Annotated in this window: 119 protein-coding genes, 5 tRNA genes and 2 riboswitches (1 of these 126 running past the window's edge); of the genes, 25 read left to right on the top strand and 99 right to left on the bottom strand. The window is 42.6% G+C overall.

The window, feature by feature from the left end:
- A partial coding sequence (locus tag GLW00_RS13290) for an IS3 family transposase (protein WP_160914866.1) occupies positions 1 to 223 on the top strand: 223 nt, incomplete at its 5' end.
- Between the two features lie 505 nt (positions 224 to 728).
- Here the strand turns inward: GLW00_RS13290 and GLW00_RS13295 are convergent.
- From GLW00_RS13295 to GLW00_RS13330, 8 genes are all read right to left on the bottom strand, one after another.
- Complete coding sequence (locus tag GLW00_RS13295) at positions 729 to 953, bottom strand: DUF3892 domain-containing protein (protein ID WP_089651888.1); 225 nt, start codon at positions 951 to 953, stop codon at positions 729 to 731.
- Between the two features lie 123 nt (positions 954 to 1,076).
- Positions 1,077 to 1,226: a small acid-soluble spore protein P gene (locus GLW00_RS13300; protein WP_089651800.1), complete on the bottom strand. Its 150-nt coding sequence runs from the start codon at positions 1,224 to 1,226 to the stop codon at positions 1,077 to 1,079.
- Between the two features lie 19 nt (positions 1,227 to 1,245).
- Positions 1,246 to 1,374 (bottom strand): YpzI family protein, encoded by a 129-nt coding sequence (locus GLW00_RS13305; protein WP_089651799.1) that lies wholly within the window; start codon positions 1,372 to 1,374, stop codon positions 1,246 to 1,248.
- Between the two features lie 59 nt (positions 1,375 to 1,433).
- The gene (locus GLW00_RS13310) at positions 1,434 to 2,681 is read right to left on the bottom strand and encodes a DNA polymerase IV (protein ID WP_160914868.1); all 1,248 of its coding nucleotides are present in this window, start codon (positions 2,679 to 2,681) and stop codon (positions 1,434 to 1,436) included.
- Positions 2,682 to 3,411: 730 nt separating this feature from the next.
- A complete protein-coding gene (locus GLW00_RS13315; RefSeq protein WP_160914869.1) occupies positions 3,412 to 4,536 on the bottom strand; it encodes a M20/M25/M40 family metallo-hydrolase in 1,125 nt (374 codons plus the stop codon).
- Between the two features lie 71 nt (positions 4,537 to 4,607).
- Positions 4,608 to 6,182: an acyl-CoA carboxylase subunit beta gene (locus GLW00_RS13320; protein WP_202412501.1), complete on the bottom strand. Its 1,575-nt coding sequence runs from the start codon at positions 6,180 to 6,182 to the stop codon at positions 4,608 to 4,610.
- A complete protein-coding gene (gene mce, locus GLW00_RS13325) occupies positions 6,158 to 6,979 on the bottom strand; it encodes a methylmalonyl-CoA epimerase (RefSeq protein WP_439108897.1) in 822 nt (273 codons plus the stop codon). The genes GLW00_RS13320 and mce overlap by 25 nt, the downstream gene beginning before the upstream one ends.
- A gap of 6 nt (positions 6,980 to 6,985) precedes the next feature.
- A complete protein-coding gene (locus GLW00_RS13330) occupies positions 6,986 to 8,641 on the bottom strand; it encodes an acyl-CoA mutase large subunit family protein (protein ID WP_160914875.1) in 1,656 nt (551 codons plus the stop codon).
- A gap of 177 nt (positions 8,642 to 8,818) precedes the next feature.
- Between GLW00_RS13330 and prli42 the strand changes: the two genes are divergently transcribed.
- A complete protein-coding gene (gene prli42 / locus GLW00_RS13335) occupies positions 8,819 to 8,932 on the top strand; it encodes a stressosome-associated protein Prli42 (protein ID WP_226590761.1) in 114 nt (37 codons plus the stop codon).
- A gap of 66 nt (positions 8,933 to 8,998) precedes the next feature.
- Here the strand turns inward: prli42 and GLW00_RS13340 are convergent, their stop codons facing one another.
- The 11 genes from GLW00_RS13340 to GLW00_RS13390 form a co-directional block, all read right to left on the bottom strand.
- A complete protein-coding gene (locus GLW00_RS13340) occupies positions 8,999 to 9,517 on the bottom strand; it encodes a L,D-transpeptidase (RefSeq protein WP_160914877.1) in 519 nt (172 codons plus the stop codon).
- A 36-nt stretch (positions 9,518 to 9,553) separates the two neighbouring features.
- Positions 9,554 to 10,504 carry an aromatic acid exporter family protein gene (locus GLW00_RS13345; protein WP_160914879.1) on the bottom strand — a complete coding sequence of 317 codons (951 nt, stop codon included), beginning with the start codon at positions 10,502 to 10,504 and terminating at the stop codon, positions 9,554 to 9,556.
- Positions 10,505 to 10,635: 131 nt separating this feature from the next.
- Positions 10,636 to 11,067 (bottom strand): BrxA/BrxB family bacilliredoxin, encoded by a 432-nt coding sequence (locus GLW00_RS13350; RefSeq protein ID WP_160914881.1) that lies wholly within the window; start codon positions 11,065 to 11,067, stop codon positions 10,636 to 10,638.
- A gap of 323 nt (positions 11,068 to 11,390) precedes the next feature.
- Positions 11,391 to 12,710: a dihydrolipoamide acetyltransferase family protein gene (locus GLW00_RS13355; RefSeq protein WP_160914883.1), complete on the bottom strand. Its 1,320-nt coding sequence runs from the start codon at positions 12,708 to 12,710 to the stop codon at positions 11,391 to 11,393.
- A 19-nt stretch (positions 12,711 to 12,729) separates the two neighbouring features.
- A complete protein-coding gene (locus tag GLW00_RS13360) occupies positions 12,730 to 13,713 on the bottom strand; it encodes an alpha-ketoacid dehydrogenase subunit beta (protein WP_160914885.1) in 984 nt (327 codons plus the stop codon).
- 15 nt (positions 13,714 to 13,728) lie between these two features.
- On the bottom strand, positions 13,729 to 14,721 hold the full coding sequence (locus GLW00_RS13365; protein ID WP_160914887.1) for a thiamine pyrophosphate-dependent dehydrogenase E1 component subunit alpha: 993 nt from the start codon (positions 14,719 to 14,721) through the stop codon (positions 13,729 to 13,731).
- Positions 14,722 to 14,740: 19 nt separating this feature from the next.
- Positions 14,741 to 16,162 (bottom strand): dihydrolipoyl dehydrogenase, encoded by a 1,422-nt coding sequence (gene lpdA, locus GLW00_RS13370; RefSeq protein WP_160914889.1) that lies wholly within the window; start codon positions 16,160 to 16,162, stop codon positions 14,741 to 14,743.
- Between the two features lie 15 nt (positions 16,163 to 16,177).
- Positions 16,178 to 17,263, bottom strand: a complete 1,086-nt coding sequence (buk, locus tag GLW00_RS13375; protein WP_160914891.1) for a butyrate kinase — start codon at positions 17,261 to 17,263, stop codon at positions 16,178 to 16,180.
- A 14-nt stretch (positions 17,264 to 17,277) separates the two neighbouring features.
- A complete protein-coding gene (bcd, locus tag GLW00_RS13380; RefSeq protein WP_160914893.1) occupies positions 17,278 to 18,381 on the bottom strand; it encodes a branched-chain amino acid dehydrogenase in 1,104 nt (367 codons plus the stop codon).
- A gap of 11 nt (positions 18,382 to 18,392) precedes the next feature.
- Entirely contained in the window at positions 18,393 to 19,295 is a 903-nt protein-coding gene (gene yqiS / locus GLW00_RS13385) for a phosphate butyryltransferase (RefSeq protein ID WP_160914895.1), read from the bottom strand.
- 103 nt (positions 19,296 to 19,398) lie between these two features.
- Entirely contained in the window at positions 19,399 to 21,474 is a 2,076-nt protein-coding gene (locus GLW00_RS13390) for a sigma-54 interaction domain-containing protein (RefSeq protein ID WP_160914897.1), read from the bottom strand.
- A 135-nt stretch (positions 21,475 to 21,609) separates the two neighbouring features.
- On the opposite strand from GLW00_RS13390, the gene GLW00_RS13395 reads away from it, so the two are divergent.
- The 3 genes from GLW00_RS13395 to GLW00_RS13405 are packed head-to-tail and all read left to right on the top strand — an operon-like array spanning position 21,610 to position 24,537.
- Positions 21,610 to 21,846, top strand: a complete 237-nt coding sequence (locus tag GLW00_RS13395) for a DUF2627 domain-containing protein (protein WP_160914899.1) — start codon at positions 21,610 to 21,612, stop codon at positions 21,844 to 21,846.
- Between the two features lie 43 nt (positions 21,847 to 21,889).
- Positions 21,890 to 23,797, top strand: a complete 1,908-nt coding sequence (locus GLW00_RS13400; RefSeq protein ID WP_160914901.1) for a DUF294 nucleotidyltransferase-like domain-containing protein — start codon at positions 21,890 to 21,892, stop codon at positions 23,795 to 23,797.
- Positions 23,794 to 24,537: a 3'-5' exonuclease gene (locus tag GLW00_RS13405; protein ID WP_237417524.1), complete on the top strand. Its 744-nt coding sequence runs from the start codon at positions 23,794 to 23,796 to the stop codon at positions 24,535 to 24,537. Before GLW00_RS13400 ends, GLW00_RS13405 begins: the two co-directional genes overlap by 4 nt.
- Before the next feature lie 235 nt (positions 24,538 to 24,772).
- On the opposite strand, the gene GLW00_RS13410 is transcribed toward GLW00_RS13405, so the two are convergent.
- Positions 24,773 to 26,122 (bottom strand): aspartate kinase, encoded by a 1,350-nt coding sequence (locus tag GLW00_RS13410; RefSeq protein WP_160914903.1) that lies wholly within the window; start codon positions 26,120 to 26,122, stop codon positions 24,773 to 24,775.
- Positions 26,123 to 26,336: 214 nt separating this feature from the next.
- On the opposite strand from GLW00_RS13410, the gene GLW00_RS13415 reads away from it, so the two are divergent.
- Positions 26,337 to 26,618, top strand: a complete 282-nt coding sequence (locus GLW00_RS13415) for a hypothetical protein (protein WP_160914905.1) — start codon at positions 26,337 to 26,339, stop codon at positions 26,616 to 26,618.
- 40 nt (positions 26,619 to 26,658) lie between these two features.
- On the opposite strand, the gene spo0A is transcribed toward GLW00_RS13415, so the two are convergent.
- The 27 genes from spo0A to GLW00_RS13550 all read right to left on the bottom strand — a co-directional run bounded on the left by spo0A (position 26,659) and on the right by GLW00_RS13550 (position 50,582).
- On the bottom strand, positions 26,659 to 27,438 hold the full coding sequence (gene spo0A, locus GLW00_RS13420) for a sporulation transcription factor Spo0A (RefSeq protein ID WP_160914906.1): 780 nt from the start codon (positions 27,436 to 27,438) through the stop codon (positions 26,659 to 26,661).
- A gap of 237 nt (positions 27,439 to 27,675) precedes the next feature.
- Positions 27,676 to 28,926, bottom strand: coding sequence for a SpoIVB peptidase (spoIVB, locus tag GLW00_RS13425; RefSeq protein ID WP_335808481.1), 1,251 nt, complete (start codon positions 28,924 to 28,926; stop codon positions 27,676 to 27,678).
- Between the two features lie 234 nt (positions 28,927 to 29,160).
- Entirely contained in the window at positions 29,161 to 30,882 is a 1,722-nt protein-coding gene (gene recN / locus GLW00_RS13430) for a DNA repair protein RecN (RefSeq protein WP_160914908.1), read from the bottom strand.
- A 16-nt stretch (positions 30,883 to 30,898) separates the two neighbouring features.
- On the bottom strand, positions 30,899 to 31,348 hold the full coding sequence (gene ahrC, locus GLW00_RS13435; protein ID WP_089651776.1) for a transcriptional regulator AhrC/ArgR: 450 nt from the start codon (positions 31,346 to 31,348) through the stop codon (positions 30,899 to 30,901).
- 63 nt (positions 31,349 to 31,411) lie between these two features.
- The gene (locus tag GLW00_RS13440; protein ID WP_160914910.1) at positions 31,412 to 32,236 is read right to left on the bottom strand and encodes a TlyA family RNA methyltransferase; all 825 of its coding nucleotides are present in this window, start codon (positions 32,234 to 32,236) and stop codon (positions 31,412 to 31,414) included.
- Positions 32,237 to 32,241: 5 nt separating this feature from the next.
- Positions 32,242 to 34,134 (bottom strand): 1-deoxy-D-xylulose-5-phosphate synthase, encoded by a 1,893-nt coding sequence (gene dxs / locus GLW00_RS13445; protein WP_160914912.1) that lies wholly within the window; start codon positions 34,132 to 34,134, stop codon positions 32,242 to 32,244.
- 18 nt (positions 34,135 to 34,152) lie between these two features.
- Entirely contained in the window at positions 34,153 to 34,752 is a 600-nt protein-coding gene (locus GLW00_RS13450; RefSeq protein WP_160914914.1) for a hypothetical protein, read from the bottom strand.
- A gap of 705 nt (positions 34,753 to 35,457) precedes the next feature.
- Positions 35,458 to 36,336, bottom strand: coding sequence for a polyprenyl synthetase family protein (locus GLW00_RS13455; RefSeq protein ID WP_335808482.1), 879 nt, complete (start codon positions 36,334 to 36,336; stop codon positions 35,458 to 35,460).
- Between the two features lie 3 nt (positions 36,337 to 36,339).
- On the bottom strand, positions 36,340 to 36,582 hold the full coding sequence (locus tag GLW00_RS13460; protein WP_160914916.1) for an exodeoxyribonuclease VII small subunit: 243 nt from the start codon (positions 36,580 to 36,582) through the stop codon (positions 36,340 to 36,342).
- Positions 36,566 to 37,918, bottom strand: coding sequence for an exodeoxyribonuclease VII large subunit (gene xseA / locus GLW00_RS13465; RefSeq protein WP_160914918.1), 1,353 nt, complete (start codon positions 37,916 to 37,918; stop codon positions 36,566 to 36,568). The genes GLW00_RS13460 and xseA overlap by 17 nt, the downstream gene beginning before the upstream one ends.
- Positions 37,919 to 37,929: 11 nt before the next feature.
- Positions 37,930 to 38,781: a bifunctional methylenetetrahydrofolate dehydrogenase/methenyltetrahydrofolate cyclohydrolase FolD gene (gene folD / locus GLW00_RS13470; RefSeq protein ID WP_160914920.1), complete on the bottom strand. Its 852-nt coding sequence runs from the start codon at positions 38,779 to 38,781 to the stop codon at positions 37,930 to 37,932.
- A 22-nt stretch (positions 38,782 to 38,803) separates the two neighbouring features.
- The gene (nusB, locus tag GLW00_RS13475) at positions 38,804 to 39,181 is read right to left on the bottom strand and encodes a transcription antitermination factor NusB (RefSeq protein ID WP_160914922.1); all 378 of its coding nucleotides are present in this window, start codon (positions 39,179 to 39,181) and stop codon (positions 38,804 to 38,806) included.
- 160 nt (positions 39,182 to 39,341) lie between these two features.
- Positions 39,342 to 39,749 (bottom strand): Asp23/Gls24 family envelope stress response protein, encoded by a 408-nt coding sequence (locus GLW00_RS13480; protein WP_160914924.1) that lies wholly within the window; start codon positions 39,747 to 39,749, stop codon positions 39,342 to 39,344.
- A gap of 15 nt (positions 39,750 to 39,764) precedes the next feature.
- Positions 39,765 to 41,123 carry an acetyl-CoA carboxylase biotin carboxylase subunit gene (accC, locus tag GLW00_RS13485; protein WP_160914925.1) on the bottom strand — a complete coding sequence of 453 codons (1,359 nt, stop codon included), beginning with the start codon at positions 41,121 to 41,123 and terminating at the stop codon, positions 39,765 to 39,767.
- 16 nt (positions 41,124 to 41,139) lie between these two features.
- Positions 41,140 to 41,649, bottom strand: a complete 510-nt coding sequence (gene accB / locus GLW00_RS13490; RefSeq protein WP_160914927.1) for an acetyl-CoA carboxylase biotin carboxyl carrier protein — start codon at positions 41,647 to 41,649, stop codon at positions 41,140 to 41,142.
- A gap of 437 nt (positions 41,650 to 42,086) precedes the next feature.
- Positions 42,087 to 42,638 carry a SpoIIIAH-like family protein gene (locus tag GLW00_RS13495; protein WP_160914929.1) on the bottom strand — a complete coding sequence of 184 codons (552 nt, stop codon included), beginning with the start codon at positions 42,636 to 42,638 and terminating at the stop codon, positions 42,087 to 42,089.
- A 12-nt stretch (positions 42,639 to 42,650) separates the two neighbouring features.
- Complete coding sequence (gene spoIIIAG, locus GLW00_RS13500; protein WP_160914931.1) at positions 42,651 to 43,280, bottom strand: stage III sporulation protein AG; 630 nt, start codon at positions 43,278 to 43,280, stop codon at positions 42,651 to 42,653.
- A complete protein-coding gene (spoIIIAF, locus tag GLW00_RS13505) occupies positions 43,273 to 43,875 on the bottom strand; it encodes a stage III sporulation protein AF (protein WP_160914933.1) in 603 nt (200 codons plus the stop codon). Before spoIIIAF ends, spoIIIAG begins: the two co-directional genes overlap by 8 nt.
- A 10-nt stretch (positions 43,876 to 43,885) precedes the next feature.
- The gene (gene spoIIIAE / locus GLW00_RS13510; protein WP_160914935.1) at positions 43,886 to 45,052 is read right to left on the bottom strand and encodes a stage III sporulation protein AE; all 1,167 of its coding nucleotides are present in this window, start codon (positions 45,050 to 45,052) and stop codon (positions 43,886 to 43,888) included.
- A gap of 19 nt (positions 45,053 to 45,071) precedes the next feature.
- Positions 45,072 to 45,464 carry a stage III sporulation protein AD gene (gene spoIIIAD, locus GLW00_RS13515; protein ID WP_160914936.1) on the bottom strand — a complete coding sequence of 131 codons (393 nt, stop codon included), beginning with the start codon at positions 45,462 to 45,464 and terminating at the stop codon, positions 45,072 to 45,074.
- 3 nt (positions 45,465 to 45,467) lie between these two features.
- Entirely contained in the window at positions 45,468 to 45,674 is a 207-nt protein-coding gene (gene spoIIIAC / locus GLW00_RS13520) for a stage III sporulation protein AC (protein WP_008637060.1), read from the bottom strand.
- A gap of 37 nt (positions 45,675 to 45,711) precedes the next feature.
- Positions 45,712 to 46,221 carry a stage III sporulation protein SpoIIIAB gene (gene spoIIIAB / locus GLW00_RS13525; RefSeq protein ID WP_160914938.1) on the bottom strand — a complete coding sequence of 170 codons (510 nt, stop codon included), beginning with the start codon at positions 46,219 to 46,221 and terminating at the stop codon, positions 45,712 to 45,714.
- Positions 46,166 to 47,143, bottom strand: coding sequence for a stage III sporulation protein AA (spoIIIAA, locus tag GLW00_RS13530; protein ID WP_160914940.1), 978 nt, complete (start codon positions 47,141 to 47,143; stop codon positions 46,166 to 46,168). The genes spoIIIAB and spoIIIAA overlap by 56 nt, the downstream gene beginning before the upstream one ends.
- Positions 47,144 to 47,925: 782 nt before the next feature.
- Positions 47,926 to 48,483: an elongation factor P gene (gene efp, locus GLW00_RS13535; RefSeq protein WP_160914942.1), complete on the bottom strand. Its 558-nt coding sequence runs from the start codon at positions 48,481 to 48,483 to the stop codon at positions 47,926 to 47,928.
- An 18-nt stretch (positions 48,484 to 48,501) separates the two neighbouring features.
- Positions 48,502 to 49,563 (bottom strand): M24 family metallopeptidase, encoded by a 1,062-nt coding sequence (locus GLW00_RS13540; RefSeq protein ID WP_160914944.1) that lies wholly within the window; start codon positions 49,561 to 49,563, stop codon positions 48,502 to 48,504.
- Positions 49,560 to 50,021: a type II 3-dehydroquinate dehydratase gene (aroQ, locus tag GLW00_RS13545; RefSeq protein ID WP_160914946.1), complete on the bottom strand. Its 462-nt coding sequence runs from the start codon at positions 50,019 to 50,021 to the stop codon at positions 49,560 to 49,562. Before aroQ ends, GLW00_RS13540 begins: the two co-directional genes overlap by 4 nt.
- Positions 50,022 to 50,066: 45 nt before the next feature.
- Positions 50,067 to 50,582 carry a YqhR family membrane protein gene (locus tag GLW00_RS13550; protein ID WP_160914948.1) on the bottom strand — a complete coding sequence of 172 codons (516 nt, stop codon included), beginning with the start codon at positions 50,580 to 50,582 and terminating at the stop codon, positions 50,067 to 50,069.
- Between the two features lie 347 nt (positions 50,583 to 50,929).
- Here GLW00_RS13550 and GLW00_RS13555 point away from each other — a divergent pair, with 347 nt between their 5' ends.
- Complete coding sequence (locus GLW00_RS13555) at positions 50,930 to 51,337, top strand: SA1362 family protein (RefSeq protein WP_160914950.1); 408 nt, start codon at positions 50,930 to 50,932, stop codon at positions 51,335 to 51,337.
- 30 nt (positions 51,338 to 51,367) lie between these two features.
- Here the strand turns inward: GLW00_RS13555 and GLW00_RS13560 are convergent, their stop codons facing one another.
- The 3 genes from GLW00_RS13560 to GLW00_RS13570 all read right to left on the bottom strand — a co-directional run bounded on the left by GLW00_RS13560 (position 51,368) and on the right by GLW00_RS13570 (position 55,733).
- Complete coding sequence (locus GLW00_RS13560; RefSeq protein ID WP_160914952.1) at positions 51,368 to 52,255, bottom strand: patatin-like phospholipase family protein; 888 nt, start codon at positions 52,253 to 52,255, stop codon at positions 51,368 to 51,370.
- A 280-nt stretch (positions 52,256 to 52,535) separates the two neighbouring features.
- Positions 52,536 to 52,967 carry a transcriptional regulator MntR gene (mntR, locus tag GLW00_RS13565; RefSeq protein ID WP_160914954.1) on the bottom strand — a complete coding sequence of 144 codons (432 nt, stop codon included), beginning with the start codon at positions 52,965 to 52,967 and terminating at the stop codon, positions 52,536 to 52,538.
- Positions 52,968 to 53,159: 192 nt separating this feature from the next.
- Positions 53,160 to 55,733: a vitamin B12-dependent ribonucleotide reductase gene (locus tag GLW00_RS13570; protein WP_160914956.1), complete on the bottom strand. Its 2,574-nt coding sequence runs from the start codon at positions 55,731 to 55,733 to the stop codon at positions 53,160 to 53,162.
- 371 nt (positions 55,734 to 56,104) lie between these two features.
- Here GLW00_RS13570 and GLW00_RS13575 point away from each other — a divergent pair, with 371 nt between their 5' ends.
- Positions 56,105 to 56,485, top strand: a complete 381-nt coding sequence (locus GLW00_RS13575) for a rhodanese-like domain-containing protein (RefSeq protein ID WP_160914958.1) — start codon at positions 56,105 to 56,107, stop codon at positions 56,483 to 56,485.
- 275 nt (positions 56,486 to 56,760) lie between these two features.
- Here GLW00_RS13575 and gcvPB read toward each other — a convergent pair whose 3' ends face one another.
- The 3 genes from gcvPB to gcvT are packed head-to-tail and all read right to left on the bottom strand — an operon-like array spanning position 56,761 to position 60,685.
- Entirely contained in the window at positions 56,761 to 58,224 is a 1,464-nt protein-coding gene (gene gcvPB, locus GLW00_RS13580; RefSeq protein WP_160914960.1) for an aminomethyl-transferring glycine dehydrogenase subunit GcvPB, read from the bottom strand.
- Entirely contained in the window at positions 58,217 to 59,566 is a 1,350-nt protein-coding gene (gene gcvPA / locus GLW00_RS13585; RefSeq protein ID WP_160914962.1) for an aminomethyl-transferring glycine dehydrogenase subunit GcvPA, read from the bottom strand. The genes gcvPB and gcvPA overlap by 8 nt, the downstream gene beginning before the upstream one ends.
- An 18-nt stretch (positions 59,567 to 59,584) precedes the next feature.
- Entirely contained in the window at positions 59,585 to 60,685 is a 1,101-nt protein-coding gene (gcvT, locus tag GLW00_RS13590) for a glycine cleavage system aminomethyltransferase GcvT (protein ID WP_160914964.1), read from the bottom strand.
- Positions 60,686 to 60,749: 64 nt separating this feature from the next.
- A riboswitch (glycine riboswitch) is annotated at positions 60,750 to 60,841 on the bottom strand.
- A gap of 3 nt (positions 60,842 to 60,844) precedes the next feature.
- Positions 60,845 to 60,934: riboswitch (glycine riboswitch) on the bottom strand.
- Between the two features lie 167 nt (positions 60,935 to 61,101).
- Here gcvT and GLW00_RS13595 point away from each other — a divergent pair.
- Entirely contained in the window at positions 61,102 to 62,745 is a 1,644-nt protein-coding gene (locus GLW00_RS13595) for a DEAD/DEAH box helicase (RefSeq protein ID WP_160914966.1), read from the top strand.
- The gene (locus GLW00_RS13600) at positions 62,742 to 63,581 is read left to right on the top strand and encodes a YqhG family protein (RefSeq protein ID WP_160914968.1); all 840 of its coding nucleotides are present in this window, start codon (positions 62,742 to 62,744) and stop codon (positions 63,579 to 63,581) included. The genes GLW00_RS13595 and GLW00_RS13600 overlap by 4 nt, the downstream gene beginning before the upstream one ends.
- A gap of 88 nt (positions 63,582 to 63,669) precedes the next feature.
- On the opposite strand, the gene GLW00_RS13605 is transcribed toward GLW00_RS13600, so the two are convergent.
- Together GLW00_RS13605 and GLW00_RS13610 are read right to left on the bottom strand one after the other, a co-directional pair.
- Positions 63,670 to 63,852, bottom strand: coding sequence for a YqzE family protein (locus tag GLW00_RS13605; protein WP_089651741.1), 183 nt, complete (start codon positions 63,850 to 63,852; stop codon positions 63,670 to 63,672).
- 48 nt (positions 63,853 to 63,900) lie between these two features.
- Positions 63,901 to 64,383 (bottom strand): shikimate kinase, encoded by a 483-nt coding sequence (locus GLW00_RS13610; protein ID WP_160914970.1) that lies wholly within the window; start codon positions 64,381 to 64,383, stop codon positions 63,901 to 63,903.
- Between the two features lie 97 nt (positions 64,384 to 64,480).
- Between GLW00_RS13610 and comGA the strand changes: the two genes are divergently transcribed.
- Genes comGA through GLW00_RS13645 form a run of 7 tightly spaced genes read left to right on the top strand, consistent with a single transcriptional unit; the run spans position 64,481 to position 68,311 of the window.
- Positions 64,481 to 65,491: a competence type IV pilus ATPase ComGA gene (comGA, locus tag GLW00_RS13615; protein WP_160914972.1), complete on the top strand. Its 1,011-nt coding sequence runs from the start codon at positions 64,481 to 64,483 to the stop codon at positions 65,489 to 65,491.
- On the top strand, positions 65,445 to 66,497 hold the full coding sequence (locus tag GLW00_RS13620; protein WP_160914974.1) for a type II secretion system F family protein: 1,053 nt from the start codon (positions 65,445 to 65,447) through the stop codon (positions 66,495 to 66,497). The genes comGA and GLW00_RS13620 overlap by 47 nt, the downstream gene beginning before the upstream one ends.
- A gap of 16 nt (positions 66,498 to 66,513) precedes the next feature.
- Complete coding sequence (comGC, locus tag GLW00_RS13625) at positions 66,514 to 66,831, top strand: competence type IV pilus major pilin ComGC (protein ID WP_160914976.1); 318 nt, start codon at positions 66,514 to 66,516, stop codon at positions 66,829 to 66,831.
- On the top strand, positions 66,803 to 67,255 hold the full coding sequence (comGD, locus tag GLW00_RS13630; RefSeq protein WP_335808483.1) for a competence type IV pilus minor pilin ComGD: 453 nt from the start codon (positions 66,803 to 66,805) through the stop codon (positions 67,253 to 67,255). The genes comGC and comGD overlap by 29 nt, the downstream gene beginning before the upstream one ends.
- On the top strand, positions 67,242 to 67,574 hold the full coding sequence (locus tag GLW00_RS13635) for a type II secretion system protein (protein WP_160914980.1): 333 nt from the start codon (positions 67,242 to 67,244) through the stop codon (positions 67,572 to 67,574). Before comGD ends, GLW00_RS13635 begins: the two co-directional genes overlap by 14 nt.
- Complete coding sequence (locus GLW00_RS13640) at positions 67,558 to 67,977, top strand: ComGF family competence protein (RefSeq protein ID WP_160914982.1); 420 nt, start codon at positions 67,558 to 67,560, stop codon at positions 67,975 to 67,977. Before GLW00_RS13635 ends, GLW00_RS13640 begins: the two co-directional genes overlap by 17 nt.
- Positions 67,937 to 68,311, top strand: coding sequence for a hypothetical protein (locus GLW00_RS13645; RefSeq protein WP_160914984.1), 375 nt, complete (start codon positions 67,937 to 67,939; stop codon positions 68,309 to 68,311). Before GLW00_RS13640 ends, GLW00_RS13645 begins: the two co-directional genes overlap by 41 nt.
- A gap of 30 nt (positions 68,312 to 68,341) precedes the next feature.
- On the opposite strand, the gene GLW00_RS13650 is transcribed toward GLW00_RS13645, so the two are convergent.
- On the bottom strand, positions 68,342 to 68,725 hold the full coding sequence (locus GLW00_RS13650; protein WP_160914986.1) for a Spx/MgsR family RNA polymerase-binding regulatory protein: 384 nt from the start codon (positions 68,723 to 68,725) through the stop codon (positions 68,342 to 68,344).
- Positions 68,726 to 68,970: 245 nt separating this feature from the next.
- Between GLW00_RS13650 and GLW00_RS13655 the strand changes: the two genes are divergently transcribed.
- Positions 68,971 to 69,216, top strand: a complete 246-nt coding sequence (locus tag GLW00_RS13655; RefSeq protein WP_146812856.1) for a DUF2626 domain-containing protein — start codon at positions 68,971 to 68,973, stop codon at positions 69,214 to 69,216.
- 60 nt (positions 69,217 to 69,276) lie between these two features.
- On the opposite strand, the gene GLW00_RS13660 is transcribed toward GLW00_RS13655, so the two are convergent.
- On the bottom strand, positions 69,277 to 69,900 hold the full coding sequence (locus tag GLW00_RS13660) for an MBL fold metallo-hydrolase (RefSeq protein ID WP_160914988.1): 624 nt from the start codon (positions 69,898 to 69,900) through the stop codon (positions 69,277 to 69,279).
- A 184-nt stretch (positions 69,901 to 70,084) separates the two neighbouring features.
- On the opposite strand from GLW00_RS13660, the gene GLW00_RS13665 reads away from it, so the two are divergent.
- The gene (locus tag GLW00_RS13665; protein ID WP_307725367.1) at positions 70,085 to 70,258 is read left to right on the top strand and encodes a DUF2759 domain-containing protein; all 174 of its coding nucleotides are present in this window, start codon (positions 70,085 to 70,087) and stop codon (positions 70,256 to 70,258) included.
- A 55-nt stretch (positions 70,259 to 70,313) separates the two neighbouring features.
- Here the strand turns inward: GLW00_RS13665 and GLW00_RS13670 are convergent, their stop codons facing one another.
- From GLW00_RS13670 to GLW00_RS13695, 6 genes are all read right to left on the bottom strand, one after another.
- Complete coding sequence (locus GLW00_RS13670; RefSeq protein WP_160914990.1) at positions 70,314 to 71,102, bottom strand: ABC transporter permease; 789 nt, start codon at positions 71,100 to 71,102, stop codon at positions 70,314 to 70,316.
- A 13-nt stretch (positions 71,103 to 71,115) separates the two neighbouring features.
- The gene (locus tag GLW00_RS13675; RefSeq protein ID WP_160914992.1) at positions 71,116 to 71,802 is read right to left on the bottom strand and encodes an ABC transporter ATP-binding protein; all 687 of its coding nucleotides are present in this window, start codon (positions 71,800 to 71,802) and stop codon (positions 71,116 to 71,118) included.
- Positions 71,803 to 72,142: 340 nt separating this feature from the next.
- The gene (locus tag GLW00_RS13680; RefSeq protein ID WP_160914994.1) at positions 72,143 to 74,023 is read right to left on the bottom strand and encodes an LTA synthase family protein; all 1,881 of its coding nucleotides are present in this window, start codon (positions 74,021 to 74,023) and stop codon (positions 72,143 to 72,145) included.
- 298 nt (positions 74,024 to 74,321) lie between these two features.
- Positions 74,322 to 75,278, bottom strand: a complete 957-nt coding sequence (locus GLW00_RS13685; protein ID WP_160914996.1) for an ROK family glucokinase — start codon at positions 75,276 to 75,278, stop codon at positions 74,322 to 74,324.
- Entirely contained in the window at positions 75,278 to 75,493 is a 216-nt protein-coding gene (locus GLW00_RS13690) for a YqgQ family protein (protein WP_160914998.1), read from the bottom strand. Before GLW00_RS13690 ends, GLW00_RS13685 begins: the two co-directional genes overlap by 1 nt.
- Before the next feature lie 65 nt (positions 75,494 to 75,558).
- On the bottom strand, positions 75,559 to 77,040 hold the full coding sequence (locus GLW00_RS13695; RefSeq protein WP_160915000.1) for a spore germination protein: 1,482 nt from the start codon (positions 77,038 to 77,040) through the stop codon (positions 75,559 to 75,561).
- Between the two features lie 138 nt (positions 77,041 to 77,178).
- Here GLW00_RS13695 and GLW00_RS13700 point away from each other — a divergent pair, with 138 nt between their 5' ends.
- Entirely contained in the window at positions 77,179 to 78,030 is an 852-nt protein-coding gene (locus tag GLW00_RS13700) for a hypothetical protein (protein WP_335808484.1), read from the top strand.
- On the opposite strand, the gene GLW00_RS20905 is transcribed toward GLW00_RS13700, so the two are convergent.
- The 5 genes from GLW00_RS20905 to rpmG form a co-directional block, all read right to left on the bottom strand.
- Entirely contained in the window at positions 78,027 to 79,556 is a 1,530-nt protein-coding gene (locus GLW00_RS20905; protein WP_160915004.1) for a rhomboid family intramembrane serine protease, read from the bottom strand. The two genes, GLW00_RS13700 and GLW00_RS20905, sit on opposite strands and share 4 nt — an antisense overlap.
- A gap of 107 nt (positions 79,557 to 79,663) precedes the next feature.
- The gene (gene yqgO, locus GLW00_RS13710; protein WP_160915006.1) at positions 79,664 to 79,849 is read right to left on the bottom strand and encodes a protein YqgO; all 186 of its coding nucleotides are present in this window, start codon (positions 79,847 to 79,849) and stop codon (positions 79,664 to 79,666) included.
- 30 nt (positions 79,850 to 79,879) lie between these two features.
- A complete protein-coding gene (locus tag GLW00_RS13715) occupies positions 79,880 to 80,863 on the bottom strand; it encodes an L-lactate dehydrogenase (protein WP_160915008.1) in 984 nt (327 codons plus the stop codon).
- Between the two features lie 92 nt (positions 80,864 to 80,955).
- Positions 80,956 to 81,525 (bottom strand): 5-formyltetrahydrofolate cyclo-ligase, encoded by a 570-nt coding sequence (locus tag GLW00_RS13720; protein ID WP_160915009.1) that lies wholly within the window; start codon positions 81,523 to 81,525, stop codon positions 80,956 to 80,958.
- Between the two features lie 100 nt (positions 81,526 to 81,625).
- Complete coding sequence (gene rpmG, locus GLW00_RS13725; protein ID WP_035509116.1) at positions 81,626 to 81,775, bottom strand: 50S ribosomal protein L33; 150 nt, start codon at positions 81,773 to 81,775, stop codon at positions 81,626 to 81,628.
- Positions 81,776 to 81,958: 183 nt separating this feature from the next.
- Between rpmG and GLW00_RS20540 the strand changes: the two genes are divergently transcribed.
- Together GLW00_RS20540 and GLW00_RS13735 are read left to right on the top strand one after the other, a co-directional pair.
- Positions 81,959 to 82,336 carry a hypothetical protein gene (locus GLW00_RS20540; protein ID WP_202412504.1) on the top strand — a complete coding sequence of 126 codons (378 nt, stop codon included), beginning with the start codon at positions 81,959 to 81,961 and terminating at the stop codon, positions 82,334 to 82,336.
- Complete coding sequence (locus GLW00_RS13735) at positions 82,333 to 82,782, top strand: endolytic transglycosylase MltG (RefSeq protein WP_160915011.1); 450 nt, start codon at positions 82,333 to 82,335, stop codon at positions 82,780 to 82,782. The genes GLW00_RS20540 and GLW00_RS13735 overlap by 4 nt, the downstream gene beginning before the upstream one ends.
- Before the next feature lie 198 nt (positions 82,783 to 82,980).
- Here GLW00_RS13735 and phoU read toward each other — a convergent pair whose 3' ends face one another.
- The 16 genes from phoU to GLW00_RS13815 form a co-directional block, all read right to left on the bottom strand.
- Positions 82,981 to 83,640, bottom strand: a complete 660-nt coding sequence (phoU, locus tag GLW00_RS13740) for a phosphate signaling complex protein PhoU (protein ID WP_160915013.1) — start codon at positions 83,638 to 83,640, stop codon at positions 82,981 to 82,983.
- A 19-nt stretch (positions 83,641 to 83,659) separates the two neighbouring features.
- The gene (gene pstB, locus GLW00_RS13745) at positions 83,660 to 84,508 is read right to left on the bottom strand and encodes a phosphate ABC transporter ATP-binding protein PstB (RefSeq protein ID WP_160915015.1); all 849 of its coding nucleotides are present in this window, start codon (positions 84,506 to 84,508) and stop codon (positions 83,660 to 83,662) included.
- Positions 84,509 to 84,530: 22 nt separating this feature from the next.
- Positions 84,531 to 85,409 (bottom strand): phosphate ABC transporter permease PstA, encoded by an 879-nt coding sequence (gene pstA, locus GLW00_RS13750; RefSeq protein WP_160915017.1) that lies wholly within the window; start codon positions 85,407 to 85,409, stop codon positions 84,531 to 84,533.
- Entirely contained in the window at positions 85,409 to 86,356 is a 948-nt protein-coding gene (gene pstC / locus GLW00_RS13755; protein WP_160915019.1) for a phosphate ABC transporter permease subunit PstC, read from the bottom strand. The genes pstA and pstC overlap by 1 nt, the downstream gene beginning before the upstream one ends.
- Before the next feature lie 79 nt (positions 86,357 to 86,435).
- Positions 86,436 to 87,434, bottom strand: a complete 999-nt coding sequence (locus GLW00_RS13760; RefSeq protein ID WP_160915021.1) for a PstS family phosphate ABC transporter substrate-binding protein — start codon at positions 87,432 to 87,434, stop codon at positions 86,436 to 86,438.
- A gap of 210 nt (positions 87,435 to 87,644) precedes the next feature.
- Complete coding sequence (locus GLW00_RS13765; RefSeq protein WP_160915023.1) at positions 87,645 to 89,792, bottom strand: peptidoglycan D,D-transpeptidase FtsI family protein; 2,148 nt, start codon at positions 89,790 to 89,792, stop codon at positions 87,645 to 87,647.
- A gap of 85 nt (positions 89,793 to 89,877) precedes the next feature.
- Complete coding sequence (locus GLW00_RS13770) at positions 89,878 to 91,113, bottom strand: MFS transporter (RefSeq protein WP_160915025.1); 1,236 nt, start codon at positions 91,111 to 91,113, stop codon at positions 89,878 to 89,880.
- Between the two features lie 102 nt (positions 91,114 to 91,215).
- On the bottom strand, positions 91,216 to 91,830 hold the full coding sequence (locus GLW00_RS13775) for a superoxide dismutase (protein WP_146812835.1): 615 nt from the start codon (positions 91,828 to 91,830) through the stop codon (positions 91,216 to 91,218).
- Positions 91,831 to 92,005: 175 nt separating this feature from the next.
- A tRNA-Phe gene (locus GLW00_RS13780) sits at positions 92,006 to 92,078 on the bottom strand.
- A gap of 94 nt (positions 92,079 to 92,172) precedes the next feature.
- Positions 92,173 to 92,265: transfer RNA gene (locus GLW00_RS13785), tRNA-Ser, on the bottom strand.
- A gap of 11 nt (positions 92,266 to 92,276) precedes the next feature.
- Positions 92,277 to 92,353 (bottom strand) — tRNA-Ile (locus GLW00_RS13790).
- Positions 92,354 to 92,356: 3 nt separating this feature from the next.
- Positions 92,357 to 92,432, bottom strand: a tRNA-His gene (locus GLW00_RS13795).
- Between the two features lie 22 nt (positions 92,433 to 92,454).
- A tRNA-Met gene (locus GLW00_RS13800) sits at positions 92,455 to 92,531 on the bottom strand.
- Positions 92,532 to 92,899: 368 nt separating this feature from the next.
- Complete coding sequence (locus GLW00_RS13805; protein WP_160915027.1) at positions 92,900 to 94,537, bottom strand: Na/Pi cotransporter family protein; 1,638 nt, start codon at positions 94,535 to 94,537, stop codon at positions 92,900 to 92,902.
- Positions 94,538 to 94,733: 196 nt separating this feature from the next.
- Positions 94,734 to 96,515: a methyl-accepting chemotaxis protein gene (locus tag GLW00_RS13810; RefSeq protein ID WP_160915029.1), complete on the bottom strand. Its 1,782-nt coding sequence runs from the start codon at positions 96,513 to 96,515 to the stop codon at positions 94,734 to 94,736.
- Between the two features lie 95 nt (positions 96,516 to 96,610).
- On the bottom strand, positions 96,611 to 97,231 hold the full coding sequence (locus tag GLW00_RS13815) for an NfeD family protein (RefSeq protein WP_160915031.1): 621 nt from the start codon (positions 97,229 to 97,231) through the stop codon (positions 96,611 to 96,613).
- Positions 97,232 to 97,481: 250 nt separating this feature from the next.
- Between GLW00_RS13815 and ispG the strand changes: the two genes are divergently transcribed.
- Positions 97,482 to 98,606, top strand: coding sequence for a flavodoxin-dependent (E)-4-hydroxy-3-methylbut-2-enyl-diphosphate synthase (gene ispG / locus GLW00_RS13820; protein WP_160915033.1), 1,125 nt, complete (start codon positions 97,482 to 97,484; stop codon positions 98,604 to 98,606).
- A gap of 31 nt (positions 98,607 to 98,637) precedes the next feature.
- On the opposite strand, the gene GLW00_RS13825 is transcribed toward ispG, so the two are convergent.
- Positions 98,638 to 99,213, bottom strand: a complete 576-nt coding sequence (locus GLW00_RS13825) for a DUF4190 domain-containing protein (RefSeq protein ID WP_160915034.1) — start codon at positions 99,211 to 99,213, stop codon at positions 98,638 to 98,640.
- Positions 99,214 to 99,328: 115 nt separating this feature from the next.
- Positions 99,329 to 100,054: a transglycosylase SLT domain-containing protein gene (locus GLW00_RS13830; protein WP_160915036.1), complete on the bottom strand. Its 726-nt coding sequence runs from the start codon at positions 100,052 to 100,054 to the stop codon at positions 99,329 to 99,331.
- Between the two features lie 190 nt (positions 100,055 to 100,244).
- Between GLW00_RS13830 and GLW00_RS13835 the strand changes: the two genes are divergently transcribed.
- Positions 100,245 to 100,529: a DUF2624 domain-containing protein gene (locus GLW00_RS13835; protein WP_160915038.1), complete on the top strand. Its 285-nt coding sequence runs from the start codon at positions 100,245 to 100,247 to the stop codon at positions 100,527 to 100,529.
- Between the two features lie 217 nt (positions 100,530 to 100,746).
- Here GLW00_RS13835 and GLW00_RS13840 read toward each other — a convergent pair whose 3' ends face one another.
- Positions 100,747 to 101,640 carry a deoxyribonuclease IV gene (locus GLW00_RS13840; RefSeq protein WP_160915040.1) on the bottom strand — a complete coding sequence of 298 codons (894 nt, stop codon included), beginning with the start codon at positions 101,638 to 101,640 and terminating at the stop codon, positions 100,747 to 100,749.
- Between the two features lie 15 nt (positions 101,641 to 101,655).
- Positions 101,656 to 102,975 carry a DEAD/DEAH box helicase gene (locus GLW00_RS13845; RefSeq protein ID WP_160915042.1) on the bottom strand — a complete coding sequence of 440 codons (1,320 nt, stop codon included), beginning with the start codon at positions 102,973 to 102,975 and terminating at the stop codon, positions 101,656 to 101,658.
- 175 nt (positions 102,976 to 103,150) lie between these two features.
- Between GLW00_RS13845 and GLW00_RS13850 the strand changes: the two genes are divergently transcribed.
- Entirely contained in the window at positions 103,151 to 104,107 is a 957-nt protein-coding gene (locus GLW00_RS13850) for a 4-hydroxy-3-methylbut-2-enyl diphosphate reductase (RefSeq protein ID WP_160915044.1), read from the top strand.
- 34 nt (positions 104,108 to 104,141) lie between these two features.
- On the opposite strand, the gene GLW00_RS13855 is transcribed toward GLW00_RS13850, so the two are convergent.
- The 11 genes from GLW00_RS13855 to glyQ form a co-directional block, all read right to left on the bottom strand.
- Entirely contained in the window at positions 104,142 to 105,260 is a 1,119-nt protein-coding gene (locus GLW00_RS13855; protein ID WP_160915046.1) for a Nif3-like dinuclear metal center hexameric protein, read from the bottom strand.
- The gene (locus GLW00_RS13860; protein WP_160915048.1) at positions 105,257 to 105,964 is read right to left on the bottom strand and encodes a tRNA (adenine(22)-N(1))-methyltransferase; all 708 of its coding nucleotides are present in this window, start codon (positions 105,962 to 105,964) and stop codon (positions 105,257 to 105,259) included. The genes GLW00_RS13855 and GLW00_RS13860 overlap by 4 nt, the downstream gene beginning before the upstream one ends.
- 69 nt (positions 105,965 to 106,033) lie before the next feature.
- On the bottom strand, positions 106,034 to 106,402 hold the full coding sequence (cccA, locus tag GLW00_RS13865) for a cytochrome c550 (protein WP_146812822.1): 369 nt from the start codon (positions 106,400 to 106,402) through the stop codon (positions 106,034 to 106,036).
- Between the two features lie 108 nt (positions 106,403 to 106,510).
- The gene (locus GLW00_RS13870; RefSeq protein ID WP_160915050.1) at positions 106,511 to 107,041 is read right to left on the bottom strand and encodes a hypothetical protein; all 531 of its coding nucleotides are present in this window, start codon (positions 107,039 to 107,041) and stop codon (positions 106,511 to 106,513) included.
- A 79-nt stretch (positions 107,042 to 107,120) separates the two neighbouring features.
- Positions 107,121 to 108,254, bottom strand: coding sequence for an RNA polymerase sigma factor RpoD (gene rpoD / locus GLW00_RS13875; protein ID WP_089654288.1), 1,134 nt, complete (start codon positions 108,252 to 108,254; stop codon positions 107,121 to 107,123).
- 37 nt (positions 108,255 to 108,291) lie between these two features.
- Positions 108,292 to 110,103: a DNA primase gene (gene dnaG / locus GLW00_RS13880; RefSeq protein ID WP_160915052.1), complete on the bottom strand. Its 1,812-nt coding sequence runs from the start codon at positions 110,101 to 110,103 to the stop codon at positions 108,292 to 108,294.
- 37 nt (positions 110,104 to 110,140) lie between these two features.
- Positions 110,141 to 110,602: a YaiI/YqxD family protein gene (locus tag GLW00_RS13885; protein ID WP_160915054.1), complete on the bottom strand. Its 462-nt coding sequence runs from the start codon at positions 110,600 to 110,602 to the stop codon at positions 110,141 to 110,143.
- Positions 110,603 to 110,857: 255 nt separating this feature from the next.
- Positions 110,858 to 111,670 (bottom strand): pyruvate, water dikinase regulatory protein, encoded by an 813-nt coding sequence (locus GLW00_RS13890; protein WP_089654291.1) that lies wholly within the window; start codon positions 111,668 to 111,670, stop codon positions 110,858 to 110,860.
- Positions 111,671 to 111,695: 25 nt separating this feature from the next.
- Entirely contained in the window at positions 111,696 to 112,325 is a 630-nt protein-coding gene (gene ccpN / locus GLW00_RS13895; protein WP_160915056.1) for a transcriptional regulator CcpN, read from the bottom strand.
- Positions 112,326 to 112,406: 81 nt separating this feature from the next.
- Positions 112,407 to 114,491 carry a glycine--tRNA ligase subunit beta gene (gene glyS, locus GLW00_RS13900; RefSeq protein WP_160915058.1) on the bottom strand — a complete coding sequence of 695 codons (2,085 nt, stop codon included), beginning with the start codon at positions 114,489 to 114,491 and terminating at the stop codon, positions 112,407 to 112,409.
- Positions 114,484 to 115,343, bottom strand: partial view of a glycine--tRNA ligase subunit alpha gene (gene glyQ / locus GLW00_RS13905; protein WP_160915060.1) — the 3' portion only. 28 nt of this gene lie beyond the right edge of the window; 860 of the gene's 888 nt are visible here — the last part of the coding sequence; its start codon lies beyond the right edge, outside the window; the stop codon is at positions 114,484 to 114,486. The genes glyS and glyQ overlap by 8 nt, the downstream gene beginning before the upstream one ends.

Raw genomic sequence — 115,343 nt, forward strand, 5'->3', positions numbered from 1 at the left:
ACAAAGTATGTCCCGCAAGGGCAACTGTCACGATAATGCGGTAATAGAAAACTTCTTTGGGTTAATGAAATCAGAGTTCCTTTATCATAAAGATTTTGAAAGTATAGAGCACTTCAAGCAGGAGCTCGAAGCTTTTATGGAAAAATACAATAATAGAAGAATCAAATCTAAATTAAGGATGAGCCCGGTTCAGTTCCGCGATAAATATCAAGCAACAGCTTAACTATATAGTGTCCAATTTTATGGGGTCATTACACTTCGCACTGTGGGGTCTTGCCAGCCAATCCATTCCCGCGGGAGTCTCGCAGCTTCCCAACCACCCCATTCGATGTATGAGTGTAACGAACCCCTTTACCAAGTTTGATGGTCTTCTACTATCCAACTGTTAGGGGGAAAAGCGCTCTGGATTAGGCTTTTCTGTGCTAGGGGAGGTGTTCTTTCATCCATTTCTAATAATCATACGAGCTGTCCTTATCGGAGTGGTTTCGAGAACCTTTTATGATAAAGGGGCGGAGGGGAATGGCGAGACTCCTGCGGGAAAAAAGTGCAGGGTGAGACCCCACAGGACGCAGTCCGAGGAGGCTCACCGCGCTCCCGCGGAAAGCGAGCTATTCCCCGCAGCCCCCATCCACCCAACAGAAGTCTCGAAACTGAGTCTTCAACTAAAGGGAGCTTTAGTAAAATAAAAGAAAACCCAGGCAAGCGCAAGGCTTTGCCTGGGTTCTCTCTTAAAAAGATGGAAGGTTGTCCAAGTTGTTGGATTGAATGCCATCCGGTTCACTGCGCAGATGGTCTTCTCCATCTTTACCTCGAATGAGGTTCACGTGTTCCAGTTCACCACTGCGCGCCATTTCATGTGCTCGTTTATAATCGATCACTTGTCCTGACGACAGCTGCATTTCAACAATGCTTCCTTGCCCGTTTTTTCTAACGGCGACAATTCGTTCTGGCATCATTCTCAACCTCCTCAACCATTATTTTGTCCAGGAACCTAAATAATATGAGTATCAATCCGTGGGGATTATTGGATGTTATCATAAATAAAAAAGGCAGCCATTTCAGCTGCCTTTTTTATCTTACATATCGTGAGAAGATTTTTGCTTCTGACGTGAATGTTGTCTGTTTTTCACTTTATGAGATCCTTGAGCCGGTTCTCCGTATGCTTGTTTAGGCCCAAGAGGCAAATTCGGTTGTTCCTGTTGTTTCGGTCCCATGCGTCTACCCATAAGAAATCCGCCTCCTTGATTATCTCCGTTTACGAGCTGCTTCTGGCCCCTCCATCGCGGTCGCACCTGGATAACTTAGGCGCTGATCACGGTCGGACTCCACTCTTCCGGATTTTTTCAACTTTTTCTCTTGTCGATCTCTACCCATTTTAAAACGCCTCCCTTCTCTTTTAGTATGGAAAAGAGAAAGAAGGCTATGCCTGGGAATCATTTTTTAAAATCGTCGAGAAAATCCTTTTGAAAGCTTGTATTCACCTGAGGATTGGTCGGATTACTAAGATCTCGAAAAGGATTTTTTCCGTATTTTTCCGTTAAATCATCAATCGTTTTATACAAGTTTTCTTTGCTGGCATATTGTTCAAAATTAAATAGATCTAATTGCTGACTAACTTCTGATTTCTCTGCCAGATCGCTTGCAGTAACACCCAGGAGACGAACAGGCTGCTGATTCCAGTGATCATCGAATAACTGCATCGCCACTTGAAAGAGATCTTCTGATGAATGGATGAATTCCTGCAATTGCCGGCTGCGTGTCACTGTTTTCCGGTCATGGTAGCGGATCATCACCTGAACATTCCTTGCGAGAACCTTTTTATTCTTCATCCGTGCTTCCACTTTATTTGAAAGCCTGCGGATGACGCTTTGTACCTCTGTATCATCTGTTGTATCCTCTGGAAGCGTTGTAGATGTCCCGATGCTTTTAAATTCATGAACCGCATTAGGATCGACAGGACGGTCATCGATTCCATTCGCCCTGTTTTTCAGCCGCTCTCCATTGATTCCAAGAACACCCTTTAATTCAAGAACAGAATGCTCAGCTAACCCGCCAATGGTTTCAATGCCGATTTTCCTTAATTTCTCTGCTGTTTTCGCTCCCACTCCGTACATTTCTTCTATCGGTAAAGGCCATAATTTTGTTTCAAGATCTCTTTTCCGTAAGATCGTAATTCCCATAGGCTTTTTCATATCAGAAGCCATTTTTGCCAAGAATTTATTAGGAGCGATCCCAATACTGCAAGGCAGATCGAGCTCGTCATAAATCCGCTTTTGTATCTGCTCGGCTATTTCCGGAGGCGAACCTTGCTCTGCGCAGTCGGTTATATCCATATAACCTTCGTCTATCGATACAGGCTGAACGAGCGCTGTCACATCAGCCAGAACCTTAAACATTTCTTTGGATGCTGTACGATATCGTTCAAACGTCGGGCCCATGACAACAAGTTCAGGGCACAACCTTCTGGCCTCTCCTAAAGGCATCGTCGTTTTGACCCCATATTTGCGGGCTTCATAGCTGCTTGTGACAATGATCCCGCGCCTTTCTTCAGGATTTCCTGCAATGGCAAGCGGCTTGCCTTTCAAGGATGGATCAAAGGCTGCTTCCACAGATGCATAGAAACTGTTCATATCAACATGAAAAATGACCCGGCCTTTTTTGGGATACCATTTGGACTGCATAACGTTCTTCCTCCATTGGAACATTTGTTCTCTATTATACCATGCCATCCTTTGTTATTGTTCATCAACGCTTCAATTATTGTTTGTCTAATTCATAAAACTCATCATCGTATTATTAAGCTAACGGGCAGGATTGTGGAAGACTCAGTTTCGAAATGTTTGTTGAGTGGATGGGGCTGCCCCTGTTAGAAGTGGTTTCGAGACACTCTTATAAGGTAAAGGGGTGGAGGGAAACGGTGAGACTCCTATCCTTTAGTGTGGAGGTGCCTTGGTCAGCGGCGTATGGACTGGACTGAGCTGGCGGAGATAAAGGAAACACGGAGAGCGTAGCGATTCGATGTTGACTTATCGTACAGAAGCGAGGGAAGTCTCACTAGCCGCTAGGCGCCGGAACCGGATAACCAAAAGGATGTGTGGGACAGGTGAGACCCCGGAAGGCGTAGCCTGAGGAGGCTCACCGCCCGCCCCATGGAAAGTGTTCAAATGCGGAATCGCCCTGGTAGACACGACTGGCATAAGCAGACCAGCAACGGAATGTGTTTTTCATTCCTTTGCTGGTCTGCTTATGACGCGAGTGTCTGGACGATGGAGCTAGACGAACCTTTTCCCGGAGCCCCTAGAATCACACGAACATATCGAAACTGAGTCTTCCACAATCGGGAGCTTATGTGTAATACCTCAATAGTAGTTCATAAAAAAGACTCCCTGAAATTCAGGGAGTCCTGGCTTATTATTGTGCGACTTCTTCAACGATCGCTGTTACGAACTCTGTAATTTTTTCAAGTTCGCTGACAGGCATACGTTCGTTTGTTGTATGAATTTCCTCATACCCTACACTCAAGTTGACCGTAGGAACGCCGTGTCCTGCGATGACATTGGCATCACTGCCGCCGCCACTTGTTAATAGTTCACTTTCACGACCGATTCGTTTCGCAGCAGAACGTGCGACTTCTACGACTTGATCTCCCGCCTGTTGCTTAAAGCCAGGATACATAATTTCGACATCAAGTTCGACTTCGCCACCCATTTCTTCCGCTGTTTCCTGGAAGGCTTTTTTCATTTTTTCTACTTGCGCTTCCATTTTTTCAGGATTGAGGGAACGAGCTTCAGCTAAGACTTCGACGTGATCACATACAATATTCGTTTTCTGACCACCTTCAAAGCGGCCGATATTCGCTGTTGTTTCGTCATCGATTCGTCCTAGCGGCATTTTAGCAATCGCGCGGGAAGCCAGGGTGATTGCTGAGATGCCTTTTTCAGGAGCAACTCCTGCATGAGCGGTCTTCCCTTTCACAATGGCATTAATTTTTGCCTGTGTAGGAGCAGCTACGATAATATTGCCGACTTGACCATCACTATCGAGGGCATATCCGTATTTTGCCTTGAGCATGGAAGCATCAAGAGCCTTCGCGCCGACAAGGCCGCTTTCTTCTCCTACAGTAATTACGAACTGCAGGTCTCCATGTTCAACGTTTTGTTCTTGAAGAGAACGGATCGCTTCAAGGATTGCAGCAACTCCCGCTTTGTCATCCGCTCCAAGAATTGTTGTACCATCGGTCACGATATAACCATCTTCAACAGAAGGTTTAACCCCGTTTCCTGGTACCACTGTATCCATGTGAGAAGTGAAATAAATCGGTTCTGCGTCCTTTTTAGATCCTTCTAGATTACAAATAAGGTTGTTTGCCCCATGGCCTGTAACCGAGGCTGCATCATCTTCCAGGACTTCCAAACCTAAGTCCTGAAATTTCTTTTTTAATACTTTAGCGATTTCTGCTTCCTGGGTTGTTTCTGAATCGATTTGAACCAATTCCAGAAATTCATTCAGTAAGCGTTCTTTGTTAATGGCTACCATCTATATTTGCCTCCTTCAATATGTAAACACATTCCTCTTAGTACGTTAGCGGAACGAATGGACTGTGTCAATTATAGAGGGATGTTGCCATGCTTTTTATAAGGACGGTCTTCTTGTTTATTTTTCAGCATATCCAGAGCTTTGATCAGCGTTGAACGCGTTTCTCTTGGATCAATCACATCATCAATCATTCCGAGCCCCGCTGCGACGTAAGGGTTCGCAAAACGTTCCCTGTACTCATTGATTTTATTTTGTCGTGTTTCTTCTGGTGTATCGCTTTCTTTGATTTCTTTTGCAAAAATGATATTCGCCGCTCCTTCTGGACCCATAACAGCAATTTCCGCGTTTGGCCAGGCATAGACGAGGTCCGCTCCAATCGATTTACTGTTCAGCGCGACATAGGCTCCACCGTACGCTTTTCTAGTAATAACCGTCAGCTTCGGCACAGTGGCTTCGGAGTAAGCATATAAAATTTTCGCACCGTGGCGGATGATCCCTCCATGTTCCTGTTTGATGCCAGGGAAGAAACCAGTCACATCTTCAAATGTAATGAGAGGGATATTAAAGGAATCACACGTTCTTATGAAGCGGGCTGCTTTATCACTGGAGTCGATATCAAGTCCGCCAGCCATGTACTTCGGCTGATTACAAACAAGTCCCACGGTCTTTCCTTGCAGACGCGCAAATCCGACAACAATATTCTTTGCAAAGTCCTTATGAATTTCGAAGAATGAATCCTCGTCAACAAACTCATCGATAACGATACGCACATCGTAAGGGCGGATCGGATCAAAAGGTATTTTATCTGTGATGTCAGGTCTGAAGTCATCATCAAGCTCAACTTCTACTTCTGGTGTCAGTTCTTCATTGTTCTGAGGAAGGTAACTGACCAGATCCCGGACGGCATCCAAAGCGGAGGCTTCATCAGGGGTTTTCAAGTGAGCATTCCCACTCAAAGAATTATGAACACCGGCACCTCCCAGATCTTCTGCGGAAATCTGCTCACCAGTAACGGTTTCAATGACTTTCGGACCGGTAATAAACATTTGCGATGTCTTTTCTACCATGATGACGAAATCAGTAATGGCTGGAGAATAAACGGCACCCCCGGCACATGGACCCATAATGACCGATATTTGTGGGATGACGCCAGAATAAATGGAATTACGATAAAAGACTTGTCCATAACCGTCTAAAGAAGATACGCCTTCCTGAATACGAGCTCCTCCAGAATCGTTCAAGCCAATAAAAGGGGTTCCATTTTTGGCAGCAAGGTCCATGACTGCAGCAATTTTTTTCGCATGCATTTCCCCTAAGGCTCCGCCGTACACCGTGAAGTCCTGAGCGAACAAATACACATCACGTCCATGAATTTTACCAAACCCTGTCACGACCCCTTCACCCGGCGCTGACTTTCCGTCCATCCCAAAAGCATCATGACGATGTTCAATGAATGGGTTCAGCTCTATGAAAGATTCCTCGTCCAAAAGATGTTCGATGCGTTCCCTGGCTGTCCATTTGCCCTTATCGTGCTGTTTGTCGATCCGTTCATCTCCGCCCCCTAATTCCACTTGGCGGCGCTTATCATATAGTTCATTGATTTTATCAAAAATATCCACAGTTACTCCTCCTCTCCATACTGGCATAGTTCAAACAGGACACCATTTCCTGCTTTTGGATGCAAAAAGGCAATCTGACTGTCATGTGCGCCCTGTTTCGGCTGTTCATGTATGAGACGTACTCCTTGTTCTTTATACTGATTCAAACGCTTTGCAAGATCGTCTACTTCCAAAGCAATATGATGGACACCTTCCCCTTTTTTCGTTAAAAACGATTGAATAGGCGAATCGTCACTCAGTGGCTCCAACAATTCGAACATCGTTTCACCAATTTTCAGAAAAGCGACGCGGACCTGCTCAGATTCCACAACTTCTACAGCTTCAAGTTCCAACTGAAGGTTATGCTGGTAAAAAGGCAGTGCTGCATCTATGCTTTCCACAGCTATACCAATATGGGCAATTTTCTTCGGTGCCTCTATGGTTTCTTTGTTAAGAAGCTGTTTAATGTAAATGGCGATTGCATCTGTCGGGGACCCGCTGGTGAAGATTTTATTCACTCCTTTTTCCTCAAGAAAAGGAATATCTTCTGCAGGTATAACTCCGCCTCCAATGACGGGAATGTCCGACGCCCCTTGTTCTTCCAGTGCCTGTACCACTTTTGGAAACAATGATTTATGAGCACCGGAAAGAGAAGAAAGTCCGACGACGTCCACGTCTTCCTGAATGGCGGCTCTTGCGATTTGAATGGCGGATTGCCGCAGTCCTGTATAAATAACTTCCATGCCATGGTCTCTGAGTGCCTGGGCGATGATTAAAGCACCTCTGTCATGTCCGTCCAACCCTGGTTTCGCTATAAGTACACGTATTGGTTTCAACCTCATCATCCCTTCCTACATTCCGGTGTATTCTCCAAATTCCTCTCGTAAAACATTCGCGATCTCCCCAACTGTTGCATAAACCTTCACTGCGGCTACAATATGCGGCATGACATTCTCCGACCCTTTCGCCGCTTCCCTAAGGGCTTTGAGGCATAGATCGACGGATTCCTGATCGCGTGAAGATCTTATTTCCTGTGTTTTCTTGATCTGGGCTTGTTCCAGTGCTTCATCTACACGTAACAAGTCTGCATGGATTTCTTCTTCGAGTTTGAATTCGTTCATACCGACGACGATATCTTCATTCGATTCAATCCGTTTTTGGGCATCATATGCTGCTTTATGAATTTCACGCTGCATATACCCTTCTTCGACAGCCTGGACCGCTCCTCCAAATTCTTTGATGCGCTCTAAGTAAGCATTGGCTTCTTTTTCAATCTGGTCGGTTAGAGACTCAACGAAATAAGAACCAGCGAGTGGATCGATGGTGTCCGCTACACCGCTCTCATTGGCAATGATCTGCTGTGTGCGTAACGCAATTCGTGCAGAATCTTCTGTCGGAAGGGCAAGAGCTTCATCCCTTGAGTTGGTATGCAGGCTCTGCGTTCCTCCCATAACAGCAGCGAGTGCTTGTAAGGTGACACGCACAATATTGTTGTCCGGCTGCTGAGCTGTAAGTGTACTTCCTCCTGTTTGCGTATGGAAACGGAGCTTCCAGCTTTTTGGATTTTCTGCTCCATAATGTTCTTTCATAATCTTTGCCCACATGCGGCGGGCTGCCCGGAATTTGGCCGCTTCCTCAAAAAATTGATTGTGAGCATTGAAGAAGAAGGCAAGCCGTGGTGCAAACTGATCGACTTCCAGCCCAGCTTCTATCGCTGCATCTACATAAGCCATACCGTTCGCTATCGTAAAGGCGACTTCCTGCACAGCCGTGGAACCAGCTTCCCGGATATGATAGCCGGAGATACTTATGGTGTTAAATTTCGGTAAATGTTCCTGACAGTAACCGAATATATCTGTAATCAGCCTCATGGAAGGTTTCGGTGGATAGATATACGTACCACGAGCGATATACTCTTTCAAGATGTCGTTTTGAATCGTCCCTGTCAGTTTTTCAGGTGCTACTCCTTGCTTCTCTCCTACAGCTATATACATCGCAAGCAGGATACTGGCTGGAGCATTGATCGTCATCGATGTACTCACTTGATCGAGTGGAATTTGATCGAACAGCTGCTCCATGTCCTTTAGTGAATCAATAGCTACACCGACTTTCCCAACTTCCCCATCAGCCATCGGGTCATCAGAATCATAGCCGATTTGAGTCGGCAGGTCGAAGGCCACTGATAGACCGGTCTGTCCTTGTTTCAATAAGTACCTGAACCTCTCGTTCGTTTCTTCTGCCGACCCGAACCCAGCATATTGACGCATGGTCCAATAGCGACTTCGATACATGGTCGGCTGTATTCCTCTCGTATAAGGATATTGGCCTGGAAAGCCGATCTCCTCTATGTAATCCTCATTCATCTGTTCCGGCGTGTATAATCGTTCGACCGGAATTTCTGAGCTTGTATGAAACGCTTCTTTCCGTTCAGGAAAGCGCTCCGTTGTTTTTTCTACATCCTTTTCCCATTTTTGCTTAGGGTGTTGGTCACTTGATGATCTGTTCATAAGAAAAGCCTCCTTATTCAGTCCATTCACACTACTAGCATACCAGAAATGAAGCGCTTACCTATCTAAAAATTACTATCATTCGCAATTTTATTGTAAATGATTTCACGCCCTTGTCCAATTTCTCTTTTTTAGGTAGAATGTCAGTAGGATTGACTGAGAAGGAGGTTACACACCTTGGCTACAAAAAAACGTTCAAAACGCGAACGCCGTATGAAAGTCGTGATCTATGTCATGATTTTGTCTATGCTTCTATCTAGTGCATTGGCTGGCGCGAGTTTCTTCTTATAATAAATAAATGATTGAATGAAAAAAGCCGAAAAGATGGATCGTCCATCTTTTCGGCTTTCTTAGTTTCTAGAGTTGTTTTTGTAATTTTCTTTCTTCCCAGAAGCGATATAAGTCCGGCATTTTTTTATCACGATCTACAATCCATACTTCCGCTTCAGCAGGAACAAGGTCAAAAAGAACTTCGACATCTTGATTATTCATCCGGATACAACCCGCAGAGACTGATTTACCGATGGAATCCGGCTGATTGGTTCCATGAATGCCATAAATCCTGCCATCTGTCCCTCGTGCATCAAACCCGATCCACCGGCTCCCCAATGGATTCTTTGGGTCACCACCCGGGATGTTTTTTTTACGATAATATGGATCTTTGGCTTTCACTTTCACATTGAACTGGCCCTCCGGCGTCAAATCCTTCGTCTTCCCTATGGCCGCAGGAGCCTTAAAAAGAACCTCTCCGTCTTGATAGAGCACAACCTCATGGGTTGCTTTATTTACAATAATAACCGGATCAGCCGGCGTGTGTGGCGGTAGTAATGGGTTTAACAAACTTAATATTAAAAGGAAGCTGTACAAAGCAATCATCCTCTTTTACTAAAAGTTTCCCCTCACATGTACCCTCTATACATCACTCTTCTTGAACGAACGCTTAATGATCAAATAGTCCTCTATCTCATTTAATAAATGAAAGAGACTGGCTCTTACTTCAAACTCTTCCCGTGTTTCCGGCAGTCGGTCTTCACGGAAGTCTTCTTTCATCTCTTTCAACATTCTTAAATAGATCAGGGCTGTATTTCCGGGATGAACAGCATCGGCTAAGTCATCAAAAAACGCTGCCATGCGAATGCCATGTGCATCAGATTTCGATATACGGGAAACGAGAGGAAGCATACGTTCCAAGAGTTCAAACTGTTTCGTCCGCATATGAAAATAGTGGTAAAAATGATTGTGGGAACGCAGCAAATGATTTTCTACATCCCGATAAGAAAGGGACTTCGCTTTTTCCAGAAGATTGGCGGTCTCTGTCAGCTCCTTGCCTGACCAATCATTATCTCCATTCCTTAAAAATTGAGCAATTTCTCTCAATATAATGGAAAAGTTGCTTTCCACCTGTTTTCGATACTGATTCAACTTCTTCTCGAGGCTCGGCATATATAAATTGAGAAGCAGGGCGGTTCCAATTCCCACCGTTATTAACAACACTTCATTCCATATAATACTCCAGCCGATATCCCCTGAACCGTATAGATGAAGGATGATGACTGAGCTGGTTACGATTCCAGGTGTGATTTTAAACCACACTGTTGCAGGAATAAAGGCAAACAACATCAATCCAATGGAAATGGGATTGTATCCCAACAGCTCAAAAAAAGCGAATGAAAACCCCATCGCTAATAAACAAGCAGAAAAGCGGTGCCACGCACTTAAAAAGGACCGTTTTCTTGTAATTTGGATACAGAGTATGGTCAAAATCCCTGCTGATGCGAAATTTTCGAGCTGCAGCATCTGAGCAATCCATATGGCAAATGGTGTGCCCAATGCCGTTTTAATGGTCCGATATCCTATTTTCAATCCTGTGTTCACCTCCGTTCTTTCTGGATACGCTGCCCTGAGAGGATTAAGCGTCCGATTATGTAAGCTAAAGATTTTACGTAAAAAAGGATCTTTGCTTTTTAAACAAAGATCCTACACCTATTGTATTCTTATACTTCTTTGCAATACTCTTCAAAACTGCGCTGAAGCTTCCCGATAACTTCCATAGGTTCAAAGCCTTCAATGTCGTGACGCTCGACCATTGTCTGAATTTTACCATCCTTCAAAAGAGCAAAAGATGGAGAGGATGGCGGGTAGCCTTCAAAGTATTCGCGGGCGCGATCCGTAGCTTCACGATCCTGCCCGGCAAAAACAGTAACAAGCTGATCCGGACGCTTATCGTAATGAATCGCATGTGCAGCAGCTGGACGGGCAATACCGCCTGCACATCCACATACGGAGTTGATCATTACAAGGGTTGTACCTTCTTTATTTAGTGCCTGATCGACTTCCTCAGATGTCGTCAGTTCCGTATATCCCGCTTGGGTAATTTCTTCACGTGCTTTTGAAACAACATCGTTCATAAAAATATTAAAATCCATTTGACATGGCCCCTTTATAGAAATGCTAAGAACATTTTACCAAGATATCTGACATCTTTCAATTGAATTGTCTATGATTTCTAGATACTTGAAAGAGCTTAGGGACATTTGGAAAGAGATTGTTTTCCTGCTGGGTTTCTTCCTTCCCAAACGCCCCTTACCATATAGAGTTGTTGAAAACGCAAAAACCCTCAATCCATAAGAGCAGTTCCCCTCACATATACCTTCTACAAAAGCTTTGATATGTGAGAAAAATGCCTTGCACTGGTGGAATAGGATGATAAAAAAGCTGTCCTCCATGGTTGGTGGACAGCTTGATTGCATTAGTATACAGATGTGTTGTCTTCTGACATTTTCTCTAAGATCTCTTTCACACGGGCCAGGAAGTTGCCGGCTACGAGACCATCAAGAACCCGATGATCCAAGGATAGACATAGATTGACCATGTCACGCGCTCCGAACATGCCATTCTGGTAAACCGGCTTTTTCACAATGGATTCCACTTGCAAAATAGCGGCCTGAGGGTGGTTGATCACACCCATGGATTGTACAGAACCGAAAGAGCCTGTGTTATTGACAGTGAAGGTACCGCCTTCCATATCTTTCGATGTCAGCTTGCCTTGACGGGCTTTGTTGGCAAGGTCTGTAATGTCTTTTGCGATTCCTTTGATGCTCTTTTCATCTGCATCTTTGATGACAGGAACAAACAATTGGTCATCTTTAGCCACAGCAATATTCAAGTTGATAGCTTTGCGCTGGATGATCTTGTCTCCGGCCCACATACTGTTCAACTGCGGGTATTCCTTCAATGCTTGAGCGACAGCTTTTACAAAGAAAGCGAAATACGTCAGACTGAAGCCTTCCTGCTGTTTGAACTGGTTTTTCTTTGCATTGCGAAGTTCAACTAAATTCGTAACATCTACCTCGACCATCATCCAGGCATGTGGAATTTCGGTCTTCGACTTCACCATGTTTGCTGCAATAGCTTTTCTTACACCTGTCACAGGAATTTCGATGTCGCCTTCACCCGCTTGTACATTCGGCGTCTGTGATGAAGGAGCTGGTGATGGAGCAGCTTTCTGCTCAGCTTGCGCAGGCTGCTCAGCGGGAGCTTCTGCTTTTGCTTCCCCTGCTTTAGGAATCTCTCCGCTCGCAACAATTTTCTCAATATCTTTGCGCGTAATTCGTCCACCTTTACCGGATCCATCGACTTGATTCAAATCAATGTCATGTTCCTGCGCAAGAGTCATGACCGCTGGAGAGTACCGCTTTTTACTTCCTTTGTCCTGTTTCTTCTCAGGTTTCTTGGAAGCTTTTGATGGTTCTTCTTCAGCGACGGGAGTTTCCTGTGCAGGAGCTTGTTTATTTTCTTCTGATGAAGGTTCTTCCGCAGATCCTGCACCTTCTACTTCGATGTAGCACATGAGTTCACCGACTTCAATGGTATCTCCTTCAGATGCGACGAGCTCTTTAATCACGCCGGAAAAAGAAGATGGGACTTCTGCGTTTACTTTATCTGTCATGACTTCTGCAATGGGATCATACTTATTTACCTGATCTCCAGGCTGAACAAGCCATGTGCTGATCGTTCCTTCTGTGACACTTTCACCAAGCTGAGGCATGTTGATTTTTTCTAAACCCACAGGGAATCTCCTCCTTCAATTAAAATTCCGCGAGATCTCTCATCGCTTTTTCAACTTTATCTGGATTCATCATGAAATACTTCTCCATCGTCGGAGCATAAGGCATGGAAGGGACATCTGGACCAGCCAGACGCTGAACAGGAGCATCCAAATCAAACAAGCAATTCTCACTGATGATTGCGGACACTTCTGAGATGATTCCACCTTCTTTATTGTCCTCCGTTACAAGAAGGACTTTACCTGTTTTGGATGCTGCTTCAATAATACCTTCTTTATCTAAAGGATACACAGTACGCAAGTCGAGGATATGTGCATCAATGCCTTCTTCAGCCAACTTCTCTGCTGCTTGTAGTGCAAAGTGGACACACAAACCGTACGTAATAACCGTAATGTCGGAACCTTCTCGCTTTACATCTGCCTTACCAATCGGTAGCGTATAATCCTCATCAGGCACTTCCCCTTTGATTAGACGGTAGGCACGTTTATGTTCAAAGAAAAGGACCGGGTCATTGTCACGGATGGAGGCTTTTAACAAACCTTTGACATCATAAGGAGTCGACGGCATCACAATTTTCAACCCAGGCTGATTCGCGAAAACAGCTTCAACGGATTGGGAATGGTAAAGAGCTCCGTGTACACCGCCGCCATAAGGGGCGCGAATTGTTATTGGCGCACTCCAGTCGTTATTGGAACGGTACCGGATTTTAGCGGCTTCAGAAATAATCTGGTTGACTGCCGGCATGATAAAGTCAGCGAACTGCATTTCAGCTACTGGACGCATGCCGTACATCGCTGCACCAATTCCAACTCCGGCGATTGCCGATTCAGCTAGTGGTGTGTCCAGAACTCTGTCTTCACCAAATTCATCATAAAGACCATCAGTCGCGCGGAATACGCCTCCACGTTTTCCAACATCTTCACCAAGGACGAACACTTTTTCATCCCGCTTCATTTCTTCTTTCAAAGCTTGAGTGACGGCTTGAATATAAGATATAACTGCCATTATTGCTCCCCCTCCTTACTCTTCGTACACATATTTCATTGCAGATTCCGCTTCCGCATAAGCCGCATTCTCGGCATAGTCAGTCGCTTCATTGACGATTTCACTGATTTCGTCATTCATTTCCTGTTCTTTCTCATCCGTCAGTATACCTGTATCACGCAAGTACTGGGCAAAAGTGACGATTGAATCTTTTTTCTTTGCTTCATCCACTTCTTCCCGTTCACGGTAAGTACGGTCATCATCGTCACTGGAGTGTGGAGTAAGACGGTAGGACACAGTCTCAATTAATGTCGGTCCTTCTCCATTACGGCCACGATCGGCTGCTGCTTTTACTGCTTCATATACAGCTAGTGGATCATTGCCGTCCACTGTGAAACCAGGCATGCCATAACCGATGGCGCGATCAGAAACTTTTTCACAGGCCAACTGCTTCGATACAGGAACAGAAATGGCATATTTATTATTTTCAACCATAAAGATAACAGGAAGCTTGTGTACCCCCGCAAAGTTCGCACCTTCGTGGAAATCCCCCTGGTTGGAAGATCCCTCACCGAAAGTTACGAGAGAAACGAAGTCTTTTTTCTCCATCTTCCCTGCAAGAGCGATACCTACAGCATGTGGCACTTGTGTAGTAACGGGTGATGATCCGGTAACAATCCGGTTTTTCTTTTGACCAAAGTGACCTGGCATCTGACGTCCACCCGAGTTTGGATCTTCTGCTTTTGCAAAGCCGGAAAGCATTAAATCCTGAGCAGTCATACCGAATGAAAGAACGACACCCATATCACGGTAGTAAGGCAGAGCATAGTCTTTTTCACGATCAAGAGCATAGGAAGCCCCTACTTGAGCAGCTTCCTGACCTTGACAGGAAATGACGAATGGAATTTTACCTGCGCGGTTCAATAACCACATACGTTCATCGATTCTTCTTGCTAATAACATCGTGCGAAACATGTCCAACACTTGATCATCACTTAAACCTAGAGCTTTATGGCGATTTTCAGCCATGAGGATCCCTCCTTCATATTTATCCATGGATTTGGTTGCCGTCGACGGCCATAGCCGCTTCCCCGATTGCTTCAGAGAGCGTTGGGTGTGGGTGGATCGTTTCAGCGATTTCCCATGGTGTCGCATCAAGAACTTGAGCCAAAGCCGCTTCCGAAATCATGTCCGTGACATGAGGTCCGATCATGTGCACGCCCAACAGATCGTCCGTTTCTTTGTCAGCTACGATTTTCACAAAGCCATCCGTTTCTCCGTGAACGAGAGCTTTTCCAATCGCTTGGAATGGGAACTTGCCTACTTTCACATCAAATCCTTTTTCTTTCGCTGCTTTTTCTGTTAAGCCAACACTTGAAACTTCAGGGTTGGAGTAGATACAGGATGGCACTTGATCCTGTTTCATCGGATGTGGGTGTTGATCAGCCATATGCTCAACGGCAATCATGCCTTCATGAGAAGCCACGTGGGCCAGTTGCATACCACCGATAACATCACCAATGGCGTAAATGTGGCTCTCTTTCGTCTGATAGACATCATTCGTCTTGATTACCCCGTTTTCCACTTGGATATCCGTGTTTTCAAGACCGATATTATCGACGTTGGCTGATCGACCGATAGAAACCAGCATGCGTTCAGCTTCATAAGTAACCGTTTTTCCGTCAACTTCCGCATTTACTTTCACACCATTATCTTTCTCGATTGTATCCGGAAGAACCTTGGCGCTCGTAACGATATCGACGCCTTTCTTTTTCATCTGCTTCAACATTTCCCTGGAAATATCTTCGTCCTCGGTAGGGAGAATGTACGGCAGGTATTCGAGTACCGTCACTTGCACACCAAAATCTGCCAGCATGGATGCCCATTCAATTCCAATTACACCCCCACCGACGATAATGATGGATTCAGGAAGTTCTTCCATATGAAGAGCTTCATCAGAACTTATGACAACTTCACCATCGATTTCAAGCCCCGGCAGAGATTTAGGACGAGAACCTGTCGCCACTAACACATTTTTAGGAATCAACATTTCATTTTCTTCCCCGTTGTTCATCTCCACAGAAATCGTCCCTGCTGTCGGTGAAAAGATGGAAGGGCCTAAAATTCGTCCAAAACCTTCGAAGACATCGATTTTTCCTTTTTTCATCAATCCTTGAACACCTTTATGTAGTGTGTCTACAATCGATTGTTTCCGTTCTTGGACTCTCGTGAAATTCAAGGTTGGGTTTTCTGTTGACACCCCATATTGATCCGCTTCTTTAGTCTGTTTAAATACTTCTGCACTTCGAAGCAATGCTTTAGAAGGGATGCACCCTCTATGTAAGCATGTCCCACCAAGTTCTCTTTTTTCTACAATCGCTGTTTTGAGGCCTAATTTTGAAGCTCGGATGGCAGCGACATAACCGCCAGTGCCACCTCCGAGAATGACCAAATCGTATTCTTGTGCCACCTTGGACTCTCCTTCCTATTCTTGAAAGTTAGGGTATTGTTTTGGAACCTCTTCTTTATTCAGGACACGTAGCGTCCCCTCATTCAATGCTTCCAGCTCATTTTCACCAGGATAGACGAGGACATCTGCAATCCAATGCACACGTTTGGATATTTCTTCAACGAACGCTTTTCCGTACGCTAGTCCGCCAGTGAGCGCAATGGCATCCACTCTGCCTTCCATAACGGCACTCATACTTCCAATTTCTTTGGCAATTTGGTAAGCCATGGCATCAAAGACAACTTTCGCTTTTCGGTCACCTTTTGCTACCATCTCTTCGACATCACGGGCATCATTTGTACCCAGGTAAGCCATAAGGCCTCCTTGCCCGACCAATTTCTTCATCACTTCATCTCGGTAATACTGGCCGGAGAAGCATAAGGAAACGAGGTCACCGGCAGGAACGGTCCCTGCCCTCTCTGGAGAAAAAGGGCCATCTCCGTGCAATCCATTGTTGACGTCAATCACTCGGCCGCCAACGTGCGCACCGACAGTGATCCCTCCGCCCATATGAGTGACGATTAAGCGGGCATCTTTGTAAGAGAGACTAAGGTCAGCTGCCGCTCTTCGCGCCACAGCTTTCTGATTAAGGGCATGGAATATACTTTTTCTTGGTATTTCAGGAACACCGGAAACACGAGCCAATTCATGGAGTTCATCCACCACAACCGGATCGACAATATAAGCTCCAATATTCAACCCCTGAGCAATTTCATTGGCGATGATCCCTCCAAGATTCGACGCATGTTCTCCATTGTATCCATTTTTCAAATCCTCAAGCATCGCCTCATTGACCTCATACGTCCCACCTTCGATGGGACGCAGCAATCCTCCTCTTCCGCAAACGGCACTCAATTTGCTGATGTTAATGCCTTCGCGGTCAAGCTCTTCAAGAATGACCTGTTTACGGAAATCATATTGATCAATGACGCGCTTATATGAGCTGACCTCATCCGTCGTATGACGGATGGTTTTTTCAAAAACGACTTCCTGGTCATCAAAGACTCCAATCTTTGTAGATGTGGAACCTGGATTAATGACCAGAATACGATGTGTTTGCAATTCCTAAACCCCCGTTAACCGTTCTGTCTTCTGCTTAAGATGTGTTGACCATTTTGAAGGAATTGACTGCGGGACCTGCGCATACGTTCAATTCGCTCTTCTGCCATACGGTCTGCGGCTGCATATGTTGGAATGTTATCCCGACGTGAAATTTCAAATACGCGTGATACGTTGTCATAGATCGTTTCTACTCGCTTCATCGCACGATCTTTATTATACCCGTGCAGCTCATCAGCTACGTTGATGACGCCTCCAGCGTTAATGACATAATCCGGTGTATAAACGATGCCTTTTTCATGCAGAATATCGCCATGCTTGGTTTCTTTTAATTGGTTATTCGCTGCACCAGCCACGACTTTCGCTTTCAGTTGAGGAATCGTTTCATCATTAATTGTCGCTCCAAGAGCACAAGGAGCGTAAATGTCGCAATCCACACTGTAAATATCGTCCGGATCAACCGCTTTTGCTCCAAATTCTTCTACTGCGCGCTGAACGGCTTCCTTATTGATATCTGTAACAATAAGGTTGGCTCCTTCCTCATGAAGGTGACGGCAAAGAGTGAAAGCGACATTTCCGACACCTTGGACAGCTACTGTTTTTCCTTCCAATGAATCTGTGCCGAATCCTTCTTTTGCTGCTGCTTTCATCCCACGATATACTCCGTAAGCAGTCACTGGAGATGGGTTTCCGGAAGAGCCGAAAGCTGGAGAGATTCCTGTCACATAATCCGTTTCTTCATGAATCAAGTCCATATCCTGGACAGTTGTTCCTACATCCTCTGCAGTAATATAACGACCATTCAAGCCTTGAATATAGCGACCGAATGCACGGAACATTTCTTCATTTTTCTCTGTTTTAGGGTCTCCGATAATGACGGTTTTCCCTCCGCCAAGATTAAGTCCCGCTGCAGCATTTTTGTACGTCATCCCTTTTGCCAGACGCAGAGCATCTTCCACAGCATCATCTTCAGAAGCATATGTCCACATACGTGTTCCTCCGAGAGCAGGCCCTAGTGTTGTATCATGAATGGCAATGATTGCTTTCAAACCGGATTGTTCATCTTGACAAAATAACAATTGCTCGTAATCGTACTCTTGCATATAGCTGAAAATTTTCATTATGTTTCCTCCTATTGTTGACTGGCTTGTAGAGCTAAAGCCAGTGAATAAATTTTACTTTGAGCATCATCTGCCCTAGACGTCAATACGATTGGAGCTTTAGCCCCGCTGATCACGCCCGCCACTTTTCCTTTGGCGAAATATATAAATGATTTGTACAAGGCATTAGCCACTTCAATGGATGGCACGACGAGAATATCCGCCTGCCCCGCTACTTCGGATACAATTCCTTTTTGTTCTGCTGCTTTTGGATCGACCGCAATGTCAAAGGCAAGGGGACCATCTACGATACAGCCCTTCAGCTGCCCACGCCTGTTCATTTGGGTAAGCATCGCAGCATCTTGAGTAGCTATCATGGAAGGATTCACTACCTCCACAGCTGCTAATGGGGCTACTTTCGGGTTTTCCCACCCTGCTCGAGTAGCTACTTCTACGGCATTATTGATGATTTGAACTTTCTCCTCCAAATTAGGAGCGATATTCATCGCAGCATCTGTAAGGTAGATCAGTTTATCCCTGCCCGGAATTTCAAATAATGCGACGTGAGACAGCACCGAACCTTTCCTGAGTCCGTACTCTTTATCCAGGACCGCTTTCAACAAAGATTTTGTATCAATATGGCCTTTCATGACCACATGAGCTTCACCGGAATGGACAGCTTTCACAGCAACTCCTGCACTAACCCTTTCACTGGCATGAATCACTTCAATGCCCTCCTGAGATAAATCCAACCCCACAGCTTTTGATTTGTTTTCAATCTCCGTTTGATCTCCCACAAGAAAGAAATCAGCAAGGTTGGAAGCCCGGGCCATTTTCACTGCCTTCAATACTTCATCATCTGCTGCTTGAGCAACAGCGACCGTTTTAGGTGAACGGCGGTCTATTTGATCGACTAACTCATCTAACTTTTTCATGCGTCACCTCTTCCCCTCTTCATAAACATGCAATATTCATGCCAACTCCAGTACCCATTAAAACAGGTTAGTCTTGAAGATTTTCACCTTGCAAAAGATTGCATTATGAAAAATTCTGCATGCTGTTTTTGTCTAAATTATATTTTTCTAATTTGTAATATAAGTTTCGAATCGATATCCCTAAAGCTTTGGCTGTCTTTGTTTTATTAAAATCATGAGACCGGTAAGCATCAGCAAGCAAACTTTTTTCATATTCATCAACGGCCTGCTGTAAGGTCTCTCCCAGCCAAGGAGCCTCTTCCTTTTGTCTTGCTGATTCAGTTGAGGCTTTTTTCAGTCGAGGAAGGTGCTCTACCTTAATGGTATCTTCCATATTTTCCATATAAATCATGGCCCGGCCGATAATGTTTTCCAGCTCTCTGACATTTCCAGGCCAATCATATTCTTTCAACAAACGAAAAGCTTCCTCATCAATTGAGGTTACATGCCTTCCATAATCTTCATTCAATTTTTGGATCAAATGGTAAGTCAGAAGTTTGACATCTTCGATCCTTTCACGAAGGGGTGGAATGTATATCGGGAGCCGGTTCAGGCGATAGTACAGATCTTCTCGGAAGTTCTTGTTCATAATTGCTTTTTCCAAGTTGACATTCGTTGCAGCAATTACACGGACATCTACATGAACAGGCTTTGTACCTCCGACACGGATCATTTCATTCTCTTGGAGAACCCTCAGCAATTTCGCCTGCATCGGCAATGTCAATTCACCAATTTCATCAAGGAAAATACTCCCATGGTTCGCTTCTTCGAACAGTCCTTTTTTACCACCGCGTTTTGCACCTGAAAAAGCACCATCTTCGTAGCCAAATAGTTCACTTTCCAGTAAGGATTCAGCTATGGCCGCACAATTGACTCGGATAAACTTATTATGGCGCCGCTTGCTCTCGTTATGAATCGCATGGGCGAAAAGTTCTTTCCCTGTCCCGGACTCTCCTCTCAACAATACAGAAGCAGGTGTACGCGCACCAACTTTCGCTTGTTCAAGAGCCAAGGTCATTTCCTGAGAATCACCAATAATATCATCAAATGTGTACTTGGCTTCCAAACTGCGTATGATTTGTCTGGCTCTTTTGAGTTCGCTCGTCAACGCCTGAATTTCGGAGACGTCATGAAGAACGCCGACACTACCCTTCAACTTCCCATCAACAATGACAGGGGCCACATTAACGAGGACGTCTTTTTTTGAGGGGCCAACCTTCATCCGCACCCCTCGGACAGGCCTTCTGGTACGAAGGACTTTCATATGCATACTTTCGCCTTCAGATATGTCGACCGTTGCCGGCTTCCCAACGATTTCTTCTTCTGAAAGTCCTGTAATCCTTGTATAAGCAGGGTTTATCATTAAACCGCTTCCATTTTCATCGACAACAGAAATCGCCTCGTCTGAAGAATAAATGATGGCTTCGAGCATCGTTTTCACTTCTTTTAGGTCTGTGATTTCCTCAGCAAGGTTGACCACTTCCGTAATATCTTTGAAAACGGCAAACGCCCCAATCACTTTCTGATCCTGTCCAATCAGCGGAATACGAGTGGTTACTACTTTCTTCCCATTGCCTAAGGCAAGCTTCTGGTTCACTTCTTCCTCCCGGGAAGCAAGCACTTGGGGAAGCCTCGAATCCGGTATGATTTCATTTATGGGTTCTCCAATCATGGATGAACGCCCCATATCTACAATGCGCTCTGCACTACGATTGATGAACGAGATTTCGCCTTTTTCATCAATAACAATCATACCGTCGTGAATGCTGTTCAAGATCAAGTGCTGGTTTTCTGTCTGCTGCTTCAATTTTTGCACAAGCGTTTCTTTTTCTTCCAACAATTCTGCAGTTACATAAGCCACTGAACCTGGAATCACGACCGTCGAACGCTTTCTGGTTTCCCGGATCTCATTGAACACACGCTCTTCCCCTGTAGCTTCGATCACAATATCAATTTCTTTATGTATCCAATCCTGCCAACGGCGGTCTGTAGCAATTCCGTAACTCTCAGCAAGCGCGATCCCTGGTGCTTCCGGGTCGATGTCTGTTACCGCAACCACTAACATACGGTCCATTTTCTTTAACAATTTCAACAGGGCGGTTCCGCCTTTCCCCGCTCCGACAATCAACACACGTTTCATTTCACCACACCCTGCAACTTTTTGCGTAACTTCATCGTATCCTATTCTGCATGTTTTAGCAAGTGTGTCTATAGTTCCAACGTGCCGTTCCATTTGATATACTTATTCATGGATTGAAATAAAGGAGTTACGAACATGCGATTAATTGCTTTACTTTTATTAGTTACCCCAGGTGTCCTCGCCGTTTATGGAATAAAATTGATTCGCGATGCTCTTTTCGGGGAATTTCACCCCATCTTTTTTCACATCGCCATTCAAGGGCTTGCAGGGATTCTATTTGTCGTTGGAGGTTTGGCCTTCATTGGTGGCTTCATCCTCCACAGGGACAGAAAGCGAAACTTGACCAAAGGTCGTTTCAAACAAAAAGATTAGACCGTCGTGAAATACAACAACTGTGATGAAGGAGTTTTGCTCTGTGACAGAGTTTGAAATGTTTAGAAAGCAATATCCATTCGATTTGCTTTCTGAGGAAGAGTTTGATGAAGTTTTTGGTAAAGCCATGGTCAGGGAATTTTCAAAGAACGAATTCATCATCCATGAAGATCAGGAAGATGACACCATTGATATTCACTTCATGGTCTCTGGACTTGCTAAGAACATCATGCACCGGTCGAACGGACGACAATTATCGGTAAGGTTCTATTACCCGGGAGACCTGGTAGGTGTCATGATCCTACTCACAAGTGGAGAAATGCGTTTTTCTGTTCAGGCTTTAGAACCAATCAAGACCATTTGCTTTGAACGCGAATCCTTTTTGAAAGTGATGTCCAACAACAACCACTTTTCGAAAGTGGTGATGGATGGCATCAGCCATCTGATGAAAAGCTTATATGATGAAGTAAAATATAAAAGCTCTACAACAGATGAGCAGGATGATCGTGAACTTTATAAAAAACGTGCAGACGCTTATATGGAGCCACCTACGTTCATACATCCGGAAGCCTCGATTGAAAAAGCTGCCCGCATGTTACAACAGCAAAAGATTGAAGCTCTGATTGTGAGCGATGATCAGCAATCGTTGCTCGGTATGATTGGATATGGTGAAATACTAAAAGCTTACTTTGAGAACGATCACAAAAACCCAGTCAAAGCTTATATGTCTGAAGAAGCCTATGAGATTAATGAGCAGGAATTCATCTATGATGCTTTAAGTTATTTGAAACACCACCCTACAGAAATCATTCCTGTTCTGCATAAGGCCAAGGTTGTTGGAATTTTGAGGCAGTCCTCGTTTTTCACCATTAAAAATTCCGTGTACTTCGACCTCACTTATAAAATTTCAAATGCGATTTCTATAGAAGAAATTAAACCGTTATCACCGATTCACAATGAAAGGTTCCAAAAATTCGTGGCGAGCTTGATTAAAGATCACATGTTCGCTTATGACATTGCGGAATTGATGACCAACTACAACGATCGTATCCACAAACAAGTGGTGCAGATTGCAGAAGATGAAATGATTCGCGAAGGGTGTGGAGCACCACCTGTGAATTATTGTTTCCTGGTTATGGGCAGCGAAGGACGTAAAGAACAGGCATTTTCTACTGACCAGGACAACGCCATCATTCTTGCTGACTATGAGAACAGTAAGCATAAAGCGAAAATAGAAAAATACTTTGAAATCTTCACTAATAAAATTAACGATATGTTGAATGAATGCGGTTTTCCTTACTGCACAGGCGGAATTATGGCTAAGGAACCCAAATGGCGTCAGCAAATGAGTGATTGGCACGGGAGTATCGACCAGTGGATCAACAAGATGGATGCAGAAGAAATCCGGGATTTCACTATTTTTATGGACTTTCGTCCGATCACAGGTGATTATTCCCTTGCGTATGATTTAAAGAAATATGTAACCAAACGTGTTCAGAAATCCTTAAATCTTCATCAGTTACTTATGAAAGATACACTTCGTTTCCGGGTCCCTGTCCAACCATTCGGAAGAATTTCAGGGATTGGTAAGAAACGGACGCTCAACTTGAAGAAATCAGCGATTATGCAAATCGTCAATGCGATCCGTATCTACAGTATGAAATATGGAATTGAAGAGATTAATACCGTCAATCGGTTAGAAGCATTAGCCGAACAAGAGCGTTTCCACCCCCGGGATGTGGAAAATGCAAAAACAGCTTTGCACCGGCTCATGTTGTTTAGGTTAAAGGCTAATCTCCAACAGCTGGACGACGAAGAACCATTGAGCAATGATTTAAAACTCGGGCCAATGAAAAAAGAAGAACGTCGATCACTCAGAGAAGCGCTCATTATCGCTAAGCGCCTGCAGCAGGTGCTGGAATTGAGCTATAACCGAAATCGGGTGGTATGATGCTTCCAGTTGACTTACAAATCATCAAGTATCTGCTTTTTGAGAAACCCATGTACTATTTCAAGATAAAACCTTATTTGAAATGGCACACCTACCATGAATTAGAAAAGCAGCTGACCGTTTTCAATAAGAAAGGAAGCTTTCACGAGAAGTCATTAAAGGACCTGGACTATACCATCTTTGACCTTGAGACAACCGGTTTCCTACCAGAGATTGGGCATGAGATCATCTCCATAGGTGCCATCAGGCTACAGGGACTTCACGCTTGCCGAATGGAGAAGTTTCATCAGGTGATCCGTCCCATTCGTCCTGTTAACAAACAAACGCTGCGGTTAACAGGGTTATCCCGCGATCGTCTCGATAATGCCAGTCCTTTTATTGAGGGTTTCCAAAACTTCATGCAGTTCAGTGAAGGTTCCGTTCTTGTAGCCCACCCTGCAAAATTTGATATGCGGTTTTTAAAGGCCATGCTGAGAAGATGGAAGCTTCCTGATTATGAACCACACGTGATCGACTCCCAGCTTATGGCGCAATGGCTCCTGCCGAATGTCAGGCACCAGCTTGATCCTTTGCTAAAATATGTAGGTATTGAAAAAAGGGAACGTCACCACGCATTGAATGATGCTATTATGACAGCCGAGTTATTTCGGTACTTGCTTTCAAAAACGATTGACTATGACGTTCACACATTAGAACAATTAAATAAAGTATTGGCCCAACAGAAAAAAACGAAGCAGTGAATATCACTGCTTCGTTTTTCTTTCTTATTGAACAAACGCTCTTTATACTTGAAGACTCAGTTTCGGGATGTTTTTGGTTTCGTTCCCTGTGTTGAGCGTCAGCGGCGGTCGCGCTCCTGCGGAAAGCGAGCTATTCCCTGCAGCCCCCATCTACTCACCAAAGAATCAAAATCAAGTCTTTAAAAACCCTGCCATATTCTATAATAACTTCCCTCACCAATAAAAGTTAAGCTATCTATTCAAAAAACGTTCGATACAACGACTGGACAGCTTTGCCTAAGCTTTCGGACTTGACCCCGAACATCATCGAAACTTCCGAAGATCCCTGGTTAATCATTTCAATGTTAACCTCTGCTTCGCGGAAAGCTACGGCTGCCCGGCTGGCGATACCAATCGTTTGGTTCATCCCTTCCCCTACAATCATAATCATCGCCATTTCCCTTTCAATCAAGACCGTATCTACTTCCAATTCATCTTTTATCCGCCTCACGACTTTCTCCTCTTTTTCAGGAGGAAGCTGATGTTCACGAATGACGACGGACATGTCATCGATTCCGGAAGGCGCGTGTTCAAAAGATACTTCTTCATCTTCTAAAATCTGAAGCAGTCTGCGACCGAATCCGATCTCACGGTTCATTAAGTATTTACTGACATATAAGTTCAAAAAACCATCATCACTTGCTATACCTACCACATGACTTTCTCTTTCAGGTAGATCAGCCACAATCATCGTTCCAGGAGCCGCAGGATTATTTGTGTTTTTTATGCAGACAGGAATCTTTTCTTTAAATGCAGGAATCAGAGCTTCATCATGAAAGACGGAGAAGCCTGCATAGGAAAGCTCACGCATTTCTCTGTAAGTCAAAGAAGTCAGCTCTTTTGGTTGATCTACGAACATCGGATTGACGCAATAGACCGAATCAACATCCGTAAAGTTTTCATACAGATCTGCTTTTAACCCTGCTGCAACAATGGAACCGGTAATATCTGATCCTCCGCGTGAGAATGTTACCAATTCTCCTTCAGGTGTAAACCCAAAAAATCCAGGAATGACTAAGATTTCGTTTCGATGCCTTAAGCTATACAATTTTTCAAAGCTTTCTTCTAACACCAACGCCCCGCCAGGTTGGTCCCGGACGAGAATCCCCGCCTCTTTGGGGTTCACATACGATGCATCCGTACCCATCTTTTGCAAATAAGCACTTACAATATGAGCGGAACCATCCTCTCCACAAGCTTTTAAAGCATCAAGTGCATGCACAGAACCATCTTTCACCAACTTAATGGCCGAATCAATTTTATCCTTCACTTGTTCTGCTACGTGAAAGGAGAGATTCAAATCCTCTGTCATCGATTGAAAACGATCAATGATTTTTTTATAGACGGCCTCATCCATCTGGTCCATCTGTATAGATGTACCTAATGCAATGAGGAGGTCCGTCACTTTATCATCTTCACTATGACGTTTTCCCGGTGCTGACACCACAACCACACGGCGATCATCATCCAAATCAATAATATTCTTTACTTTTTTAATCTGCCCGGCATCTGCAAGAGAACTGCCTCCGAATTTTACGACTTTCATTGATACAACACCCCATTAGAGAACGAAAGTAATTAATAATTAATAATTAAGAATTGTATCACAAAAGGGGAGCAAAATTGAATAATTTTTAGAAAAAAATCAGTTGAACGACGAAATTTGACGGAAACATGGGAATTTTTACATTTATTCTACAAATTTGTTACATCTTTTGGTATTTTTAGATATGATGGATGATAAGAGGAAGGGTGGTTCTATGGTTTTAACAAGGGATGGTTTTGGGGGATGCAGGTATTATCCCGAGAATAGCGAATTATCCATACTATGTACGTATGAAGATCAAGGACACACCTTTGTCATTATTCAATACCTGGACCTTCCTTTCAGTTACCGGCTAATCAACAGAGACGGCATATTTTTATTAGAGGAAGAGCTTTTCAATTTCTTGGATAACCATATTGACGACATTGATGCAGGTATATATGAAGATGTTACTCTTGCCAAAGAGATCACTAAATTGATGAAAACACAAAAATAAAAGCACGAAAGATGTTTTTACATCTCTCGTGCTTTTTCGTTTAACTCGCTTTATGTTCCAAACGAAGGCGGTCCGCCACCATGGCGATAAATTCGCTGTTTGTAGGTTTCGCTTTTGTATTGGAGATTGTATAACCAAAGAGAGAAGAAATCGCATCGATATTTCCTCTATTCCAGGCTACTTCAATGGCATGCCTAATGGCACGCTCCACTCGGGATGCTGTTGTGTTATATTTCGTTGCAATGTCGGGATAAAGGACTTTTGTAATGGAACCTAGAAGTTCAAGATCATGGTAGACCATTGTTATGGCTTCCCTTAAATACTGATACCCTTTAATGTGTGCAGGTACTCCCACTTCATGAATAATGTGAGTAATACTTGTATCAAGATCAGGCTTTTTCGATTTGGTTGAGGTGTAACTGTTCCCCAGTGCACGATTAATCGGATCACCGGCGTGTTTAATTTGACGAACCTGCTCGCCAAGATGGTCAAGGTCGAATGGTTTCATCATGAAATAAGCTGCTCCAAGTTCCACCGCTTTCTTCGTGACTTCTTCCTGACCGAAAGCCGTCAACATAATAACCTCCGGATGCTTGTCCATATCTTTTAATTTATTCAACACAGCAAGACCGTCTAAATGAGGCATAATGATATCCAATATTAGGACGTCCGGTTTTTTCTCCTCAACCATTTGAAGACAATCTTTTCCGTTATAGGACGTGCCCACAACATCAATATCCGACGCATCATCAAAATATTCCTCAAGTAGCTTTACAAGCTCACGGTTATCATCAGCAAGACAGACGCGAATCTTTTCCATTTATTTTCCTCCTTACAAAATAGTCCTTCTTTTTTCCGTAATACACATATTCGACATCCAGGAATTTAACCCTCTTTTATTATAACAAAAAAATTTCAATATTTGAGATTATCTTGAAAATGCTTTAAAATACTCACGAATTCGCATATATTCGACACCCCTAATCATCTTTTGTCGAATTTTGTCGAATATAAATTATTGAAAGGTATAAAAAAGAAGAGCCTTAAGTAGGCTCTTCTAACTTGCTTTTTGCTTATTGGCATGATCTTCGTATAATTCTATTCCGGCTTCTTGTAGCATCCACTCAATGTGTACACCATACCCACTGGTTGGGTCATTGATAAACACATGGGTGACTGCACCAATGATTTTTCCATTTTGAATAATCGGGCTTCCACTCATTCCCTGGACAATCCCGCCTGTTTTATCGAGAAGTTCAGGATCTGTGATTTTGACAATCATCCCTTTTGTTACTGCGGATTTTTTCGGCATGTTACTGACGATTTCCACATCAAAGGTCTGCATTTCTTCACCATCTAACACAGTCATAATCTGCGCAGGTCCTTCTTCGACTTCTTCTGCAAATCCGACAGGGACACCTTTAGGATACGTTTCATTTTCCATATCCCCATCCAATTCACCAAAAATTCCAAAAGGCGTATTTTTCGTTATAGTGCCTAAACGGTCATCGCGCAACGAAAACTTCGCTTTTTTCTCACCGGGAATTCCCTGGCTTCCTTTTTCTATAGAAGTTACGTGGGAGCGAACAATCGTGCCTTCATGGATTTCAATAGGCTTCTTCGTATCCATATCCGAAATTACATGGCCAAGAGCTCCATATTTCTTTGTTTCCGGATCATAAAACGTCATTGTCCCTATACCTGCAGCCGAATCACGAATATAGAGACCGATTTGGTATTCCTTTTCTTGGGCGTTAAAAACAGGGGTTAAAGAGGTTGAAATCATCTCTTTCCCTCGTTTGATCTTTAGTTCTATGGGTTTCTCCGCCTCGCCAGACTTTTTGACGATGGTGGAGAGCTCTTCCATACTATTGAGTTCTTCTCCGTTCCCTTCAAGGAGAATGTCACCAACTAGGACATTCGCTTCCTCCCCTGGTGATTTTTTCGTCTCTGTTTCTCCATTTACTAAATGGTGGCCGACGACGAGAACTCCTTTTGTATGCAATTCAACACCCACCGACTGTCCGCCAGGGATCAAACGGATATCACGCATCTGAGTGACATCTGTTTTCTTAAGCGGCACTCCAGCGAACTCATAAAAAACTTGGTGATCATCAGTGGATGAAAATGCAGTCAACGCTTCTGTCTCTTCCAATTCAGTAAGGGCTTCTGATTCATTGGATGCGCTGATTTTTACATCGGTAGGGATGGACAGATAATCATGAACAGGGGCGATCAAAGGTAAAATGAGCATGAACAGCAGGAGAACGGAACCGCATATATATTTAAATGTCTGTTGATCTTTCACGGGTTCACACTCCTTATCACTCCAGTACCAACTAAATGGCTTACTTATAATGTGGTCTTCCATAAGCTTTTTTAAACGAGCATAATCACAGTAATTATAGTACCCTTTCCCTTCTGTAGAAACATTCTCCAACGTATATGTAAAGATTGGAATATCCAATCAAATTTTGTGGAGACTAAGAATACATAAAGAAAGCGTATGGATTTTACATCCATACGCTTATCCTTTGTTCATTTATCTTTTCTTATGTTTATCAGCCATGAGGAGCAATTCACGTGCATGTTCCACCGTTGTTTCTGTAAGCTCTGCACCTGTAATCATCCTGGATATTTCATCCGCTTTTTCATCATATGTTAATTCTTTTGCTGCTGTATGAGTTCGATCATTATCTACTCTTTTCTCAATTCTTACGTGAGTGTCGGCCATAGCAGCCACTTGTGGGAGGTGTGAGATGCACAAAACTTGTGAACCTTCCGATATCCCGTAGATTTTTTCAGCAATTGCCTGGGCTACTCGACCGCTTACGCCTGTATCTACTTCATCGAAAATCACACTCGTAACGCCTTGGTGACGAGAAAATATGCGCTTTAAAGCAAGCATAATCCGTGACATTTCTCCCCCCGATGCAACCTTATGTAATTCTTTTAATGGTTCTCCTGGATTTGTAGTAATTAGAAATTTAACGATATCTATACCATTAGGGAGCAGTTGTACGGGATGCCCATCAAGCTCAGGATCAGAGTCACGCCCTTCTTTCAAGTTGATATCAACAGCAAAAGATGCTTTTTCTAAATATAAATCCCTGAGTTCTTCATGGATATATTCTGATAAAGTGACCGCTGAATTTGTTCTGATGTCGTGAAGGGTTTTCGCCTCCATTACGGCATCCTGACCAAGCTCATGGATTTCACTTTCCATCTTATTCAAATGAGAATCCTTATTTTTAATCTCATCAATTTCTTCTTCAATCCTTGACGCGTATTGAAGCATATCATCGACCGTAGCTCCATACTTCTTTTTCAAACGGTTCAACTCGTTTAAACGTGATTCAATTTGATTTAAGCGTTCAGGATCAAATTCAAGCGCTGCCATTTGATTGCTTAATTGGAAGGTCAATTCTTCAATAATATAGTAGGAATTCGACATTTCTTCAGAAAGCTTGCTCAGTTCGTCATCCACGTCTGCTGTGCTCTCAAGCGATGTCATGGCATGGCTCAGCCAGTCCAAGCCTTTTTGCTCCCCATATAAGGAATAATAAGCATCATGGATTCCTTGATAAATCTTTTCATAATTCATCAGCTTTTTTCGCTCTTCTGAAAGTTCATCATCTTCCAATGGCTGCATTTCGGCTTCTTGCAGTTCTCTCAGTTGAAACTCAAGCAAATCCAACCGTTGTGCCATCTCCTGCTCATTTTCGCTCAATTCCTTGTAACGCTTTTTCAGTACTCGGTATTTGTCATATACCCGCTGATATTCTTCCAAAGAAGACTTCATATCGTCCGAAAAAATATCGAGCAGATCGATGTGACGGTCCGGATCCATGAGTGATTGTGTTTCATGCTGACTATGGATGTCGATTAAAGAATGACCGAATTCTTTCATGATGGCTAGTGTAACCAATTTCCCATTCACCCGGCAAATGCTTTTTCCTTGATGGGTGATGGTGCGTTGCAGGACGACCATTCCATCTTCATCAATATCCACACCGAATTCTTCACCCACTTTATGAATGGGATGATTGGTTCCAACGGTGAACAATCCTTCAATCTCCGCTTTTTTTGTTCCATGACGCACGAACTCGACAGACCCTCGTCCACCAGATAGCAGTTGAATGGCATCGATAATGATCGATTTACCCGCACCTGTTTCCCCTGTGAGTACGGTGAGACCCTCTTTGAACGTAATTGAAATTCGATCAATGATTGCAAAATCACGAATAGACAATTCTGTTAGCATGAAACTTTCACCTCAGTTATAGCATATTGAGCAGCTGCTCACTAATCGTTTCTGTTTGTTCTGCACTGCGGCAAATGATCAAGCATGTATCATCCCCGCAAATCGTACCCATGATCTCATCCCACTCTAAATTGTCGACGAGTGCACCTACCGCATTCGCGTTTCCTGGAAGAGTTTTTAGAATAATGAAATGACCCGCTCGATCGATGCTCACAAAGGCGTCCATCATCAAGCGTTTCAGTTTTTCAAAAGGATTAAAACGCTGATCTGCCGGCAGGCTGTACTTATAACGTCCATCCATCATCGGTACTTTCACAAGGTGCAATTCTTTAATATCCCTTGAAACTGTAGCTTGAGTAACATTATAGCCCATACCCTTTAATCGATCGACTAACTCATCCTGGGTTTCAATGTCGTCATTCGTAATCAATTCCCTGATTTTGATATGACGTTGTCCTTTGTTCATGACCATCCTCCGTTTCCAGTCCTTCCATAAGAAAAGGGCTTTTCATAAGCCCTTTTACGTTCATTATGCGTTTTTACGATGCGCTTCATGCGCTTCTTCTACAACCGCCCCGATATTGATTCCTTCGGAGATCCCAGCTGGTCCTTCCTCTTTCAAACGTAAATGGACGAGGAATTCGATATTCCCATCACCGCCTGTAATCGGTGAAAAAGTGAGTCCATGTACAGAATAGCCGTGATGAGTTGCGAAATCAAGAATATTCTCAATCACCTGTCTATGTATGGACGGGTCTTTGATTATTCCTTTTTTCCCTACCTGCTCACGTCCAGCCTCAAACTGAGGTTTGATTAAGGCTACAACATCGCCTTCCTGGTCTAAAAGTGTCGCCAGTACGGGAAGAATGATTCGTAACGAAATAAAGGAAACATCAATCGAAGCAAATTGCGGCTGTCCTTCTGACAAATCGTCTTTCGTCACGTACCTGAAATTGGTCCTTTCCATAACAATGACTTGTTCATGGTTACGAAGACGCCAATCCAACTGGTTATAACCGACATCAATCGCATAACTGAGCTTGACTCCATTTTGCAGACCACAATCTGTAAAACCACCGGTTGACGAACCGATATCCACCATCACTTTATCCTGGACGGAGAGATCGAAAACTTTTAAAGCTTTCTCAAGCTTCAGTCCACCCCTGCTTACATAAGGAATAGCTTTACCTTTGACTGTGAGCTCAGCGTTTTCCTCGATTTTTTGGCCAGGCTTATCCAGGCGGACTTGATTATGAAAAACAAGCCCTGCCATAATGGTCCGCTTCGCCTTTTCCCGTGTTTCCGCGTACCCTTTTTCTACTAACAATACATCTAGTCTTACTTTTCTTCCCATAAGATTTAAGCCCTTTGCTGTTTATTCGGTATCATTTGCTTTAAATTCTGCTCGATGTGATCGGTGGTCAATCCAATTTCTTCCCAAAGCTTTTGGACACTGCCGTGTTCGATGAAGCGATCCGGCACACCCATACGCTTGACCCACTGTGAGGAGTAGTCATTTTCTTCTGCAAACTCTAAAACGCTTGAACCGAATCCACCTTGAAGGACACCTTCTTCTACAGTAAGGATTGGGAGACCAGCTTTCATGATGTCATGAAGCATGGCATCATCCAATGGCTTGATGAATCGCGCATTCACGACTTTTACGGAACGGCCATCCTTTTCCATTTTTCCACTAGCTTCAAGAGCCATATCAATGGTCGTACCAAAGGTTAGGATTACAGCATCCTTTCCTTCTTTTAAGACTTCCCAGCTTCCTATAGGAATGATTTCCGCCTGGTCATCTGTTTGTACACCTTTTGCATTGCCCCTTGGATAACGTATCGCAAATGGACCATCATCATAATGAGTGGCTGTGTGAACAAGGTGTTGCGCTTCATTTTCGTCTTTAGGCATGGAAATCACGAAATTCGGAACAGAGCGTAGAAATGCGATATCGAAAACACCCTGATGTGTCTCACCATCAGCTCCTACTAATCCCGCTCGATCGATTCCGAAAATCACATTCAATTTTTGTCTTGCTACATCATGGACGACCTGGTCATATCCTCTTTGTAAAAAGGTGGAATAGATAGCCAAAAATGGTTTCATACCCTGTGTTGCAAGACCGGCAGACATGGTCGTTGCATGCTGTTCAGCTATGCCCACATCAAAGAGACGATCCGGAAACTCTTCACCGAATTTCTCCAATTTAGATCCAAGAATCATTGCTGGTGTTACGGCAACGATTCGATCATCTTTCCTTGCTTCTTTGCTTAAAGCATCACTGATAACCGAACTCCACGCAGGTGGAGCATCCACAGGTTTTATTTTTTCACCGGACTCCATCTTATATGGTCCTACCCCGTGCCATTTGTCTTTCACGTCACTCTCTGCCGGATGATAGCCTTTTCCTTTTTGTGTCATCACATGAACGATAACAGGTCCGTCCGTTTTTTTCGCGTAATTCAAATTCTCGATGAGATCATCAAAATCATGACCATCTACAGGGCCATAGTACGTAAAACCAAGCTCTTCAAAGAACATACCAGGGACAACAAAATATTTCATGCTGTCCTTCAACCGTTCAGCAGCCTGTGCAATTCTTCCTCCGACAGCAGGAATTTTCTTTAATACCCACTCAAGGTCGTCTTTTACGCGATGGTATTTCCCAGCGCTTCTCATTCTTCCCAGCGCACCGTGAAGAGCCCCCACATTTTTAGCGATTGACATTTCGTTGTCATTAAGGATAACGGTTACATTCTTCTTCTCATGTCCAATATGGTTCAAGGCTTCTAAAGCCATTCCACCTGTAAGTGCTCCATCACCGATGATCGGTAAAATGGAATGCTTTTCTTTTTTCAAATCTCTGGCAATGGCCATTCCCATCGCTGCAGATAAGGATGTGGAACTGTGGCCCGTCTCCCAGACATCATGTTCACTTTCGTCGCGTTTCGGGAAGCCGCAAAGTCCTTTATACTGGCGGAGGGTTTCGAATTGACCACCACGTCCAGTCAAAATCTTATGGATATAGGATTGGTGCCCCACGTCCCATAAAAAACGGTCTTCCGGGCTTTTATATACTTTATGAAGAGCGAGGGTCAACTCAACGACTCCGAGGTTCGCGCCAAGGTGTCCTCCTGTTGTGGCCAGGTTTTCAATGAGAAACTGCCTCGTTTCATCTGCCAATTGCTCTAGTTGGTTTGTATTCATATCCTTCAGAATTGAAGGGTCTTTAATTTTACACAGATCCATTGAAGGACCCCCTTGTATTTATCTTGATTTTTTAGTGGACGACGGCGCACTTGTTACTATTCTAACTTTCAGTCGCTTTTCTAACCATGAAATGACCTTTGCAGCGAAGAAAATGATATCCGTCGACTTATTGATGGCAAAAAATTTCCCTAGCGCTTTTCCACCGACAGTAAGTGCAGCTACAATACTTGTCAGGATCACAGATATTACGATTTGGACTGTTGATCCATCACTATAGCCGAAGTTATTGGCCAGTTGGATGACCACGACCGCAGATGCCGTACCACTAACTATACCAGATATATCCCCTATTACGTCATTACAGAAACTTGCAAATCGATCCGCATTTCTGACTATAGCAATCGCTTCTTTAGCCCCGTTCACCTTTTCAGACGCCATCGCATGGAAAGGCTGCTCCTGTGCAGCGGTTGCTGCGATACCCAGCATGTCGAAAACGACACCCGTAAAGACGATAAGGAACACAAGGACGAGTCCGATGATCCATACGACACCACTTAAAACGGAAGAAGATATAACTGAAAAAATAGCCGCTAACACGAATGTGATAACGGCGATACTCAAACTGAATTTTAAAGATTTTTTTAATTTGTTATCCATATATACCCTCTATATCACTAAATTGACGTGTCTTATGTAAGGAAAGGAATGGTCATGATTTAAGTAAAAATTGCGGCTTAGGTCTAGTAGGTTTTCCCAGTCGAGTACCGAATGTCACCATCCTGGCGGTTCCCCTTTAAACTCGACTCAGCCCCGTCTCCGGCAGCTGGACTAGATTGCCACTTAGTCCGCACTATAATTCCTAAATCATGTCCTTGGAACAGTCTAGGGGATTTCCCCGACAGCCTTTAGCCGTTCCTTAGCCTCTTTTGCAGTTCTGATTTCATATAGTTTCTGCACCAGCACCTCAGTGGCCATCTGAAGCTGCATGATGTTCACTGACTATAATCCCCTCAAGAACCACTCAAGGCAGGCTACGCTGCGCATATAGATGTTACTCCATATGCTGCAGGTTCATACCCCATTTCATAACAACATCTGGCTCAGATGCCATTACAATAATGGGCCTCCGCGGAAGCAGGGTCAACGCCCACATGCCTTTGTGGATCGCCCTGCGACCTTAACTCCCAGCATCGACCCAAGGCTGGGCGCCTCAAGCCAACACAAGGAACTTCATCGATGTGCCCTTCGGCGGATTTTTAGGCCCGCCTTCAGGAACGGAGGGCCGACTAGAATACTGCACCATTCCTTCTGTAATGATAATATATCACATATTGTCACGTGGCTCAATCGAAATCATTCACGTCAATGATCACGATTGCTTAAATAGTGTATGAGCTCAGAAAGAGTGGTTCCCTCTACTCCTGCATTTTTAAGAGCTTGCTGTGCCTTTTGGACGTATCTATCCTTTTGAGCTATAGCTCCACCTAATCCCAGAAGCTTGGGGTAAGTGCTTTTATGGTTGCCTTCATCACTTCCTGCAGGCTTACCGATAACCTCCGAATCACCAGTGACATCAAGAATGTCATCTTGAATTTGGAAAACAAGACCCAGGGCTTCAGCCATCTCGGTCATTTCTTCTAGTACTTCTGCTGACGCTCCGCCTAAATACGCTCCAGCGAGGATAGAGAACCTCAGCAATTGCCCTGTTTTATTTCTATGAATATGTTCAAGGGCCTCTAAAGAGATTTCAGTACCTTCACTGAGCATGTCCTGCATTTGACCTTCAACCATGCCTCTCGCACCGCTGGCTTTCGTCAATTCTCTAACTAAAAAGACCCGTTCAGCATCACTTAAACCCGCATCTTCAGTAATCACCTGTGAACTCAGCGTCAATAGTGCATCTCCTGCAAGGATTGCGGTTGCTTCATCGAAGCGCTTGTGATTCGTTGGTTTTCCTCGTCTTAAATCATCATCGTCCATGGCAGGTAGATCGTCATGAATCAGGGAGTAGGTATGGACCATTTCTAGGGCTGAGGCTACTCCTATCACTTTCTCTTCAGGAACACGAAAAGCTTGTGCTGTCGCCATTAATAAGATAGGGCGCAGCCTTTTTCCTCCCGCGTGAATGGAATATAACATAGAATCCTGAAGACGCCCTGAAACCGTATAGTCGCGCACAAGCATTTCCAGCTGCTCATTAATTCGTTGTCTATTTTCTGTAAGATATTCAGCTAAATGCACGGTTCAGTCTTCCTCCTGGACAGAGAACGGTTCCAACTCTCCGTGTTCATTCATGATCTGCTGCATTTGAGTCTCCACATTTCCAAGCTTTTCACTGCAAAGCTTGGAGAGCTTCATACCTTCCTGATAATACTGGATCGCTTTTTCCAAAGGAACTTCTCCTGTTTCTAACTTCTCCACGATTTCTTCGAGTTGTTTCATCGCGTCCTCAAAACTGATGGTTTCCTGCTTATCTGTCATTTTCATCCTCCTTTACCTCCGTTACGTGACAATCAACGATTCCGTCTTGCATTTTCAAGGAAAGGGATTGACCTTTTGTAATCTCAGAAGTACTTTTTATGACGTCTCCTGCTGAATTAAAGGGAACAGCGAAGCCTCGCTTCATAATGTCTAAGGGATTGACTAAGGTCAGTTTATCGACATTCGTATAGAAGCGTTCCTTTTTTTGCTGAAAAAGGGACTCAAACCGCTTCTGCAATTGTTTCTTTTGGCGTTCCAGAGATTCTGCACCTTCTTTAATCTTCAATTCCGGGCCTTGCTGTCGTAATCTTCGAGCCATGTTCCCCCACTGAACATGGCTCGCTTGATGGAGGTGCTTCATTTGGATTGCCATACGTTCAATAATACGATCCAAATCCTGCTCTTTTTGCTTCATCATCTGTTCAGGATATTTAAAAGCATATGATTTTTTCAGACGTTCCAATTGCTGCTTGGCCTCTGTCTTTCTCACTTCCATTACCCTATGTAGACGATGATCCATCGACTTGACCTGATCCTTCAACTCTACAATGGACGGAACAGCAATTTCAGCAGCTCCTGTAGGAGTCGCTGCCCTTACATCTGCCACAAAATCACTGATGGTCGTGTCAGTTTCATGACCCACAGCTGAGATGATGGGGATTTCAGAGTCCGCGATGGCTCTGGCAACCACCTCTTCATTAAACCCCCATAAATCTTCAATAGAACCACCGCCCCTGCCAACAATAAGCACATCAACATCCATTTTTTCGTTCGCATATTGAATAGCATTGACAACAGAAGAGGCCGCTCGCTCACCTTGGACAAGGACAGGCAAAACTGTGACAGGTACGATAGGATAACGCCTTTTTATCGTTGTCATGATATCCCGTACAGCTGCTCCCGTCGGAGAAGTAATGACACCAATGTGTTTTGGGTATGTAGGGAGAGGCTTTTTACGTTCAAGTGAAAATAAGCCCTCTTTTTCCAATCGTTCCTTTAATTGCTCAAAAGCGTAATAAAGGGCTCCGATCCCGTCCGGTTGCATTTCTTTAATATACAACTGATATTGTCCCATGGGTTCATAAACATTGATTTCCCCTTTAACGAGGACATTCATACCATTTTCAGGAATGAATTTCAGGGACCGGTTGTTCCCAGCAAACATAACAGACTGAATTCGAGCCTGGTCATCTTTTAAGGAAAGATACATATGCCCTCGGCTGTGGTGTTTGAAATTCGAAATTTCTCCTCTGAGCCAAACCGTTTTCAAATGCGGATCCCCTGAAAGTTTACGTTTAATGTACTTCGTTAGTGCCGTAACGCTCAAGTACTGATCCTGCATACCCATCCTCCTTACTGATTATGAATTCGCTTAGCAGCTTTAATCGTATTATGGAGGAGCATAGTGATAGTCATTGGACCTACACCTTTAGGAACGGGAGTGATATGGGAAGCTACTTCTTTCGCAGACTCAAAGTCCACATCCCCTGTCAGCTTACCATCCACACGGTTAACTCCAACATCGATCACAACCGCTCCTTCTTTGATATCCTCGCCAGAGATCAAGGAAGGTTTACCTGCAGCAACGATAAGAATATCTGCCTGCTTCGTGTGTGACTGCAAATGTTTAGTACGGGAGTGACAATGGGTAACGGTTGCGTTTTCGTTAAGCAGTAATTGACCTACAGGTTTCCCTACCAGGTTACTTCGACCAATGATGACCACATGCTTCCCTTCAAGCTTAATGTCTGCGCGTTTAAGCATGACAAGGATTCCATAAGGAGTACATGGATAAAAGGTGTCCTGGCCTGTCATCATTTTTCCGACATTCGCCGGATGAAATCCATCCACATCTTTATCTGGATGGATGGCTTCAATGATTTTCTGGTCAGAAATATGGTCAGGTACTGGTAACTGAACAAGAATTCCATGAACAGTATGGTCCTGGTTTAACTTTTCAATCAAGTCCAGCAGTTCTCGTTCGGAAGTTTCTACTGGTAATTCAATCAGATCAGAATCCATACCGATTTTCTCGGAAGCGCGCTGCTTTCCTTTTACGTAAGACATGGAAGCAGGATCTTCACCTAAGATGACAACGACCAGTTTCGGACGAATATCTTTTGTATGCAGTTCACTCACTTCACTTTTCATTTCTTGACGCAGATCTTCTGCCAGTTGTTTTCCATAGATCACTTCTGCTGACATATCCCATTTCCCCCTTATTTGTTTAAACCATTTTAGATAATACGCCGTTCACAAACTTACCGGATTCTTCTTCTCCGAAAATTTTTGCGAGCTCTATCGCTTCATTTATCGCTACTTGCGAAGGGACGTCTTCTTTGTATTTCATTTCGTAGGCTGCCATTCGCAGGACAGTCTTCTCTACTTTGGCTAACCGTGGGAACGTCCAATTGTCAAGATTGTCAGAAATCCACTGATCCAACTCTTCTCGATTTTGGATGACTCCATGTACAAGATCATATAAAAACTCGTCCACTTCCTGGCCTTCGACTACATGAGCAATGGCCTCATCGGTTTCAATATCACTCGTAATCGTTTGAAAAAGCGCCTGGAATGCTTTTTCACGTGCTGTGCGTCGTTTCATCTTCATTCTCCTTTAAGGTAATATCCGTTAGAATAATAACATTTTAGCTTGATAAAAGCCATTGTAATCAGGTGATAGCAAAATTTTGCCGCTCATCAAATCGAAAGGGCCAGGAGTAAAACAAAAAATCAGAAAGGGGTCTCCCCCTTTCTGATTACTCTTACAATTCTTCTACTTCCACTTCTTCCTCTTTCCCTGTTTCCATTTGTACGCCGACAATGTGGACATTGATTTCATTAATATCAAGTGCTGTCATGTTTTTAAGCGCCTGCCTTGTGTTGTCCTGAATTTTCTGTGCCGTGTCAGGTATGGAAATTCCATAATCCATGACTACATAAGCATCAATCAAGACACCATTCTCAGTGAGCTCCACCTTCACGCCTTTTCCGTGGTTCTTCTTACCACCAAGACGCTCAGCTACGCCTGATGCGAAATTGCCCCTCATCGAAGCAACACCAGCCACTTCTGAAACAGCAATTCCAGCGATCACTTCAATGACTTCAGGAGCAATCTCGATGTTACCTAATGTCGATCCATCTGTCACATTCAACAATTGCTTATCACTCACAATGACCACTCCTTTTTATGATTCATCCTTCATTATAGTATATTTCTCTAAAAACTTTGTGTTAAAGTCTCCGCCAACAAATACTTCATGTTCCATCATCCGTTGGTGGAAAGGAATTGTAGTATGAACCCCTTCAATGACGAATTCATCAAGGGCACGCTTCATCCGGCGAATCGCTTCATCTCTATCACGACCATACGTAATCAGCTTAGCGACCATAGAATCATAATAAGGCGGGATCATGTAGCCAGGATATGCTGCTGAGTCCACTCTGACACCCAGACCTCCAGGAGGAAGGTACATATCGATTTTACCCGCTGAAGGCATAAAGTTTTTGTGAGGGTTTTCTGCATTGATCCTGCATTCAATGGACCAGCCTTCGAATTCAATCTCTTCCTGTTTGAAAGAAAGTTCATTGTTGTCTGCAATCAATAACATTTCTTTAATCAAATCTACACCTGTAACCATTTCCGTAACCGGGTGCTCCACCTGAATTCTTGTATTCATTTCCATGAAGTAGAAAGAATCATCTTCTTTGTCATAGATGAACTCAACGGTACCCGCACCTGAATAGTTGACGGCAAGAGCTGCTTTTACTGCTGCATCTCCCATTTTCGCACGCATTTCCTCCGTGATCGCTGGAGACGGCGTTTCCTCAATCAACTTCTGAAGGCGGCGTTGAATGGTACAGTCCCTTTCACCAAGGTGTACGGCGTTACCATGGTTATCGGCAAGTACTTGAATTTCGACGTGGCGGAAATCTTCAATGAACTTTTCGATATAGACGCCAGGGTTACCGAATGCTGTCTCTGCTTCCTGCTGAGTCATACGAATTCCTTTTTTTAAATCTTCTTCGTTGCGGGCTACACGAATACCTTTACCGCCCCCGCCTGCTGTTGCCTTGATAATGACTGGGTAACCGATCTCTTCAGCTACTTTCAGCCCTTCCTCTTCATCCTTGATAATACCTGATGAACCAGGAACAACCGGTACCCCTGCTTCTCTCATCGTTTCACGAGCGACGTCCTTCGTCCCCATCTTTTGAATGGCGTAAGAGGATGGCCCAATGAAAGTAATATTACACTCTTCACACATCTCAGCGAACTCTGCATTTTCCGAAAGGAAGCCGTATCCTGGATGGATCGCATCTGTCTCCGTCAATGTAGCCAGGCTCATAATGTTCGTGTAATTCAAATAACTATCTTTACTGAGCGTCGGTCCAACACAATACGCTTCATCAGCCATCTGAACGTGCAACGCTTCTTTGTCAGCTTCGGAATAAACCGCTACCGTTTCAATCCCCATCTCTTTACAAGCGCGGATGACACGCACAGCGATTTCTCCTCTGTTTGCTATCAGAACTTTTTTAATCAACGTCTCAAACCCCCGTTTACTTGGACTTCACACGGAACAACGGCTGACCATATTCCACTAGTTCACCGTCTTTAACGAGAATCTCAACGATTTCCCCTGATACTTCCGCTTCAATCTCATTAAATAATTTCATCGCTTCAACGATACAGACGACGGAATCTTCTTTAACTGAGTCTCCGACTTTCACATAAACATCCTCTTCAGGTGAAGGAGATGCATAGAAAGTTCCGACCATCGGTGATTTCACCTCTGCATCGTAATCGGCACTACCTTGGGCTTTTGGAGCTTCGCTTTCAGCTGCTGCTTCTTTGACCTCTTGTTTAGGCGCTTGCTCGGCAGCTTCTTGTTTAGCCTCTGTTTTTGGTGGAGCTTGTACCGGCTGTTGGACTTGTACTGGTTCAGCAACAACCTGTCCCTGTGGCTTTTTCATGTGAACTTTAGTTCCGTTTGCTTCATAAGAAAACTCATCGATATTGGATTGATCAATCAATTTAATGATTTCTCTGATTTCTTGTACCTTTAGCATTTGTGGCACCCCTCTTATGTAAAGTTACTTTTTATAAACTGGTACTAATACCTCTTCATATTCTATTATACATTACCACCTCCCTGCAACTCGCTACAAGAATAACCTCCAGTAATATTCTGACAACTATCCCACAATAGCTCCCATTTCTGGAACGCTCAGTACCGATACTTTTGCGGAGTTGATGGGGGATGCGAGACTCTTGTTAGAATGGATGGGCCGGCAAGACCCCATAATGCGAAGAACGAGAAGGCTTGCCGTCATCTCCCCAGGAAAGTGAGTAGCTTCCCTGCCACTCATGACACTCAATACAGCAACGAACCACAAGCATTCCGAAACTGAGTCTCCTACAATCCTGCCAGATAGCTTAATAAATGAAGACAAATGACAAAAAAGCCTCACTCCTTTTTTGAAGGAGTGAGGCTTCTGTTTTATTTTCAGCCTGCTGGCTGGAATTGTACTTGAACTTCTTTCTGTCCAAATTCGTCAGAGACCATTTGGATGATGTTGTTCGTTTCTGTTTTCGATAGTTCAGCCGCTTTCACCGTAACGTGGACGACATCATCTTCCGCTCTTACTAGTACATCATCATAGGAAGCACTGGCACGGATGGTATTTTCGATGATGGATTCTTTGGATTGGTTTGCTTTGATTGTCTCCATTTTTTCTAAGGCTTCATTCTTCTCTTCTGTACTAAAATCACTGGAGGCAACGATTTCTGATAGCTGTTCTTGCATTTGATCCCGTTGATTTTGCATGTCGAGACGGATGGCGGAGAAAAGCTCATCAGTAGAAATCTGGGAAATGACTGTGCCATCGCCAGTAGTTTCTACCCCTTCCTCGCCAGCAGCATCTTCTGTAATCTCTGCCCATTCATCTTCCTGTATAAAGGCCATTTCACCATTGTCCGGGGAAGTCATGTAATATACGCTCAGCACAATCAAGAGACTCAACATTGTCAACAACCAAACCGTTTGTTTTTTAACCAAAGTAACCCCTCCTTATTGTTTAGGCAAAACAGAAATCCTGTGAGTCGGGACATCCAAAACTCTAGAGACAGCTTCCACCACCCACGCTTTCACCTGCATTTGATCGACCCCCGCAGCTGTTACGAAAACTCCGCTTACCTCCGGCTTAGATGTTTGCGTTAGCAGCGGAACCTCCCGATCGCCTTGGCGGACGAGAACTAGCTGCTGTTCTCTTGAATAATCCTCAATTTCACGTTCCCCTCCGTTCTTATCATTTTCCTTGGTTGTTTGTTTTCCGACGATTAAATTTTTATCGTACACTTTTTTATGTGTCGATGACAGGTTGATCATAATGTCCACAGCGGATACCCCTTGAATGTTTTCAAGAAGAGGCTTAAGCTGTTTTTCATACTCTTTTTCCAACAGGGAAATAGAGTCCGTCATTTCAGGAGTCTGTGCAGACGCTGCGTTCTCCCCGGCTTGACTTGGCACATTTCCTTCATCGAGGGCCGGTGAAGGAGAATCGCTCGGCTGGAACCAATTGCTTGTTAGAATTATCAACACTCCGATAATACCAATGGCGATTAAATACTTCGTCTTATTCAGCTTTCTCCCCTCTTTGTTAGATAGAGGTTCCGTCAGCTTGTTCCACCATTTATTCATCCTCATCCTCCCAGCGGATAATGATTTGTTCCTTGTTCAAGTCAAGATAGTCAGCGATCCATTTTAATAATTCTGGATCTTGTTTTTCTTCTTCTGTCTCCCCTTCTTCCATGATAGAGATCTCTACATCCTCGACCGACTGGGTCTGTTCATCACGTGAAAGTGTGAGGGTCAGCTTGTCCAACGTTTCTAAACTGTAAGGCTGTTGATGGAAGCTCATTTCAGCATTGACGAGAACCAGGTTTTGTTCTTCTTTCAATGGCGTTTCAATTTCAGCTGCAAGCGCCTGGGTAACTTGTTCTAATTTATATGCATCTTGTCCTTCGAGTATTTCATTTTTCTTTGCTTCTACATTTTCCTCAAATACTTCTGCGTCCATTTGTTGCTGCATGGTCTGGTCAGCGCGTTGTATAAGACTCTCAGGATCAATGTTTAAAATTTGTAAGAGTGGCCCCATAAAGATCAGTAGCAGCAAAATAGACATGACCAGTCGGGCGTACTTCTTCATGACACCTGACGGGAGAAGAGCGTCTGCTACCATCGCCAATAAAAGAAAGAGAACAATCTTTGTGATCCACTCAATGAGATACTCCATATTCACCACCCTATCTGACCATCATCGTAATGTTACTAGCCGCCACCATAATGACGATAACAAGAAAGAACATCATAGAAACCATTAATAGTGCGGCAAAGATATAAAGAATATGCCTGCTGACAACGTCCATCGCCTGAATGATCGGCCCGTCCCCGAGTGGCTGAAGAAGAGCTGCAGCAATTTTGTAAATGAGAGCTATGGCTAACACCTTAATAGCTGGAAATATTGCGATTCCAAGTAATATGACCACTCCGGCAATCCCCAGGGTGTTTTTTAGTACAAGAGAAGCCCCAAGGATTGTATCCGTGGCATCCGTGAACAACCTCCCCACAACAGGAACAAAATTTCCGGTAACAAAACGAGCGGTTTTCATTGTAATCCCATCCTGTACCGCAGTCACTGTACCCTGAACAGATATCACACCAAGAAAGATAGTTAAAAACACGCCCATGATCGCCATCCCTGTTTTTCTTAGAAGTTCAGCCAGTTGATCTACTTTGTATGTCTCATTCAAACTTCCCACAATTAACAAAAGAGCGGAGGAAGCAAACAATGGAATTAGTAAGTACTTGACCAGCAGGCCGCTTGATTGGACAAGAGCAATAATAATAGGGTGAAAAAAGGATATGGACATCAGGTGACTGAAGGAAGCCATGATTCCAAGAAGCAGAGGAATCAACCCAATCATGAAGCTGCTCATTCGTTCAATGGCCCCTAGTGTATATTCAATGACTTGCCTAAAACTCTCCAGTGCAAGCGTCAACAAAACAAGGTAAACCACCATGTATGCAATCTTACTGACTACAGAATCTTCAAATGCCGACTGCACTGAGTGAAGCAAAGTACTGAAAAGTGTTAAGAACAATAAGGAAGCAAGTAACTTTCCGTTGAAGAGAAGCTCATGGAAGAAGAATTCCAGTATTCCTGAAAACCAATCCGATGATTCAACTGAACTTTCACTTTGGATAAATTCACGAAAGTTATTCGTATGAAAATTGGGAAGATACTCTCCATACTGCTGGTTCAATTCATTCCAATTGTCCTCCAACTCTTCTGTAGATATATGATCGAGCATAGAAATATCAGGATCTGCAGGGGAGGGAGATGCAGCAACGATGATTGGAGAGTTCAAGCAACCGATCACAATTAGACAACACAACAACATCCGTTTCATGGCATCCCTCCCGTGTTTCCTATGCACCTGGAATGAAATTCAAAATGGTCTCGATCACAGCTGTTACAATCGGTATGGCAAGCATCAATATAAACAATTTCCCTGCTAATTCCACTTTAGAAGCCAGGGAGTTGAGCCCGGCATCTCGAATAAGTTGGGCTCCAAATTCTGCGATATAGGCAATGCCGATGATTTTCAAGATCGTCTTGAAATACATAGGTTCGACCTGAGCCTTTTCAGCCATGTAAGACAATAGTGCAAAGATATGCCTGACCTGATCAAGAATGGTTAAAAACAGGATGATGACCGTGAATAAAAGGAGAAGAAAAGCGACCGAAGATTTGTGTTCCTTTAATAGTAGAATCAACAAGGCCGCTACTAATCCTAGTGAAACAATTTGAATAATATCCATGGGTTACCCCTGATAAAGGAAAACAGACTTGATTTGCTGAAACAGATCAGCGAGCCTGTGGAGTACAATAAATAAGACAATGATGAAACCCGTCAAGGTCACAGCCTGTGCAATTTCTTCTTTACCCATCTGTTTCAGGATGCTGTGGATCATCGCGACAATAATACCTACACCAGCTATTTGGAATAATATCGTTGCATCTTGGAGCACAATGCCTCTTCCCCCTTTTGTAAAATGCCTATTCCTTCTAAATGATTAAAATAATGACAAGCAGCCCGCTTAATATCCCCATTCCTTTCGCCATCTTTTGATATTGATCGCCGACTTCCAGGGCATCATTCAGTTCGCGATCCAGGTGATGAATGGTTAGTTGGATCTGTTTTTGCTGCTGCTCCAGATCGTGCTGGCCAAGCGTTCTTCCAAACTGCATCAGTATTTCTAATTCGTTTTTCCCCATCGCGTTTAATGACCAGTGTTTCTTTAGCTGCTTCGACCACAAGGAATAGAAGTCATCCCAAACTCCATTTTCATTAAGAATACCTTCAAAAAACTGGTTAATGGGTTTCGGTAAATGTCTGGATAAATTCTCACACACTTCCAGCAACGAAGATTGTCCAAAAACCATCTCAGCTTCTATCATCTGTAAAGCGTTTTTCCATTGCCGAATATGCCCTGGACGCTTTTTGAAACGGGAAGCCATATCAAACCCTGCCCAGGTCGTAACGGTTAACACGATGACAGCCCCGATCCATTGCATTTGATTCCCTCCCCTTCCCATGGCCTAGTACTTCTCCCGATTGATCAAAAACTGTCCATCTTCTTTCTTTCTGAGGGGACATCCGATCCAAGACAACATATCTTTGGAACACTTCCTCCTCCATCAACTGTTTTGCTGATGGACGTTTCCTGATTCCAGTAAAACTCTGACCATGAATACTGCATATAACTTCTACACCTGTATACGTCGCCTCACGGACAGCTTCGGCATCTTTCTGTCCACCTATTTCATCTACAATTAACACTTCTGGTGACATGGAACGAATCATCATCATCATGCCTTCCGCTTTAGGACAAGCATCCATCACATCTGTGCGGAACCCAACATCCAGTTGAGGGACTCCCTTCATGCTTGCTGCTATTTCGGAACGCTCGTCCACAATGGCGACTTTCGCTGCGCTGTATCCCTTTTGATCAGATCCAATGTAACGCGCCAATTCCCGAAGGAGTGTGGTTTTCCCTGAATGTGGAGGTCCGATAACCATCGTACTCATCCACCGCCCCGCTTGATAAAGGTATGGGATAAGAGGCTCAACATTCCCCGAAGTAGCTCTAGCAACCCTAATGTTCATAAATGATATGTGCTTTAGTGTTTCGACATGATCTTGATGGGTGTTCGTCTTTCCAGCCAAACCTACCCTGTGGCCACCCTCAATCGTAATGAAACCCTCTTTCAACTCTTCCTTAAAACGGTAGAGGGAGAACTGACTGATCTGGTTCAGGACGAAAGAGAGGTGATCAACAGTCATCACTACAGCCTCAATGGAATCATGACGATTATTTTCAAGAACCTCTATCGGACGACCAATCCTTAAACGGATCTCCTGCACACTCTTCCACTGGACCTCACTTTTTAAGAGATGTTGGATAGAGGGTGGGAACAAACGTATAATCTCCTTCATCCTCTCCTACTCCTTTATTAGGTTTACTTCATATGTATGTGCTTCTTACGGGCTTATGACTGTGAAATGGTATAAAACTAGAAGATTTTGAGAGAGGAACTAGAGGGGTGATAGAGCAATTGATAGAAACTATTTACCACACTCATATTAAGCTATATGGCAGGATTGGTGAAAACTCAGTTTCGAGACTTTCCAGGGTTCGTTGCCCGGGTTGAGCGTCAGGGGTGGCTGGGAAGCTACTCGCTTTCCTGCGGGGATGACGGCAAGCCTTTCCCGCGGGAGTCCCGCATCTTCCCAACCACCCCATTCGATGTAGGACTGTAACGAACCCCTTTACCAAGTTTGACGGTCTTCTTCTATCCAACTATTAGGGGGGAGAAGCGCTCTGAATTAGGCTTTGCTGTGCTAGGGGAGGTGTTCTTTCATCCATTTCTAATAATCATACGAGCTGTCCTTATCGTAGTGGTTTCGAGACACCGATATAGCAAAGGGGCGGAGGGGAGGGGCGAGACTCCTACCTTAAGTGTGCAGGCGCCGGAACCGGATATCTACGAGGAAAAAAGTACTTGGTGAGACCCCACAGGACGCAGTCCGAGGAGGCTCACCGCGCTCCCGCGGAAAGCGAGTCATCCCTCGCAGGCCCATACACTCAACAAAAATCTTGAAACTGAGTCTTCCACTAAAGGGAGCTTATATGGAAAAGTATTTTGCTGGGGTAACAGATGTTTCACACAAAAAAAAGAACCTGTCCGGATCGGACAAGTTCTTTTCGAAGCGCAAGATTATGCACGGGATACGTATTTGCCATCTGTCGTACTGATGACCAATACTTCCCCTTCATTGATGAAGAATGGCACTTGAACAGTAAGACCGGTTTCAAGTGTTGCAGGTTTTGTACCGCCACTTGCTGTGTCACCTTTAATGCCGGGTTCTGTTTCGGTAACTTCAAGCTCAACGTTTTTCGGCAGTTCAACACCGATTGTTTCACTTTCGTATGACTGGATTTGGACTTCCATGTTCTCTTTCAAATAGTTCAATTGTTCTTGGATAGTAGCTGTAGGAATTTCCACTTGTTCATATGTCTCCATATCCATGAACGCGTGCATATCACCATTTGCATAAAGATATTGCATTTTGCGGTTTTCAATGTGTGCACGTTCTACTTTTTCACCACCACGGAACGTTTTTTCCTGAATATTTCCGTTGCGGAGGTTACGGAGTTTCGAACGAACAAAGGCCGCTCCTTTTCCTGGCTTTACGTGTTGGAAATCCATTACTTGCCAAATATCTCCATCCACTTCAATTGTCAGACCTGTACGAAAATCGTTTACTGAAATCATTTGTCTTCCTCCTTTAAATTACAACGTGATTAATTCTTTGGTAGACTTGCTCAGTCGTTCATTTCCTGTTTTCGTCACGATTGTATCATCTTCAATACGGCAGCCGCCGACGTTCGGAACATAAATGCCCGGCTCAACCGTCACAACCATGCCTTCTTCAAGAGTGACATCGGAACGGAAGGAAAGTCCAGGCCCTTCGTGGACGTCCAAACCAATTCCATGACCTGTGGAATGACCGAAATATTCGCCATACCCTTTTTCTTTTATATAATCACGTGTCAGCGCATCGGCTTCCTTACCCGTGATGCCTTCTTTTATTCCTTCCATACCTTTTAACTGGGCCTGTAAAACGGTATCATAGATTTCCTTCAACTGATCATTGATTTCGCCTACAGCTACTGTTCTTGTGATATCAGAACAATACCCTTTGTAAAGGGCACCAAAATCAAGCGTCACAAGCTCTCCGGATTGGATTTCCTTTTCGGAAGCCACACCGTGGGGCAGAGCTGAACGATATCCTGATGCAACGATAATATCAAAACTTGAAGAGGTCGCTCCTTGCTTACGCATGAAGAACTCAAGTTCATTAGATACATCAATCTCCTTCACACCAGGCTTTATGTAACTAAGAATATGTTCGAAAGCATCATCAGCAATCTTAACGGCATCCTTTAATATACTAATCTCCTCATCCGTCTTAATCAAGCGTAATTTTTCCACAAGGCCTGATGTAGGGACGAGTTCTGCCTCTAAAGCTTCATTATATTGTTCGAAAAGCGTATAGGTAACATGATCTTTTTCAAATCCGATCCGTTTCAAACCTAATTCTTTTGCTTTTTCAGCAACTGTTTTCGGCATAGGCGTTTTATGTTCAAGGATCTCAAACTCCTTCGCTTGCTCTGCCGCTTGTTCTGTATAACGGAAATCTGTAATTAAAACAGCTGCGTCCCTCGTCACTAAAAGAGCTCCAGAAGAACCGGCAAAGCCTGATATATACCTTCTGTTTTTCGGACTCATAATTAAAAGGCCATCTAGTTCATTTGATGCAATCGATTTTCTTAAATTTGAAAGTTTACTCACGAATGATTTCTCCCTTCACTTTCTACCTTTTGGATCATCCCCAATGTCGCTAATCGGTAGCCATCAATTCCAAAGCCGACTATTTGGCCTGAACAAACCGGTGCTAACATCGAGATATGGCGGAAAGATTCCCGTTCATGGACATTTGAAATATGGATCTCTACCACAGGTTTTGAGATTGCACTAATGGCATCCCTTAAAGCAATGCTTGTGTGTGTATAAGCTGCGGGGTTTATGATGATCCCCTCAGCCTCTTCTTCAGCCCGCTGAATCCAATCGACGAGATCCCCCTCATGATTGGACTGAAAAGATGTGACTGCATACCCGAGCTCCGAGGCCGTTTGCTCGACCAATACCTCAACATCTTCAAGAGATTTTTTTCCGTATGTTTCCGGCTCCCGCTTGCCTAACCTATTCAAATTCGGCCCATTGATCAAAAACAGCCGCTTCTTCCCCATTCACCAATCCCACCATTTCCAAAATTGTCATACACTTTAAGTTTATCATACTCTCCCTTGATTTGAATAAGAATTCACTGTCTCATTGAACTCCCTGTATTCATAAGAGATGGAATACCCGATAAAAACCCCGTATAAAATAAACAAACAACCAGTTGTCACCCATGTATCACTATTTAGTTCCATAAAAGCCGGAATTGCTGGAAAGATGGGGGTTAATAGAAGATAAACGACCGCCCAGAGCCCTATTCCATAAAAAACACCTGGCCACATACCATTCTTTTTTTTCAGAAGAAGATAGTAAATAAGAGCTGTCCCTAAAGATAATATCCCTAAAATAAGAACAGCTAGTACTTCAGCAAGCCATGTACCCGTCCAATCCGTCTGCCAGAATGATCGGAAAACGAAGGAGGCAGGAGACACTTCTGTGAAATTGAAATAATACGCAAGCGCACCTAAACCACTCCATAAAATCCCGGCAGTAAACCCTATGACTAATGCTTTTGCTATGACACTTTGCTGTGGCTCTTGTTGTCTTTGGTCTTTTTGTTTTTCAGCCATCTTCATCACCTCTATTCTCATTTTAACCAACCCCAAATTTTTCATGCTCTTTTCGATTGTTGGGCTAGTGCTTCATACGAATTTGAGGTAAAATAAAAGTCCAACCAAATTTAATACTCTATTGTTTAAACAAGCCCCTTTGAAGTAAAGAGTTTACTAAAACGTACTCTTTCACCATTCAAAAATAATGAAGGGCCTGCATATTTTATTCTATAAAGGACACAATCTTAAATAGCACATAATAGCCTACCATCCGCCGCATCTGATGATGAATAGTGTTGAAATAAGGGTATAGTTCAATAACCAGATATTCATAGTCGACCACTACGAGAAGGGAGGAAAATATCATGCGTAATTGGATGACTCCTGTCATTTACACATTGATTGGTTTAGCCATTTTCTTTGTTGGCGTTCAGTTGTTTACGAACACAACCAGCTTTCTCACTTCGATCGTTATGATGATCGGAATCGCTGTTCTCATTTACGGTGCCATCTACTTCTTCTTCCTCCGCAAGCGCGGTATAGGAGGGGCAGCAGGTGGAAACCGAAATGAAATGAAGAAATACAAGCAAGCAGTCAAACAATCCAAACAAAAATACAAGCAGCCAACACCTGTCATTAAGAAAAGCCCTGTAGCCAAAGCCCAGACCAAAGCGTCTGCATTAGGTAGAAAAAACCGGAAACGTTCGAGTGGACCACAGCTTCGTGTGATTGAAGGCAGTAAAAGCAAAGGAAAAAATCGAGCCACCTTCTAATGGCTCGATTTTTTTATTTCGTATTATGGTTCATCTGCTCCATCGTTTCAAGAATTTACTTGCATGTTCACGACCTAATGCCATCAAGGTTTCTTTTTCTTCTTTACTCATATCAAAATCCGTTGTTTCTACTCCACTGACCGGGATAAAGATAATATCCTTACTCAACGCCTTGGAAATGTACCTTGCATCGTGGGCTTGCTGCATCGTCTTAAAAAGTGCATGGAACATTTGGATGGCATTTTTGATTTTCTGTTCTGGTAATTTATCTGGTTCATCACTTAACTTCATTCCGATTATAGGTCTGGTACGACAGCCATCCGGCTTTTCCCAAATCCACAGAGGGAAATTACTCAACACTCCACCATCTACCATAATGGACCTTCCACGTTTTCCGTGAATTTTTACAGGAATAAAAAAGTAGGGGAGTCCTGAGCTCATCCTTACAGCTTTGGCTACAGAGAAAGTAGCAGGATCAATGCCGTACACTTTCTTCAAATCATCAGGGATCACAACTATTCTTCCTAAAGTCAGGTCAGAACAAATCACCTTTAATGACCCGGACGGTAAGTCCGCAAAAGTACGCACGCCCTTTTCACCAAGCCACTCCTCTAATACATTTTCCAACTGATTCCCTTTATACAGCCCCATCCGATAATACAAAAGAAGCCATTTCATAAATGGAAACAGGCGATCTGACAATGGAACGTCTACTAAACTAAGAAACGAAAGATGATTGAGTCTTTCCTTCAGTTCTCTAGCTGTGTAGCCGGCGGCTGTCAAACTAGCCAAAATGGCACCAGCGGATGTTCCTGCCATTCGTTTGAATGTGTACCCTTGCTCTTCTAGTTCTTCAAGAGCTCCAATGAAAGCAAGGGCTTTCACACCGCCGCCGGAAAAAACACCGTCCACTTTCATCCTGCTTCACCCCACTTTACTTCATTATAAACACGGGTTTGGCAAATTAGAACGAAAGCAGACGAATTCAAAGGCAAGGCTATTTAAGATGCTATACCTTGTCTTTCGCTGGCAATTAATAGTTCCCCCGCCTGCACATTTTCCGAGGCATTCGGTTACGAAATGGCCGATGAAGACCTAAAGCATATATAAAATATTACAATAATATCAGGATAACGGATCAATGAGGTGTATAAAAAATTCGTCATAAAAAAAGACGCATGGGATCCCATGCGTTTTTTCACTCATCATTCTGTTCTTCATTCTTTTTCTGAACTTCTCTTAACGCACTCACACGCTCTGGCTTCTCATCGAAGTATTGAACGAGATCACCAATACGGTCGATAGAGTTCCAACTCATGTGGTGCTCAATACCTTCAACATCATCATAAATATTCTCCTGATCGACCCCGATAATCTCCAGGAACTGTTCCAATAGTTCATGACGATAAACAAGACGCTTTCCGACTTTCTTTCCTTTTGGTGTTAAAATCAATCCTCGATATTTTTCATAGTTCAAGTATTGGTCTCGATCAAGTTTCTGAACCATCTTCGTAACGGAGGACGGATGTACCTGGAGATTTTCAGCTATATCAGAAACTCGTGCATAACCTTTATCTTCAATTAATATATAGATTTGTTCAATGTAATCTTCCATGCTAGGTGTCGGCATGTTGAACCCCCAATACCCTGTCTTATGTACACGCCCTACACTGTATGGTGGACGGTTTTTATAGCATATGTTTCCACATTAAAATGATACACCAGATTCCTACCAGTGACAAGCAAGGCCTGTACTTGATCTTTAACACAATGAATGGAATCAAAAAAATAAACCGGCCGTTAAAAACGACCGGTTGTGTTTTTACAATCCACACTTCAACTGCGCATTACAGTTCGTGCAAGTATTGCAACCACCTATATCTTCAACCGTACCCTGGCGACAAACGGGACACGTATCTCCTACTTCAGATCCGATTGTAACGTTTGTCTTATCTAGCTCATGGATCGTGTCCATAAGTACAACATGAGGTTTTTTGTCTTCCGATTCAAACAGTTCCGTCTGTTCTCCCTCGAAGTCATTCTCTTCTGCTTTTAAAGATAATACTTGACTATCCCGACTTCCATCAACGTAGACCGTACCACCTTTGGCACCTCCACGATATAAACGTTGGTACACTCTTTCCACTTGTTCAACGGTGTACCCTTTTGGAGCATTGACTGTCTTGGAAATACTGCTATCTACCCAGCGCTGGATGATGCACTGTGTATCTGCGTGTGCCTCCGGGCTCATTGTCATTGCGGTAATGAACCAATCCGGCAACTCATTGGGATCTTGTTCCGGATGAGCATCCAAATATTCCTGAAGAATATCTGCCTTCACCTCAATAAATTTACCTAAACGACCGCTTCGGTAATAGGAGAATGAAAAGTAAGGCTCAAGTCCGGTACTTACGCCCACCATAGTACCAGTACTTCCTGTAGGAGCAACAGTTAAGAGATGGGAGTTTCTAATTCCATACGTCAGTACATCCTGGCGTATATCTTCCGGCATTTCCTTCATATAGCCCGTCTGAATAAAACGTTCACGCAGTTCTTTCGTTTCTTCCTGCGTTTTTCCTGTTAAGAATGGAAAACTGCCTTTTTCTTTTGCAAGTTCAATCGACTCACGATAGGCCGTGGTAGCGATAGCTTCAAAAATTTCATCGACCAGTTGGTTTCCTGCTTCAGATCCATAAGTGGTCTCACAATAAATCAACAAGTCATGAAGGCCCATAACACCAAGACCAATTCTTCGTTCACCAAGGGCCTGCACTTTATTTTCTTCCAGGAAATACGGAGTTGCGTCAATGACATTGTCCTGCATACGGACACCACGACGAACCGTTTTCTTGAGCTTTTCAAAGTCGACCTGCTTGCGTTCCTTGTCTGCAACATTTGCCAGGTTGACTGCAGCGAGATTACATACAGAATAAGGAGCAAGTGGCTGTTCACCACAAGGGTTTGTAGCGACTACCTTCTGTCCATATGCTGTTGCATTTGTTTTCTCATTGGCATTATCAATAAAGAATATGCCTGGTTCAGCCGAATACGTAGCACAGATATTAATAAGGTTCCACAATTCGCTGGCTTTTACTGTACGATAGGTGCGCACATCGAATCCACGCGCCTCCCATTCACGAACATCTCCACTTTGATGCCATTCTTCATTGTAGATTTTCATTTCTTCAGCTGAATAATTTTCAACATCCGGGAAACGAAGCTCATAATCAGCATCATTTTCCACAGCTTCCATAAATTCATTCGTGATACACACAGAAATGTTGGCGCCTGTCAAAAATTCAGAGTTATGAACGGTATAGTTCCCGCCGAGGTGAAGCTTCTCTTCTGCTTCTTGAATGCTTTGATCCGTAAATCCTCCTTGCCCTTGGATGTGTTTATAATTGACCACACTCTGGTACAAGTCCCTCTCTGTTTCTGTGAGCGGGGTGAATTTCAATTTATCTTTAGCCAATTGTTTGATCGTTTCATCTTCGGTATTCTCAATGAGGAAACGGAGAATTCGCGTATTTTGCATTTTAGAAATAATAAATTCAAGAATGTCAGGGTGCCAGTCAGATAACATAATCATTTGGGCCCCGCGTCTTGAACCACCTTGTTCGACAAGGTGTGTAAGCTTAGCGATATCATCGAGCCAGGAAACGGAGCCTGAAGATTTGCCGTTCACTCCTCTAGCCAGCGTGTTCCGAGGACGTAGTGTTGAGCCATTCGTTCCCACTCCACCTCCACGGGACATAATTTCCATCACTTGCTTACGATGATCCGATATGCCTTCACGAGAGTCTTGAATGTATGGCATCACATAACAATTAAAATATGTGACATCGGTTTGAGAACCTGCGCCATACAAAACACGTCCGGCTGGGATGAAATTCAACTCCGATAACTCTTCATAGAAGTCATTGAAGCTTTGTTGTTTCTTTTCCGTATCTGTTTCTACTTCAGAAAGCCCCGAAGCATTACGAAGGGCAATCTGCTCATAGTAGACTTCCAAAGGTTTATCGATCGTGTCAAGGCTACGCTTGATCAAACCTGTTTTTCGTTCCTCTTCATGCTCAAGAACATTTAGGAATTCATCTTCCACCCTTACTATAGCCTGGTGAGTCTGCCAATCAATAGAATGAATAAACCCAAAACCACGGGCAGGGAACTTCGGATCGTCCTTAACTGTAAGAACTACGAAATCACCCTCTGCAAGAGTCAACTTTTCTGTATCTTTAAACGCATACCTGTCCAGCATCACAAGTCGTGAGACACCTTTGTGTGTTATTGCCATGGATTCAGTAATTTCATGAACCTGTGGAAACTGCCTTATATCTGCATTGAGGCGTTGCACATCAATTTTTGTGTGTACATCTATGGAGGTGGTCGTCTGCATTTTGCATCTCTCCCTTTAAACTAAAAACTAAGTAATTTTCATTTGATATATGTAACATACCACATCTGCAAAAAGATAATCAATATATTGTGTTGTGATAATTTTCAGTCACCATATATTGTGCTGTTGAACGAATATGTAGAAACTTGTCAATCGGAAAATCTTGAGATATTAAACGTATATCCCAGAGATTAAAAGAAAAACCTCTCCCTTGTTGTTTGTTTCAGCTTTTTCATCATTTGCATCCTATCACCTACTACAATCCTCGACAAAATAACAATTTCACACATGTTTCGGAAAAATTTTTTTGAAATACTCCTCATTCCCTCCTATAATAGATAGAGGAATAGAGAAATGAGGGGGATGGAAAGATGGATTTATGGATCTTAATCGCAGCGATCCTATTAATTATCGCTTTCGGTTTGTATAGATTCTTCAAAGCTAGAAAAATCATGACCACATTACCGGAAGACAAGTTCCGCGAAGGGTACAGAAAAGCCCAGTTGATTGATGTTCGTGAACCGAAGGAATTTGATGGCGGCCACATTCTTGGGGCAAGAAATATACCATTGTCTCAAATGAAAAACCGCCTTATTGAAATCCGCAAAGACAAACCTGTTTATCTATACTGCCAAAGCGGCGCCCGTTCCGCACGTGCCGCAATGATGCTCCACAAGCAAGGATATGAAGACCTCAATATGCTTGAAGGTGGATTCAAAAAGTGGAATGGTAAAGTCAAAACGAAAAAGTAACCACCCTCCCGGTTCTCAAAGAACCGGGATTTTCTTTTCTCCACCTTAAACTATAGAGTTGAAGACTCAGTTTCGAGATGTTCGTGGGATTCTAGTAGCTCCGGGAAAAGGTTCGCTTTCCATGGGGCGGTGAGCCTCCCGCCCCATGGAAAGCGAGTTATTCCCTGCAGCCCCATCCACTCAAAAAACATCTCGAAACTGAGTCTTCAAGAAACCTGCCATATTGTTGAAGAGATAAAACCCGGAGTCCATATGTAGATGGACTCCGGGTTTTGTTATTGTTCTTTTTGATATCTTAAAACAGGTTTCCGTGCAGCTTGCGTTTCATCCATACGACTCACAATCGTCGTATGAGGTGCCTCTTGAACTTTTTCAGGATCATTCTCCGCTTCGTGTGCGATTTGAATCATCCGATCAATGAAATCATCCAGCGTTTCTTTTGATTCCGTTTCCGTCGGCTCGATCATGAGAGCCTCTTCCACATTGATCGGGAAGTAAATAGTCGGTGGATGATAGCCGAAGTCAAGAAGACGCTTCGCCATATCCAACGTGCGGACCCCAAGCTTTTTCTGACGTTTACCAGACAGGATAAATTCGTGCTTGCAATGACGATCGAATGGTAGATCGAATGCCTCTTGAAGGCGTCGCATCATGTAATTCGCATTGATGACGGCGTATTCGCTCACTTTTTTCAACCCTTCCGGCCCCATCGTACGGATGTACGTATAGGCACGGACGTTAATGCCAAAGTTCCCATAGTAAGGTTTCACTCTTCCAATTGATTGTGGGCGGTCATAATCAAACACATACAAGTCATTTTCCTTCTTCAAAATCGGTGCTGGCAAATATTCAGCGAATTCAGCGGTAACTCCGACTGGACCTGAACCTGGTCCTCCGCCTCCGTGAGGGCCTGTGAACGTTTTATGAAGATTTAAGTGAACCACGTCAAAGCCCATGTCCCCTGGTCGTGCATAACCAAGAATGGCATTGAGGTTTGCACCATCATAATAAAGCTTTCCGCCGGCTTCATGCACAATGGCCGCCATTTCTTCGATATCCTCTTCAAACAAACCAAGAGTGTTCGGGTTGGTAAGCATTAGAGCTGCCGTTTGTTCATCGACTACTCGTTTTAAGTCTTCCAGGTCCACAAGTCCTCTCTCATCCGACTTCACGGTTACCGCTTCAAAACCAGCGACTGTAGCTGAGGCAGGATTCGTACCATGAGCAGAGTCCGGTACAATGACTTTCGTCCGGTTTGTCTCTCCCCTTGCTTCATGGTAAGCACGGATCATCATTAACCCCGTCCATTCCCCATGAGCACCGGCAGCCGGCTGTAAGGTAACGGTATCCATGCCTGTAATGGCAGCCAGAGATTCCTGCAAATCGTACATTAAATGTAATGCTCCCTGAACACTTTCTACAGGCTGATAAGGGTGGATATGACTGAATCCAGTCAACCTAGCTACATCTTCATTCATTTTCGGATTATATTTCATCGTGCAGGAACCAAGGGGGTAAAAACCTGAGTCCACCCCGTGATTTCTTTTGGAAAGGCCCGTGTAGTGGCGCATAATTTGCAGCTCACTTACTTCTGGCAGATCTGGTTCACTTTTTCTGATATAGCCTGCTCCAATCATGTCATCGACATCTGTTTCCGGCACATCGAACTCTGGTAAGCTATATCCCGTACGACTTTCTTGACTCAATTCAAATATTAACGGAAAGTCCTGGTTAGACATGAAGATCCCCCACTTCCTTGACAAACATATCAATCTCTTCTTTTGTCCGAATCTCTGTTACGGCAACTAACATACAGTTCTTCAGTTTTTCATCGACTTCACCAAGGTCGTATCCTCCGATGATCCCCTGCTCAAGAAGGAGGCGGTTGAGCTCTTTCACGTCTTTATTCAATTTCACTACAATTTCATTAAAGAATGCCCCGTCAAAAACAACCTCCACGCCTTTTTCCTGGAGCTGCTTCTTCATATAGGCTGTTTTCTGGATATTCATCCAGGACATTTTTCTCAAGCCCTGTTTACCAAGCGAAGACATGGCTACTGAAGAAGCTAAAGCATTCAAGGCTTGATTGGAACATATGTTAGAAGTGGCTTTATCCCGACGGATATGCTGTTCTCTAGCCTGCAAGGTCAATACGAAGCCGCGACGGCCTTCTTCATCCACCGTCTGCCCAACGAGTCTCCCCGGCACTTTTCTCATCAATTTCTTCGTCGTCGCAAAATATCCGCAGTGAGGACCTCCATACTGTGCAGGTATTCCAAACACTTGGGCATCTCCGACAACGATATCGGCTCCAAATTCCCCCGGGGGCGTTAAATACCCTAAAGCAAGGGGATTGCTTGATGTGATCATCATCGCTTTTTTCTGTGTATCTACAATAGCTTTAACCTGGTCCAGTGGTTCGATTTGACCGAAGAAGTTCGGATACTGAACCACCACACTTGCCGTGTCCTCATCGATTTCTCTTTCTAATTGCTCAAGATCTGTTCTACCGTCCTTATGGTCGATCTCCACCACTTCCACGCCTGGTCCTTTAACATAGGAATGGATAACAGCTAAGGACTCAGGATGAATCGCTTTTGACACGAGTACTTTCTTCTTCTTCGTTTGACCGGCAGACAAGTTAACGGCTTCAGCTAAAGCCGTCCCTCCATCGTACATGGAGGAGTTTGCTACATCCATCCCTGTCAATTCACAGATCATTGTCTGAAATTCAAAAATGGCCTGCAGCTCACCTTGAGAAATTTCAGGCTGATAAGGAGTATAAGCCGTGTAAAATTCTGATCTTGAAATGACATGATCTACAATAGAAGGAATGTAATGATCATAAACACCCGCACCAAGAAAAGAGGTATGAGATTTCAAATCGACGTTCTTTCCAGCCAGCTCCGTTAACTCTTTCATCAGTTGAAATTCATTTTTAGGTTTTTTGATTTGTAAATCACCTTTAAAACGGATACTTTCCGGTATATCTGAGAAAAGTTCATCGGACTGCTCAACACCGATGACATTCAGCATTTCTTTTTTATCTCTTTCTGTCATGGGCAAATAACGAAACTCCATGCTTCCATCCCCCTCAATTTATCTTTTATAAAAAGGTGTTTTGACGACTTTCGCTTTCAGTTTCCTTTTCCGGACTTGAACCGTCACTTCAGTGCCCTCAGCTGTGTATTCGCTATTAATCAGTGCCAGACCGACGTTTTTCCCAAGGGTTGGGGACTGAGTTCCTGTAGTAACAAAGCCAATGACTTCTTCGCCGTCCAGGACATCGTAATGGGTACGAGGAATCCCTTTATCGATCATCTCTATTCCGACAAGCTTTCGACCAGGGCCCTCTTCTTTTTGTCGTTTTAAGACATCCTTCCCAATAAAGTCTGACTCTTTATTCACTTTCACTGCAAAGTTCAATCCGGCTTCAATCGGAGTGATTTCTTTACTAAGCTCCTGGCCATACAAGGCGAGGTTTGCTTCAAAACGAAGCGTGTCACGAGCCCCGAGTCCAATCGGCTTCAACCCAAACGGTTCACCCGCCTCAAGGATGGCCTGCCACAACTGGGCTCCTGAATCTGCGTGCAGGTAAATTTCAAAGCCGTCTTCCCCGGTGTAACCTGTGCGGGATACAAGAGCATCTCCATCTACACCCTTCAAGGTCACACCTTGCTTGAAGCGGAAAAACTTGATGTCGGAAAGATCCGTGTCCGTGATGGTCTGAAGTGCTTCTTCCGCTTTTGGTCCCTGAACCGCCAGTTGTACGTATTCATCAGAGACGTCTTCCACGGTTACGTCGCCTCCCTGATGTTCTTTCAACCATTCATAGTCCTTTTGCCGGTTTGCTGCATTCACAACGAGAAGATATTTGTCTTGATCAAGGTGATAAACGATCAAATCATCCACCGTCCCCCCGTCTTCATAGCACATAATTGTGTATTGAGCTTTCCCTGGTTCCAGCTTGGATACGTCGTTCGTCAGCATTTTTTGCAGAAAGGAAAGACTATCCGGCCCTTCCACCATCACTTCTGCCATGTGAGAGACATCAAACAACCCTGCGGCTGTTCGTGTAGCATGGTGCTCCTCTTTGATACTGGAGAACTGCACAGGTAAATCCCAGCCGCCAAAATCGATGGTTTTCGCTCCGAGTTTTTTATATTCAGAGTATAACGGTGTTCGTTTCAAATCTGCCATTGGAACCACTCCTCATCACTGATTTCGCCCATAAAAAAAGAGACTTCACCGCTTGTACGGGAGTCTCTGTCCGTTTCACCAGAAAGATTCACATCAGGAAAACCTGACGCTTGCTTCTTGGGTGGTTTGCACACAAAATGCAAACACTCTCCAGAGTTGCGTCCTATAGAGGTCTTTTTGCCTGAGAGATTCACAAATGATTGCTTGCTCCTTCGGCGCCACGTACGTGGTCTCTCCCTCTACAGTCATTCGCTTTCGTATTTTTCTAGATTTTACCGGGCATACTATTGTGTAAAGTTCAAACATTATTTTGTATATTTTCAGCATCATTATATCACGCGTCTTTCACAAAAGACATGGTAATTCTACAATAATTCGCAATCTTTTATCATCCCTATTGATGGAGGGCTACAAATATGATCGAAATTCATCCAGACCAGTCATTTATTGGATTATTGAGCGAGAACCTGGAACATCCCGACAAACTCACAACCTGGGATGGTTTTAAGCTAGCGTATCAGGCTGCTCAATTTAAAACCGTACCAAAATTCGACGGCCTCCTTGCTCTTGAACACCTCCCCCATGTAGATTTTATGGAACACCAGATTGAAGCAGCAGAAACAGCCGTCCATCAGATGAATGGTCGCGCCATTCTAGCTGATGAAGTAGGCCTCGGAAAGACTTTAGAGGCAGGGCTGATTCTAAAAGAATATATGATCAGGGGAAGAGCTAAAAAAATCCTCATTTTGACACCCGCTTCCCTTGTAAACCAATGGATTCAAGAACTAAATGAAAAGTTTTATATTCAGGCTGCTTCTCCCCGTAAGAAACAGGCCTCATGGAAAGAATGGGACGTAACAGTGACTTCCATCGATATGGCCAAACGGGAAAATCACAGAGAAGTCATTCTCGATATCGATTACGATCTTATCATTATTGACGAAGCTCATAAGCTCAAGAACCATCAAACGAAAAATTACCAATTCGTACAATCCTTGAAAAAAACTTATTGTCTTCTATTGACTGCTACACCCATTCAAAACAAATTGAGTGATTTGTTTAATTTAGTATCCATTCTAAAACCTGGTTACCTCGGAAACTTGACCGATTTCAAGAAGAAATATAAAGAAAATGCAGACGATAAGGATAATATCCAACACATCCATTCTCTTGTCGGGCATTTAATGATACGGAACCGGAGAAAAGACACCGGACTCGATTCCTCCAAGCGCAAAGTCGTCAACGAAAGACTTTCGTTTTCAGATGAGGAAATGGACATGTACAGAAAACTAGAACATCTAAAAGCGAGTCACCCATCCTTTACGTGGCTGACACTTGCAAAAGAACTATGTTCATCCAGAGAAGCTTGTTACATGTCCCTGAACCAATTGAAGAAAAATGCACCGGAAGAAAAAGCTGACCTCTATGATGAATACATTGAAGCGATCGGACAGGTCCCTCATCATGTGAAAGCCAAACGTATGACTGAACTGATTGAAAAAACAGGCGAGAAATTCATAGTATTTACAGAATACCGCGCCACCCAATTTTATTTGCAGTGGTATCTCCAACAGAACGGAATTACTTCCGTTCCATTCAGCGGAAAATTCAATAAGAGTAAGCGGGATTGGATGAAACAATTGTTCAAGAACAAAGCCCAGGTGATGGTCGCAACAGAAGCCGGTGGAGAGGGGATCAACCTCCAATTCTGTCACCACATGATCAACTACGATCTTCCATGGAACCCCATGCGCCTTGAACAAAGAATTGGACGGATTCACCGCTTCGGACAGGAACACGACGTTAAAATTTTTAACTTTGCGATCAAAGATACGATTGAAGATCACATTATGAAGATGCTGTATGAGAAGATCGAAATGTTCAAAAATGCGGTCGGTGACCTGGATCATATTCTTGAGCAGATTCCAGGTGGGTCGTTCGAGCATCAAATTCAATCCATTCTTAAACAATCGGAAAGTCAAGGAGAAGTTGACATCAAGCTTAACAATTTAGTCAGTTATGTCGAGCATACGGTGAATGAAAGGAGGGAAACGAGTTGAATGCCCCAAACCCACACAAATCGTTCGTCAAACAGTTCTTTTCATCTCACGGTTGTACTATCATCAGTGATTCTCCTTCCCAATTCACTGTACAGCTTACCAACGAGATGGATGAGGAGATCATGAATCGGCCTTTTTACTGGCATTACATGAAGAAAATGAATCGAGAAGGCGTCCCCATGAAGCTGACCTTCAGTGATACGGATCAGAAACAGGCAGGCGGCATTTATCTTCATGCAGGAACACCTAAACTTCACCGCTTGTACAATACAGCAATTTCTAAAGCACGGACAGCCAGGCTTTATGAAGTAGTCCATCAGACCAGGGGACAAAACCGGGCCATGAGTCCCTGGCTGGTCGTTAATGGGCTTCTGCACTTCCGCGGAAAACATACCAGGGATGAATCTGTTTCTATAGGAATCAATTTAATCCACGGGACGATGATGCTTGGAATGATGGACAAAATGATGGATATGAATTTTGAAACCACCGTTTCGGACTATACATTTCCGATGAGGCCTGTCATTTCCTTATCACATGCATATAAACGCATGGAACGACATATCGAAACGTATGTAGGTTCGCTCGATCATCAATGGGCAAAAGATTCTCTGCACCATCTTGAAAAAGAAACCCAATTGCTGGAATCCTTTTATGAATCTGAAGACATCGGTTTGGATTCTTTCACGAAAGAGCGTGAACAGCTCGATAATCGTTACAAACCTTATATAGAAATGGAAGTCATCAATGGAGGACTATTTTATATTTCACAGGAAACCAGCAAGACCTGGATACAGCATGAAGTTTCAGACGCTCCATCAGATAGGCATCTATAAGAAAGTTTGAGTAGTTCCAGAGATCATACATCCACAGTTTGTGAAACGAAAAAAGCCGCTGAGGTTCTCAGCGGCTTTTCTTACTCTTTCAATGATTGTTGATTCGTTTTCTTTTAAACATTTTCAAAGCGAAAGGAAGCAATCCGAACCAGTAAAAGGAGGATTTTTTGGAGGGTTTGGATTCTTTTCGTTGCTGCTTCTCATCCTTAGACATGTGCATATACTTGACAACTTCTTCTGTCAAAAACTTTACATAATCATTCTGATTCATGAGAACCCCTCTTTTTCCATTGTTACCTTTAGTATGATCCAAACCCTGCTATTTTAGACGTGACACCACTTCTTCAGTGATCTTTTCCGGAGTCTTCTGGTCCACATGTATGACTATATCTGCCGTCTGTTCATATAAACTCAGACGTTCATCAAACCGTTTTTTCTTTTCTGAGACATCACCTTTCCACAAGGGCCGGTCGGTGTCACCATCCAATCTTTCCACAATCGTTTCCCATTCTGCTTTTAAGTAAACAACGGTCCCTTCTTGCATGAGTTCACGATTCTCTTCCCGTAGGATGACTCCTCCTCCTGTAGACAAGACAACTTCTTCTTTTAAGTTCTTCAAGAATTCTGTTTCCTTATCCCGAAAGTACTGCTCTCCTTTTAGCGCGAACATATCACGAATCTTCATTCCTTCTGCTTCTTCAATAGCCTCATCCATTTCTATGTAAGAATAACTTGTTTTTTCACTTACCATTTTTGCTATTGTAGACTTGCCACTTCCCATGAAGCCAATTAAAAAAATCACTATAATTTTCCTCCTTTTAAAAAGTTATTGCAGGAATTAGTCCCTTTATGTCGAATACAATAAAAGGTCAAAATAATACGGAAGAGGTGATAAATGTTTGAAATCCATCGCTCAATATGCCCATGACCTTATCGTTTCCGCAATCCAGCAAACTGCTACGGACATCCACTTTTCCCCTTATGAAGAAAGAGCCTCCATTCATTTCCGTATCCATGGAAATCGTATTTTCCACTCCACGACCCCAATTCCCATATACAAGAAGCTTCTTTCCTACTTCAAATTCACTTCAGGGATGGATATTGGAGAACACAAACGACCTCAAAACGGTACACTCCAACACCGCTCCAATCAGAACACATTCGACCTGCGCCTGTCTACCCTCCCCATAACCGGAACCGAAAGTTTGGCCATTCGTATTCTAAGACCTATGGACCATACTCCACTTGAACAGCTTTTTCTTTTTCCTTACCAACTTAAAAAGATCCAGCGTTGGTTGAATTACCGAAGTGGCATGATCCTCTTCACAGGACCGACCGGAAGTGGAAAAACCACTACCTTGTATGCCTTGCTCCAATCCCTCACCTCCTCAAATTCATTTCAGGCTATTACTCTTGAAGACCCCATCGAGAAAAATTTAAACAACATTATTCAAGTACAAGTGAATGAGCGTGCAGGTGTGACATATGACACGGGGTTAAAAGCAGCCTTAAGACATGACCCTGACCTCTTAATGGTCGGGGAAATCCGAGACAAATCAACCGCTCAATTTGCGTTTCGTGCCGCTTTAAGCGGCCACCTTGTAATCAGCACGATTCATGCGCGGGATGCACATGGTACCATTCACCGTCTTAAAGAGATGAGTATCAAACAAACCGATATCGACCAAACCATGATTGCCATTGCATCTCAACAGCTTATCTCTCTTAAGGGAGCCAAGCATTTACCGAAGAGAGCAGCAATTCTCGAGCTTTTGGAAGGTCCCTCATTAAAAAGAGCCATTGTAGGACAGACCAATCACCAGCAGAATTTTCAATCGTTCAGAAACTTAAGGAGGAAAGCCTATGCACTTGGCTTTGTTGCAAAAGACGAAGTGGCCCCGTTTTCGTGACCCGCCTTTACCTGTCAGTCAGCAAATTCTGTTTTTTAAAAGGTGCAGTCATATTTTGGACAAAGGTTATCCGCTTCACGATGCTCTGCAAATGACTGGATGGGACACAAAACTAAAATCCACTTGTGACACCTTGACACAGCACCTCAGCGCGGGAGACCCTATCCAGGAAGCTTTTGTGAAAGCACGCTTCTCCCTTTCCGTGACCAATTTCCTCTACTTCAGTCAGATCCACCATAACTTATCGAGAAGCTTTCAACAGTGTAAAGCCATGCTGCAAATGAAGAAGGATTACAAAGAGAAATTTATGAAGGTTATCCGATACCCCGTTTTCTTATTTGTTTTCCTCATCGTTGCTTGCACAATCCTACAAAAAACCGTGATCCCGAATTTTGTACATCTATTTGAAGGCAAGAAAGATGGAACCTTCCACCTGATAGTCATTCTCATGAATGTCATGAATGGGCTGGGCATCCTTGTTTTACTGACTGCCATTCTCTTTATGGCTATTATGATTATCTTACCGCGGATGCCTTTTAAAAAAAAGCTGGCATTTTATGAAAGAATCTCTATTTTAAAGATGTATCAATCCTACTCCGTTTCCTTCCTTTTCACGACCCACCTCCACTCTTTACTTCAGGCAGGTCTCCCATTAAAGGATGCTATTGAGATGATTAATGGGAATGAAAATTATGAACTACTCTCTCATTACTGTAATGAACTCTTAATAGAACTGTCCAACGGTAAAACTTTTGCTCAGGCGATTTACAGCTGTCCGTTATTCAGACCGGAACTAACAAATATATTCCATCACACCAACGATGTCGAAGCTTTAAAAGATGAACTTGAACTTCTTGCAGAATTCTTGATGGAGTACCTCAGTCAAAAGATATCCACGTGGCTCCATGTCATTCAGCCTGCTTTCTTCATCATAATCGCCACTGTCATCATTTTGATCTACGCATCCATCATGCTCCCTCTGTATCAATGGATGAACCAAATTTAAACGAGGAGGAACTCTCATGGTAAAAAACGAAAGAGGATTCACATTAATTGAGATGCTTATTGTTCTACTTGTCATCTCTATATTGTTGATCATCACAATCCCTAACATGTCCAAGAACAGTGATTCTGTAAAATCTAAAGGGTGTGAAGCACTCCAAAAAACTGTAGAGGCTCAAGTGCAGGCGTACTTTATTGAACACGAAACTTTCCCAGCATCTATTCAAACGTTGGTGGATGAAGAATATATCTCCCAAGGTACATGTCCTGACGGTACAGAATTGGTAATAAGCTCAGAGGGAAATGTCAGTGAGAAAACATCACCAACCGGAACGTAACGGCTACACTTTCACCGAAATGGTCATCGTTTTATTGTGCTGGTCCATACTCCTTTCCTGTTTCATTCCATTGCAGTACCGCACCTACCAGAAACTTGAAGCAGACCTTACCCTGCAACAATTAAAGGAAGACCTTCTCCTTACACAACACCTATCCATGAATGATCATGTTTACTATACACTGAATTTCGACCAAGAATCAGGAGGCTATGTTTTATATGACACGAAAGAACGAAAACCAATTTTCACTAGGAATTTACCAGAGCAATGGGCGATGCGCTTGACTACTCTACAGCCAACGGTGCGATTCAATCAGAAGGGGATCATTCAAAAAGCAGGAACAATGTACCTTTATGCCCCGAATAAAACCTATAAGATAGTTTTTCCATTTGGATCGAGCAGGTTGCGAATTGAGGAAATCTGAAGGCTTCACGATGGTTGAGACCTTAAGTGCTTTTACCCTTTTGATCATCATTACATTATTTACGCTTCCTTTGCTTACCGAGATAAGGACTGCAAAGAAGGACCTTCAAGTAGAAAGAAATGCCGTCACGCTGCTTCATAATGAATTCTTTGAACACAGGATGAAGCATGGTCCAATTCCTTATACATCAAAACATTTATTAACTTATGAAATGACTATAGTCATCCAACCCAAAGGTGAATGGATTGCAGGCTGCGTATTATGGAAAAACCAAAGAAATGAAAACAAGGAGTTCTGTTTGCATGATAAAAGGGAATAGTCCAAAAGAAACCGCATTTACCTTATCAGAAGTTTTAATCAGTCTGATGGCGACCATGATCCTGTTAACGATCTCCGTCCCCTTATTTTCTTTACTGAAAGGATATGACTATTACTCTGATTTATCGGTTGATCAGCTGAAAGCAGTCATACAATGGGAAATCAACCAATCCCGTACCTTTAACGTTTCTGATCATTTCATCTCATTCGTTGATAAGCAGGACCGGCACATTGTCTTGGAACAGTATGGAACAATTTTCAGGAGGACTGTCGACGGTTCTGGACACGAAACCCTTATACAAAATATAGAATCCATATCTTTTATTCATGAATCTCCTTCAATTCTAATGGAGGTAAACATTCATGACCGGCTATACACGCGAAAAATCCACCTTACACAATGACCATGGAATTGTCTTTCCTTGGATGCTTATTCTTTGTTTCTTACTTCTTATAGTCACATTAACAACCACCAACCAGTACAAAAACCACCTTTACCTCGTCAAAAGTCATCAAGCTTCAGTTATAAAACAACACATTCTGGACACTTCACGGTTGAAATTGAATACAGAATTAAAAAAGATCCCTAAAGAACAAATGCAATACTCTACTACCCTGCATACCCCTGATGGTGAAAGCGCAGTGGAATGCTCACGTGAGGAAATTCAATGGGAATGCCTGTGGCATATAATAGTAAATAGCAATTCATTTCAGCTCAAAACTTTTCAAATCCCATAAAAAATCGCCCCTCTTCGAGGGACGATGCTTTTATGAGATATTTTGTTTATATTCCATTCTTTTATCTGTAATCCCACGAAGTCCATCCAAATCATATCCGATGACTAATTTATTTCCATTGGTCAAGATTGGACGCCTCAACAGCTTAGGCTTCTCAATAACCAAGTCCAGAAATTCATTCAAGGTTAAGTCCTCTACGTCTAGGTCAAGTGTTTTAAACTCTTTACTTCTTTTCGCTAAAATTTCATCGATCCCATGAGTGGTCAGTGAGAGGATCCTTCTTAATTCGTCAGCGGTAGGAGTCTCACGGAACAGGTGCTGTTCGTTAAAATCCACCCCTTGACTTTTTAACCATGATTTCGTGCGCCGACAGGATGTACAACTTGGGTATGTGTAGAATTTTAACTCTTCCATGTTTAACGCTCCTCGCTTTTTTGTGTAAGTTTATTGTATATTGATTGTATAACCTTTGTACAATATTTTAAACTCCTTTTTTTATTTAGACAAATATTTTTCACAACTTGGCGAGTTAAAGAATAAGCGCAACTGGGAATACAAATACTGAGAAATGAAAGATGAATACGTTTTATTTACAATTGTATCCGGGTCGTTTATAATATGAATGATAGTTTAACGATAGAAAAGGAGGGGGAAAAAGCATGGATCGAATGTTTCGAGTACTGGCCTTTTGGACAGGTATCTTCGCTGTCATGTTCTATACAGGCGATATGATGGAAGCTTCCTTATTATCACTAGTTCAAACGGCTTTTTTCCTTACTATTGGTTACCTTAAGCTGTCAGAACGTATGTATGTGTACATATTTTTCTCATACTTGACAGTCTTTATGATTGGATTCACGTATTATTGTTCCTTTATCTTAGTACCAGGATTTGGCGGACACTAAAAAAAGAACCTGTCATCCTTTTTAAGGATGACAGGTTCTTTTTTAAACTCATCACACGGATTAATTAAGGAAAGGATTCTCTTCCCGCTCTTCACCGATTGTAGTCGGCTGTCCATGGCCTGGGAAAATGCGCATATCATTTCGTAACGGGAAAAGCTGTTCCCTAATACTTTTCTCAAGAACCTCACGGCTTCCTCCCGGTAAATCCGTACGTCCAATACCTCGCTGAAACAAGGTGTCTCCAGCAATCGTAAGACGCTGATTTCTAAATACAAAGGAAACACTTCCTGGTGAATGTCCCGGAGTATGACGTACTTCAAATGGGAAGTCCCCTATTTGCATTTCACCTAGCTCAAAATAGTAATCCGCTGGTCGAGCTGTAATTTGCCCTAAACCGAATAAGGCCGAGCCATTCTTTTGTGGATCCCCCAGCCATTCCGCTTCTTTTTCATGTATGTAGACGGGAGCCTCATAAGCATCTCTTACGGCATCAACGGCTCCAATATGGTCGAAGTGCGCATGTGTTAACAGGACCGCTATTACATCAAGTTCCCTTTCCTGTAAATAGTTCTGCAACTTTTCGAAATCCCCACCCGGATCAACGACTAGCGCTTTATGGTTTTCATGGATGATATAAGCATTTGTAGCGATCGGCCCAAGCGGCAACCTGGTTATTTTCTTCATTTTTTCCACCTCATTTATTCGTTTCTTTATACGTTTATCGGCTTTATCGTACAATGTGTAAAAATAATGTAGATAACTCGACAATTTTTTGTTTATACTATAAAATAGATAAGTACCAATAATAACTACATATAGTATAACATCTATCCTTTATGGATGATAATAATGAAAAGAGACTTAGGGGGTGCTGAATTTGGTAACAGCTATTCTTCTTTTACTCGTAACAATCTTATGTGTTTGGGCAATTTTCCGTGAACTTAAAACAAAAAACTTCTTTGCTGTTCTTTTCGCAGGGGCATCAGCATTGATTTTCGGATGGTTCTCAGTCATGACGATCTGGTACAACTTATTTGGATAAACCTTAAAAAGCAAGCAGACCTTTTGGTCTGCTTGCTTTTTTATGAAAGATCATATTAGGAGCGTGAACTTCTAATCTCTTCATCCGTTTGCAACAGTTGTTTGTTTTTATTGAAAAAATACCTGTACATACATAAAGTAATGAACATGGCACTTAATGAAACAGAAGAGAAAATACTGAGGGATATGACTAACTGATACTTGATGGCCATGACAGGTGAAACACCACCAAGAATCAAACCAGTCATCATTCCCGGCAGCTGTACAAGGCCAATGGTCTTCAGACGGTCGACGTTAGGTATCAAAGAAGCATGTAATGTATTCTGAACGATCAAATGAGAGGCCTGCTTCGGCTCTGCTCCTAAAGACAAGGAAGCGAGCAAGCGGCCATTGTTTTCTTTAAACTCATTTTTCATTCGTTCTAGAGCAAGCCCCATAGCAGTCATACTGTTGCCAATGACCATCCCACTCATAGGAATGACTTCAGAAGGTTTAAACTGGATCATGTCAAATAGGAGCCATAAACTCAGTACACCTACCTCAATGGCCAATAGTCCTCCAAAAAGAATAAACCCGACATAAGGCAAGTCCTTCCCCTTTTGTCTTGCGTGAAAAGTAGCAATGATGATCATAACTGTTAACATAAACGGAATCCCATAAAGAGCGGGTAGATCAAAAAGGAATGTTAATATGTAACCAATAGCAAACAACTGGACCGTTCCTCGAACGGTGGACCAGATAACGTTTTTGCTTACACCAAGCTGGTAGTAATAAGACAATGCCAAAGGGACGATAACGAAAATAATTAAAAAGTATAGCGACTGATTCGATATTTCTGGTTCCAAACCTTCTTCCTCCCTACTGCTCTAAAAACTTCGCAAGCTCTTTTGTTTTCGGATGATCAAACATATTTGGTATTTTTCCATCTTCTACAATCTGTCCATCACTAATAAACAACCCTCGGTTTCCAAGCCTCCGTGCTTGATTTAAATTGTGAGTAACCATAAGCATGGTAAGCTGATGCTCTTCCATCAAACACTCCAACACCTCTTCAATCTCTTCTGCTGTGCGATAATCAAGAGCGCTGGTAGGCTCATCAAGTAGTAAAACTTCAGGTGAATTGGCTAATGTCCTTGCCAAAGATACCCGTTGCTTTTCCCCACCCGAAAGCTGATCTACCTCTCTTTCCAGATAATTAGAAGGAAGTTGAACGTAATCCAATAATTTTTTCCCTTGTTGGTCGTCCCATTCATTAAATAAGGACGGTCCATATTTAATGTTATCCAATACGGTTCCCGGGAATAGATTCGGTGCCTGAAGGACGAGACCTACTTGTTTTCTTAAATCAGTGATGGAATGTTGTTCAATCGGTTCCCCTTTAAAATAAATGGCCCCCTGCTCAGGGTCATTCAAACGGTTCAATAAGAACAATAATGTGCTCTTCCCAGCGCCTGAGGGACCGAAAAGGATGACTTTATCCTGTTTTTCCATTGTAAAATTAATATCTTGAAGAACCCCTTGGTACACATGTTCAAAACGAAACATACCTTTCCCTCTCTCCATAAAACGTTGTTTGTAAATATCATTACCCTTATATGTATGAATTTATGTGAACAGCGAAGTAAAAGCTCCCTACTCTAACTACTACCATTCGCTTTAGTGGGTGGATACGTTATCTATTCACGAGTATTATTCACCCCCTCCTTGTTCACCTTCATAAAGCTTATCAGTTTTTTATAAAGATTTCTAAACGACAACCCTCAAATGGCTGCGAGTTTGCTTCAGCTTTATTACAACTTAGGCCGGAGTGTTTTATTACAGCGTTCCTCACTTCTTATATCAATAAAAATAAAGCCGCTAAGACAATGTCTCAGCGGCTTTTCCCTTATTTTTCTGTTTGATTAAACTCGTAAAACCTGAACAAGTCACCATAAATGATATTATCTGAGTAATTCATTTCTTTACTTACCTTTTCTTTAATAGGCTGGCATACTTGAGCGTCTTCTTCAGGGAGAGGTTCTCCTGAGGAACGATCATAACACGTTTCATTTGAATACAAATAATTATCTGTAATAAAGCTGCCGTCTCTTAAAGCAACGAAGTCTTTATTCTTTTCTGCGAACATATTATCACCGAAGGTTAAGTCTCCGTTTTCTTCAATACCTAGGAGGTGGAGTAATGTCGGTTTAACATCAATTTGACCAACCACCTTATCTTGCACTCCGCCGTCTTCATACCCAGGAATGTGAATCATAAATGGTACTCGCTGAAGTTGGGTTTGCACAAAAGGATCGACTTCTTTTCCTAGGAATTGGCCCATAGCTTTATTGTGAAAATCACTAATTCCATAATGGTCACCCATTAAAACGATGATGGAATCATCATATATGCCGGCATCTTTCAACTGTTGGAAAAATTGTTCCAACGCTTCATCCGTGTAACGAGCGGTTTGGAAATAGGAGTTCAACGTTTTTGAATTGGAATCGTATTTATCGATATTTGCTTTTTCTTCAGGAAGTTCAAATGGAAAATGGTGAGTCAAAGTAATAAATTTGCTATAAAACGGTTTTTCCTGTGATTGCAAATATTTAATGGATTGTTCAAAAAACGCTTTGTCTTCCAGCCCCCAGCCGAAAGAGTTCTCAGGGGTAACTTCGAACGATTTCTCATCATAGAACTGGTCATACCCTACGTTGTCATACATGACATCCCTGTTCCAAAAGCTTGCGTTATTGGCATGAAAAACAGAGGTTTCATAACCTTCTTCATTCAATATTTCAGGCAGAGCATTGTACTCGTTCCCTGCATGTGTGAAATACACAGAACCTCTTCCCAAAGGATAAAGGGAGTTTTCAACAATGAACTCCGAATCAGAGGTTTTCCCTTGGGCCGTTTGATGGTAAAAGTTTTCAAATGTGATAGTGTCCTTACTTTGTTTCAGATCATTAAGGAAAGGTGTCGTTTCTGTTCCGTTAATCTCGGAATCAAATAGAAAGTTCTGGAAGGACTCCACACTTACAAATATGACGTTCTTATCTTCTGCAATTCCATATAGCTCTGAATCCTTGTTCGTTTGGTCAGGCGATGTTTCCTTTAAATACGTCTCTATTTCACTGATTTCACTGCCATCGGCAAAAACTCGCTGGGCCTTTGTTTTTGTCTGCATCGTTGCATCATACAGATGATAGTTGTAAATGCCGATATTCTTTACAAGATATTCACGGTCGAAGGCCCGTACGAAAAGCATCGGACGCTCAATCTCTGCAAGCACAACATTCCCCGCCAAAAGCAGAAAAGTAACGGCAGTCACTGCAATCTTCCCACGCTTCGGCATCTTCACTGATAGGTTAAATTTCTGTCTACTCAAATACCATACGAGCGCCACATCAGCAAAGATGAAAATGTCTTCGATGTGAAGCAAGGTCAGAAAACTACCAGTAAGGTCTGCAGCATTGTTCCCCTGGAACAGCACAGGAATGGTAATAAAGTCGGTAAAGTTCCTATAGAAAATTAAGTTTAAGAATAAGACCAATGAACCGATCAACGTCGTCCAGCGTAAATATTTCATTTGATTTTTAGGTTTCAGCCATACACTGATTGCAAAAATCAAATAGGCACTTGCAATTGGATTAAATAAAAGTATGAATTCTTGCATTGGATTCTCAATCGATAAATCGAACATGAATCTATACACGACATAAGTCTTCAGACCAAACAACAATGTCGCAATGATAAATAATGGCATGTTCTTCATTCTCCATTGCATCATGGTTCCTCCTCTAGTACGATACTGATCAATTTTAACAAAAATTAACCAGGTTCCTTATCTTCTTTAACATTTTCCACTTATAATCCATATTAAACTCTTTCTTCATATATGACGTAATTGGTCCCATAAAAGTTTCATAAAATTTACATTTTCCATCATCTGCAAAATGATAGGATGGAGCTTTTCTTATCATAAGACAAAAACATGATAAAAAGAAGTCTTGACGATTAAAATCTTTTTACAAATTTTATACAATTGAAACATAAAAAAGTTGGAGCTCCAGGCTCCAACTTTTTTATGTATTCTTTTTAACTAAGAAAGCTCCTCCAATGACACCTGCATCATTCCCTAACTCAGCTATACCGAAACTCGATGCTTCCGCCGTTCTTGGTAAGGCGTATTTCCGGTACGCTTTTTCAAGAGGGGCCAACAGTAAATCACCTGCTTGGGAGACTCCCCCACCAATCACGATTTTTTCCGGGTTGATCGCAATCGCCATGTTCGCAATCGCCATTCCAAGGACATCGGTAATTTCCGAAATCACACCGCTTGCCGCCTCATCACCAGCCTTTGATGCTTCGAATACATCTTTGGCGGTCAATGTTCCCTCACTTATATAAGCGTTCAGTTTAGATTCCGGGTGATATTCCGCTGCTTCTTTAGCTTTCCTGACAATACCTGTCGCTGAAGAAACAGTCTCAAGACACCCGGTTTTACCACAGTTACATGGTGCTCCTCCATCAGGTACAACTGTGACATGGCCAATCTCGGCTGCAGTACCGTTGGCACCATTAAGAATCTGGCCGTTTGCAATAATGCCACCACCTACACCTGTACCAAGAGTAACAGCTATGAGCTCTGTGCACCCTTCTCCCGCGCCTAGCCAGTTCTCTCCTAAAGCAGCTAAATTCGCATCGTTATCCACCCATACGGTCATTCCAGTCAATTCTTTGAGAAGGTTACCGAAATCAAAATCTTTCCAACCAATATTCACGGCTTCATGAATATAGCCGGTAGTCGTATCCACAAACCCTGGTGCTCCTGCTCCAATCCCTACGACCATCGAAGAGTCAATCGTCTCTTCTTTCAAAGTGTTTGTAATGGACACTGCGATATCAGAAGGAATCGCTTCTCCCTGATTATCTGTATTAGTTGGGATTTCCCATTTTTTAACGATTGTTCCATTCTCATCAATAATAGCTAATTTTACAGTCGTTCCACCGATATCTGCACCGATATAGTAATGATTCATTACTTTTCCTCCCCCAGTTGACGATCCTTTTGTTTCGCAATTTCACTTCTTAAAAGCAGAATAGCCATTTGAAAGTCTTCGGAAGGCATACATTGGGATTTGTACAACTCCCTTACTTCATCTTCCATCATTTCTAAATCGGCCAATCTGTCGCCTATGTAAATAATCGTTCCGAATTTTTTCAAGTATTGCTGAATATCATAAATCGTTTTCATTTTTCATCACCACCATACATTATACCAATACCTACACAACTTGAAAACGTAAAAACCCCGATCGATCAACGATCAGGGTCATCAGGGTGTAGAAATGCCGGTCTTCGGTTTTTTAAAGGAATCGGGGAACGAAGTAAAACATCTCTTAACGGTTTCCATGAAAAAGGTAAGAACGGCCATAAGTACGGTGTTTTGAAAGACTTCATGCTGGAAACATAAAGGAGCCAGAGGGTCACTCCCACTACATATCCTTTTAATCCAAATAACCCCGTGACAAGAAGAAGCACAAGCCTTGTTATTCGATCGGCTAGTCCTAATTCGTAACTCGGTGTAGCAAACGTACCTATAGCTGCAAGGGCTAAATACAAGACCACTTCACTTGAGAACATCCCAACCTCTACAGCCACTTGGCCAATCAATATGGCAGCTACTAACCCAAGAGCTGTTCCCAGTGTAGATGGGGTATGGATGGCTGCCATCCGCAACATGTCTATACCTACTTCGGCAATCAAAAACTGGATGATGAGCGGCAAGGTCCCCGTGTCGGTGGGTCCAATGAATGCAAGAGCTTCTGGAAGCAAATCCGGTCTCTTAGAGAAAAGAAAATACAGAGGAAGAATAAAAATGGATGCAAAGAAACCAAAAAATCGAACAGCACGTAAATACGCACCTACCAACGGTTTCTGACGATATTCTTCTGCGTGCTGTAAGTGATGCCAAAAAGTTGATGGAGTAATCATGACACTCGGTGATCCATCTATAATGACGAGAATATGCCCTTCATACAAGTGGGCAGCTGCCGTGTCGGGACGTTCTGTGTAACGGATAACTGGATAGGGGTTCCAGTAACGACCGCTGATATATTCATCAATGGTCTTTTCTGCCATCGGAAGCGCATCCGTATCAATCTCCTGCAATACGTTCTTCAATTCTTCGACACGGTCGGAGTCTGCAATATCTTTGATATAGCAAATACACACATCCGTTAATGACCGGCGGCCGACTTGCAAATATTCCATTCTCAAAGAACGGTCTCTAATCCTTCTCCTCGTTAAAGCCGTATTGAAGATAATGGTCTCTACAAAACCATCCCTCGAGCCTCTCACTACTCTCTCAAGATCAGGTTCCTGAAGCCCGCGAACAGGATAAGTGCGTGCGTCAATCATAATGATCTCATCGACGCCTTCGACCACTAATGCTGTTGGCCCTGCCAATACCCAATCTGCCGCTGCATTCAAATCTTTTTTCTTCTCTAACTCTACATAGGGAAGATGGGTTTTTAATAACTTTTCAAGGGGGTCCGGTTCCAGTTGATCAGGATCCAGCCTAGAGAGAAGCTTCATTAAATAGTGAAGAATATCATCTTTTACGAAACCATCTACAAGAAATAAGGACATCCCTCGGCCAGCGTAAACTAGGTCAAGATGAACCATGTCAAAACTTTCTTCTACTCCGAGCCGATCTTTGAGATACGATACATTTTTTTCATAACTATCAAATAAGCGTTGTTCTTCCAAAACGCATCCTCCTCTTAACCTTCTGGGCATAGTTTCTTCCAAATTCATTTATTCATACACTAAGGGAAGAGAGAGGATTATACGCATGTCCACGGTAAATGGAACATATCTTGAAATATAAATCACCTATGCAGAGAGGATGTATGAGGAGATGATGGTTTGAGAAAAGTGTGGGTACAATGGGTACTTGGTCCTTTGGCCTTAGCCATAATTATCGCAATCTATACTCAATACTTTAATGAAGAAGCGGTCATCAAATATTTTCCATTAGATGACAGAAGTGAATTTCAATCTTACGGCACATCCTTGAATTTTGCTTCCCAAGAAGATGAGGATGAATATGAAATCCTATGGAATATGTTTTCTGAAAGTGATAAAGCCATGTACTTAAGACAGGATGTCTCCCTTTTATATGTAAACGGGCGACTAAAAGGCGTGGTGAGCAAGTGGGAGGAAAACACATCAGAAATTAAGAAAGAAACGTCCTTACACGGGGAGGATAGTCAAAAATATCAGGCGATCTCTTTCCATCATGGAGAAATTCATGAGGAGAGTGGTCCGATTAAAAGCATCCAGGCAAGTTCGAAGGACGAGCTTTATGTCATTGATTCCCCTCACTCAAAGCGGACCGCATTCAAAAAACCAGCAAATCAAGAGGAGGAGGAATGGAAAAAGAGACTGGACCACTCCATTCAGCAACAACTGGAAGTTCAATGGGAAGAGTTGCTGACGCACTATGGCATAAACAAAGAAGACTACACACTTGTACCTTTGACTGATCTCGCAGACTACAAAGACAAGCCCTTACCTGGAACGAATGAAGATGTCTCTGAACGAATCAAAGGACAGCTATGGGAAGGTTTATATAAAAACTATGTGCTGGGCATCAGCGATACAAAATCTTCTCACCCGATTCAGAGCTATATTCCACTCATTCTTTTTGATAAAAAAGGGAAGCATTTGATCGTCCTTTATGAGGATGATACCGGAAAAAAACATCGGCTCATTCAGTCCTATTAACGGAGGCTGTCGTATAGTTCTTTAAAATCCTTTTGATCGGGATTAAGGTCAGCGGCTTGTTCTGCATGGTCAGCCGCTTTCTCTTCTTCACCGTCCTCCTGGTATAATAGCGCTAAATTATAATGTGCCTCTGCCATCTCAGGGGAAAGTTCTAAAACACGAAGCAAATCTTTCCTTGCTGCACTGGTCTCACCTTTTTGTAAATACGCAAAAGATCGATTAAAAAGAAGAGCAGCCTCATATTCACCAGGTTCTCCCAAAGCTTCACTAGTAATTTCAATTACTTCATCATAGGCACCCGATTGATTTAGTTCCTGCGTCTCCTGTACCTCACTAAAAACTTTCCCGCTATTGAACAGTCCCATATAACCTGTTAATGCCATACCTGAGATAAGTATTAAATAGGCAATAAGAGCAGTCAGCTGTTTAAACCCATTCTTCTGTTTAGGCATACGGACCACCGCAGTTGCAATAAAACCACCGACCATTCCACCGATATGGGCTCCATTATCGATTTGTGGAACGAGCAGCCCGAAGGAGATATTAAGTAGAACAATAAAAATAAGATTCCAGCCCATTGTTCGAAAAAACAACTGTTTATGCTGGACACCAAAAAACAAGAGGGCCCCGAACAACCCGAATATGGCACCTGATGCTCCAGCCGCAACATGAGGATTCAGCATAAAACTCGCCACACCGCCAAACAAACCTGAAAGTAAATAGATCCATGTGAAACGCCGAGTGCCATACAATTTCTCAACGGCCGTACCTAAGTAGTAAAGGGCGAACATATTCATGAATAGATGAAGAAACCCTATGTGCAGAAACATAGAAGTAGCGATTCGCCACCATTCCCCATCCATAATGGCGGGGTTGAATTTTGCGCCGTACTGTATAAGGGTTTCCACCGAAGTACTATCACCCACCCATTCAATGTAAAGAAAAATCAATACATTGACAGCAAGTAAAAAGTAGGTCATTCGAGGTTTGCCATAATCGAAGATGGACATGACTTGTTTTCTTTGATCTTGTTGTTTCTTAACAAGCTGATGCTTCAAATAGGGCAGCATGGCCTCCATTTCGCTTTCACTCACGTGTTGATCAATGAGAGGTTCATCTAATTCAAAAGCATCGTAAAGTTTTTTCTTCTCTCTAGTTTTGCTTTCATTATCCATATAGTAAAGGAAGATGGGATTTTTTTGTGAAGCGATATCTTTTTCAACATTTTCCCACTCTTCCACAGGAGGGTGTTCTGAAACATACACTACATGGAACTGAACTTTTCCGCCACGGAATAATTTTTTATTTTGAGACAACTGGCGATAAGCTTTCTCAAGGTCCCTCCGCAGCTCATTTCTCCAATTGATTTGTTTATGTGTTAAGCGGATGACATGGGTCTGCCAATCCTGCTCCTTCTCAAGCCATATTTCCCCTTGTTCTGTACTCATATTAAGCACTTGAAAATCTTGCGCTACAACAAGGTCATAGGTAAGTTTCCATAAATAATACTCTTGTTCAATAAACACGTTGCACCCCCTCAATTACACCTTCATCATATCATGTCCTTTTGTTAAGGAGCTAACTGAAAGCATTGAAAAAGCCGTCAGGAAGATACCCTGACAGCTTATTATATTCATAGCCCACGAAACATTTGTGAAAGAAATTTTTGGCGAATCCAAGGAATGTTCATGGACAAACGAACAAGAAGCTTACGAAGAAAAGGAACCTTCGTAACAATGTCCAACGCTTTGTACCGGTATTTATAAACCGTTGCTGCAACCGAGCCGATGATCATGACCCATCTGAAAAATTGACGCATCTCATCCACCTCTTCTTTAATTAGGTGAACTTATTTTTCGCTTGGGTCGTCGTCCTTATACACATAGTTATGAACAACAGGTCCCATTGCCTCTTTCAATAAGGAAGCAGACGCGTGAAACTTTTTCATTTCAACTTGATCAAGGTCCAATTCAATGATTTCTTGAATCCCTTTGCGATTTACAATCGCAGGCACACCTATATAAAGATCATCCATGCCATACTGCCCCTGTAGATAACCAGAGACTGTTAAAACTGCATTCTCATTATGAAGAATCGCTTTTGTTAATCGGACTAGCCCCATGGCAATCCCATAATGAGTCGCCCCTTTACGGGCGATAATATGATAAGCAGCATCCCTGACTTGTTCAAAAATACCTTCAAGGTCATTTTCATCATACAAATCAGGATGATCTTTAATACGGTCGAAAACAGAGCGTCCAGCTACATTTGCGTGACTCCAAACCGGAAGTTCAGAGTCTCCGTGTTCCCCCATAATATACGCATGCACATTTCGTGTATCTATATCGAAATATTCACTTAGTTTGAAACGGAGTCGGGCTGTATCCAGAATCGTCCCTGATCCAATGACACGTTCAGCAGGAAGACCGGAAAACTTCCAAGTCATATAGGTCAGAATATCAACAGGGTTTGTTGCTACCAGGAAAATACCATCGAAACCACTCTCCATAACAGAGCCAACAATGGATTTGAATATAGCCGTGTTTTTTTCAAGCAAATCCAACCTTGTTTCCCCCGGTTTCTGATTCGCTCCTGCCGTAATAACGACTAGATCAGCGCTTTCACAATCGGCATAATCCCCAAACCATATCTTCTTGTTTGAGGGGGCAAAGGCGAGACCATGATTCAGATCCATCGCATCGCCTTCAGACTTCTCTTTGTTCAAATCAATCATAACCAATTCATCCGCAACTCCCTGGTTCAATAAAGCAAACGCATAACTCGAACCCACCGCACCTGTACCGATTAATGCTACTCGATTTACATGTTCCATTCCAATCCCTCCTCCATTAATCTAACCCTATTATAACTTATAAATTTGCTCACAATTTCACAATGAATGAATGTTTTGTGAAACCTTTAGAACTAAAGATGGTATGTAAATCGTACTCCGCTTTCTGTAAGCACATATTCCACTCTTTGATCGAATTCTTCAAAAGGAAGTGGCGAGTATTTTTGTCGATCGGAAGCAATCATTACTGTTTTCCCACGAAAGCCTTCAATGAATCGATCAAAATATCCTCCTCCGTACCCTATTCTGTACCCTTTTTCATCAAATAACAGACCTGGTACAAGAAGAAGATCCATTTCATTTTTCTCCACTAAAGCTGAGCTCTCAGGCTTGGGTTCCCTTAAACCAAAATAGACTCTTTCTAATTGATCATACTTCTCCAAATGATAAAAATCCATCTCTCGATTCTGAGGAATACATTTGGGCACAACCATTTTCTTGCCGGTCCGCCATCCTTCCTCAATTATAGGCTCTGTAGACCATTCATGCGTCTGAGATAATGTAACCCCCACGACCTCAGCATTCTTCCATAGTTCGCTTTTGAACAACGTCTCATGCATTTTTGCTTCTAGATGGAGTCTATCTTTTACACTGATCTCCTGAAGAATCTTTCTTCCTTTAAACCTAAGTTCATTCTTTTCCAAACCAACACCTCCCCTTCTGCTTACATACATTGTTTAATAACAATTAGGCTCGCGAGTAGCATTTGGATATAAAAAAAACAGTAGGAAATAATCCTACTGCTTACTTTGTTTCACGGTGAAGCGTGTGCTTCCCTACGCGTGGGCTATATTTCATAAGCTCTAGACGCTCTGGGTTTTTACGCTTGTTTTTTGTGCTAATATAATTGCGGTCACCAGTTTCGGTGCATGCAAGTGTAATGTTTACGCGCATTATTATTCCTCCTAATCATAAAAGCTATTCACTGTCTCATTCACATTATCAGACTAATTCATAATACCAAAAACGATTGGACCTTTCAAGTAGTTATTCAGCTAAAAACGGTGAAATATCCCATAGCCACGCATCTGAATCTATGATATAAATAAATGTGGACAACCAAAGGAGTGATACAGCTTGATTTATGTGATTGGTACATTGGCTGCTGTTGCCCTTGGTCTTTTTATTCTTTCATACTTCATGAATGACAGGATGAAAGAACTTGAAAACCAAGTCGAACAGGTCAATATGACAATGATGCAAAGCAACTACCAGCTAAAAAAGAAAATGAAGGTTTTAGAAGAAGAGCTTCTGGCTGAAGATTTAACCCAGGAAATCATGAAACAACCTCTGAAGAAAAAAGAAACTCCCCGTAGCCTTCCCTTAGTAGATACGGTTCTATCCATGTATCAAAAGGGATATAAAACTCATTACATAGCAAAACAGACGAATTTGAGCGAGCATGATGTTCAGTCGATGATTCAACAGCAAAAAACTGGCGGTGTTCAGTCATGAAACAGTGGATACGCTCCTATTCCCTGGGCTTACTTACAGCGGTGATTGTGTTTGCTATATCCTACTGGAATATAGAAGCCGCTTCCTCTACAGCCGCAGAAAAAGAGTACACAGCGGATGAAATGATTGAAAAGCTCCAAAGTGAAGGATATCGAACATTAACTATGGACGAGTGGAAAGCTCTTAAGGAAAGTGACAACAGGGAATCATCCACACCCACCCCTGTTGAAGAGCCTGTAACGACCTTTTCTATTGACATCGTCTCAGGCACTACAACTGATGATATCAGTGAAAAATTGATCCAGGCCAATATCATAAAAGATGCAAACGAATTTGAATCCTTCATGAAAGATAATGATTACAGCCGCTACATTCAGATTGGTCAGGCTACACTAAATTCAGGAATGTCACATCAGGAAATCGCTGAAGCTATTACATCCAAATAAAAGAAGCCGCATTATAGCGGCTTCTTTTATTTTTCTTTTTTTAAAGTAGCATTCCAACTTCACCTTGAGGATCTGGAGTAATATATAGATTCCCTGTAGGAAACAATTAGCGCACGCTTATCTGCATTAATAAGATGAAATGACTTCCAGACTAAAAAGACATGAATCGAAGCCATCGATTCATGTCTTTTGTTTCTACTATTTGTTCAAATCATACGTTCTACCCTTCACCAGATAGAAGATACTTTCGCCGATGTTCGTTATATGATCAGCAAAGCGCTCAATATATCTGGCTATATAAGCCATCTGCATGATGTGCTGGATCTGCTGTGGGTTTATTGCCGTCAATTCAAGCATTTCCTTTACAATCGAACCATACTTTTTATCTACAACATCATCCATCTCAGCCAGCTTATTCGCTAACGAAATATCTTCATACTCGAATGATTTAATGGCCAGATCTACCATATCCATAGCCAGGACAGCCATTTCACGCAACTCAGGATCTACTTCAATCCCATGTTGCTCACCTAAGTGAATCGTTGCTTTCGCAATATTAGTCGAATGATCAGCCATGCGTTCCAGGTCACTGGAAATCTTAATGGCGATGATGATCCTTCTTAAATCTCTCGCTACCGGCTGTTGCTTCGCCAGCATCAAAATAGCATCATCATTTATCTTTTCTTCCTTACGATCGATGACTGCGTCATCTTCCAAGATTTTTTTTGCAGCCTCTACATCCCCTTGATACAAGACATGGATTGCTTGATCAAGTGAATCTTTTGCATCATGAGCTAACTCTTTAATTTGTTTCTTTAAGTCCTCGAGTTCTTCTTCAAAATGAACACGGATTGACATAGTATATCCCCCCTGAAAATTAGCCGAAGCGTCCAGTAATATAGTCTTCTGTTCGCTTATCGTGAGGGTTTTGGAACAAGTTATCTGTGTCAGCGAACTCTATTAATTCTCCATTTAGGAAAAAGGCTGTTTTATCTGATATACGCGCAGCTTGCTGCATGTTGTGTGTAACGATAATAATACTGTATTTTTCTTTCAACTCCTGAACAAGCTCTTCTACTTTTGCAGTAGAAATCGGGTCTAATGCTGAAGTGGGCTCGTCCATCAAGATAACATCAGGTTCAACTGCTAAAGCACGCGCGATACAAACACGCTGCTGCTGACCACCAGATAGACCATAGGCATTTTCATTTAAACGATCTTTCAGCTCATCCCAAATCGCCGCACCTCTTAAACTTTTCTCAACGATTTGATCCAATACTTCTTTCTTTTTAATCCCATGGATTCTTGGTCCATATGCTACATTATCATATACACTCTTAGGGAATGGGTTAGGTTTTTGGAACACCATTCCTACCTTTGTGCGAAGGTATTCTTCTTTATATTTACTACTGAAGATTTCCTGATCACGATACTTAATGGATCCTGATGTCTTGACGATTGGTACCATTTCAACCATGCGGTTTAATGTTTTCAAGAACGTGGATTTTCCGCAGCCGGAAGGTCCTATAATAGCTGTCACCTGCTTCTCCGGCACCTCCATGCTCACTTCATATAGAGCCTGGTCTGAGCCATACCATAAGTTCAAGTCATTCACTTCAATAATGCTATTCATTTTCTCTTTTTTAATTCCCTCTTTTTTCACCTCAGGCTTCGTAGTTCCCTGGTTTACCTTTTTATTTGTTTTCTCTTCCATTACTTTATTCATATTGAAACCCTCCTCATCCTAATTAAAGACGACGTTGATATTTGTTCCTGATCAAAACAGCAATTGAATTCATTAGTAGTAAAACGGCTAACAGAACAATAATTCCTGCTCCTGCAACAAACTGCCATTCTTCCTGCGGTCTACCTGTCCAGTTGTAAATCTGAATCGGCATGACGGTATATTTAGCCAGCAATGAGTCTGGTAAGGTGTAAATGGCAGTGGCCGCACCTACGATAATTAAGGGTGCAGTCTCACCAATGGCACGGGACAAAGCGATAATGGCACCTGTAAGAATCCCCGGAATAGCTGCAGGAAGAATAACCCGGGCAATGGTTTGCCATTTGGAAGCTCCCATACCATAAGATGCTTCCTTAATTTCAGCTGGTACTGATCGGACTGCTTCTTGAGCAGCTACTACAATGACAGGAAGAATCAACAACGCCATTGTTAAGCCACCAGCAATGAGTGTATAACCAAAGTTAAACATATAAACAAAGAAAGTTAATCCTAATAGTCCGAATACAATGGAAGGTACACCAGCTAAGTTTTGAATGTTCACTCTGATAAACTCCGTGAATTTATTTTTAGGTGCGTACTCTTCCAAATAAATGGCTGTTGCAACCCCAATGATGACGGCAAATATTGCAACAATAATCATTAAGAAAATGGATCCGATTAATCCGGCATAAATACCAGCTTCTTCTGGATATGGTGCTGGGAAGTTCAAAATATAATCAAGACTTAAATAACCAATTCCTTGAGTCAATACACGATAAAAAAGTAAGACTAGAAAGACTAATCCCACTGCAGTAGCCAGGCCGAACAAGACCATGAGGATTTTGTTGATGGCTACTCTCCCTTCCATACGTTTCTTAATATTTTGTTCATTTTGACCAAGCATCAATATTCCTCCCTGAACTTACGAGAAATGTACTGTGCAATAAGGTTCATGACGAGTGTAAAGACAAACAATGTCATTCCTACTGCATACAAACTGTAGTAAATAGTAGATCCGAAAGTGGTATCCCCTGTTGCTGCCTGGACAATGAAAGCAGTCATGGTTTGAATCGATTCTGTCGGATTGAAGGTTAGGTTAGGTGTAGCCCCTGCTGCGATCGTTACAATCATTGTTTCTCCGATAGCTCTTGAAATTGCAAGAACGATGGAAGCGATGATTCCAGAAAGTGCGGCAGGCAAGACTACCTTAAATACAACTTCCAGTTTTGTTGCACCTAATCCGTAAGCTCCTTCCCGCAAAGCATTAGGAACAGAGTTCATAGCATCTTCTGAAAGGGATGCCACCATAGGAATAATCATAATACCGACAACGAATCCACCACTAAGGGCGTTAAAAATTCCCAAATCAGGAATGAAAGATTGGAACATTGGTGTGATGAACGTCAAAGCAAAATAACCATAAACGACAGTCGGAATTCCTGCTAAAACTTCAAGCACAGGTTTAATCACACGTCTTACTTTATCATTTGCATATTCACTCAAAAATATGGCAGACATAAGTCCCAATGGTACAGCTACCAGCGTAGCAATCAAAGTGATGAGTAACGTACCACCAATCAACGGTGCGACTCCATACTCACCAGACCAAGGTGACCAGCTTGTACCTGTATAAAAATCAACTAAAGACACATTGGAAAAGAAGCCAATAGACTCTCTCAACAAAGTAAACAATATCCCTACAGTTGTTAGAACACTAACTGCAGCACAAAGAAGCAAGAAAAAAGGAATGATTTTCTCTATTCTTTCCCCAAGACTTTTCTTATTCTTATTCCTTTCGATCATTTGTTGGACGTCAATCATATTTCCCTCTGATTGTAACCCCTTGTCCATGTTAAAATCTCCTCTCATCCATAAGGCAAGGTGAGACCCCAAATTAAGTCTCACCTTCCTTTTTAGGTTTTCAAATCAATTACTCTGCCCAGCTTTTCGCTGTTTCAAGTTGTTCTTGATACTTGTCTTCAGGAAGAGCTACATATCCTACTTCTTCAGCAGCTTTTCCAGCATTGTTCAATGTGTACTCTACGAAATCACGAACTTGTGCTTTTTCTTTATAAGCATTCACGTTTACATAAGTGAATAGTGGACGGGATAGTGGTGTGTAAGAACCATCTTGAATTGTTTCAGGGTTTGGTTTTACAGCTTCATTGCCTTCTTCAGAAATTCCAAGAACTTTCAATACATCTTCGTTTTCAGCATAGTAAGCATATCCAAAGAATCCGATCGCATTTGGGTCATTTTCAATACCGCGAACAAGTACGTTATCATCTTCAGAAAGTGTAGTGTTGGAGCCTTCTTTCATTGGCTCTTCTTCAAGAATTACTTCATTGAAGTAATCGAATGTACCGGAATCATGTCCAGGGCTGAAGATCTTGATTTCTTCTTCAGGCCATTCAGGATTGATATCAGACCACATTTTAGCGTCAGAAGATTCAAGGAAAATTTGCTTCAATTGTTCAATTGTCAATTCTTCAACGAAATCATTTTGTTGGCTGACAACAACAGAAAGACCATCATATGCAAGTTCTAGTTCTTCTAGTTGAATGCCGTTTTCTTCAGCAGTTGCCTTTTCTTCTTCTTTGATAGGACGAGAAGCATTACTTAGATCAATTTCACCAACTGTAGATTTTTTGAATCCACCGCCGGAACCGGAAGAGTTAACTGTCACATTCACATCAGGGTTTTCCTGGTTGTATGTGTAAGTCAAGTTTTCCATGATCGGGAATACAGTAGAAGAGCCATCAATAGCGATTGGTCCAGATACTTCTTCAGAACCTTCAGCGTTTGAACCTTCTTCTGAGTTGTTGCCTTCTTCAGCTGCTGGTTCCTCTTCGGATCCTCCGCATGCAGCAAGTACTCCGAGCACTAGGATGAACATTAGCATTAGTGCTAAACTTTTAAAGTTTTTCATTTCTTTCTCCCCCTATTTTTGTGGTTATGTTTTGTGTCTGGCTGCTTGGCCAACTCACATTTTATATATTAACGAGAGAGTTTTAATGACATATGAACCAAACGTAAAGGTTTTGTAAATTGGCGATTTTTGTTGAATAAATACCCTTATATTTGTATTTTCCACATGATTTTCTCGTTCATATATAAAAAAAGAGTGATACTTGTCGTATCACTCCTCAGTTTCTGCTTCTTCATCTGAATTATTCGTTTGTATTCCGTTTTCCTTACGTTCCTCTTTCAATTCAAAATACGCTTGGCCAATCCGGGCGCCAATGTTATTACTTATATTAAATGTGCTTGATGCCTCTTCTCCTAAATAAGGAGAGACAATGGAAAAAGCAATCTCCGGATCATTGGAAGGTGCATATCCAACCAAGGTTTTATTTAAAAGATTCTTATAGGTTGTTCTTTCACCATTTTCATCAAACTCCGCTTTAAATGATTGTGCTGTTCCTGTTTTTACAGCCATATTGTATTTTGCATAAGGTTCTTTTGAGAACACATGACTGGCTGTACCCTGATTCGTTTGAGCAACTTGCCTGAACCCTTCCTGGACTCTTTCAATATATGCTTGATCCATTTCAATCTGGTTCAATACCTGCGGGCTGTAATCTTTATACAAAGGACCCAACCCAGGTTCAAGTGACGGCTCATGAATACTCTTCACCAATCTAGGCTGCATTCTGTCACCACCGTTTGCTATGGTGGATACATATTGATTCAACTGCATCGGTGTATAGGTACTGAATTGGCCGATGGAAAAGTCCAAGATGTGTCCAGGGTTCCCAGGCTCGCCTGTAACCCCTAAGCCTTCATAAGGAAAATCAATCCCCGTTTTAGCACCAAGTCCGAGCTGGTTAAAATTATAAATGAATTTGTCAAACGTGCCTGCTCTTAATGACAGGGAGTTCATATCATAATTGTTACTATACTCCCCTCCCAAATACATCGCAAGGAAGTACATATACACGTTCGATGATTGTTGAAGTGCTGCAATATCATTGACTGTACCTATATTATTCGTGTAGGAACCTTTTTGATCTCCAGCAATTGTAATAGGTCTATCATTGATCCAGGTATTAGGTGTCACAGCCCCTTCGTGTAATCCAGTCAGAACAGTAGCTCCTTTTACTACCGATCCAGGCATATAGGAATTATAAAGCGCCTGGTGGGAGGTGTCTGAGAATCTGGATTCTCCTTCTTCAGGAGTTCTATTATAGGTTTGACCTGTAATCGCTAGTATTTCACCTGTATTTGGGTCAGAAACGACCGCCACCGCATTTTCCAGGTGTCTATTTGGGCCGGGAGCCTCGCGAATCGCTGCTTCCAGCTCCTCCTGAACAATCTTATTCACTCTTTCCTGCAACTCCATATCAATGGTTAAAACGAGGTCTTTCCCTTTCTGCCCCTCACGGATAACCCTTGAATCAATGACTTGATTATTTTTATCGGTTTCATATTGCACTTTTTCTTTCGTGCCCCTCAGAACATCCTCATACTCTTGTTCTAGCCCGCTTGTACCTACACGGTCATTACGACTGTAATCCAGCGACATGAAATAATCCAGTTGATCTCTCGGTACCCCCTGTTCTTTTGAAGTAATGCTACCGATATAGCTGCGGAAAGTTGAATCGTACGGATATGTACGCTCCCAATCTGAGGTTACATTGATCCCCGGTAACTCTGCTAAGTGCTCGGCTACTACAGAATATTCCCTTTCAGAAATATCAGCATTCTTCAATACGTGAGGAGCTAAAGCGTAGGCTTTATCTAATTCCTTTTTAATTGCTATGATTTCTTTCGTTTGATTGTCATAGCCGGCAATTTCGTTTTCCTTAATACTATCTAACTGAAGTTGGTAGACTTCACCATTATCCAAATCAGACGTCTCTTCATTTTCAATACGTGCCGTGACTTCTTCCTGATTTTGAAGGAAGAAATATTCCTTCAAATCTCTATCCGTTAACTTTCCTTCAAATTCCATATCTATATACTTAGATATTTCTTCCGCTAACTGCAGCTTGTCTGTAGGCTGCACACCTTTTGGAGGGGTGTAGGTAATCGAATACAATGGCTGGTTATCAACCACTACACGTCCATACCGGTCATACATTTCTCCCCTTGGAACAGGTATGCTAGTCGTTGTGTTTTCTGTTCGGTCAATTTCATCCTGGGCCTCTTCTCCGTTAAGAATTTGAACGACCCCGAGTTGTAGTATAATCCCAGCAAATATAAGGAATACAACAAAAAACACCACGTTCAATCGGAAAGAAAGGTGTGACTTGTGTTTATTTTTGTTTTTATGCTTCTTCCCCATGAACTTCTCTCCTTCTTTTTATGCTTCATTCATTATAGCATTTTTCATGCACCATAGAATAGACGAAGCTCATGGGTTATTGGTTTCAATTATGTGTCGATTCCTTGCACTGAGTGTCAATACCCTTAACAAAGAAATAGATGAAGAAATGTCCCCCTCCGACAAGTAACAGAATATACGGTATACCTGTTTCTGGTGGGATCAAAGTAATCGCAAAAAGAAAAATCACAATCGATAAAACTCTTCCGAAATTCAGGAAGATCTCGCGCACAACAATATATTCGATTCTCATTTCGGCAGCATTCCATGATTTCCCTATCACATCATAGGTCAATGATATATATGGCACATAGAGCATAGGAAAGAAAACCCCTGCAACTCCTGCATAGATAAGCAATAGAGCCATGGTATCACTGAACAGCAGGATCAAGACGCTCAAATATAAAGCCAATCCAGATATGAGGATTGCCTTCTTCCTGCGCCTGGGTTTAACCCAACGACTCACAAGGAAGTAAAAGAGAAAAGAAAAACCGGAATAAACCAGATTAAACACACCTAAAGACAATTCATCTTCAGTCATTAAGAAGATCCAGATAGAGACGGCAAATAAAAAGGTCCCTTCTCGAAATCCCTGCGAAACATGAGCATTTAAAATCCGTCTCCAATTTGAGTTGTTTTTTCTCTCTGTAACGATCCTACGGAAGGAGAAATGACCTTTGGCCTTCCTTCTTGATATCCCGAAACTTACAAGAACAGCAACAATGAACAAGCCGAAAGAAATGGTGAAAATTACGGTATATCCCGTGAAGTTGTTCAATCTGGAAATGATATAACCGGCAAGTAACGGCCCAGTCATTCCTCCAAGAGATTGCAGCACCCCTAAAAACCCATTGAAAAAATCACGGGTATCCGGTTCGGTAATTTCAAAGGTCAATACATTGTAGGCAAGCCAATAGAACCCATACCCTACCCCCAATAGTGATCCAAGCATAATATTAAATGTGGCTGCCCGCTCCCCAACAAGCAAAACGGTTAAAAAAAACAAAGAGAGAAAGGTCACTCCTGTTCTCAATACGATCACACGATCTATTCGCTTTGCACACTTTCCCGCTATTATGAAAGTTATTGGTTGTAAAACATAAATGGCTAAATTATAAAGAGCTATGTCAATGTAGCTATTGGATTGTTTCCATAAGTATATATTCACAAATGTACTGGATAAGAATATACCGAGAGAGTATAAGCCTCCAATGAGAAGTAACAGCAATAAATCTTTTGATACATTTTCGTGGCTGAGCCACACACGCAGCTTACTCACCATATCCATGTCTCCTTTGTGTTCACCTTTAGTGTTTTCAGAACAAAAGGAGATATACAAAAAGAGAGGCATGGATTAATATCCATGCCTCTCCGTAATTTTCAATTATTTAGCTGCGTCGAAACGCTTTGCTACTTCATCCCAATTTACAACGTTCCAGAATGCTGAAACGTAGTCAGGACGACGGTTTTGGTAGTTCAGGTAGTACGCATGCTCCCAAACATCAAGACCTAAAATTGGAGTTTTACCTTCCATAATCGGAGAATCCTGGTTAAGAGTATCGATTACTTCAAGGTCACCATTATTGACTACTAACCAAGCCCAACCAGATCCGAAGCGGCCTTTTGCCGTTTCTTCAAATTTTTCTTTGAACTGGTCCAAACCGCCGAACGTATCATTGATTTTCGTAGCAAGATCGCCTGTTGGCTCACCGCCACCATTCGGAGACATGATTGTCCAGAAAAGGCTGTGGTTAGCGTGGCCTCCACCGTTTCTACGAACCGCTGTGCGGATATCTTCCGGTACAACAGAAAGATTATTGGAAAGAAGCTCTTCCAAGGACTTGTCTTGAAGATCTGCATGTCCCTCAAGTGCATTGTTAAGCTTTGTCACATATCCGTTGTGGTGCTTCGTATGGTGGATGTTCATTGTTTCCTTATCAATAGTAGGTTCTAGAGCATCATAAGCATAAGGTAGTTCTGGTAGTTCAAATTTAGCCATAATGTAACTCCTCCTTTAAAATAATATGTAAAACAGAAGCATTCCGCTTCACATTTTACATTATCAAACGGAAAATTGATTAGCAAATGTTTTGCATCACGATATTAAGAATTCCCTGAAAAGAAATTTTAAAACATAAAAAAACAATCAAGAAACACTTGATTGTCTAGAAGAGTGGCTCGGGACGGAATCGAACCGCCGACACACGGATTTTCAGTCCGTTGCTCTACCGACTGAGCTACCGAGCCATGATAAACATTCATTTTCATTGTTGATTTGACTCCATATCTCGTTTCAATATATATGGAGATGTTCTGCTCTCATAAGGGTAATTATGTATTATGGCGGAGGAGGAGGGATTCGAACCCCCGCGGGCCGTAAAGCCCCTGGCGGTTTTCAAGACCGCTCCCTTCAGCCAAACTTGGGTACTCCTCCGGAACATGTTGTGGTGGACCCTGCAGGACTCGAACCTGCGACCGATCGGTTATGAGCCGATAGCTCTAACCAGCTGAGCTAAGGGTCCACATGGGGCGGTTGATGGGAATCGAACCCACGAATGCCGGAACCACAATCCGGTGCGTTAACCACTTCGCCACAACCGCCACGTTTTTATTTATGTATATATGGTGGCGGTGGAGGGAATCGAACCCACGACCTCACGGGTATGAACCGTACGCTCTAGCCAGCTGAGCTACACCGCCAATTAGTATCGCTTATGAGCGACTTAAATAATATAACATTTATATATAAATGCGTCAACTGTTTTTTTCTTTCAAATCAGCGACAAAAATAATATATCACGCCCTCCCTTTCCTTTCAAGAGTTTTTTTAAGAAAAGTATGGAATTGTATAGACTTTCACATAAACTTCTTTTGCACGGGACTAAGTTTCGGGATATTTGAATGGGATTAGAGACTGCAGGAAAAGAAGTTTTTCACCGGGATAAACTAAAATATTTCTATCTGATCTAAGGTCTGGGCAATGATTTATAGAGATTTTTGATAGTTACCGCCATCATATATCACTTATTTTCAACAAAAAAGGCGGCTGTAAAAGCCGCCTTTCTCCATTATAGACTTTCTTTTTCTCCTAACACTTCTTCAGCAATATTCACGGCATGGTCACCGATACGTTCTAAGTTGCTGATCATATCTACAAATACAATACCTGCTTGCCCGGTACAAACACCCTCATTCAAACGAATGATGTGTTTCTTACGATAACTACGTTCCATGCGGTCCAATTCATTTTCTTTTTGGACTACGGCCAGCGCTTCTTCGCGGCTCATCGTTTCAAGCGATCTGGTCGCCTGCTTAACGGTCATTAATGTTAAATCAAACATCGTATTTAAATCCTCGATAGCCTGAGGAGTAAGGTTCACTTTATTGGAGTTCTTATAATCGATCAACTCAATGATATTCTCAAAATGGTCACCAATACGTTCTAAATCTCTAACAGAATCCATTAGGGCCGAATGCTTATGACTCTCCTCATCGGAAAGAGAAGCTTGAGATAGATCAACCAGATAATCCGTAATTTTGCGATCAAGGTTGTTCAAAGCATCTTCAATTTGCATAGCCAGTTCAGAATGCTTTTGTTGTTTATTGTTCAAGTATAGGCTTGTTTCTTCAAGGCCTTTATAAGCATATTCACCCATTCTTACAACTTCTTCTTTTGCTTGATCTAAAGCAAGGGATGGAGATTGCTCAATAAAAATCGGATCTAAATGCTGTGGTTTATGATCAATTTCCGAATCCTGTCCTGGTACCAGTTTAATGACAATCCATGCGAGGACTGCAATAAACGGGAATTGGACAACCGCATTAGCAATGTTGAAGGATCCGTGGGCAAAGGCAATGGTCATTTCGGGCTCCAGATCCATACTTGTTTGCAACCAGTTCACATACCGCTCAAATGGAACTAGAAAAATCAAGAATACGGTGGCACCTAACACGTTGAATATAACGTGAGCAAAGGCAGCTCGCTTCGCTCCGACACTTGCACCGATGGATGCAAGAACGGCCGTGATCGTTGTACCGATATTATCACCAAACAATACAGGGATGGCTGCTTGTAAATCGACAAGCCCTTCTCCCAGCAACGTCTGCAAAATTCCGATGGTTGCACTGGAGCTTTGTACGATTACCGTGAATAAGGTACCTACAATAACACCCAAAATCGGGTTATCACTCATGCTTACCGTCAAATCCTGGAAAGCTTGTAATGATCGTAGTGGTTTCACCCCTCCGCTCATCACTTCAAGTCCAAAGAACAAAGCACCTAGACCGAAGATGGTCTGACCAAAGTTCGCGACTTTTTTACTTTTGAAAAAGAATAGCAGGAAAGCACCAACAGCAAGGATTGGAAGTCCATAAGCTTTAATATCTATACCAATAATAAATGCAGTCATGGTTGTACCAATGTTGGCACCCATAATAACACCAATCGCTTGTCTGAATGTCATGAATCCCGCATTGACAAGACCAACCGTCAAAACGGTTGTCGTACTACTACTCTGCAAAAGAATCGTAACGACGGTACCCGCGATCACACCCATAAATGGATTGCTCGTGAAACGGTCTAATAGTTCCCTCAAACGATCTCCCGCTGTACGTTGTAGTCCATCCGCCATATACTTTAAGCCGAATAGAAAGATACCGAGTCCACCGATGAATTCAAATATCATCTGTTGCACATCGATTTCCATGTTCTCCACCCTTTCCTCATCCAAGTTTCATCATTTTTCTCTTTATTTAAACAACCTCACTCATATTAACCATGGAAAAAACTTTTGTAAAGGTAATTCACGAATCTTAACATTAAATTTACATTCGCATAATACTGAAGCAAATTTCGTGTGTTATCCGAATTTTCCAATAAAAAAAGGCCCTTAAGAGGACCTTTTATGATGCCTTTTCCTTCATTAGATAATCTGCTTCCTGTTTTTCTCCTGCGGCATTGTTTTGCTGCTCTGAGTATTCTTTGTTCTCAAATTGATTGGACGCAATGATAAACGAAAGCTCCTGTGTGAGTCCAATCCATTCAGTCGAAAAAGCATCAAAGGTTTGCATTGTTCTCTGCTGACGGTCAGAAGTATCCACTAGTTTCCCTGTGGAAAGAACCTGGTTTGAGATCACTTTTTTCATGCCTTCAATTACGTTCTCCATTCGTGGCATAACCTCTCCGCCTTCTTTTAACTGATGTTTGGTGGTTTCCAATTGTAAATTAAACGCACTCATACCTTCTGATAAATGCTCGAAAGCATCCTTCGATATATCCATTTGGTGCTGTCGATCTAGAATATCCCTTTCCATTTGGTCAAATTGATTGGAAAGCTCTCCCCCGAGCGACATCACATCCTTCATCCGTTGATCGATGTCAACAGCCGCTGTTCTTGACCGATCTGCCAGGCGTCTAACTTCCTGAGCCACTACTGCGAATCCTTTTCCTTGCTCTCCAGCACGAGCGGCTTCAATAGAAGCATTCAATGCAAGCATCCTCGTTTGCTCTGCAATCTCCTGAATTTTGTTTCCAGAATCTTGGATGTTCGACATGTAGTCTTGAAAAGATACCACTCTCGAAGTCATTCCGTGAATTTCGTGTCTCAAACTTTGAAAACATTGATTGACCTGTTCGACTCCTCCATTCCCCGAATGCACCGCTTCATTCATCCGTTCCTGTTCTCCGAAAAGGTTTTCCAACGTATGATGTAACTGACCGAAGACTTTGTTCAATTCATCGAACACTTCTTTTTGGCTATCCATATATTCCGAAGTCAGGTCACTTCCGTCTTGAACTTGATTCACACTTTTCCGTAAATCTTCATAGACAAGCTTCAACTCCTGAGAGGAATCATCCATCTTTTCCCCTCCCTTTCCCAGTTGGTCGACAGTCCCTTGAAGAGAGTCCAAAATAGATGCAATCTTATGTATAAGTTCTTCGTAACTTTTTCTTAACGACTGGATCTCAGGAAGACTCGTACTAATGGAACCTGCCTCACTTAAAACACCATTCCTCGCTTGCTTCATAACAAGCTGCATCTGTTTCACTGGGTGAACAATCCTCCCCACAATAAAATAAACAATCACTCCGATCGCAAGGACGGTAATAAAGCCTAATATTAATGTGTACAAGGCCAATTGGCGTACTCCACTCATAAAATCCTTCTCGGGTACTCCTAGAACATAGATTCCTTGCAGTTCTTGGACGGGTGCGTAGGAAAGTATGTATTTCTCCCCTTTCAACTCTACAGTTTCTGTGCCATTCTCTTTATTCAACAGATCCTGCGAAAGTGATTCTGGTAAAGAAGTTTCATCCATGGACGGGTAGGAATATACCCCACTGTTATTTACAAAATAAGCTTCAGAAGATAAACCATCTTGTTGGATTTCTGCTTGTTGTGCATTCGAATACCCTTCCATTCTTCTTGAGAATTCTTCCTGATCTCCAACAAAGGCATACATCAATTGCTCTGCCACATCCTGAGCCATCAGCAACTCACGTTCCAGACGGTCTTGAACCAGATCTACTTGATTTTCCTTAGCTTTCGTATAAGAAAAGAAACCAATCAATGAAACTGAAATAAGCACAAGGGCACAAACAATGACTGTCAACCTGATTTGCAAATTGATTTGAGGCCATTGAACTTTTGGAATTCTTGATTTGAGTCTTATCGAGTCTTTCATAAAATAAACACTCCATCTCTTTGATTGATTGCACAAACAAAGTATGACGACAGAGTGTTAAGGAATTGTTAATAATCTTTTAAGGTTTGGTAATTTCACAACTTCTTGACCAGGATTTTTGTACCATCCACTTTCACTACTTTAATTTGATCGCCTCTCGTAATCCACTGACCATTGGAAACAGCACTGTATTCTTCATCCTCAATTTTCACCGTACCTACAGGTCTCATGTCTGTTAGGGCTTCGCCTTGCTGTTCAAGTAAGTACTGGTATTTTTCATTCATTGAATTATATCCCATTTCTGAGGACATTTGATCATTGAGAGCCATTTTCGACCACATTTTTCGGTGTTTGAAAACTTTCAAGAACAGTAAGGAAGCCGCTCCCCCTAAAATAACCCCTATAACACTGTACAACCCAGCCACCCAATTAGGTGCACTAAAGCCAACAGCAATAATCATCGTTGCAGCACCAATGATCGCAAGAGTCCCGTCATTCAGCAGTTTACCATCAATGATCATAAGTATAATTCCCAGGAAATAAACGAGCATCATGACGATAAACATTTCTGTTTCAAGGTAACCTGAGAAATAAACAGTTATAAAGCCAAAGCCGATAATGGCGAACAATCCACGCATATTGACGAGTAATTCCCCAATTAAAAACATCGTACCGAGAAAAGTAATAAACAAAGCGATCCAATCATAAGTAAACATGATGGCTCACATCCTCTCCTTAATTACTATATGTACGTTCGAAGATCCCTTTTTGTTTCAAAGTCTCCATTATTTTTTCTCTATTACTCCCATGATATAATGATGACAACATTTATGAGTTTACACAAATTTAACTTACAAATGTGCATATTTAAGGTTCCTGACTTCTCATTTGCAAAAATAGCCCTTATAATGAAGATTGGAATTCATCTTGCATACCTTTTTGTGAATATACAAAGGAGCGATATTAATGGCAATTACGCACAGAAAAGATACTCGTCCCGTAAGAGTCGGAGACGTTACGATAGGTGGATCGGATGAGGTTGTGATTCAATCCATGACCACCACCAAAACACACGATGTAGAAGCAACAGTCGCTGAAATCAAACGTCTGGAGGAAGCCGGATGTCAAATCGTGCGAGTGGCTTGTCCAGATGACAGAGCCGCTGATGCGATTCCTGAAATTAAAAAACGGATCAACATTCCATTGGTTGTTGACATCCACTTCGATTATAAAAAGGCTTTGAAAGCCATTGAAGGTGGAGCAGACAAGATCCGCATCAACCCAGGGAACATCGGGAAACGTGAAAAAGTCGAGGAAGTAGTAAAAGCAGCAAAAGCAAAGGGCATTCCGATCCGAATCGGAGTCAACGCAGGTTCACTGGAGCGCCATATCCTTGAAAAATACGGTTATCCTACCGCAGATGGAATGGTTGAAAGTGCCTTGCATCACATTAAGATTCTTGAGGATCTTGATTTCCATGATATTATTGTATCCCTTAAAGCTTCGGACGTGAAATTGGCTATTGAAGCTTATGAAAAAGCAGCAGCAGCCTTCAACTATCCAATACACTTGGGAATTACTGAATCTGGAACTCTTTTTGCCGGCACGGTGAAAAGTGCTGCAGGACTTGGAGCCATCTTAAGTAAAGGAATTGGAAGTACTGTGCGAATCAGCTTGAGTGCTGACCCTGTGGAGGAAGTAAAAGTAGCGAAAGAACTTCTCAAATCCTTTGGTCTTGCGTCTAACGCTGCGACTTTAATTTCCTGTCCAACTTGTGGACGAATTGAAATTGACCTGATTTCTATTGCCAATGAGGTTGAAGAATATATTCAAACCATTAAAGCACCCATTAAAGTGGCTGTGCTTGGCTGCGCAGTCAATGGCCCTGGTGAAGCGAGAGAAGCAGACATCGGGATTGCTGGTGCCCGAGGGGAAGGTCTACTCTTCCGCCACGGAGAGATCATCCGTAAAGTACCTGAAGACATCATGGTCGATGAACTGAAGAAAGAAGTCGACAAATTGGCTGAAGAACACTATGAAAAAGAACGTCAAGAAAAAGAGAAGCTAAAACAAGAGCAAGAACAGTCCTAAAAAAGGTGACCCTGAACAGGGTCACCTTTTTTTATATCAAGTTATACATTGGGGCGAAGAATAAAGAAAATGCGATGGAAACGACACTGACAATAATCGCCATATTGCCAAGTGTATCGGCTCCTCTTCGTTTACCGATGATCCCAAGAACAATCCCGGCCGCACCAAGTATTAACGGAGCAAAAAAGAAAGAAAGGATCGCGGCGGATAACCCTAGCCAGCCCATCCCCACTTTAACATCTTCCTCTTCTTCCATTGTTGTTTCCTTTTCCTCGTTATTCATAGGTTCATCTATCGGCCCTACAGCCGCTTCTTGAGCAAACTCTTCCTCATAACTATCGCCATAAACAGGCTGATCTGATCCACGACCAAGATCATCGACAGCAGTAACGTCATTATACTCAGCCGCTCTAGCCTCTTTATAACCCGGTTCCTGTCTTAAATCCTGATCTTGGATTTCTTCAAAAGCTTCATTCAGGACTTGTTCTGTCGACGGCTCGTCATGTTCGTCAACAGCTTCTTCATGAACTTGCTCTAATTCATCCCCGTGCTCAGGGGCTTTTTGCGTATTTTGATGATTCTCAACAGTATCTTTCGGATCATGCATTAGAATACCCTCACTTTCTGTTTGAAGAATCATGATTATTATATGGAGAGTACAAGAAATTACATAAGGGAGTTGATGGTAAAAAAACGCCTGACTATAAGTCAGGCGTTCCCAATCAATTCGCTAATACTACAGTCGTATGATTTTCTGCTTTCTCTTGGATCTCTTCTGCATACCAGCTTTCTGCGTGTCCATTTTCTTTTTTATATGCTTTCAAGCCACCCATGCCTCGGTGATATGCTGTGAGTGCTTCGTCCCAATTATTATATTTCTTTTTTAAGAAATCTAAATAAACTAATGATAATTGCATGGAATAATAAGGGTCAAAAAGCAACTCTTCTTCATATGGTAAGCCAGCCATATCAGCAATCCACGGGGCGGTATTTTTCATGAATTGTGACATCCCGTACGCATGTCCATATTTGGTTTCAGGTCCCACCAGCTCAGGGTCAAAAGTTCCTCCCGTCTCCACTTTTAAGAGCTCATAAACAAGATAGGGATTGATTTTATAACGCTGGGCTTCCTTAACGAGGTACATAGCCCAGGACTTTTTGAAATTCCCATCACTCTCACTTACAAGTCGATCTGCTTTCTTTTCAATTTCCGGCCATGTGTGATAGCCACTTTCTTCTTCGGCTGAAGGCTTTTCCTTCAAATACTCATTCGTCGACTGTAACCGTTCAATTTCCATGGATAGTTTTTGATTTTTATTTTTCAATTCCTGCTTTTGATCTTCCAGGGCTTTTTCCTGCTTCTGGTTCCATTGGTTGAAAGCAAAAAATGTCACCATGACGAGAAGCAATGCCATACCCGTTGTCCAAAGAGGTTTTTGTTCTTTCATATTTGTTTTTCACTCCTTCACGCTCTGCACCGGTACTTTTGACCAGCACCACACTGAACCCATTGGCTTATACTAACCGAATAAAATATGTAATTCAATTGAAACACTTGTAGACATAATTTTTTAAAAACACAAATCCTTCTCAACATTCATATGGTGTAGTAAATAAGGAGAGAGGGAGTATAAGCCTATGAAGAATGTGGCACAACAGTTAATTACCCAGAAATTGAAGCAGTTAACCGTAAAAGAACTACTTTTTTATAGTCAGAAGTATCAAATCCCTATATCTAAGGATGAAGCCACTGCCATTGTCACAGCATTGAAAAAAAATAAAGATAACCCTTTCGACCCCGATGGACGGAAGCGCATGCTCAGTAAACTTGCAAAAATCACATCAAAAGATACAGCAAGATCTGTAAATAAACTGCTCATGAAAATGGCAAAAGAATACGGAGTAGAGCATTGGCTAAGATAAAACCTGATTAAATTCCATTCTCTATCGAATAAACACTCCCATTAGTTGAAAACTTTATTTCGAGAAATTTTTTCCTGCAGGAGAACGAATAGCTGGCCGAGTGCCCCTGACACTTCAACAAGGAAACGACCCCATAAATTCTTGAAACGGAGGCTTCCACTGCCTGCCATTTTATTTAATAACTAACAAAAAAAGAAGGGGCCCAGAGGCTCCTTCTTTATTGTTGCATGATTTTTTCTTTTAAACCTTCATCAAAAACGCCTTCTTTAACCATATCGATTTCATAGCGATACGGAGGCTTCTTATTTTTCTTATCTTCCCCTACATATGGCGTTTCAAGAATTTTTGGCAGGTCTTTCAATGTTGGATGATGAATGACTTTATGAAGAGCATCGAAACCGATATGGCCGAACCCGATATTTTCGTGCCGGTCCTTGGCTGCTCCTTTGATGTTTTTACTGTCGTTCACATGGACGACCTTCAAACGATCGATGCCCACTATTTTATCAAATTCATCCAAGACGCCATCGAAATCCTCGATGACATTATAACCTGCGTCATGAATGTGACACGTATCCATGCAGACAGATAAGTTCTCATTGTGGGTCACCCCATCAATGATTTGCGCCAACTCGTCAAAACTTCTCCCGATTTCAGAGCCTTTTCCTGCCATTGTTTCAAGAGCGATTTGGACCTTTTGGTCTTTATGAAGTACCTCGTTCAAGCCTTCAATAATCTTCGGCAATCCCTTTTCTACTCCTTGTCCAACATGTGACCCTGGGTGGAGCACGATTTGCCTTGCTCCTAGAGCTTCTGTACGTTCTATTTCATTCCTTAAAAAATCAACACCAAGTTGGAAAGTTTCAGGTTTTGTTGTATTTCCTATATTGATGATATAAGGAGCATGGACCACGATGTCCGTGATGCCATTCGCCTTCATATGCTCAGTCCCTGCTTCGATATTCAATTCTTCAATGGGACGACGCCTTGTATTCTGCGGGGCTCCGGTATAAATCATAAATGTGCTTGCACCATACGAGGTTGCTTCTTCGCTGGCGCCCAGCAGCATTTTTTTCCCTTTCATAGACACGTGTGACCCAATTTTCAACATACAATCTATCCTTTCTTATTTCTTCTTGAAACGACTCTGCTTCAGCTTCCTCATGTTTTTATCTGTTTGCTGTTTCATTTTCTTCTTGTAGCCAGGCTTCACTTTTTTCGGTTTCCGTACCATCTGCTTCGCTTTCTTCTCTAAATCGGAAGCATGGCGCTCACGGTTCTGTCTCTCGTTGTAGGCATTTGTTTCTTTCCATTCACCATTTTTCACTTCATAAAATTCAAAGGTAAGTCCTTTTTTCTCGAGCTTCTGAATAAGAGGCAGATCGGATTCCTTATACAAATTGATAGCCGTTCCTTGCAATCCAGCTCGAGCCGTTCGTCCGACTCTGTGAATGTAGAATTCTTCCTCTTTCGGCATTTGTGCGTTAATCACATGACTGACGCCTTGAATATCGATGCCTCGAGAAGCAAGGTCTGTGGCCACAATATACTGGTAACGCAAGTTCTGCAACTCTTTTAGCATTCTTTTTCTTTCTCTTGGTGAAAGACCTCCGTGAAGAATTCCTGTTTCAAGACCTCTCTTCGTCAATTCCCCAGCAAGCTCATCGGCATGATTTTTTCCATTTGTAAAAATGATAGCCAAATAAGGTTGAATCGCCTTCGATATTTCGACAATGACTTCGGCTGGTTCTTTATGTCTTAACGGGACTAAGCGGTGCTCCATCGTTTCTGGTGATGGTTTGTCATCTTCAATCTCAATGTGTGTCGGGTTCGTCAAATATTTCTTTAAGAATGGCTGTAGACGTTCTGGAATGGTCGCCGAAAAGACGAGCATCTGTACATCCTGGTCCATCCTGACGAGAATTTGGTCTACTTCTTCAATGAATCCTAAATCCAGCATCAGATCCGCTTCATCCAGCACAAACGCTTTGGCTTGGTAGAGGTCAATAGCCTCCTCTTTTACCATATCTAATATACGACCAGGTGTTCCGACGACAATATGCGGAGCTCTTGAAGACAGCTTGCCAACCATTTTCTGCTTATCCGTTCCACCTATGAGGAGTTTTGAACGCCAAACCTCTTCTTTCCCAGCCATTTGAATGGCCTTTTTCACTTCATCCTGAATTTGAATGGCTAATTCTCTTGTTGGCGCTGTAATTACAAACTGTACATGGTCCGCCTCTTCATCCATCTGGTTCAATAGTGGAAGTAAATAGGCATGTGTCTTCCCTGATCCTGTATGGGACTGTCCGATGAGACTCTCCCCTCTTAATGCTGCAGGCAGTACCTGCTTTTGAATGGGGGTGGGTTTTTTAAAGCCTAACCCTTCTACAATTCGACTGACTGTAGAAGTGATGGCATATTGTTCAAATGTATGCTTACTCATAACCGTTCTCCTTTAATGTAAAATGTTCCTTCCTTATTATAATAGAGCAGAAGACAAATTGCACGATAACCTTGTCTTAGAACGTCTTTCTTTGTCATCTTTCCCTTTACCCTTTATAATGATAATGGTATCTTTAAAGTTATTGGATTGGATTTATAGAGGAGGACGTTAATCAATGGAAGTCATTAAAATCGCCCCTCGCGGTTATTGTTATGGTGTAGTAGATGCAATGGTCATTGCTCGTAACGCAGCTAAAGACCCAAACCTGCCACGTCCTATTTATATATTAGGTATGATTGTCCACAACTCACATGTAACCGATGCCTTCAAGGAAGAAGGGATCATTACGGTAGATGGAAAAAATCGAAGCGACATGCTCGAAGGCATTCACGATGGCACGGTTATTTTTACCGCTCACGGTGTTTCTCCTCAAGTGAAGGAACGCGCCAAGGCGAAAGGATTGACCGTTTTAGACGCCACCTGTCCTGATGTCACAAACACCCACAATTTGATTAGAAAGAAAGTAGCTGAAGGTTTCGAAGTTATTTACGTAGGAAAAAAGGGACACCCTGAACCAGAAGGCGCGATGGGAGTAGCACCAGGTAAAGTCCATCTCGTCCAAACAGAAGAAGATGTGGAAGAACTTAATCTGGATCATGACAAATTGATGATCACCAACCAAACGACAATGAGTCAATGGGATGTCTATGATGTCATGGAAAAGGCAAAGGAAAAGTATCCACAACTCGAAAAACAGCAGGAAATCTGCATGGCGACCCAGGTACGGCAAGAAGCTGTTTCTGAGCAGGCGGGTGAAGCTGATTTGACATTGGTTGTCGGTGACCCGATGAGTAACAACTCCAATCGACTCGCCCAAGTCTCTATGGAAAAAGCAGGCACAACAGCTTACCGTATTGCTGATGTGACAGAAATCCAGTTAGAATGGTTGGAAGGTGTAGAGAAAGTAGCCGTTACAGCGGGAGCTTCAACTCCAACTCCGATAACAAAAGAAGTCATTAAATTCATCGAGCAGTTCGATCATAACGATGAAAGCACATGGATTCGCGAGTCAAAAGTTGAACAGAAAAAAATCTTACCTCCCGTCCGTGCCAGAAAAAAAGTAAAGAGATAAAAAAAGGATGAAAGCCTACGCTTTCATCCTTTTCTTATACAACGGTAAAGGGCTCTGTATTCGCTTCGGAAACAAAAATGTTTAAATCTCTCTCTTTGTTACATGTCTCTTCCAAGTATTGTTTTACTTTTGGACAGACAACCTTTTCAACATGGTGCCCGGGATCAATGAGGGAAAGTCCCATCTCCATGGCATCTTGTGTCATATGAAATGTCATGTCTCCCGTAATATAAACATCGGCACCACTTCTCTTGGCCTTATGAATGTATTTTTCACCACTGCCTCCAAGAAGCGCGACTTTCTTCACTTTTTTATCCATATTTCCAGATACACGTACATGAGGAACACTGTATTCTCTCTTGATTAACTCTACGAGTTCACGTAAAACCATAGGATTTTTGAGTTCTCCTACACGCCCTGCTCCCACTGGTTCCCCTTCGTTTAATAATGGATAAACATCATAAGCGACTTCCTCATAGGGATGAGCTTCTTCCATCGCTTTCAATACTCCGGATAGGCGTGACTTTGGAACAATCGTCTCGATTCGTTTTTCGTCAACGATCTCAAGCTTTCCTTGTTCACCGAGGTATGGATTGGTACCCTCTTCCGGCTTGAATGTTCCTTGTCCGGAAAGCTGGTACGTACAATGACTATAATTGCCTATATGCCCTGCACCTGCTTCACTGATGGCATTCCGCAATTCATCTGCGTGATTTACCGGGACGAAAACAGTGAGCTTTACTAGAGAGTCGCTGCCTGTTTCAATCAGCGGACGGCTACTCGTTACTCCAATCAGTTCAGCCATAACATCATTCACACCGCCTTTAGCAATATCAAGGTTCGTATGGGCGGCATAAACCGTGATGTCATTTTTAATCAGTTTCTGAACAATTCTTCCTTTCGGTGTATCCAAATTGATTTGATTCAATTTGACAAAAAGCAGAGGATGATGGGCAATAATTAAATCCACTTCTTTTTCAATCGCTTCATCTACAACGTTCTCCAACACATCAAGAGTAACCATAATGTTTTTTACCTGCTTATTAAGTGTACCGACTTGGAGCCCCACATTATCCCATTCAAAGGCCAACCCCTTAGGTGACCATTTTTCAAATTCGCGGATGATATCTTGAGCCGTGTACGTTCGATTCATGATTGCAATACCTCCTCTAACCATTCCATTTCCTTTTGATGTTGTTTCAATTTTTCTTCATCAGGGGAAGTTGCTTGCTTCATCTGTTTCACAATATATTGTTTCTTCTTCCATTCCTCTTTGCATTTCTTAATAAACGGATCCGGTCGTTTCTTTAATAAGAATGGCCCGAGCCACATTTCTTTCTCTATCACCTGCTGATGGTAAGAGGAGGAAGGATCTCCCTTTTCTGCAACAAGGACTTCATAAATGTGCCCACTTTCCTCTACAATTGCCTCATCCACGAGTGTATAGTCATGCTGGAAGAACCACCTTCTTAAAGACCTGGAATCGATGTTGGGCTGCACGACAATCCGGTGGACATTAGAAAGCTTCTCCTTCCCTTTTTCCAGAATATCACGGATTAAAGGTCCACCCATACCTGCAATGACCACTTGCTTTATCTCTCCTGGATCAACAACTGCGAGCCCGTCCCCGAGACGGACTTCGATGCGGTTCTCAAGCTTATGTTTTTCCACTTCGCTTTTCGCACTATCATACGGGCCTTGATTTACTTCTCCTGCAACAGCTCTTGCTTCCGGGTCCTTCAGGCATACAAAGCACGGAAGATACGCGTGATCCGAACCGATGTCAGCAAAATGGGCCCCCTCCGGTAAATAATCAGCAACAAGTGCTAAACGTTGGGATAATTGATTAACATTCATAGACTCTTTCCTCTCATAAAAGAAAAGCTTTCTGATTGGCCAGAAAGCTTTTCGTTCTTCATCTTATTGTTATTTCTTTTCGGCCAGCCATTCAGCCAATTTAGTTGCTTGCTCTCCTGTATAAAGACCAGCAGGCATGGCTGAGCCTTTACCATTTACGATGATGTCATTAATTTCTTCAGCTGAATAGCGGCTTCCTACTTCTTGAAGGTTAGGGCCGGCTCCTCCGCCAAGATCTCCACCGTGGCAGCTTGCACATTGGTTCTGATACAATTCTTCAGGACTTGCACTTGCGGTTTCTTCTTGCTTCTCACCGCCGCCCTCTTCTTCGTTCTGAATAGCTTCGCGTTGATTAATCCCCGCTGCAGATACGACAATCATAACGACGATCCCCAGTACAGCGATAATGGCGAATGGAATCACAGGGTTCTTTCTCATTTGTTGCAACCTCCTTATGTATTCCCTCATATAGAATTTTCGTGTCTATTCGACTATATTTATTTTACTTGAAAACCGTTACTTATTAAAGAGATTTGATGTGAAAACTTATGAAACAATGTAAATTATTAAAAAAATAAAGCCCATGACACCTGAATAGAAAAGCGTTTTCACTTTCCATAACCAACCAAGAAAAACCCACAAAATTAAATGTAAAGAGAGAGTTATGTAAAAGGAAAACAAAGAACCTATGATTTGTTGATTAAGATGGACAGTCATCAGCAGCAGAATCAGAGCGCCATTGAGTAGCGGAATAAAAAGCCAGTCCGGCTGTTTATATTGTAACCAACGAACGTTAATCCATACTCCCATTACAAAACTCGACAAAACCACTGTTTGCATTATGATTCCCATTTCAGTAAAATAAATGACAAGAAATGAAAGGGGTAACAATAAAGCATTCACTGTTACGAACATATAAAAGCCTAGACTGAGTGCCCCCGAGCTTTCATTGTTTCCTTGATTTTCACCCTTAGTATAAAGCGCTAACAAAAAATTGCAATATTCATCTGGAAGCAGACGATTTTGTTTCCAGTACCTGATTTCATCAACAATGGTTTGTGTCCGTTCATGCTTCATAGCAGCCTCCAAAAGAAAAGATAACTCAGGAGTCCTCCCGCATCCATTTGCGAAAGGAGCCCTGAGTCGGAAAGAACCTTTATTCCATGAAGTCCTTCAAACGTTTGCTCCGGCTTGGGTGACGGAGTTTACGCAAAGCCTTCGCTTCAATTTGACGGATTCTCTCACGAGTAACCCCAAACACTTTCCCTACTTCTTCAAGTGTTCTTGTACGGCCATCGTCCAAACCGAATCGGAGCCTGAGTACATTTTCTTCTCGATCTGTCAATGTATCGAGAACATCCTCAAGTTGTTCTTTTAACAGTTCATAAGCAGCATGATCTGAAGGAGATGTTGCTTCCTGATCTTCAATGAAATCACCTAGGTGAGAATCATCTTCCTCCCCGATCGGTGTTTCTAAGGATACAGGTTCTTGTGCAATCTTTAGAATTTCACGCACTTTATCTGGAGTAAGGTCCATATCCTGCGCAATCTCTTCCGGTGTTGGTTCACGCCCAAGATCTTGAAGAAGTTGGCGCTGTACTCGGATCAGTTTGTTAATCGTCTCCACCATGTGGACAGGAATACGGATTGTACGAGCCTGGTCGGCAATCGCTCTTGTAATTGCCTGTCGAATCCACCATGTGGCATAGGTACTGAATTTGTAACCTTTACGATAATCGAACTTTTCTACCGCTTTGATCAGACCCATGTTACCTTCTTGAATCAGATCAAGGAAAAGCATTCCTCGGCCTACATATCTTTTAGCGATACTTACAACAAGTCGAAGGTTGGCTTCTGCCAAGTCACGCTTCGCTTCTTCATCACCATTCTCAATACGTTGAGCAAGGCTGATTTCATCTTTGGCAGATAGCAGGTTCACACGACCGATTTCTTTAAGGTACATACGTACAGGGTCATTGATTTTAACCCCAGGTGGTACACTCAAGTCATTAAGGTCGAACTCTTCCTCTTTATTCAATTGCTTCATACTTGGATCTGATTCCGAATCCCCGATCACTTCCACACCCTGCTCATTCAGGTGCTCATAGAATTCATCCATCTGATCAGAATCCAGCTCGAAGCTCGATAGTTTTTCCGCTACCTCTTCATATGCGAGGATCCCTCGTTTTTTCCCTAACTCTACCACTTGCTCTTTCGCTTGCTCAAGTGTCAATTCTGTTTGGTTCTCATTTTCTTTAGAACGTGATGGCTGCTGTTGCTTATCTGCCATAAGTCCCCCTCCTTCCAACAATCTATACAAACTCTACCTAGTGATGTTTTAACTCTTTTCTGCGTTTGATGATTTCCATCGCAATTTCTGCTGCCCGGATCGGCTCATTTTGCTGTTCAGCCTTTTTCAACTCAGATTCAAGGTTTCTAATATCCGTTCGATCCCACTGTTCTGATCGAATCCTTGAGATGTAATCATGGATTTCCTGATCAGAAACTTCTTCGCTGACAGGGGCCATTGCAAGCTCGATCGCCAAATTTTTAATGGAAGCATCTTCAATCATCTCGACGAACTGACTGATATCCGATTCATTGCCGTCTTCATAATATGCATAAAGATGGGTGACAATGACCTGATGGTCTTCAATATTGAAAGCTCCTCCGATTTCCTCTTGAACTTTATCAGCGATATATGGATCTCTCAACATATACGCAATCAGTTTTCTTTCTGCATTATGAAAAGCGGGTAAAAGTTTTTTTTGAACCGTTGGCTGCCTTGTATCATTAGTATATCGGTTCTTTGGCTCCTTATCCTTGACACCGCTTTGCGATCGAATACGCTGAACTTCTTCTTTTAGAGTCTCTACGGAGAGCTGAAATTCTGTAGCGATCTCATTCAGGTAATGCTCTCGTTCGACAGCACGGTCAAGCCCTGCAATCTCTTGTAATACCTTTTCGATATAAGTGATGCGATCTCCTTCTACTTGCAGATTATAATCTCTACGCAAGTAATTCATCATAAAGGAAATATACGTATCACTCGTATCGATAATTTCACGTTTAAATCGGTCCCCTCCATACTTTTGAATGAAATCATCCGGATCGAGTTCATCAGGGACACGAGCAACGTACGTTTGACAGCCCACGCTTTTTAAGAGCTTCGCTGCTTTAACAGCTGCTTCAATTCCAGCGCGGTCCCCGTCATAGCAAATGATGATCTGTTCTGCGTATTTCTTCAAAAGGTTCGCCTGGATATTTGATAACGATGTACCCATTGTGCCTACGGCATGGTGAATACCCGCCTGATCAGCAGAGATGACATCTCCGAAACCTTCGAACAGGATCACCGTTTTTTCCTTTCGGATGGCGGAGCGGGCAAGGTCGAAGTTATAAAGCAGACGCCCCTTGTGGAAAAGTTCCGTCTCCGGACTGTTTAGATATTTGGGTTCCTGTTGTCCAAGAGACCTTCCTGCAAAAGCTACGGTTTTCCCTAAGTGATTCCTTAGTGGGAAAATCACTCTCCCACGGAACCTGTCCGCATATTCTCCATGATCATTGGTACTGAGCAATCCTGCCTTGACCATTGATTGTGGATGATACCCTTTCTTTTCAAGGAAAGTTACAACAAAGTCTCTGGAATCCGGTGAATATCCTATTTGATATTTCTGGATCGTTTCATCGGTAAAACCACGGTCGATTAAATACTGATATGCTTCCCGACCATCCTTGGAATTCTTTAACAAATGGTGGTATAATTTAGTCAACCATTGATGGGCTTCAAGCATCGACTGAGATTCCTGGCTCTTTTCTGACGGAGCTTCTTCAGATAGTTGATCAGGAAGATCAGTACCTGTCTGCTCAGCCAGTTGTTTTAGTGCCTGGATAAAACTAAACCCTTCAATCTCCATCAGGAAGGTATAGACATTCCCTCCCTTTCCACAACCAAAGCAATGAAAGATCTGCTTATCTTGAGAAACGGAAAAGGAAGGAGTGTTTTCCCCATGGAAAGGACAAAGGCCGAAATGGTTCCTGCCTTGTTTCTTCAAATCGACGTAATTGCCGATCACTTCTACAATATCCGTTGATCTTCTAATTTCATCGACTTTTTCTTCTGGAATATGTCCAGCCATAAGATCACCATACTACTCAATTATTCTCGTTCAAAGCTTAAATTCCTTCATGTTCTGACAACAATTTTTGGAAAACAGATCGGAACTTTGCGCGATCATCCGCTGTAAATGCCGATGGACCCTTCCATTTCTTTCTCTGCTTCATCGTTTGCTGCCGTATGAACTTTTGGTTCATGATGTTATCTGCATCATTTTCTCTAACCAGTTTACCTCTTGGAGTAAGTACATAAACCCCTTTAGAAGTCAATAATACAGCCAGAGAAAGATCCTGGGTAATGACGACATCGCCTTCTTCCACTTGATTAAGGATATACATATCGACAGATTGCGATCCATCATCCATGAACCTCCATCCAGCCTCTGCCTTCTCTTGGCTATAATGATTAACGGTCGCTATGAAATAAGGATGTAGATCGTACTGCATACAAACATCGATGATTTCTTCTTGTACTGGACAGCTATCTGCATCGACATAAATATGAACATTTAAATTTGGCATAGTATCAATATTTCTACAATAAGCGGTAGAATCCTCCTTAAAAGTGAATGTTTTATTTTTCTGAAAAGTAAGTGCCTTTAATAGCGCATGGTCAGAAAATTTTTTTAGGAATGGACATCCCTTCATTATAAGGATTTTTACCACAAATAGATATTATAATACATTCCTATCGTTTACGCTATGTCTAATTGTACCTAATTTCATTCTTCCCAACAAAAGTCGCGCTTAATCAAAGCGCGACTTCCGCTATTTGTACTATTCCTGGGCATTCTGACGTAATTTGTTCATAATAACATTGGCTGTCTCTTCAACCGCTTTGTTTGAAACATCAATTACTGGACAACCAATCCGCTCCACAATCCGGTTGAAATGATCGATTTCCTGTTGAATACGTGTCATATTCGCATAGCTTGCCTGATCTCCAAGTCCTAATGACTTTAATCTTTCTTTTCTTATATCATTTAGTTTTTCTGCACTGATACTCAAGCCTATGCATTTATCGGGATCGACGCGGAATAATTCAGATGGTGGCTGTACTTCCGGTACAATCGGTACATTCGCGACCTTCAGGCGTTTGTGAGCCAAATACTGAGACAATGGAGTCTTGGATGTTCTAGAAACACCAATCAGTACGATATCGGCTTTGGATATGCCCCGTGGGTCACGACCATCATCGTACCGAACAGCAAATTCGATGGCCTCTACTCTCTTAAAGTAATCTTCGTCCAATTTATGAACAAGCCCCGGCTCAAGGCGAGGTTTAATTTGCAGATGGTTTTCCATAACCTCCATCATTGGTCCCATAATATCCACACACTGAATGCCGTGTTTTTCAGCTTCTTGTTTCAGGTGCTGTCTGAACTCTGGAATCACTAATGTAAAACCGATCATTGCTTTATGTTCTTTGGCTTGCTGGACCGCTTCGTTAATCGTCCCTTTATCTTCTACATAAGGGATTCGCTGCAAATCAAAAGGTCCATCATCAAACTGACTGAGACAAGCTTTTACGACCAGTTCTGCGGTCTCCCCAACTGAATCTGATAAGACATAAATTAAGGGCTTTTCCATAAACGATCCCTCCTCCCCACTGAAATCACAGGTGTTGGTCCCTGGCCAACTCCACAAGTGCTTTCGTTATATTTGTTTTCGTCAGTCGGCCCACTACTTTCAATCCTTCGTCAACAGGTTGGACGACTGGAAGACCATCAATTTGTTTTTCAATCAACTTCTGGGCGGCATCCAATAACAAATCTTCAGGTTCACAAACCGTTATATTTGGCATTCTTGTCATAATGATATGGACAGGAACGGACGTTAAGTCCTGATTGCCGATACTCGCTCTGAGCAGATCTTTCCTTGATAACACCCCAGTTAGTATGGAATGTTGATCCGTCACAAACAGAGTCCCTACATCCTCTAAAAACATGGCACAAATGGCATCATAAACCGATACATCTTCTTCGACAACGATCGGGCGGGATTGATATTCATCCACTTTGAACTTCTTCAGTTTTTCAGTAAAGAGTTCAGACCCTGTTTTGCCCGTGAAGAAGTAACCCACCCGTGGGCGGGCGTCCAAGAAACCTGCCATTGTCAAAATAGCTAAGTCTGGACGCAGCGTAGCCCGTGTCAAGTTCAACTGATCCGCTATATTCTCACCTGTGATTGGCCCGTTATCTTTCACAATTTGAATGATTTGTTCTTGCCTGTTCGATAGTTCCAATCTTTCTTCACCCCGATCACTAACTGTGACATACTATTTATTAATTATAGCTCATTTTTAATTATCGGAAAAGAAAGCTGATTAGAACTGTTGTTTCCATTCAACGGCATTCAAGTCGGCGAATGCATAGACATCGTTAGAAATTTGCTTTAATAAACCTAAGCGGTTCCGACGTATGCTCTCGTCTTCCGCCATGACCATCGTTGCATCAAAGAACGTATGAATGGGACTAGCAAGCTTGGATAAATGGTCCAGGGCCAAATCCAGTTGATTCTTTCGTAATGCTTGTCGATAGTCTTCCTGAATGTGTTGATAAGCCTCATGCAATTGTCGCTCTTGTTCATTCTCAAACAATGAAGGATCAACATCCGCAGTGTCTGCCTTTTTGGCTAAATTCAGCACACGGCCGAGTGCTTCATGGACGGATTTGAAAGAAGGTTCCTGACGTTTTTCTACTAAAAGGACGGCTTTTGCTTTCGTTATAGGATAGACACCGATGCCTCTAGCCAACACAGCTTCCACAACATCTGGAGCAATCCCTTCTTCTCTCATTAAGTAAGCCGCACGTACGCGGAAGAATTCACGCAAGTCTTTATGGACTTCTTTTTCATCACGAGTTGGGAGTTCCAATTCATAATAAAATTGATGCACGAGATCAATCAATTGTTCGACTGGAATGGACCATCCATGAGCCGTTAAGGTTTGCAGAATCCCTAAAGCCTGACGTCTCAATCCGTAAGGGTCCTGTGAACCTGTCGGAATGATGCCGATGGAGATACTACCTACAATCGTATCGAGCTTATCTGCAATACTTACAAGAGAACCGATGGTAGATGCAGGTACGGCTCCATTGGCTTGACGAGGCATGTAATGCTCATTGATAGCCACGGCCACCTCTTCATCCTCACCGAAGATACGAGCATACTTTTCCCCCATCGTTCCTTGTAATTCTGTGAATTCATCAACCATCTGAGTTACAAGATCGAACTTGCAAATTTCGGCTGCCCGTTTCGCTTTTTGCAGTTGAGCTTCTTCTAGGCCGATCCATTCACCAAGTTTTCCAGTAATGGCTACAATCCGTTGTACTTTATCTGCTAACGTTCCAAGTTCCTCCTGATAGACCATGCGAGAAAGCTTCTGCATTTTTTCATCAATGCTTCCCTTTTGGTCTTCTTCATAGAAGAACTGAGCATCCTTAAGGCGTGCTTTCAAAACTTTTTCGTTACCTCTTGCCACGGTCTCTATGTGCTGGTCATCCCCATTACGAACACCGACAAAATGAGGTTTCAACTGTCCGTTCAAAGAACGTACCGGAAAATACCGCTGATGCTCCTTCATTGATGTAACTAGGGCTTCTTCAGGGATTTCAAGGAATTCGTCTGAGAAAGTGCCACTGAAAACGGTCGGATACTCAACTAAGTGCGTCACTTCGTTCAATAAATCCTCGTCAATCATCAGCTTCCACTCATTTTCACTTTCAAGCTTCCTCAACTGATTAACAATCTCCGATTTTCTTTCCTCCACGGATGCCATGACATATTGGTCTTTCAACGTTTGTTCATAAGCATCAGCTTCTGCTACTGTGGTCTGGGACCCTAAGAAGCGATGGCCGTATGTCGTATTGCCAGTATCTACGCCTTCGATTGTGAAAGGGATGACTTCTTCTCCGAAAAGACCGATCATCCATCGGATTGGACGTGCATAACGAAGGTCGCGATTTCCCCATCGCATGTTTTTTGGGAAGGTTAGCGATAAGAAAACATCCCGAAAGTTTTGAAGAAGGTTTGTGGTCGGTTCTCCTTCAATAAACTTATTGACGTGGACATATTCCGTTCCCTTGATTTCTTTGAAATAGATATCATCTACATCTTTCCCTTGACCTTTAGAAAATCCGATGGCCGCTTTCGTCCAGTTTCCTTCTTCATCAAGAGCGATTTTTTTGGCTGGACCTTTTGCTTCCTCTTCAATATCTGGCTGCTTTTCTTCAACGTTTGTAATTTTAACGGCCAATCTTCTTGGGGTAGCAAAGCCGGTGATTTCCCCATAAGGAATCCGGTTATCCTTGAACCATTGAACTGTTTTATCCTCCAGCTGATCCAAAGCATCATTGATAAAGCGAGCGGGAAGCTCTTCTACACCTAGTTCAAATAATACGGTATTACTCATGATAACCCTCCTCCTTCTTCAGCATAGGGAAGCCGAGACGCTCCCTTTCCTCTACATAGGTTTTAGCAATCTTCCTCGCCAGGTTTCTCACACGGGAAATATAACCAGTTCTTTCCGTTACACTAATGACTCCTTTTGCATCAAGCAAATTAAACGTGTGAGAACACTTCAACACATAGTCATAGGCTGGGAAAACAAGGCCTTGTTCCATAATTCGCTGTGCTTCCTTTTCATAAGTCGAGAATAGGTTGAACAACATATCCTCATCAGAAGCTTCGAAAGTATAAACGGAATGTTCATATTCCGGCTGAGTGAAAATATCTCCTACTGTCACTCCATTGGTCCATTCTAATTCAAAGACATTTTCTTTATCCTGAATGTAAGATGCCAGTCTTTCAAGACCGTATGTGATTTCTGCAGAAACAGGCTTCGCTTCAAGACCTCCGATTTGCTGGAAATAGGTGAACTGCGTGATTTCCATCCCATCAAGCCATACTTCCCAACCAAGACCTGCGGCGCCTAGCGTTGGGTTTTCCCAGTTATCTTCTACAAACCGAATGTCGTGTTTCTTAGGGTCAATTCCAAGAGCTTCAAGTGACTCTAAATATAATTCCTGGATATTATCAGGAGAAGGTTTCATGATGACCTGAAACTGATGGTGTTGATATAAACGGTTCGGGTTTTGGCCATAACGACCATCAGCAGGACGGCGGGACGGCTCGACATAGGCAACGTTCCATGGCTCAGGTCCGAGACTTCGTAACAACGTCATAGGAGACATCGTTCCTGCCCCTTTTTCAGTATCGTAGGCTTGCATAAGAAGACAGCCTTGTTTTGACCAATGATTTTGCA

Origin of the sequence: Halobacillus litoralis (assembly GCF_009856445.1) — a bacterium.
In the GTDB taxonomy this organism is placed as follows: Bacteria; Bacillota; Bacilli; order Bacillales; family Halobacillaceae; genus Halobacillus; species Halobacillus litoralis.

Excerpts from the sequence above, each read along its gene's own strand:
- GLW00_RS13295 (WP_089651888.1), bottom strand. The coding sequence starts at position 953 with ATGCCAGAACGAATTGTCGCCGTTAGAAAAAACGGGCAAGGAAGCATT.
- GLW00_RS13300 (WP_089651800.1), bottom strand. The coding sequence starts at position 1,226 with ATGGGTAGACGCATGGGACCGAAACAACAGGAACAACCGAATTTGCCT.
- GLW00_RS13305 (WP_089651799.1), bottom strand. The coding sequence starts at position 1,374 with ATGGGTAGAGATCGACAAGAGAAAAAGTTGAAAAAATCCGGAAGAGTG.
- GLW00_RS13310 (WP_160914868.1), bottom strand. The coding sequence starts at position 2,681 with ATGCAGTCCAAATGGTATCCCAAAAAAGGCCGGGTCATTTTTCATGTT.
- GLW00_RS13315 (WP_160914869.1), bottom strand. The coding sequence starts at position 4,536 with ATGGTAGCCATTAACAAAGAACGCTTACTGAATGAATTTCTGGAATTG.
- GLW00_RS13320 (WP_202412501.1), bottom strand. The coding sequence starts at position 6,182 with ATGCCAGTATGGAGAGGAGGAGTAACTGTGGATATTTTTGATAAAATC.
- mce (WP_439108897.1), bottom strand. The coding sequence starts at position 6,979 with ATGATGAGGTTGAAACCAATACGTGTACTTATAGCGAAACCAGGGTTG.
- GLW00_RS13330 (WP_160914875.1), bottom strand. The coding sequence starts at position 8,641 with ATGAACAGATCATCAAGTGACCAACACCCTAAGCAAAAATGGGAAAAG.
- GLW00_RS13340 (WP_160914877.1), bottom strand. The coding sequence starts at position 9,517 with ATGATTGCTTTGTACAGCTTCCTTTTAATATTAAGTTTGTTAAACCCA.
- GLW00_RS13350 (WP_160914881.1), bottom strand. The coding sequence starts at position 11,067 with ATGGATTTTAATATTTTTATGAACGATGTTGTTTCAAAAGCACGTGAA.
- GLW00_RS13360 (WP_160914885.1), bottom strand. The coding sequence starts at position 13,713 with ATGGCAGTTATATCTTATATTCAAGCCGTCACTCAAGCTTTGAAAGAA.
- GLW00_RS13365 (WP_160914887.1), bottom strand. The coding sequence starts at position 14,721 with ATGGCTGAAAATCGCCATAAAGCTCTAGGTTTAAGTGATGATCAAGTG.
- bcd (WP_160914893.1), bottom strand. The coding sequence starts at position 18,381 with ATGAAAATTTTCAGCTATATGCAAGAGTACGATTACGAGCAATTGTTA.
- yqiS (WP_160914895.1), bottom strand. The coding sequence starts at position 19,295 with ATGAAAAAGTTAGATGAGTTAGTCGATCAAATAGACCGCCGTTCACCT.
- GLW00_RS13390 (WP_160914897.1), bottom strand. The coding sequence starts at position 21,474 with ATGAAACGTGTGTTGATTGTCGGAGCGGGGAAAGGCGGAACCGCCCTG.
- GLW00_RS13395 (WP_160914899.1), top strand. The coding sequence starts at position 21,610 with ATGCGATTAATTGCTTTACTTTTATTAGTTACCCCAGGTGTCCTCGCC.
- GLW00_RS13405 (WP_237417524.1), top strand. The coding sequence starts at position 23,794 with ATGATGCTTCCAGTTGACTTACAAATCATCAAGTATCTGCTTTTTGAG.
- GLW00_RS13410 (WP_160914903.1), bottom strand. The coding sequence starts at position 26,122 with ATGAAAGTCGTAAAATTCGGAGGCAGTTCTCTTGCAGATGCCGGGCAG.
- GLW00_RS13415 (WP_160914905.1), top strand. The coding sequence starts at position 26,337 with ATGGTTTTAACAAGGGATGGTTTTGGGGGATGCAGGTATTATCCCGAG.
- spo0A (WP_160914906.1), bottom strand. The coding sequence starts at position 27,438 with ATGGAAAAGATTCGCGTCTGTCTTGCTGATGATAACCGTGAGCTTGTA.
- recN (WP_160914908.1), bottom strand. The coding sequence starts at position 30,882 with ATGCTAACAGAATTGTCTATTCGTGATTTTGCAATCATTGATCGAATT.
- ahrC (WP_089651776.1), bottom strand. The coding sequence starts at position 31,348 with ATGAACAAAGGACAACGTCATATCAAAATCAGGGAATTGATTACGAAT.
- GLW00_RS13440 (WP_160914910.1), bottom strand. The coding sequence starts at position 32,236 with ATGGGAAGAAAAGTAAGACTAGATGTATTGTTAGTAGAAAAAGGGTAC.
- dxs (WP_160914912.1), bottom strand. The coding sequence starts at position 34,134 with ATGGATCTGTGTAAAATTAAAGACCCTTCAATTCTGAAGGATATGAAT.
- GLW00_RS13450 (WP_160914914.1), bottom strand. The coding sequence starts at position 34,752 with ATGGATAACAAATTAAAAAAATCTTTAAAATTCAGTTTGAGTATCGCC.
- GLW00_RS13460 (WP_160914916.1), bottom strand. The coding sequence starts at position 36,582 with ATGAAAATGACAGATAAGCAGGAAACCATCAGTTTTGAGGACGCGATG.
- xseA (WP_160914918.1), bottom strand. The coding sequence starts at position 37,918 with ATGCAGGATCAGTACTTGAGCGTTACGGCACTAACGAAGTACATTAAA.
- folD (WP_160914920.1), bottom strand. The coding sequence starts at position 38,781 with ATGTCAGCAGAAGTGATCTATGGAAAACAACTGGCAGAAGATCTGCGT.
- nusB (WP_160914922.1), bottom strand. The coding sequence starts at position 39,181 with ATGAAACGACGCACAGCACGTGAAAAAGCATTCCAGGCGCTTTTTCAA.
- accB (WP_160914927.1), bottom strand. The coding sequence starts at position 41,649 with ATGCTAAAGGTACAAGAAATCAGAGAAATCATTAAATTGATTGATCAA.
- spoIIIAG (WP_160914931.1), bottom strand. The coding sequence starts at position 43,280 with ATGAATAAATGGTGGAACAAGCTGACGGAACCTCTATCTAACAAAGAG.
- spoIIIAF (WP_160914933.1), bottom strand. The coding sequence starts at position 43,875 with ATGGAGTATCTCATTGAGTGGATCACAAAGATTGTTCTCTTTCTTTTA.
- spoIIIAE (WP_160914935.1), bottom strand. The coding sequence starts at position 45,052 with ATGAAACGGATGTTGTTGTGTTGTCTAATTGTGATCGGTTGCTTGAAC.
- spoIIIAD (WP_160914936.1), bottom strand. The coding sequence starts at position 45,464 with ATGGATATTATTCAAATTGTTTCACTAGGATTAGTAGCGGCCTTGTTG.
- spoIIIAB (WP_160914938.1), bottom strand. The coding sequence starts at position 46,221 with ATGCAATGGATCGGGGCTGTCATCGTGTTAACCGTTACGACCTGGGCA.
- spoIIIAA (WP_160914940.1), bottom strand. The coding sequence starts at position 47,143 with ATGAAGGAGATTATACGTTTGTTCCCACCCTCTATCCAACATCTCTTA.
- efp (WP_160914942.1), bottom strand. The coding sequence starts at position 48,483 with ATGATTTCAGTAAACGATTTTCGTACAGGTCTGACAATTGAAGTGGAT.
- aroQ (WP_160914946.1), bottom strand. The coding sequence starts at position 50,021 with ATGGGGAAGAAGCGGCTGTTTTTGATCAATGGGCCGAATTTGAATAGG.
- GLW00_RS13550 (WP_160914948.1), bottom strand. The coding sequence starts at position 50,582 with ATGGCTGAAAAACAAAAAGACCAAAGACAACAAGAGCCACAGCAAAGT.
- GLW00_RS13555 (WP_160914950.1), top strand. The coding sequence starts at position 50,930 with ATGCGTAATTGGATGACTCCTGTCATTTACACATTGATTGGTTTAGCC.
- GLW00_RS13560 (WP_160914952.1), bottom strand. The coding sequence starts at position 52,255 with ATGAAAGTGGACGGTGTTTTTTCCGGCGGCGGTGTGAAAGCCCTTGCT.
- mntR (WP_160914954.1), bottom strand. The coding sequence starts at position 52,967 with ATGCCGACACCTAGCATGGAAGATTACATTGAACAAATCTATATATTA.
- GLW00_RS13570 (WP_160914956.1), bottom strand. The coding sequence starts at position 55,733 with ATGCAGACGACCACCTCCATAGATGTACACACAAAAATTGATGTGCAA.
- GLW00_RS13575 (WP_160914958.1), top strand. The coding sequence starts at position 56,105 with ATGGATTTATGGATCTTAATCGCAGCGATCCTATTAATTATCGCTTTC.
- gcvPB (WP_160914960.1), bottom strand. The coding sequence starts at position 58,224 with ATGTCTAACCAGGACTTTCCGTTAATATTTGAATTGAGTCAAGAAAGT.
- gcvPA (WP_160914962.1), bottom strand. The coding sequence starts at position 59,566 with ATGGAGTTTCGTTATTTGCCCATGACAGAAAGAGATAAAAAAGAAATG.
- gcvT (WP_160914964.1), bottom strand. The coding sequence starts at position 60,685 with ATGGCAGATTTGAAACGAACACCGTTATACTCTGAATATAAAAAACTC.
- GLW00_RS13595 (WP_160914966.1), top strand. The coding sequence starts at position 61,102 with ATGATCGAAATTCATCCAGACCAGTCATTTATTGGATTATTGAGCGAG.
- GLW00_RS13605 (WP_089651741.1), bottom strand. The coding sequence starts at position 63,852 with ATGAATCAGAATGATTATGTAAAGTTTTTGACAGAAGAAGTTGTCAAG.
- GLW00_RS13620 (WP_160914974.1), top strand. The coding sequence starts at position 65,445 with ATGCACTTGGCTTTGTTGCAAAAGACGAAGTGGCCCCGTTTTCGTGAC.
- comGC (WP_160914976.1), top strand. The coding sequence starts at position 66,514 with ATGGTAAAAAACGAAAGAGGATTCACATTAATTGAGATGCTTATTGTT.
- GLW00_RS13640 (WP_160914982.1), top strand. The coding sequence starts at position 67,558 with ATGATAAAAGGGAATAGTCCAAAAGAAACCGCATTTACCTTATCAGAA.
- GLW00_RS13645 (WP_160914984.1), top strand. The coding sequence starts at position 67,937 with ATGACCGGCTATACACGCGAAAAATCCACCTTACACAATGACCATGGA.
- GLW00_RS13650 (WP_160914986.1), bottom strand. The coding sequence starts at position 68,725 with ATGGAAGAGTTAAAATTCTACACATACCCAAGTTGTACATCCTGTCGG.
- GLW00_RS13655 (WP_146812856.1), top strand. The coding sequence starts at position 68,971 with ATGGATCGAATGTTTCGAGTACTGGCCTTTTGGACAGGTATCTTCGCT.
- GLW00_RS13660 (WP_160914988.1), bottom strand. The coding sequence starts at position 69,900 with ATGAAGAAAATAACCAGGTTGCCGCTTGGGCCGATCGCTACAAATGCT.
- GLW00_RS13675 (WP_160914992.1), bottom strand. The coding sequence starts at position 71,802 with ATGTTTCGTTTTGAACATGTGTACCAAGGGGTTCTTCAAGATATTAAT.
- GLW00_RS13680 (WP_160914994.1), bottom strand. The coding sequence starts at position 74,023 with ATGCAATGGAGAATGAAGAACATGCCATTATTTATCATTGCGACATTG.
- GLW00_RS13685 (WP_160914996.1), bottom strand. The coding sequence starts at position 75,278 with ATGAATCATTACTATATCGGTGCAGATATCGGTGGAACGACTGTAAAA.
- GLW00_RS13690 (WP_160914998.1), bottom strand. The coding sequence starts at position 75,493 with ATGAAAACGATTTATGATATTCAGCAATACTTGAAAAAATTCGGAACG.
- GLW00_RS13695 (WP_160915000.1), bottom strand. The coding sequence starts at position 77,040 with ATGCCCAGAAGGTTAAGAGGAGGATGCGTTTTGGAAGAACAACGCTTA.
- yqgO (WP_160915006.1), bottom strand. The coding sequence starts at position 79,849 with ATGCGTCAATTTTTCAGATGGGTCATGATCATCGGCTCGGTTGCAGCA.
- GLW00_RS13715 (WP_160915008.1), bottom strand. The coding sequence starts at position 80,863 with ATGGAACATGTAAATCGAGTAGCATTAATCGGTACAGGTGCGGTGGGT.
- rpmG (WP_035509116.1), bottom strand. The coding sequence starts at position 81,775 with ATGCGCGTAAACATTACACTTGCATGCACCGAAACTGGTGACCGCAAT.
- GLW00_RS13735 (WP_160915011.1), top strand. The coding sequence starts at position 82,333 with ATGAAACAGTGGATACGCTCCTATTCCCTGGGCTTACTTACAGCGGTG.
- phoU (WP_160915013.1), bottom strand. The coding sequence starts at position 83,640 with ATGTCAATCCGTGTTCATTTTGAAGAAGAACTCGAGGACTTAAAGAAA.
- pstB (WP_160915015.1), bottom strand. The coding sequence starts at position 84,508 with ATGAATAAAGTAATGGAAGAGAAAACAAATAAAAAGGTAAACCAGGGA.
- pstA (WP_160915017.1), bottom strand. The coding sequence starts at position 85,409 with ATGCTTGGTCAAAATGAACAAAATATTAAGAAACGTATGGAAGGGAGA.
- pstC (WP_160915019.1), bottom strand. The coding sequence starts at position 86,356 with ATGGACAAGGGGTTACAATCAGAGGGAAATATGATTGACGTCCAACAA.
- GLW00_RS13760 (WP_160915021.1), bottom strand. The coding sequence starts at position 87,434 with ATGAAAAACTTTAAAAGTTTAGCACTAATGCTAATGTTCATCCTAGTG.
- GLW00_RS13765 (WP_160915023.1), bottom strand. The coding sequence starts at position 89,792 with ATGGGGAAGAAGCATAAAAACAAAAATAAACACAAGTCACACCTTTCT.
- GLW00_RS13770 (WP_160915025.1), bottom strand. The coding sequence starts at position 91,113 with ATGGTGAGTAAGCTGCGTGTGTGGCTCAGCCACGAAAATGTATCAAAA.
- GLW00_RS13775 (WP_146812835.1), bottom strand. The coding sequence starts at position 91,830 with ATGGCTAAATTTGAACTACCAGAACTACCTTATGCTTATGATGCTCTA.
- GLW00_RS13805 (WP_160915027.1), bottom strand. The coding sequence starts at position 94,537 with ATGGAAATCGATGTGCAACAGATGATATTTGAATTCATCGGTGGACTC.
- GLW00_RS13810 (WP_160915029.1), bottom strand. The coding sequence starts at position 96,515 with ATGAAAGACTCGATAAGACTCAAATCAAGAATTCCAAAAGTTCAATGG.
- GLW00_RS13815 (WP_160915031.1), bottom strand. The coding sequence starts at position 97,231 with ATGTTTACTTATGATTGGATCGCTTTGTTTATTACTTTTCTCGGTACG.
- ispG (WP_160915033.1), top strand. The coding sequence starts at position 97,482 with ATGGCAATTACGCACAGAAAAGATACTCGTCCCGTAAGAGTCGGAGAC.
- GLW00_RS13825 (WP_160915034.1), bottom strand. The coding sequence starts at position 99,213 with ATGCATGATCCGAAAGATACTGTTGAGAATCATCAAAATACGCAAAAA.
- GLW00_RS13830 (WP_160915036.1), bottom strand. The coding sequence starts at position 100,054 with ATGAAAGAACAAAAACCTCTTTGGACAACGGGTATGGCATTGCTTCTC.
- GLW00_RS13835 (WP_160915038.1), top strand. The coding sequence starts at position 100,245 with ATGAAGAATGTGGCACAACAGTTAATTACCCAGAAATTGAAGCAGTTA.
- GLW00_RS13840 (WP_160915040.1), bottom strand. The coding sequence starts at position 101,640 with ATGTTGAAAATTGGGTCACACGTGTCTATGAAAGGGAAAAAAATGCTG.
- GLW00_RS13845 (WP_160915042.1), bottom strand. The coding sequence starts at position 102,975 with ATGAGTAAGCATACATTTGAACAATATGCCATCACTTCTACAGTCAGT.
- GLW00_RS13850 (WP_160915044.1), top strand. The coding sequence starts at position 103,151 with ATGGAAGTCATTAAAATCGCCCCTCGCGGTTATTGTTATGGTGTAGTA.
- GLW00_RS13855 (WP_160915046.1), bottom strand. The coding sequence starts at position 105,260 with ATGAATCGAACGTACACGGCTCAAGATATCATCCGCGAATTTGAAAAA.
- GLW00_RS13860 (WP_160915048.1), bottom strand. The coding sequence starts at position 105,964 with ATGAATGTTAATCAATTATCCCAACGTTTAGCACTTGTTGCTGATTAT.
- cccA (WP_146812822.1), bottom strand. The coding sequence starts at position 106,402 with ATGAGAAAGAACCCTGTGATTCCATTCGCCATTATCGCTGTACTGGGG.
- GLW00_RS13870 (WP_160915050.1), bottom strand. The coding sequence starts at position 107,041 with ATGAAGCATGAACGGACACAAACCATTGTTGATGAAATCAGGTACTGG.
- rpoD (WP_089654288.1), bottom strand. The coding sequence starts at position 108,254 with ATGGCAGATAAGCAACAGCAGCCATCACGTTCTAAAGAAAATGAGAAC.
- dnaG (WP_160915052.1), bottom strand. The coding sequence starts at position 110,103 with ATGGCTGGACATATTCCAGAAGAAAAAGTCGATGAAATTAGAAGATCA.
- GLW00_RS13885 (WP_160915054.1), bottom strand. The coding sequence starts at position 110,602 with ATGCCAAATTTAAATGTTCATATTTATGTCGATGCAGATAGCTGTCCA.
- GLW00_RS13890 (WP_089654291.1), bottom strand. The coding sequence starts at position 111,670 with ATGGAAAAGCCCTTAATTTATGTCTTATCAGATTCAGTTGGGGAGACC.
- glyS (WP_160915058.1), bottom strand. The coding sequence starts at position 114,491 with ATGAGTAATACCGTATTATTTGAACTAGGTGTAGAAGAGCTTCCCGCT.